The following is an 86,770-nucleotide window of genomic DNA, read 5'->3' as shown; positions in this document are numbered from 1 at the left end:
ATCGAGGTGGCGATAAATGGTGACGACATGTCGGTTCGCTTTCTAGAAGAAAATGAAAGCCGCCTTCGGAGCGCCATAGAAAACATCAAAGACGAAACTATAATTGGGGAGATTCAAGATCACATCAGTGCTACCGATACTGGCGAAGACTAGGGGTTAGCCCAGCATCAACAAAACATCCGCACAATCCTTGGCATTCCAGCCCCCAAACGATCGCCCACCGAACTCAAAAAGGATCAAGATATATCTGACAGTGGTGGGCTAGAATAGAGTTTGAGCAGCCCCAAAAAACAAAAAAGCCCGGCCGCTGGGGCCGGGCTTTGAGCGGGGCGTCGCGGCGCCCGGGTACCGTGCTTAGTAGCGGTAGTGATCCGGCTTGAAGGGGCCGTCCTGGGGGACGCCGATATATTTGGCCTGATCTTCCGTAAGCTGAGTGAGGCGCACGCCGAGTTTGGGCAAGTGAAGCGCGGCCACCTTTTCGTCCAGGTGCTTGGGCAGCACATAGACCTTGTTGTCGTAATTCTTGTGGTTCTGCCAAAGCTCGATCTGCGCCAGCACCTGGTTCGTGAAAGAAGCGCTCATCACGAAGCTGGGGTGGCCCGTCGCGCAGCCGAGGTTAAGCAGGCGCCCTTCGGCGAGCAGGATGATGCGCTTGCCGTCCGGGAACTCGATCTCGTCCACCTGCGGCTTGACGTTGTGCCAGGTGTAGTTCTTCAGCGCGGCGACCTGAATTTCACTGTCGAAATGGCCGATATTGCCGACGATCGCCCGGTCCTTCATCTGGCGCATATGCTCGACCGTGATGATGTCCTTGTTGCCCGTGCAGGTGACGAAGATGTCGCCATGAGGGGCCACTTCATCCATGGTCGCCACTTCATAGCCTTCCATCGCCGCCTGCAGCGCGCAGATCGGGTCGATCTCCGTCACCACCACGCGGGCGCCCTGGCTGCGCATGGATTCGGCCGAGCCCTTGCCCACATCGCCATAGCCGCAGATCACCGCGACCTTGCCCGCGATCATCACGTCGGTGGCGCGCTTGACGCCGTCCACCAGGCTTTCGCGGCAGCCGTAGAGATTGTCGAACTTCGACTTCGTCACGCTGTCATTGACGTTGATGGCGGGCACTTTGAGCGTGCCGGCTTTCGCCATTTCGTAAAGGCGCAGCACGCCCGTCGTGGTTTCCTCGGAAATGCCGACCACGTCGTCCAAAAGCTCAGGGTACTTGTCATGCATGATCTGGGTGAGGTCGCCGCCATCGTCCAGAATGATGTTGGGGCGCCAGCCGTCCGGGCCTTCGATGGTCTGCTCGATGCACCACCAAAACTCTTCTTCCGTCTCGCCCTTCCAGGCGAAGGTGGGGATTTTCACGGCGGCCATGGCGGCGGCGGCGTGGTCCTGGGTGGAGAAGATGTTGCAGGAAGACCAGCGCAGCGTGGCGCCGAGTTCGACCAGCGTTTCCATCAGCACGGCGGTCTGAATGGTCATATGCAGGCAGCCGGCGATGCGCGCGCCTTTCAGCGGCTTTTCCTTGCCGAACTCCCGGCGCAGCGCCATCAGACCCGGCATCTCGGTTTCCGCGATCGCAATTTCCTTGCGGCCCCAGTCTGCAAGCGACATGTCCGCGACCTTGCAATCGGTGAATTCACTCATCCTTGGCTCCTTAGGCTTATTCAGCGGGGCAGGCCCCGGCAGCGCGGAACCGGCAAAGGCCCCGCATTTGAACTGAGAGCGCTTTCATAGCAAGGGCGCGGGGCGGGCGCAAGCAGATATAAAGAAATCTTTATGTCTTTCTACGATTTCCCCTCCAAGCGGCCATCCCTGTGTCGTCCCGCGACTTGATCGCGGGACCCATTGGCTTTCCCAGACATAGGAGAGCCTGCGGTTGCCTGCCGCCGCGCGGCATCTCTCATCTCTGCCTGTTCCGGCCCTATTCCGGACAGACAGGAGAGTGGGCCCCGCGATCAAGTCGCGGGGCGACACCCGAAAGCTAAGAAAAGGAAACGCTCAGTCTTCTTCGCCGAAGCGGCCGGCGACGAGGGTGCTTAAGGCTTCCAGCGCCTCTTCGGCCTGGCGGCCTTCCACCTCGATGGTGATGGTGCAGCCCTTGGCGGCGGCAAGCATCATCAGGCCCATGATGGAGGTGCCGCCCACGGTCTGCCCGTCGCGCGAGACGCGCACCTTGGCGTCGTACCATTCCGCCGTCTGGACGAATTTGGCCGAGGCGCGCGCATGCAGCCCGCGCGTGTTCACGATTTCGACTTCTTTGGAAAGCACGGCCATCACTTCAAGGTCAGGAGGTTTCGCCGGCCAGCACCTTGGAGGCGATGGAGATGTATTTGCGGCCCGATTCCTGCGCCTGATCCACCGCTTCGGCAAGGGAGAGGCTGTCGCGCACGCTGGCGAGCTTGATCAGCATGGGCAGGTTGATGCCCGCGATCACCTCCACATGCGCCTTGTCCATGATGGAAATGGCGAGATTGGAAGGCGTGCCGCCGAACATGTCGGTGAGGAGGATCACCCCGTCGCCGGTATCGGCGGCGGCCACCGCATCCAGAATGTCCTTGCGGCGCTGCTCCATGTCATCGTCCGGGCCGATGCAGATGGCCGTTACATTCTGCTGGGGTCCGACGACATGCTCCGTCGCGGCGACAAACTGGCTGGCCAATTGGCCATGCGTTACAAGAACTAATCCGATCATCTAAGACCTAATATCCGCGCCGCGCATCAAATGCAAAGGCTCCCCCGAAAGTGGCGGCTATCGTGCAACCATTACGGGCCGCATGACAAGGAGAACTCGCGCGCAAAAGACAGAAATCCGTGAGGAGGCTTAACGGGAAAGCCGCGCACCCGGCCCCGGAAAGCCGGAAAGACCGATAGAGGCCAGCGCGAGCGCCACTTTGGCGGGCGCGGAGGCATCGAAGGCGTGAAGGCGCAGCAGCGGTACGGGCACGCTTTCCACTTCGCGAAAGGCAGGAAGGGGCAGGCGCGGCACCTCGGCGCGGGAGACAAGCTCGATGAGAAGGCGCAGCCGTGCTTTCGGCGCATAAGGCAGCGTGAGGATGCCGAGACCGCGGATTTCGATGAGCCCGGCCAGCGTCCCGGGCGCCGAAAGCCAGAGCGCGCCTTCTTTCACCTGCCATTCGAGCCGGTCATCACCCACAAGGCGGGCGGCCGGGTCATTTTCCAGAATGCGCCAGGCAAGATCGGACTTGCCCGCGCCGGGGGGCCCGCTCAAAAGCACCGCCTCACCGTTCCAGGCAATGGCCGTGCCGTGCAATGTCTGATGAGAGGTTTCCGGCATCACTCTTCCGCCGCTGGCAATTCGACGGTGAAGCGCGCGCCCTTCTCTTCCCGGTTCTCCGCCCAGATGCGCCCGTTATGGGCCTCGACGATCTGTTTGGAGATGGAAAGGCCGAGGCCGGAATGGCGGCCGAAAGCGCCGGGGCGGTCGGAATGGAAGCGCTCGAAGATTTTCTCAAGGCTCGATGGCTGGACGCCCGGCCCTTCATCCTCCACCGTCAAGCGCACACGGTCCTCCTCGCGCGAGACGCGCACATGCACCTGCCCGCCTTCCGGCGTGAAGGAGAGCGCGTTGTCGATGAGATTGCGCAGCACCTGGCCGAGCCTGTCGGCAACGCCGGTGACGCTATAGGCGGTGTCGGCGCGCGCGCCCACCGGCTTTTCGAATTGAACCACTTTGGCGCCGCCTGCCCCCGTCTCGTTGAAAAGATCGATCACGGTTTCGGCCAGCACGTCGAGGCGCACATCTTCCAGTTCCTGGCGCGAGAGCTCGGCATCGAGGCGGGAGGCATCGGAAATGTCGGAGATCAGCCGGTCGATGCGGCGGATATCGTGCTGGATAATATCCATCAGCCGGGCGCGCTGCTCCGGCGTCTTGGCGATGTCGAGCGTTTCGATGGCCGAGCGGATGGAGGTGAGCGGGTTTTTCAGCTCATGGGCGACATCGGCGGCAAAACTTTCAATTCCATCGATGCGGTCGTAAAGCGCTTTGGTCATATCGCGCAAGGAACCGGAAAGCTCGCCGATCTCATCGCGCCGCTCGGTGAAATCGGGGATCTCGACGCGGCCCGTCTTGCCCCGGCGCACGCGCTCTGCCGCCTCGGCAAGGCGGCGCACCGGCTCTGCGATCGTGCCCGCGAGCACGACGGAGAGAAGAATGGAAACGGCCAGCGCCACGAGAAAGACCTGGACGATGGCAAGGCGCTCGGCGCGCACGATGGCGTCGATGTCGCCGCCTTCGGTCGAAAGCATCAGCGTGCCGAGCACCGCGCGGAAACGCTGCACGGGCACGGCGACGGAGACGATGAGCTCGCCCCTATCCGAAATCCGCTCCATCGTGGCGGCGGTGCCGGTCAGCGCCAGCGCCACTTCATCGTAGATATAGCCGTTCTGACTGCCCGCCTCGCGGTAGCGCGGCAGGTCGCGGCCCGGCAGCCAGCCGCGCACCGTGTCGAAAATCCGCGTGAAGAGCCCGCGCTCATCGCCTCCGTCGGGCGGCGGCAATTCGAAGAGGATGATTTGGCCCGCATCGGTGAGCTGGCGGGAATCGAGGATCAACCAGCCGTCGCGGTCGTAAAGGCGCGCGCGGGTCTGGGTCGGCAGCACGAGGCGGCGCAGGATGGGCGCGGCTTCCTCGGCGATGATGGCGATGTCGCGCTCTTCGAAATATTCATCCGGGTTCACCCATTTGCCGCGCCGCTCGATCTGTTCCAAAGGATCGACGGTTTCGGCAAGCGGGCTCGCCGTCGCCGTCTCTCCGATGGCGCCCGCGATGATCTGCGCCTGGGTCATCAGCGACTGTTTGCGCGCATCGATGAGGCCCTGGCGGAACTGGTTGAGATAAAGAATGCCCGCGCCCAGAAGGCAAAGCGCAACGAGATTGAAGACGACGATGCGCCTTGTCAGGCTGGCAAAGCGCGATTGCAGAAGAAAGCGGCGGAAGGCGGCGGAGAGCGTGCTCCAAAGGCGGCCTGCCGCGCTCAGCGGGCGGGAGGATGCCTCCTCCGCCGCGTCCTGCCGGCTCTTACCCTGAGGCTCTTCCTCCTGCCGGGCCGCATAGCTCATTCAGGCCTCAGCTTTCCTTGAACTTGTAGCCCACGCCATAAAGCGTTTCGATGGCGTCGAAATCGTCATCGGCTTGCTTGAACTTCTTGCGCAGCCGCTTGATGTGGCTGTCGATGGTGCGGTCATCGACATAGACCTGATCATCATAGGCCGCATCCATGAGCTGGTCGCGGCTTTTCACATAGCCGGGGCGCTGGGCGAGCGCCTGCAGGATCAGAAACTCCGTCACGGTCAGCGTCACGTCCTGGCCGTTCCAGGTGCAGGTATGCCGGTCCGGGTCCATGACGAGCTTGCCGCGTTCCAGCATGCCGCCCGAGGGCTGGGCCTCGCCTTCCGGCCCGCCTTTCACCGCGCCCGAGCGGCGCAGGATCGCCTTCACCCGCTCCACCAGAAGGCGCTGGGAAAAAGGCTTCTTGATGTAATCGTCCGCGCCCATTTTCAGGCCGAACAATTCATCGATCTCGTCATCCTTGGAAGTGAGGAAAATGACCGGCAGTTCGGATTTCTGGCGCAGGCGGCGCAAAAGCTCCAGCCCGTCCATTCGCGGCATCTTGATGTCGAAGACGGCAATATCCGGCGGCGTCGCCTGCAGGCCGGCAAGAGCCGAAGCGCCGTCCGTATAGGTCTGGACGTGGAAGCCCTCCGCCTCGAGCGCGATGCTGACCGAAGCCAGAATGTTGCGGTCGTCATCCACCAGCGCAATCGTCGCCATTCAAATCCCCTTCCCATCCAGCATGGTTCAAGCTGGCCAGACGCCGGTTTGTTTCCCGGCATTTTCAAAGCCTTGCACCGCTTAAGCGGCGTTTTGGCCCAAATTGTGGCATGAGGCGGGGCAGGATCACCGCTTTATCCCCGCCCCGCCGCGCCAGGAGTATAAAGGCTTGGCCGGGCCCGCGCCATGTCTGCCAATGCTTCCCGGCGGCCGGGAGGATTGGAGGGTGGATTGGAGAGCGGGGGGCGGGGACGGCCGCTCGGCCCGGTGGTTTGACTTTGAACCGGGATCGCGCAGACTGCCTCACAAAGCGCCGGGCGAGCCGGTAAACAGGCTGGGAGTTGAAAGAATGAAAAAGATATTGGCAGGGCTGGGCGCCCTGGTGCTGGTGCTTGCCGCCATCGTGCTGGTGCGCACCTTCATGGTGGCGGCGCCGGAAAGCCCTGAGGCGGCCTTGGAAAGCGATATCGCCATTGACGCAGAAGCGGCGGCGCGCCGCCTGGGCGAGGCAATCCAGTTCAAGACCATTTCCCATCAGATCCCCTCGCAGAGCAAGGGGGAAGAATTCGTCAAATTCCGCGACTGGCTTGAGGCGACTTATCCCGCCTTCCATAACGCGGCACAGCGCGAGATCGTCAGCGATTACAGCCTGCTTTTCACCTGGAAGGGGAGCGATGAAAGCCTCGACCCCGTCCTTCTCATGTCGCATATCGACGTGGTGCCGGTGATCCCGGGCTCGGAAGGCTCCTGGGAGCATCCGCCTTTTTCCGGCACCGTCGCGGACGGGTTCATCTGGGGCCGCGGTACGATCGACAATAAAGGCTCGCTCATCGCCATGGTCGAGGCGGCCGAGATGCTGGCCGCGCAAGGGCTGAAACCCAAACGCACGATCATGTTCGCCTTCGGCCATGATGAGGAAGTGGGCGGCCCGCAGGGCAATCAGGTGATCGGCCAGCTCTTGAAAGAGCGCGGCATCCGCCTCCATTTCGTTGCCGATGAAGGCGGCATCGTCGCCGACAATCTGATGCCCGGCATCGAGGGCAAGGTGGCGCTGATCGGGATTGCCGAGAAAGGCTATATCTCGCTGACGCTGACCGCCCATGCGCAAGGCGGGCACTCGTCCATGCCGCCGCGCGAGACGGCGGTGGGCACGCTTGCCAAAGCCATCGACCGTTTGCAGAAAAAACCTTTCGAAGGCGGGATCGAAGGACCGGCGGCGCAGATGATCGACGCGCTTGCCCCCCACGCGCCTTTCCTGCAGCGCATGGTCTTCGCCAATCGCTGGCTTTTCGGGCCGGTGATCGAAAACCTGATGAGCGCCAGCCCCACTTCGGACGCGCAGCTGCGCACCACCATTGCGCCCACCATGCTGCGGGCGGGGCTGAAGGAAAACGTGCTGCCCACCAGTGCGACGGGCATCGTCAATTTCCGCATCCATCCGCGTAATGATTTCGACGATGTGGTGGACCATGTGACCGAGGCGATCGACGATCCGACGGTGACGGTGGAAATTTCCAATCCGGGGCGTCTGCCCTCAACCGTCTCACCGACGGATTCGGAAGGCTACACGCTTCTGGAGCGCCATGTGCTCGGCGCATTCCCGGGGGCCGCCGTCGCGCCCAATCTGGTGGTGGGCGGCACGGATTCGCGCCATTACGGGGAGGTGTCGGACAATATCTACCGCTTCATCCCCATCGTGCTGGGGCCGGGGGATACCGCCCGTTTCCACGGCACGAACGAGCGCATCACCGTGGAGAATATGGAAAAGGCCGTGCGCTTTTATGCCGGCCTGATCGAGGATGCGACATCGGGCGCGCAGTAAAGCCCGCCTCTCCTCAAAGAAAACGCCCGGCCCCTTTAAAAAGGGCCGGGCGCTTGATGAGCACCGGGAAATGGACAAACCGATGCGCAAGCCAGCGGCTTAGAGTTCGCTTGCCGGCTTGTCTTTGATTTCTTTCCAGTACGTGTTCGCCTGGGAAACCTTGCCGGCAACGTCTTCCAGCCACAGATCCTGCACTTTCGTGTTCAGGTTCAGGTAGAGCGTACCGTCAACGACGCGCCACACTTCCGGGTCGCCGTAGAACTTCTTGCCGACCGACACGCCGTAAGCGCAGTAGCCGCCATAAGCGGGCAGATACTTTTCCGGGTTGGCTTTGAACGCTTCGCGGTTGGCGTCGGAAGCGAAGAGGTAGCTCACGCCGTCATGCTCGAGAGCGAAGTCGCCGCTGCCGCGCAGGGGCTTCGTGTTGGTCTGGTAGGAAACGAGGTCATAGCCGCCGGCACCCACAGTCATGTGAGCAACGTCAGCACGGGCAACGCCTGCGGCGCCCATGACGAACATCACGGCGAACAGAGCGCCCATGAAGGATTTCAAAATCTGCATTGCCTTACTCCTTGGCTTGCGTGGTTAGGGCTTGCGAGGCCGGGTCTGCGTGATCGAGGCGGCACGCTGCCTGCAACCCATGGGGAAACAGATCTGTTTCCTTGCTCCAAGAAGTAATGACCGGGGGCCGATTTTCAAAACCACGACTGGCACACGCATTTTCACATGAGCGTGAGGCAAATCCCCTTCCGTTCCACCTTGCATCCGTGTAAAAAGCGGCCAAATATGGAAACAGCTCTGTTTACCCTTTTATCCGCCGCTTGGCGGCCAGTGGCCCGTACCCGATGACCCGTGCTTCCGACCTTCCCGCCGCCTCGCGCCGCGACCACCTCATCCAGACCGCCGGGCGGCTTTTCGCCCGGGACGGCTTTCACGCGACCGGGATCGACAAGATCATTCTGGAAGCCGGGGTTTCGAAGAAGACGCTCTACAGCCATTTCCGCTCCAAGGAAGAACTGATCCTGGCGGTGCTGCGTGTGCATGACAGCGCCTTCCGCAATCATTTCATGCGCAATGTGGAAAAGAACGGGCGCGATGCGCGCAGCCGTCTGACCGGGCTTTTCGATGCGGCGGAGAACTGGTTCGAGGAGCCGGGTTTTTACGGCTGCATCTTCATCAACGCGGTGGGCGAATATGCCCAGGCAAGCCCGCCCATCCGCTCCGCCTGCCAGGATTTCAAAAACATGATGCGGGCCTTCATTCTAAAGCTCTGCCGGGAGGCGGGCGCGGACGAGCCCGAAGCGCTGGCGGACGAGCTGGCGCTGCTCTTCGAAGGGGCGACGGTGACGGCGCAGGTCTCCGGCTCCTCCCATGCCGCGCGCACCGCCAAGCGTGCGGCGCAGGCATTGATCAGCGAGCATTTTTCCCCGGCTTGAAGCGCCTTACACCCGCTTCAGTGGCATATGCGCGACTTTGCGGAAGCGGAAAATAAGCAGCGCAAAGGCGATATAGATAGCCGAGCCAAGGCCCATCAAAAGACCGGGCGCGCCGAAGCCCATTTCAAACGCCATGACATAGCCGGTGGGGACACCCACCAGCCAGAAGGAACCGATGAAACGGATCATGGTGGGCCAGACATCGCCTGCCCCGCGCAAGGCGCCGATGGTGGTCGCCACCGCCCCGTCGACGACGAGCACGATCCCGGCGACGAGGAAGGTCGTGCGGGCGATCTCGATTACCGCAGGGTCCGACGTATAAAGCGCGGCGACGCCGCCCGGCAGAATGAGCGCGAGAAGCGCGAAAGGCAGCACGAAACAGGCCCCGAGCCCGATGCCGACCCAGCCCGCACGGCGCATATTGGGCGCATCGTCCCGGCCGATGGCATTGCCCACCCGCACGGAGGTGGCCGAGGAACAGCCGATCGCCATCATCAGCACAAGGATCATGGCATTGACGACGACATGATAGGCGGCAAGTTCTTTTTCCCCGAGATAGCCCGCCATCAAAATGAGCGTCTGGAAGGCGGCGGCATCGAGCGCCATCATCACCGCCATGCCGGTGCCTTGTGCGCGAAGGCGCCTGCCCGTCGAGGCGCCGAGACGGCGCGCCTCCGCCCACCAGCGCAACAGCTTGACGCGCAGGCCGAACGGATCTTCCCCCTCCCGCCAGACCATGGAGAAGATGTAAGCGAGGATCGCGGCGGCAAAGAACCAGCGCGTTAAGGCCGTGGCGACGGCCGCGCCCACCGCGCCCATCGGCTCGCTCCAACCGGCCAGCCCGTAAATGAAAAAGCCGTTGAGCGCGATATTGAGCAGATTGGCCGCCGCCATGATGTACATGCCGACACGCGGGCGCTGGATCGATTCCAGGAAATAGCTGGAGCAGATGTAAATCAGAAGCCCCGGCATGGAGAGGCCGAAGGCGAGCGAGACCCCGCCGCCGCCCGCCGCAAGCTCTGGGCTCTGGCCGATGGCCAGAAGCAGCGGCTCGCCGAGCGCGCAAATGATGCCAAAAACAATTCCGAGCAGGACAGCGTGATAAAGCCCGGCGCGCCAGGCCGCGCCCGCCGCGCGGAAATCGCTCGCCCCGTAAGCCTGGCTCGCCAGGATCATCGTGCCCTGCAAAAGCCCGATCGACATCAAAAGGAAGACCGACTGAATGGCGATGCCGAGCGCAAGAAAGGCCAGCTCGCCCGCCCCGTAATGGCCGACCATGATCGTGTCGGCGGTGAAAATGCCGACCATGCCCGCGCGCGCCAGCACCACGGGGAAGGCAAGCGTCAGCGTGCGCTTGATGTGAAGGGCGAAGGAATCGAGCGGCCAGACAGACGCAGGCGCTGCGGGCGCGGAAACGGGATCGAGGGGGCGTGCCATCGCCTGGCCTTTCTTCATTCAACAAATATGGGAACGCATGAAGATGCGGCTAGCGCCGAAGCCTGCCTTTAAACTCAAGCGGCAATCTGGTCTGGCACAGCTTTCCAGTATATAAGCAGGCCATGACACTCGCCCAGAAAAAACCCGAAAAATCCGCCCTTGCCGTGACGGCGCGCCAGCTCATCCGTGCCGGGCGCTTCGTGCCGCTGGCGACGCAGGAAGCCAAAAACGGCGCGCCTTTCGTCAGCCTGGCGCAGACCGCCTGCCTGATGGACGCCGCGCCGCTCTTGCTCATCTCGCGCCTTGCCGCCCATACCCGCCATATCGAGGCGAACCCCGAGATCAGCCTTCTCTTCGAGACACCGGGAGCGGAAGGGGCCGAGCGCATGAACCTTGCCCGGGTGAGCGTCCAGGGGCGGGCGGAAAAGCTGGAAGGCGAGGAGGCGGCCCGCGCCAAGGCCCGCTTTACCGCGCTGCATCCGGAAACGCGGGACTATGACACAGCGCTCGATTTTTCCTATTACGCGCTGCGCCCTTCAGGCGGGCGGATCGTGGAAGGTTTCGGGCGGATCGGCAATCTTTCCGCCGCCGATCTTACCTTCCCGCTCGAGGGGGCCGAGGCGCTGGTGGAGGGGGCGGAGGGCATCAGCGCCCATATGAACGAGGACCACGCCGACGCCATCGCCCTTTACGCGGTGAAACTTCTCGGGCGGCAAGAGGGAGCCTGGCGGATGAGCGGCATCGACCCGGAAGGGGCGGATCTCGTGCTCGATACCGAAGTGCCAGGGGACGGCACTCCCACGGGCAAGGGCCGGCATTTCGCAAGGCTCGACTTCCCCGCCCCGGTCTTCACGCCCACCGAAGCCCGCCAGATGCTGGTGGCGCTGGTCAAGGAAGCCCGCGCCAAGGCTTAACGGGCCGCCGAAGGGGCTTGGAGGCCTTTTCCGGTTCCTCTTTTGTGCTCTTTTTACCCGGCTTCTTTCCGGCCGGCACGCCCCGTTTACCAAGGCGGCAAAAGGGCTGGAAAGGTGCGGCAATTTCACCCCTTCCCCCGTCCGAATCCAGTTGCGCAGCGGGGGGCGCGACACTATGGTGACGCGCACTTGGCGGGAGATGCCGGGCGAGGCAGCCTGGCACCATATAGCCAAAGTTGGAGCAGGGGTTCGGAGCCGCGTCGGCCGCACGGCCCCTTCTTTGCTGGGAACATGTTTTGAGTTGAACGGGCGGGGTCTCCCGCCTCTTTAGATTATTGGTACGTCACGTCTTGGCGATTGGCGGTTTCAACCCCTCCCGAAGACTGGGTGTCGGCTCCGGTTCATCCCTCACCCATACGTGACAGATTGGCGAGACACGAGGAGAGTGGGCGTGAAACAGACTGGGCTGTACATCAGCAAAAACGGTGTGGACAAACAGGGCTTCACCAATCTTGAAGCGGTGCATTGGAATTACCGGCCCGCCAAGCTTTACGAAGAAGCCATCCGGCGCGAGGAAGCCGAACTGTCCGCGCAAGGCGCGATGGTGGTCCGCACCGGCGAGCACACCGGCCGCTCCGCCCAGGACAAATTCATCGTCCGCGACGAGAAGACCGAAAACACCGTCTGGTGGGACAATTCCAAATCGATCACGCCCGAGCAGTTCGACACGCTCCACCAGGACATGCTGAAACATGCCGAGGGCAAAGAACTTTTCGTTCAGGACCTTTTCGGCGGCGCCGACCCCACTCACCGCCTGCCGACCCGCGTCTTCACCGAACTTGCCTGGCATTCGCTCTTCATTCAGAACCTGCTTATCGAACCCAAGCCGGAAGAGCTTCCCGAATTCGATCCGAAATTCACGATCATCAACCTGCCCAGCTTCCGCGCCGACAAGGCCCGCCATGGCTGCCGCACCGAAACCGTGATCGCCTGCAACTTCACCAAGCGCATCGTGCTGATCGGCGGCACCTCCTATGCCGGTGAAACGAAGAAATCCGTCTTCTCCATGCTCAATTACGAGCTGCCCGAAAAGCGCGTCATGCCGATGCACTGCTCGATCAATGTGGGTGAGAAAGACGACTCGGCCATCTTCTTCGGCCTGTCGGGCACCGGCAAGACCACGCTCTCGGCCGACCCCAAGCGCACGCTGGTGGGCGACGACGAGCATGGCTGGTCGGAAAACGGCGTCTTCAACTTCGAAGGCGGCTGCTATGCCAAGATGATCAACCTGTCGGCGGAAGCGGAGCCGGAAATCTACGCGACGACGCAGCGCTTCGGCACCGTGCTTGAAAACGTCGTGATGGACCCGCAGACCCGCGAACTCGACTTCAACGACAATTCGCTGACTGAGAACACCCGCGGCGCCTATCCGCTGTCCTTCATTCCGAATGCCAGCGAAACGGGCCGCGCCGGGCACCCGAAAAACATCATCATGCTGACGGCGGATGCCTTCGGTGTGCTGCCGCCCATCGCCAAGATGACGCCGTCCCAGGCCATGTATCACTTCCTCTCCGGTTACACGGCGAAAGTGGCCGGCACGGAAAAAGGCGTGACGGAGCCGGAAGCCACGTTCTCGACCTGCTTCGGCGCGCCTTTCATGGCCCGCCATCCTTCCGAATACGGCAACCTGCTGCGCGATCTCATCGCCGAGCACAATGTGGACTGCTGGCTGGTAAACACCGGCTGGACGGGCGGCGCATACGGCACGGGCCAGCGCATGCCGATCCGCGAAACCCGCGCGCTGCTTTCCGCAGCTCTCGACGGCTCGCTCGCCAATGTCGACTTCCGCTTCGATCCGTTCTTCGGTTTCCAGGTGCCGACCTCCGTGCCGGGCGTCGACATGACGATCCTGAACCCGCGCGAAACCTGGGCCGACAAAGCCGCTTACGACACGCAGGCCGCCAAGCTCGTCTCGATGTTCATCGAGAACTTCCGCAAGTTCGAATCCTATGTCGACCCGGAAGTGCGCGACGCAGCGCCGGCCCCTGCACGGGCCGCGCAGTAACACCTTCGCCCTTCAGGGCCGCGAGAACAAAGCCGCGCTTTTAAAAGAGCGCGGCTTTTCTTTTGGGCAGCCGCCTCCCCGTCCGTCTCGCTTGCCGGGAGCAGGAGTGTTAGGCTTTTGAAAAAGGGAGGACGCCATGAGCGACAATAAAAGCCAGAACGCGCAAACCGTGCTGAACTTCATCAATGCCTGGACGCGGCTCGATGCCGAAGAGATCGCCGCGTTTTTCACCGAGGACGGCACCTATCACAATATGCCGATCGACCCGGTGAGCGGACGGGAGACGGTGAAAGCCTTCGTTGCAGGCTTCATCAACGATTGGAAGGCGACGAACTGGGACGTGCTCTCGCTCGTTGCCGAAGGTGAGACGGTGATTGCCGAGCGCGTCGATCATATTCACCTGAAAAGCGGCAAGAGCATCGATTTTCCCTGTCTGGGCATTTTCGAAATGAAAGGCGGCAAGATCAAAGTCTGGCGCGATTATTTCGACATGAACACCTATGTGCAGGGCGCGTCCTGATCACTCCAGCCGGTCCTGCGGGGAAATACCCTGCTCCAAAAGATAGGCGTCGAGATCGCGGCCCGGCACTTTGGGATAGCGCACGCCGGGCAGCACGAGATCGCGCATCCGGTCGGCCCTGAAAACGCGGAAGGCCTCGCGCTTTTCGCACCAGGCCGGCACGATCCAGACATGGCCGTAAAAGGCAAGCGAGAGCGGCCAGACGGTGCGCTCGCTCTGCTCGCCTTTGGCGTTCACATAGCCGAAACGGATCTTGGCGCGCCGGCGCACCGCCTTGCGGATCGCGGCAAGGTCCACGACGATTTCAGCGCGGTAATGATCGGGCGGTGCCATGACGCCGAACGCGTCCATCTGCTTTTGCAAAGGCGGCGGCAGGACGGCGCGCAATTTGGCAAGCACCGCGCGGGCGCTTTCTGCAAGCTCCTCATCCGCCCAGCTTGCAACGATGCGCGCGCCGAGCGCCAGCGCTTCGGCTTCGTCCTCGGTGAACATGAGCGGCGGCAGGTCGTAGCCCGGGCGCAGGAGATAGCCGATCCCCGCCTCCCCTTCGATGGGCACGCGGCTTGCCTGCAGATCGGCAATGTCGCGGTAAATCGTGCGCACCGAGACTTCCATCTTGCCGGCAAGCTCATCCGCCGTCACCACCCGGCGGTGGCGGCGCATATATTCCACAATGTCGAACAACCGGTCGGCGCGTCTCATGAAAAGATCCTGCCACAGGGCTCCTGACAGCAGGGTGTCAGGAGGCGCGGGCTAAAGCTAGTCCATTCCGCCAGCACGGCAGATGCGCGAAATGGAGAGACGCAATGAGCAACATTATCAAGACGCCAAGCACGGGTAACAAAGCCCCGAAAATCGAGCTTTACGGCTTTTCCAGCAAGGTGCCGGGCGTGCCCGACCCCAGCGCCTTTGTCGTCAAGCTGGAAACGGCTTTGCGCCTTGCCGGTATCGGCTATGAGCGGCGCGACATGCCGAACCCCGCCAAGGCGCCGAAAGGCAAGCTGCCCTTCATCGTGGCGGACGGGGAGAAGGTGGGCGATTCCACCTTGATCATGAAATGGCTGAAGGCGCGGCGGGGCGTCGATCTCGACTGGCACTTAACGCCGCTGGAGCGGGCCCGCTCCCACGCCTTGCAGCGCATGCTCGAAGAGCGGCTTTACTGGGCGATCGTTTATACGCGCTGGTGCGAGAAGGAAAACGAGTGGCTGGAAAAGGAGATTTTCTTCGGCGATGTGCCCGCCCCGATCCGCTTTTTCGTTTACCGCGCGGTGCTGAAACAGATGAAGACGGCGCTCCACCATCACGGGCTCGGCCGGCATACGCGGGAGGAAATCTATGCCTTCGGCGCAGAGGATCTTGCCGCGCTCGCCGCCGAGCTCGGCGATAAGCCTTATCTTTTCGGCGAGCGCCCCTCCCTTGCCGATGCGAGTGCCTTTGGCATTCTCGTCAATATTATAGGCATTCCGCAGATCAAAAGCCCGCTCATCGATGCGATGCGGACCCATGACAATCTCATCGCCTATACGGACCGGATGCTGGAGCTTTTCACGATCCAAGCGCCTGCATTGCAAAAGGCAGCTTAAGTCTCGCCGCTGCGCCGGGGCTGAGCCCCCTCCGGCGCGGCGGCTCATCTATTTTTCCGGCGCTAATCTTTCTTCTTCGCCTCGCGCTGGGCTTTTTCTTCTTTCTTTTTCTCGATCTTTTTTTCTTCCGAGACTTTTTCGAGATAGACGATGCGCCAGTCCGCCCCGGCGCGCAGGCGCGTTTCCTCGGAGAAGGGTTTGACGAGCCCGTCCTTGTCGATGGCAAGAAGCATATTATCGGTGCCGCCGATCTGTTCCGAAAGCGCCTCGAAACCGAATTCTTCCGTCAGGCGGGTGAGGCGCACCTTATAGCCCGCGCGCAGCAATTCTTGCGCCCGCTCCAGCGTCAGTTCCGGCTTGAAAAGGAGATGGCCGCGCAGTTCCAGCGGCAGCGGATCGGCGCCCTTCTCGAAAGTTGCCGGGTCATGGCGCACGGAAAAAACATTGGCCGAGCCGAATTCATGGCGATAGCGCATGCAGGCAAGCGCATTGAGCGCGGGCTGGCGGGAGAGCGCGAGAAGCGAGCCCACGCCCACCAGATCAAGTTCGCGGTCGGCATATTCGGAGACCGGATTACCGAAGAAAGTGGAAAGGCCCTTCATGCGCGCAGCTCGCGTCTGGCTCCAGGACGTGTCGGCGACAAGCACGCGCACGCCCCGCTCATGCAGGACTTCGGCCAGCGCCAGGGCAAAGGGATTAGCGCCGACGATCAGAACACCGCGCGCGGCGGGCTCGGCGACTTTCAGCAATTCGGCAACGGGACGCGCCGTCAGGCTTTGCAGAATGACGGTAACCATGATCATGACGAGCGTGAGCGGCACGAGGAGCTCAGCCCCTTCCACCCCTGCTTCCTGCAATCGCACGGCGAAGATCGCGGAAATCGCGGCAGCGACAATGCCGCGCGGCGCGATCCAGGATAAAAGCGCCCGCTCGCGCCAGCTCGTCTCCGTGCCGATGGTGGAGACAAGCACATTGAGCGGGCGGGCGATGAACAGAATGATCGCCATGAGAAGGGCAAGGCCGCCCGCGATTTCCATCATGCCGCCGAAATCCACCCGCGCGGCAAGCACGATGAAAAGCGCGGAGATGAGAAGGACCGAAAGACTTTCTTTAAAGTCGATCAGCTCACCCGTACGCAGGCCCGGCAGATTGCCGAGCACGATGCCCATGACCGTGACGGCGACAAGCCCGCCTTCATGACCGAGTGTATTGGCAAGCGTGAAGGCAAGCAGCACAAGGCCGAGCGTGGAAACATTGATCAGATAGTCAGGAATGGCATGACGGCGCAGCGCCCAGCCGAAGGCAAAGCCGAAGACGGCGCCCACCGTCCCGCCAATGGCAAAAACTTCGAGGAAGGCGAGGACGGCGCTTCCCTCCGTCATGGCGCCGGCGGCAACGATCGCCTCGAAAAGCACAACGGCAAGCACGGCGCCGACGGGATCGATCAGGATCGCTTCCCAGCGCAGCACCTGCGCCACCTTATCGTTCGGCCTAATGGTGCGCAAAAGCGGCATGACGACGGTGGGGCCCGAAACCGCACCGATCGCCCCGAAGAGCAGCGCGAGGGGCCAGGGAAAGGCAAAAATTTCATGCACCGCCCAGCCCAGAATGAGCACGGTGACAAGAACGCCCACCGTAACGAGGCGGATGACCGGCGTTGCCGCCCCGCGCAAATCCGCAAAGCGCAAGGTGAGCGCGCCTTCAAAGAGAATGACGGCGACGGCCATGGAAATCGTCGGAAAGAGAAGATCGCCGAAAACCGCATCGGGATTTAAAAGCCCGAGCCCCGGGCCAAGCAGGAAGCCCATGAAGAGAAGCGGCATGATGGCCGGGGTGCGCAGGCGCGCGCCCAGCCATTGCGCAAAAACGCCGCCCGCAACGATCAGCGTGATGGCAAGAGTGGGATCGGTGATGGGCGCCATAAAGGGCCTTTTCTCTTGTTAGACATTCCCCGGAAAAGGAGCGATATCAGTGGGCCTCGTCCCAATTATCCGCCGCATTCGCTTCCACATCCAGCGGCACCGAGAGGGCGATAGCAGGCTCGGCTGCTTTCGACATGACATCGCAGACAAGCTTGCAGGTCTTTTCGGTTTCTTTTTCCGGCGCCTCGAAAATCAATTCGTCATGCACCTGCAAGAGCATGCGCGCTTTCAAATCCACCCGTGAGAGCGCGCCGGCCATATGGATCATGGCGCGGCGGATGATATCGGCAGCGGAACCTTGAATGGGGGCGTTGATTGCCGCGCGTTCCATGAAGGAACGGCGGGCGCCGTTTTTGGAATTGATTTCGGGCAGATGAATTTTGCGCCCGAAAATCGTTTCCACGAAACCGTTCTTATGCGCGCTTTCCTTGGTGCTTTCCATGTAATCGCGGATGCCGGGGAACCGCTTGAAATAAAGATCGATATAATCACCCGCCTCGCTGCGCGAAATGCCGAGCTGATTGGCAAGACCGAAGGCGGAGATGCCGTAGATGATACCGAAATTAATAGCCTTGGCCCTTCGGCGCACGGAGGGCTCCATGCCTTTGATCGGCACATTGAAAATCTCGCTCGCCGTCATGGCATGAATGTCGAGCCCGTCCGCAAACGCGTCTTTCAGCTCCTTGACGCCGGCAATATGCGCGACAAGGCGCAGTTCGATTTGGCTATAATCCGCGCTGATGAGCTTCATGCCCTTTTCGGCGATGAAGGCGGTGCGGATGCGCCTCCCGTCCTCGGTGCGCACGGGAATGTTCTGCAGATTGGGCTCGCTCGAGGCAAGCCGCCCCGTGGTGGTGGAGGCCATGGAATAAGAGGTGTGAACGCGGCCCGTCTCCTTGTTGATATATTCGGGCAAGGCGTCGGTATACGTGCTTTTCAGCTTGGAAAGACCGCGCCAGTCGAGAATACGCTGCGGCAGTTCATGGCCTTGCGCGGCCAATTCTTCCAGCGCCGCGGCATCCGTGCTCCAGGCGCCGGTCTTCGTCTTGCGCCCGCCGGACAGGCCCTTCTTGTCATAAAGAATTTCACCGAGCTGCTTGGGCGAGCCGATATTGAATTCCTCGCCCGCCAGCTCGTAAATCTCTTCTTCATAAGCGCCCATTTTCTGGGAGAACTCACCCGACAGGCGCGAGAGCACCTGCCTGTCGATCTTCACCCCCTCATGCTCCATATCCACGAGGACGGGGACGAGCGGGCGCTCCAGCGTTTCATAGACGGTGATTTTCTTTTCCGCGACGAGACGCGGTTTCAGAATCATGTAAAGGCGCAGCGTCACATCCGCATCTTCGGCAGCATAGCGCGTCGCCTTCGGGATCGGCACTTGATCGAAGGTAATCTGGGATTTGCCGCTGCCCGCGATCTCTTTAAAAGGAATGGGCTCATGGCCGAGATGGAGCTTGGAAAGCTCGTCCATGCCATGGCCGTGGAGCCCGGCATCCAGCGCATAGGACATGAGCATCGTATCGTCGATGGGCGCGACATCGATGCCATGGCGTTTCAGAACCTGGAGATCATATTTCAGGTTCTGCCCGATTTTCAAAACCGCCGGGTCTTCCAGAACGGGTTTGAGGAGGCCGAGCGCCTCATCGAGACTTATTTGCTCGGGCGTGCCATTGCCATCGAAATCGAGCCCTTCGCCCGAACCATGCTGCAAGGGAATGTAACAGGCCTTGCCGGGGCGCGTTGCAATGGAGACACCGACAAGGCGCGCGGCCATGGCATCGAGCGAATCCGTTTCGGTGTCGAGCGCCATGAAGCCCTGATCTTTGGCTTCCTTGAGCCAGGCTTTCAGTGCGCCCGGCTCCGTCACCGTTTCATAAGCATCAGGATCAATGGGCGCCTCGACGCTGGGCGAGACTGCGCCCGGCGCACCGCCGCGCTCGGTGGGTCCTTTCGCCTCGACAATGACGGGGGCGTCCGCCGGATGCTCGCCTGCGGCAGGCACCTCATCCGCTTCCACGCCAAGCTCGGAGGCGACACGCTTTGTCAGCGTGGTGAATTCCATATCTTTCAAGAAGCCGATGAGTTTCACCGGATCGGGTGTCTTGATGTCCATCTCTTCAAGACCCACCGTCACCGGCACGTCCTGCTTGAGGCGTACGAGATCGCGGCTGATGCGCGCCTGGTCGGCAAACTCGATCAGGTTCTCCCGGCGCTTCTTCTGTTTGATTTCCCCGGCCCGCTCCAGAAGCGTGTCGAGATCGCCATATTCATTGATAAGGAGCGCCGCCGTCTTGATGCCGATACCGGGCACGCCCGGCACATTATCGACCGAATCGCCGGCCAGCGCCTGCACATCGACGACCTTATCCGGCCCGACGCCGAATTTTTCCTCGACCTCCGCCGGACCGATGGCTTTCAGCTTCATCGTATCGAGCATGTCGATATTGCCGTTGACGAGCTGCATCAGGTCTTTGTCGGACGAGACAATGGTGACGCGCGCGCCGTTTGCCGCCGCCTGGCAGGCATAAGTCGCAATAAGATCGTCCGCCTCGAAGCCTTCCATCTCGATGCTGGGCACATCGAAAGCGCGCACGGCATCGCGGATAAGGGCGAATTGCGGGACGAGATCCTCGGGCGCGGGCGGGCGGTGCGCTTTATAATCGGCATAAAGCTCGTTGCGGAAGCTCTTGCCGGAATGATCGAAAATCACCGCAAGATGCGTGGGCTCGAACTCGTCTTTCGTGTCCTGCAAGAGTTTGTAAAGCATGTTGCAGAAACCGCTGACGGCGCCCACCGGCAGCCCGTCGGATTTACGCGTCAAAGGTGGCAGCGCGTGGTAGGCGCGGAAAATATAGCCCGACCCGTCCACCAGAAAAATGTGATCGCCTTTACCGGGCAATTTTCCATCCGGCTTTTTTACTTCAGGCGATTTCGTTTTTGCCGTGTTCGATTCTTTTTTGGATGACATGAGTGCCGGTTTTTCCCTGCCTGCGCGCTGACGTTCCGCCGATAGGCGCGCATAATGGCACCTTCCGCAGGGCTTGGGAAAGACTGCAGTTCCTTTTTTGCCCGGCAGTTGTCAGGCGGTGCAATTGACCCCATATGGGGCCGGTGATAGAGAGCCATGTAAGATCCTGCCTCTCAAGACCATTCACCGCCGCCGGGAGGGACTGCATGGCTTCGCATGTTGCGCATGATGCCGAAATTGAAACGCCGGTGCCCGCAGAGCCGGGCGCGAGCGCTGCTCAATTCAATGCCATTGAAGCCAGGGGCCTGAGAAAGGTCTACCGCGCCTCGGGCGGGCAGCCCGCCAAGGAAGCGCTGAAAGGCATCGATCTTGCCATTCCCCGCGGCTCGATTTTCGGCCTTTTGGGGCCGAACGGGGCCGGCAAATCCACCTTCATCAATATTTTGGCCGGGCTGGTGATGAAAACCTCCGGCAATGTCTCGCTTTGGGGCTTCGATATCGACGTCAATCCGCGCCAGGCGCGCGCCGCCATTGGCGTCGTGCCGCAGGAGCTGCATATCGACCCGTTCTTTACGCCCGCCGAGGCGCTGGAGCTGCAGGCCGGGCTTTACGGCGTGCCCCGCCCGGAGCGGCGGACCATGGAAATTCTGGGCGCCATGGGCCTTGCCGACAAGGCGGATGCTTATGCGCGCACACTTTCAGGGGGCATGCGCCGCCGCCTCCTCGTTGCCAAGGCCATGGTGCACAACCCGCCCATTCTGGTGCTGGACGAGCCGACGGCAGGCGTCGATATCGAGCTGCGCAAACAGCTTTGGGATTATGTGCTGGAGCTGCACGCGAAAGGCACGACCATCGTGCTCACCACACATTATCTTGAAGAGGCCCAGTCGCTTTGCGACGAGATCGCCATCATCAATCACGGTGAAGTGGTGGCCTGCGAGCCGACGGGGCAATTGCTTTCGCGGATCGAGGAAAAACGGCTGATCATCGTGCCCGACACGCCCTTGAGCGCGCTGCCGCCGCAGCTTGCAGCCCTCAAAGCGGAACTGCGCGAGGATGGGCGCCTTGCGGTGCGTTACAATCCGGCGGAGATGAAGGCTGGCGACATTTTGGCCCAAATCGGCAATGCAGGCGTGCGCGTCGCCGATGTTTCGACGGAAGAAGCCGATCTTGAAGACGTCTTCCTGCAGCTCACCTCGTCGCGCAGGTAAATCTATTTTCTGAAAAAACCGCGCCGCCGGAAAAAGAGATAGGCCCCGCTGCCCATCAGAACGATGGGCACGAGCCCTGTCGCCAGCACGATGGCAGCCCCTGCCGGTCCCCAGAAATCACCGATATGGATGGGGTATTTCAGGTCCGAAAGCCACATACCCGTGCCCTTGCCTTCCCAGGCATAGGAGGAGACGAGCTTGCCGGTTTGCGGGTGAAAAGCGCCGTAAGTCGTGCCATTGGGATGGGGGTCTTCTTCATGGCGGTAGCGCACCACGACGGGCGATTTTTCATCCGCGGGCAGCCTGATCCAGGTAGGCACGGCCTCGGGCATTTCACGCGCGGCGATGTCTTTTATCTCTTCCAGGCTGAGAGAAGGCGCGCCTTCCACCCGCTCGATGGCAGGCGGCTGGGAGGGCGGCGTACCGCCCAGCGTCAAAAGCAGCGCGTAAGCGGTGACTCGGTAAAAGACCAGCATCACACCCGTCAGGGCACTGATGAATAAAAGTGCCCAGCCCACCGTGCCGGTAAACCGGTGAAGATCGAAAGCGGAAGCGGCAAGCGGCACGCCGCGCAGGCGCGGCTTGAAGAGGCGGGCAAAACGCCCCTTGCGCCAGGCCAGCACGGCGCCGCTGATGAGCAGGAAAAGCACGAGGATGCCGACAATGCCGTTCGCCGTATGTCCACTCTCGCCCATCAGGAGATGGATATGGAGGTCTTTGAGAAAACCGACGAGCCCGTCTTTCTCCCCGCGCATCCCGAGCAGTTTGCCGGCGCCCGCATCGACATAGGCAATAAGGTGCGGCTCATCGGAAGACCAGAACTCGACCGGATGTTCAGGCGTTCTCGGCAACCGGATAAAGGCGAGCTGGAAATCCGGCAGGCTTTCCCTCAGCACCGCAAGGCCTGCATCGAGATCGCTTGGCGCGCCTTCTTCCACCGCGAAAAGATGCGGATTGAGCGCGCCGTCTATCTCATCGTCGAAAACCAGAATGCTGCCGCTCAGCGCCAGCACGAAAAGAACGAGACCCGCCGTGATGCCGGTCCAATGATGCAGTTTTGCCAGAAACGCGCGCACGGCTATTCTCCGAAAGACAGAAGGGAGCCGGCACTTCTTTGAAAGAAGGCCGGCTCCCGGTCAGGCCTGTTCCTGCGAGGAACTTACCATTCGATCGAGTAGGTCAGGCTCGCCATGCGCCCAGGACCTTTATTGTAGGCATAAGCGACATTGAAGGCCGCATTGACCACGGGGAAATAATCCTCATTGAAGAGATTATCCACGCCAAGCTCGAGGCGGCCGGGGCCGACATCGAAAGAGCTGTAGAGATCGACCAGCGTGTAGACATCGCTGTCGCCCCGATAGGCGCCTGTGGTGAAGGGCTCGCGGTGTCCTGAATGCAGGGCCTGAAGGCGGGCGTTCCACCACTCGGTTACCTCGTAATCCACATAGGCCGTCAATTTCAGCGGCGGAATGCGGGTATTGTCGAGATCTTCTTCGTAAGAGCCGTTGCTGTCGAGATCGACATGACCGTCCATCCAGGTGGCGGTGCCGCCGAGCTTCCAGCGCGGGGCGGGCGTCACATTGAGCGCGGCCTCGATGCCCCAGATTTCCTCAGGCGCTTTGACGAGGTTCAAATTGGTCGTGGAATAGGTCGTACCTTTTTCCGATTCGGAGAAGAAGACGGCGACCGACCCGTCCGCCCAGTCATTGGCGGTGCGCAGGCCAAGCTCGTAATTGTCGACAAGCTGAGCTTCGGAGGCAACCTCGCTGGCATTGTTGATGGTCGTGCTGTCGCGAATGACGCGGCCGAGATCGGCAACGGAGAAGCCCTGCGAGAAGCCGCCATAAAGTTCCGAGCGCTCGGAGAGATAGACGACACCATTGAGATTGAAGAGCGCTTCCTGCAGCGAGATTTCCCCGCCCTGCACGAAACGGCCCGGCCGGTTCGTCACGCTGTCGATATCGACGGTGATGTCTTCATAACGCACACCGCCGCGCACAAGGCCCCACTCGCCCACCGGAATTTCAAGCTCGGCGAAACCGGCAATGGCGTTCTGCTCCATGACGGGCACGATGGTCGGCCCGTCGATGCCCGCCTGCACGGTTTCATCGCGCAGATAGTCGGCGCCCCACAGCAGCTTCATATCGGTGCCGGCAACTTCGAACGGCGTTTGCATGGTTAGCCGCCCGCCCCATTTTTCCGACTGGACTTCGGTTTGCGCAAAGCCGGGGAACTTGCCGAAGCGGGAGGTGATGTCACCGTAATAGACCTGCGCGGCAAGCTCGGAGCCGAGCACGGCACTATGGGTATATTCGCCGTTGATCATCAGGTTTTCGGTGCCCGGCTCTTCCACATTCGGGCTGCCCTTGACGGCGGGCGTCTTGATGCCGGCAGCCGGGTTGCCGAGGCCGAACGTATATTCGGTGTCCTGCAGGAACTCGAAATAGTTCGCCGAAAGCTCGAAGCGCTGATTGGCGTCGGGCTCGAAGTCGAGCTTACCGAGAAAGTTCCATTCGTCGGTATCGGCAAAGCCGCCTTGTACACCGAGCGAATCCGGGGGAATGCGGTCGCCGTCCCCATCGAAGATGCTGTTGCGGCTGACGAAAGTGCCTGCGGCCAGGAAGTCGATCTCGCCTTCGCGGCCCGAGAGCGAATGCGTCGTCTGATATTGCATGGAATCGCTCGGATGGTCGGTCGAAAAGCGGATGCCGACTTCCGACTTGGCTTTCAGCGCGCCGTCTTCGGGCCGCTTCGTGATGATATTCACAAGACCGCCCGTCGCGCCGAAACCGTAAGCGGCGGTGCCGCCGCGCACGATTTCAATGCGCTCGATGGCATCCGGGTCGATCGTGTTGAGGTCCCGGCTGGCGCCGCGCAGCGGCGTCGATTGCGGCACCCCGTCGATCAGCGTCAGGAAATCGCGCCCGCGCAGGGTCTGGCCGAAATTGGACAGCGCCTCCGAAGAGGTCGCAAAACCGGGCGTCGTATTGGAGAGAATATCGCCGAGATTGCGGTTGATCTTGGCTTCCCGCTCGACCGTTTCCTCATCCACCACCGTGACGGAGCGGGTGAGCTCGGAAACCGGCGTTGCCGCGCGGGTGGCGGTGACGACGATCTCGCCCGCATTTTCTTGCTCCGCAAATGCCGGCAGCGCGGCGAGCGTCAAAGCGAGCGCGGCGGGCGCCGCCCAAAGGCCGGCGCGGGTGGCGACGAGAGCCGCCTTGGACTTGTTCATGTGCTTGACCATTTGCATCCCCTCAAATTGGCCCGTTAAAGTTGCCGGACCTTATTGAAAATGAGAATGCCTATCAATATGAATCTGGAGAAAATTTTCGGGGCGGAAAAGACGCAGCGGTGCAGGGAACTTAAGCCAGGCTTACATGCGGGCGAGCGCGCAAATCGCCCCGGCCAGCGCCTTGGCATTGAGCCCGCCGCCTTCAGCCAGGGGATGGCGCAAATGGAGGGCGCCTTCGATCAGCGAGACGACGAGGGCGGCCCGCTCCGCGCGTTTTTTCGGCGGCAGATCGGCGTTGAGCCGGGCGAGCAGGTCCGCCGCCCCTTTGCGGTACTCGGCGTAATATCGCTCCAGCGAGCGGGCGATGCGCGCATCCTCGCGGGCCAGGGCCGCCATTTCCGACATGAAGAGATCGCAGCTATCAAGATAAGCCTCATCTTCCAGAAGCCGGGCGAGCGCCTTTTGCAGTTTCTGCTCCGGCGGGCCGGAGGCTTCCTCGAAATGCTGCAGAAAGACGCCGGAATCATGCTCGATAAAACGCTCGAAAAGCCGCGCCAGAAGGTCCGAGGCATGAGGAAAATAGTGCTGCAAATGACTGAGGCGCATGTCGAGGCGGGCAGCAAGCCCGCGCAATGAGAACGCCGCCAGCCGGTCTTCCTTCAATAGAAGATGCGCGGCATCGAGAATGCGCGCTTCGGTTTCCGCCCGCTTTTGCTGGCGCGTGGCCCCTTGCTTCGCGCGCAAAGCGGGGCTTTCCCGGTCCTTTTCGGCAAGCGCCGCGCCACTTTTGGCTGCGCTTTTTCGTTCCGCCATCTCTGCCTCGTTCGCCCCGCGCGCGGCCTTGCGGGCGCACGCACGGGCTGCACTTGTAATTTATTGGTCAATGACCAATATTATGCCAAGACTGGTCACTGACCACCTTACAGCATTTTTTCCGAGGGAGGAGCCTCATGCCGGAAAATCTTTCACCATCTGTCCTGATTGCCGGCGGCTACGGCGTGGTGGGCAGCGACATCGCGCGGCTGATCCGCGCCTATCACCCGGGCATCCGCATCCTGCTCGGCGGGCGGCATCCTGAAAAAGGCCGTGCCCTCGCCGAAGAGCTTGGCAATGCGGCACCCGTGGCGCTCGATCTTTCGGGCAAGCAGCCGCTTCTTGCGGGGCAGGAGGTGCCCAGCGCCGTCATCGCCGCCGTTCACGACAGCTCCAACCGGCTGCTCGATTATGCGATTTCAAATGGCGCGGGCCTTATCGAAATCGCAAGGGCGGGGGACGAGCTCATACGGGCCATGATCTTCACCGCGCAGCGCGCGCCCAAAAAACCCGTGCTCTTTTCCAGCAACTGGATGGCGGGCATTCCGGCCATGCTGGCGCGGGAGACGGCGGCGGATATGAGCGCGGTTACCCGCCTCGACATGTCGATCCTCTTTTACGGCAAGGACCGGGGCGGGCCGGATTCGGCCACCGCCGTTGATGGCATCGACGCGCCCTTCATTCAGCGTCTCGGGAATGCCTGGCAGGAAGTGCTGCCCATGACCGATCCTTACAAGCTGCGCTTTCCAAGCGGCAAGAAAGCCAAGGCCTACCGGGTCAACATGCCCGATGTACTGACGCTGCCGCTGGCAAGCGGGGCGGCCTCCGCCACCGTGCGCCTTGCCGTCGACAGCCCGGTCAACAATTTCCTGTCGATGTTTTTGCTGCGCTCGCGCATCTGGAAGCTGATCCCGCGCGAAACGCGGCGCAGCCTCGTGCACAATCCCGGCCCCGGCGCGCGCCATGAAGTGGTGATCGAGGCGGAAGGGAGCGGCAAGGACGGTAAGCCCGTCAAACGGCGCCTCGGCCTGCTCGACCCGCAAGGCCAGGTGCATCTGACCGCGCTCGGGGTTTTGCTGCAGCTTGAACGGGTGCTCGGCCTTGGCGGCAAAGAAGCGCTGCCGGCGGGCATCTGCTTTCCCGAGACCGCGCCCGATTTCGAGCGGCTGCATGAAATGCTCGCCAAGGAGGGCGTCGAGATCAAACGGGAAGGATTTTAAGCGGCCTCAGTCGGCAATTTAGTCGGCGGCGGGGCGGCAAAGCTCGGGGAAAGAGGAAATAGCGGCGGCGCGCAATTGCACGATCTCACCGAGGATCATATGCACTTGCCCGTCCGGCCGGCTGAGCGGCAGGGCAAGCGCTTCGATCATGATCTTGTTGCCGGGCTCGGAGGGAAATTCCAGCCGCCCGAAAAAGCGCATGGGGCGGCGGTGCTCCACGACAAGGCCGAGCGCGGCGCGGGCGAGCCAGGCGCGTTTGGGCGGCAGAATCTCTTCAAGCTTGCGGCCCATATAATTGCCGCCGAAGAGATCATCGAGCGCAGTGCCGGAAAGGCGCACGGCAAAGTCCGGCGTCTTTTCCGTCGTCTCTTCCACATCGAGCATGATCAGCGAGGGCAGATGGGAAATGAGCTCGCCCGGGCGGATGTCGCCTCTTGTGGGCAGGGCCGCGGTGCCCTGGCGCTTGGCGCGCCAATAGGACATGAGCGCGCCAAGGCGCGTATCGACCGGCTTGGCTACCGGATCGACATACAATTCGAGCGGTTTGAGCTGCAACGCCTGAACCATCAGAACTCCCTCGGGAGATAGGTATAACGCCCCAGCGCCCTCCCGTTAATCCCCCTTGGCAAGGAATTGATCGAAGGGCTCTTTTCTGCGGGTTTTAAGGGGGGTCCGGAACCTGGCGGGCGGGAGGTGATTCGCCCCGAAACCGCACCCCGCCGGCAAATCATCGCCGATTGCCAGCCCCGCGCCCTTCGGTTATGGTGCGCCGCGTCCACAAGGTGCCCTGCGCCTGCCGGACCCCTTCCCGCCCTGGCGGGACGCGGCACCCGTAGCTCAGCTGGATAGAGCGCTGCCCTCCGAAGGCAGAGGTCATAGGTTCGAATCCTATCGGGTGCGCCATTTCCCAAATAGCCATCGACCACAGCCGCAATAAGCGCCCGCGTCAGACCGCCCGCATGACCGCGAGGCGGGTGCCGGCGATATGGCCGATAGGATGGGTTGCGGCAAGCTCTCCCAGATATTTCCAGACGCCGGGACAGGCGGGCGAGAAATCGTGCCAGACGATGACGCCGCCCGGCCGGATCATGCGCAGCGCTTTTTCCGTATCGCTTTTCACATAGCTATAGGCATGGGCGCCGTCGACGAAGATGAGATCGCACTGACCAAGCCACGGCGTTTCGTCGAAGGCTTTGCTGTCGCCGAAAATCTGCGTGACCTTCGCGGCGACGGGCGTGCCGGTATAAAGAAAGTCGGTATATTGGGATTCCGCGATGGCTTCCTTCGTCCAGCCTTCCGGGTCCTCGGCGCCTGCCTTGTAGGTTTCCACATCATCGGGGCCGAGCGTGATCGTGCCGATGCGCGCGTCTTCCGGCGCGTTGCGCGCGAAAATGTAAGTGGTGCGCCCGGTGCAAGTGCCGAATTCGAAAATGCAGGAAGCTTTCTTGGCAAGCGCGCCCAGTATCCACGCCTCTGTGGTTGACGTGGAGGCATAAGAGCCGACATCGCCGACCAGCAGCACTTCCGATTCCAGCGAAGGGCCGTGCCCGGTGACGGTGAAAATAGGATCGAGCTTTTCCAGCGCGAGGGGTTTGACGGGATGGCTGTCGAAAAAGGGCCGGCCCTTGCGCCGCCGCCGCTCCCGCAGCCCATAACGCAGCGCGAACATAGCGGCTGCGGCCAGCGCCAGAGACATTGCGCCCAGAAAATAGACCATTCATCCCCCTCATACCGGCCTTAAAGGCCAGGGGAAGTATAGCAAGGCGGCAAAGCGCGCCGCCAGAAAGATTCCACGGGAAGAGCAGAAAGAGGCGCACCGGGCCTCATCCGACGCGGTTGATCGAACCGCCCTTTGCCTCTTTCCCGCCCGCGCCCGGCGCCAGGACGCGGGAGGCGGGGAAGGCAAGGGTCACGCAGGTGCCGCTGCCTGGAATGCTGTCGATACGCACCTGCCCGCCATGCAGCTCCATGAAGGAGCGCACGAGCGTCAGCCCGAGCCCCGTTCCTTCATGGGTGCGGGCAAGCGTGGCATTGGCCTGAAAAAACGGCTCGCAAAGACGCCCGACAATTTCGGGCGGCACGCCCATGCCATTATCGGCAACCGACACGTCCAGCCCGCCATCCGGGGCCGGGGCCGTGCGCAGCAAAACCCGCCCTGCTTCTCCTTTTTTCCCGCCGAATTTGACGGCATTGGAAAGAAGGTTGTTCAGCATTTGCTTGACGAGGCGGGCATCGGCATAAAGACAGGCAGGGCCTGCTTGTTCGATCTCGATGGAGACGCCTTGCGCCTGCGGCCAGGAGCGGGCGATGCGCACGCACGCATCGATGGCGCCCGGCAGATCCATTTCATCTTCACAAAGGCTCACATTGCCCGAATCGATGCGGGAAATATCGAGAATATCGTTCACCACCGCCAGAAGGTGCCCGCCGCTCGCGGCCACATCGAGCGCATATTGCTTGTAGCGCTCATCGCCGAGCGCGCCGAAGGTTTCACGGGCGATGAGTTCGGAAAAACCGATAATGGCGTTCAGCGGCGTTCTGAGCTCATGGCTCATATTGGCAATGAACTCGCTCTTGGCGCGGCTCGCCTCGCGTTCCTGGCGGTGCGCCGTTTCGATCGCCTGGGCGGCGCGGTGCCGCGCAGTCACATCATGGAACGTATAAGTCGCAATTTTGCGGTTAAGGATATGCCGGTCGCGCGGGTCGCCCGGCACGAAGGAATGGGTGATCGAATATTCAAGGCAGATCGGATCACCTTCCTGGCCGCCGCGCTGTTCGGGATGCTCCAGCACGAATTCGCGCGGAAAGGCCCCGGAATGATCCATCGAAGCCATCAGGCAGGGCGGCAGAAGATCGCCAAGACGGGCGCCCGCCGCTTCGTGCCGGTTGAAGCCGAAGATACGCGCAGCAAGCGGGTTGGCTTCTTCCACCACCCCGTCCGCGCCCGCAATGATGATGGCGTCCGAACTGTCCTCGACCACGCTGGTCATGAGCAGACGGCGGTATTCGTTTTCCTGTTTCTGGCGCTGAATAAGCCGGCGCTGCTTGCGCAGCTCCGACAGAACGGCATTACCTGCCAGAAACACCACCGCAAAAGACCAGGCGATGCTATCCAGACCGACGGCCGCATTCTTAAAGAGCACAAAGGCACCAGCCTGTAGTCCGATGATCAACACCAACCCGCCGCCCAGCACGACGGCCCAGCCTGCCCGTTTCGTAAGGAAACAGCCGAGCAGGCAGATCAGCGCCAGACCAGCTAATGTGACGGCCGTGCCCGTGCGCCGGATGACGAGATCCTGGGCAATCGTTTCATAGGCCATGGCCTGAATGACCGGGCCCGGCATGACGCCGTAATTGGGAACGGTGAGCTGATCACCGAGCTCGATGGCGGTTGCCCCGACAATGACTTTCTTACCGGACAGTGCGGCAGAATCGAATGCCCCCTCCAACACGTCTATGTAAGAAAGGCGCGGAATGTCTCCGGCGCGAATGCTGTAATTGACGTAGAAGAAGAGATCCTTGCGGTTGGCCTGTCCGGCCAGGAGCGCGGGCAAGGACATGTAGAATTTCTCATCCAGCCAGACACCGTAAGACGCGCGGCGGATGCGCCCATCGACCTCCGGCTTCACATTGACATTGGCAAGCCAGGCATGTTCGGCAAACATCGGCAAAGGGCGCGTGACGACGATCTCGCTCGCCGCATCGCCCGCGCTTTCTTTCTGGAAGAAAAGCGGCAGCACGATCGCGCCCGGCGCGCGGGCGAAGGCCTCGGCCAGAATCCGGTTTTCCGGCGCCGCGCGCATCCCGCTCAAATCGATATCGAAGGCGATCTGGTCTGCCCCTGCGCCGCGCAGGTTTTCGACAAGCCGGGCATGAAGATCGCGCGGGAGCGGCCACTTCTCGATCGCCTTGAGCGTTTTTGCATCGATCTGCACGACGGCGATCCCGCCGCTTGCCGGATGCTCGACCTTGCTCATCCTCTGATCGAGCAACCACAGCTCGAATTCTTCCCAGCCGCCGCCAAAATCAATAGCGGCAACAAGCAGAAAAATGCAGACGGATATTAGCGCTTGCCTCACATCATTCCCCAAAAACACGCCGGGCCATTCTTACCGCAGAGGCGCTCGGTAAGAATGGCCCAACAGGCGTTAATTTTTGCTGTCGGCTCAGCTATTTCCCCGGCCGTTACCATTGCCATTTCCCTGGCCATTGCCGTTACCGCCGCCATTGCCGGGGTTGGGGCCGCCGAGGCCCGGAGGCAAATTCCCGCCGAGGCCGGGGGGCAACGGATTGCCGACACCCGAAACCGCTCCGGCTACGGAGGAAGCAGCACCCGCCGCGCCATTGGCAGCGCCTGCGGCCGCATTGGCAAGGCCTGGAGCAGCACCCGACAAACCGGGCGCGGAACCGGAGAGTCCAGGAGCGGAGCCCGAAAGGCCGGGGACTGCACCTGAAAGACCAGGGGCGGACCCCGAGAGACCCGGAGCGGAGCCGGAAAGACCGGGAGCGGCGTCCGAAAGCCCGGCAACGGCGAGGCCTGGCGCATTGCCGGAAGCGCCGAGCGCAAGACCGGTGCCGGAAGAGGCATCCTCATCGAGCCCTTGCGCACCAGATTGACGCGCCGCAGCGGCCACGCTCTGGCCGATGCCGCGCGCAAGACCGTTCGTTGCCTTGCCGATATCGAGAGCGGCGCTCATGCTGCTTTCGATACGCACGGGGGCAGCAGCCGATTTCGGCGTTTCAGTGGCCGGAACCGGCTTCACATTCGTGCCTTTTTCAACGCGCGATTTATCCGCGCCGCGCTCAACCGGCGCCGCGCCCGGACCCGACACGGCAAGGCCGCCAGCCGCGCCCGCGAAAGACTGCGCCGTCTGGCCGGGGCGGATCAGCCCCACATCGCCGGTGCCCAGATCGATCACCTCGACTGCGCCTTCAACGACATGCACCGCCGAGCCCTTGCCGTCCACGGTCACGGTGAATTTCGTGCCCTTCACGACAGCGGCAAGGTAAGGCGTTTCCACCTCGAAATGCTGGCGGTCTTTTTTTTCGACGCTCAGGAGGATCGTCCCCATGCGCTGAAGAATGGTCGTCATCATGCCGCGATTGCTCTCAGGCGCGAGCGAGAGAGACGTATTCGGCGAAACGACGATCGACTCGTCCCCGCGCGAAAGAATGAGACGGCCATCGGCTCCCGTCTCGATGACGGACCCCTCAGACAAAGCGCGCCCGGCACCAAGAGAGACCGGCTGCGCGTCTTCGGAAAGCACGCGCACATCGCCGCTCATTTTTTCGATCTGCCAGCTGGTTCCTTCCGCAGATGCGGAAAGCGGCAACAGCGCGGCGAAAAGAGCAAGGGCAAGAAAACGTCCGAGAGAATACAGGCGGGTCATGGTGAACCTCTTCCATAAGTTGCAGCGCAAGCTTAGGAAAAATTCACAAAAATTTGCGGCTTTTCGCGCCTGCTGGTTAAGGCTTCGTTAACACGTCAACTCCGTTGCATTTTAATCATCGCGGTTCGGGTTTTCTTTACCTCATTCAGGCAGCCTGTCCCTCTGTTTACGGAGCAAACGAACGATGTATCTGCGCGCCTGCGATGGTAAAGAAAGTGTAAAGCGGCTGGGACTCGCCTTCGGTCTTGCGTTTGCGTCCGGTTGTTTTTTGCACCATGGCGCGCTGGCCGCCGAGGCGGACCCGAGCCAGATCGAGCAAAATCTCGAACAGCGCAAGGAGCTGCGCAGCCCGGCGGCGCGCAGCGAAGACCTGCCCGTTTTGAGCACGCCGGGCGGCGGCGCCGCGAGCCAGATCGAGCCTTTTCTTCTGACCGGCATCCGGCTCACGGGAGCGCAGCTCATCGCCGCAGAAGACTTCATCGCCTCTTATGAAGAGTTCATGGCGCGCGAGGTGACCGGCGCCGATCTCATGACAATCACGCAGCGCCTGACGGACAAGCTGAAAGCGGCGGGATATTCCCTCTCCTATGCCTATGTGCCGGCCCAGGACGTGAGCGCGGGTGTCCTCACCATCGATATCGTTGCCGGGCGTATCGGCGAGGTGGTGCTGAACGGCGTGGAGAACGATGCGCGCCTGCAACCCTATTTCAGCGCGCTTCTTTCCGCGCGCGCGGTAACGCAAGCAGAACTCGAACGCGCCATTTTGCTGGTGCATGATCTTTCCGGACTCGAAGTGGGTGACATTGCCGTCGAAGAAAGCGGCGAGCGCGGGGTCTATAGGCTGGCGCTGCAGCTTTCCGGACGCAGCATCGACGCCTCCTTTTATGCGGACAGCCGGGGCACCCGCGCTGTCGGCCCCATTCAGGCGGGCATCAGTGCCGCCTATAACGGGCTGCTGGGCTTTGGCGACCGGCTGTCCGTGACCTATTTCACCACGCCGGAAACACCGCAAGAGCTGCAATATGTGCAAGGCGGCTATGACCTGCCGCTCGGGCATTCCGGCCTCCTGCTCTCCGGCACGCTCTCCTATAGCGATGTCGATGCGGGCGACCGGCTGTCCCTTGTCAATACACGCAGCGGCTCGACAAGCGGCGATATCGCCCTGCGCTATCCCCTGATCCGCACACGCAGCACATCGCTCTGGATCGGCGGGAAACTGAGCGCGCGCGAGGCGCATGAGAAAAACGAATTCGGCACCGTTTTCGAAGACAGTTTGCGCGTGCTGCGCGGCAGCGTCGATTACACGCTGTCGGATGAGTTTGGCGGGCAGAACTATGTCACGCTTGAAGTCTCCCAGGGCTTGACCCTTGCCGGCGGGTCGCGGCGCGGCGACAGCGCCCTTTCAAGGCCGGATGCGGGCGGCGCCTTCACCAAGGCAAAGCTGGAAGCCTACCGGCATCAGGACCTTTTCGGCACGGGGTTCGCGCTCGTGCTGCAAGCCTCTGCGCAAAAATCGGCGGACCCGCTTTTGTCGGCGGAAGAATTCAGCTTGGGCGGCGCCCGTTTCGGGCGGGCCTATCAATATGGCGAGCTGACGGGCGATGACGGGCTAGCCGGGTCCGTGGAGCTGGGATATACGCCGCAGCTGGATCTCGGTTATCTCACCTCCAGCACGCTTTACGGATTTTACGATGCAGGCGCGGTATGGAACCGCAACACTTTCGGGGATGGGCGGGAGTCGCTTGCCTCGGCCGGCGGCGGCGTTCGTATCGGGATCGATGGCGGGATCGATATCGGCCTTGAAGCGGCAAAACCGCTTACCCGCGCCACCGCCTATGATGGAGATAACAGCATGCGCTATTTCTTCACACTGTCCGTGTCCTTCTAAAAACCGCCTGCTAAACCGTCTTAACCCCGCCGGATGCCAATTGTCTCAAGGCGCGGGCATCGCGAATGGCGAGCGTGTCCTTATAGTTCTCAATGATATTTTTCTGCTTCAGCGTGTTGAGAATCCTGCTGACATGCACTTGCGTCAGTCCGAGCGCATCGGCCAAGCTCGAAAAGGCGCCGTTCCATATGCTCCTTTTCCTCCAAACAGATATCGATCACCCGCCTGAAGAAAGGTTCGTCATTGCGGCAAAGCTCACGCATCACAGCCACATCGAAAACGCAGACATGCATCGCAGTGAGCGATTGGACGGAGAATTGGTGTTTCTTTGCGAAGACCGACGAAGGTGAAATGATGTCGCCGGGCATGAGGAAAGAAAGTATCTGCCGACGCCCGTCTTGCGAAAGCATGTAGCGGAAGGCCCATCCTTCCCGGATGACATAAATGTTTTTGATCGGTTCCCCTTCCCGGTAAATCGTGCGGCGGCGGGGAAACTGTTCGCGCCCGCGGAAAAAAGGCGCAGGCGCATCCGGCATGACCGATTGGAAAAGCCGGCAAAATCCCAGCCCTTTTAAATGACATGTGCCGCAGGATACGCGCCCTGCAGTTGCCCCTTGCTGTGGGCCGCAGCCCCCCGATTCTTCCACGCTAACCCCCGATACGCGGTTACTGATCGATATGTCGCCCGACCCAACAAAAACCTACTTGCAAAAACGGCAACAACAAACACTCAAAGCGTTTTATACATAAGTTATAAAAGCAGATATTATTTCTATGTTTCACAATACTTTGTCGTTCCGAGTTTTCTTTACGACTTTATTTAAATTCACCCGATTAGATGGGCAGGCAGAGATATAGAGGAAATCCTCTAGACCTCAAGGCGGACAATGATGCCGTCTCATTTATCGCGGGGGATGAGCTATGACAGCTACAGTTGAACATGCGTTCCAACAAAACGAACGTCTCAGTTTCATGCAAATCGACGAAAAGATGTGTGCGCGCCTTGAAGACCTATGGCCGCACATCGAAAAGGAATTGCCGGAAATTCTCGACGGCTTCTATGCCCATCTGATGCGGCAGGAAGAGTTGAAAAATTTGATCGGCGCCCAAGCCGAGCGGCTCAAAAGCGCGCAAGGGACACATTGGGAGCGGCTTTTCACCGGACGTTTCACCTCGGATTATATGGACAGTGTGCGGACAATCGGCCTCACCCATAACCGGATCGGCCTGGAACCGCGCTGGTATATCGGCGGCTACCGCTACATCCTGTCTCGCCTGATCGGCAAGCTTGCAGCGCGGCGATGGTATTCTCCTTCCGGCACGGCCGATGACATCAGTGCCGTTATGACCGCCGTCATGCTGGATATGGAACTGGCGATCTCGACCTATCAGGACGCCATGGTCCATGACCGCATGGAGCGCCAGCATGCGCTGGAAAAAGCCATTTCCGATTTCCAAACCGATATCGGCGCGGCGCTTGAGCAAATGCATGCCAGCACGCAGGAAATGACTGAGCAAAGCACCGCGCTTACCAATCAAGCGCATGTAACGCGTGATGCGGCGGCAACCGTTGCCAGCGCCGCCGAACAATCCTCGATGAACGTGCAGGCCATTGCTGCCGCCAGCGAGGAAGCCCATGAAAGCATTGCCGAAGTGGGCCGCCAGGCCGCCCTTGCCAAGGAAGTGTCCGGCCAGGCGGCGCGCGAAATCTCTCAGACCGATGCGGATATTCAGGCCCTTTCGGCAGCGGCCAACCGGATCGATGAGGTGGTCGCGATGATCAACGACATTGCCGAGCAGACCAACCTTCTCGCGCTCAATGCGACGATCGAGGCGGCCCGCGCCGGAGATGCAGGCAAAGGCTTTGCCGTGGTTGCCAGCGAAGTGAAAAAGCTTGCCGGACAAACGGCCCGTGCCACCCAGGAAATCGAAGCGCAGGTCGGCGGCATTCAAGGGGCGATGACGAGTTCGATCGCCTCCATCGCGCAGATCCGCGAGACGATCATGCGTGTCGATGAAGTGGCCAGCGAAATCGACAAAGCCGTGCATGAGCAAAACCAGGCCTCGAACGAGATTGCCTCGAACGTGCAGCAGACCGCCAGCGGTTCGCAGAACGTTTCGGAGAATATCGGCAAGGTGGCGAGCGCTGCCGGAGAGACCCAGGCAACCGCCAGCGCCATCGACAAAATGTCCGCGCGCCTTTCCGCATGCGGGGGAGATTTGCAAACACATATTCAAACTTTTCTCTCCAAAGTACGCAGCGACGCGGCCTGAGCCGCGCCCAGTTGACGGACACCGGCAGGGCTGTTCATGGCACAAGTTCCCATCCTTCCCCGGCTTACCCAGCGGTTGACGGCGGGCATTTTGGCAGCGCCGTCGAGCGGCGCGGCGCTGGCGCTATGCTTGCGGTCGCTCGTCCTGCTAAGCGGCGCGCAGCATGCCGAAGGCCGGCTCGAGCGGGCGGGAGAAAAGAGCCTTCATGCCGCCTACCGGGCCAAGCGGAGCGCACAGACAAAGTGCCGGGGGCAGAGCAACGAGACGCGGATTGTTTTGCAGCAGCCGGGCAGCAGCCTTCATCTTACGCTGTCCGGCAGCGGGCATCCGGCCTTGGCAGCGACAGCAAAAACACTGCTCTCCCCGCTCCTGCCCGTCCTTCTATGCCGGGCAAAGGCGGATGGCGCGGAAACCGCCGGCCGGCTTTTTTCCGATATCGTGCAGGCGGCGGGCGATGCGATCTTATGCGTGGATGAAGCCGGTCACATTGTGCTCTTCAACGCGCAGGCCGAGCGGATATTCGGCTATGCGGCGGCGGATATTTTAGGCAAACCGCTCGAATTGTTGCTGCCGCAGCAAATGCGCGGCGCGCACCGCCAGCGTGTCGTGGCATTTTCCCGCGGCGCGGCTCAGGCCAAACCGATGGGCCGGCGGCCGGAGGTTTTCGGTCAGCGGCGGGACGGCACGCTCTTTCCCGCCGATATTTCCATCGCCAAGACTGAGAGCGAAACCGGCCTTCTCATGACCGCGATCGTGCGCGATCTTTCTCGCCTGCGGCAGACCGAACTCGCCTTGCTCGCCCGAGAACGGGAGCTTGAAGAGATTATCGACCGTATGCCCTTCGGCATCGTTATCGCGGAAGAAGCGACGGGGCGCATATTGCTTGCCAATGGCGCCTTCGAAGAGATAACGGGCGAAGCGATGGAGGCCATCAAAGGCGCGCAGGCCTCGGCGTTCTTTACCGGCCTTGCGCCGCACTCCCTTGCCGTCGAGCCGCTTTGGAGCCAATCGGCCTTTCAGGGTATAGAAGTGGAGGTGCGGCGGCGAAGCGGAGCCCCCGCCAAATCGCTCGTCTCGACCGTGCGGCTCACCTATCAAGGCAAGAAAGCCGTTCTCTTCGGCTGCAACGATCTGACCGCGCAGCTCGAAACACTGGCCAAGCTGCGGCAAAGCCAGGCGAAGCTGAAACGGGCACAGTTCATCGCCCGGATCGGCGATTGGGAATGGGCCCTTGGCAGCGGGCAAGTGACCTGGTCGGAGGAAGCCTACCGGATACTGAACCGGCAGCAGGCAAAGCAGACATTGCAGCCAAACGATTTTCTGGAATGCGTGCATCCGGCCGACCGCCCGCTTGTGCAAAGCGCCTTTACCGAGGCCCGGCTTCATCTTGCGCCCTTGTCCGTTCAGTGCCGTTTGGCGCCGGGCGATGAGGAAAGTTCGCCGGAAAGCATCCGTTATATCCGCCTTGAGGGACGGCTTGAAAACGATGCGCGCGGCCTGCCTGTAAAATGGGTGGGCACCGTGCAGGATATTACCGAGGAAGCTCAAATAAATCAGGAACTGGTGGAGGCCCGCAACAAGGCGCTGGCGGCCAGCCGCACGAAGACACGCTTCCTCGCCAATATGAGCCATGAACTTAGAACGCCGCTCAATGCGATTATCGGATTCTCGGAAATTATCGCCCATGACATTTTTCATGGGGACATGAACAAGTACCGGGAATATGCCGGGGACATTCTGCGCAGCGGCCACCATCTTCTCGAACTGGTCAACGACGTGCTCGATTCCAGCCGTGTAGAAGCGGGGCAGATCAAACTCAAAGAAGAGCTCATCGATGTGCGCAGCATGGCAGAAGATTCCATTCGCATGGTGCGCGAGCGCGCCGATCAAAAGGAACTGAAGATTACGCTGCAGGCGGAGGGCACATTGCCTGCCCTTTATGCCGACCACCGGCTCTGTAAACAAATTCTGCTCAACCTGCTGACGAACGCGATCAAATTCACCCCGGAGGGCCGCCGGATCGGCCTCGACATCGAGCCACTTACCTGCGGCCGGCTTTGCCTTGCCGTATGGGATCAAGGGATCGGGATCGGCGCGAAGGATATGAAACGTATCCTCCAGCCTTTCGAACAAGCGGAAACGTCCTTATGCCGGCAGAACGAAGGCGTCGGGCTTGGGCTTTCGCTCTGCAAAAGTTTTGCAGAGCTGCATGGCGCTGCCTTCCGCATCGAAAGCACGCCGCAGAAAGGGACACGCGCCTATGTCACTTTCCCCCCCGAACGGACCGCCGCGCCGGGTGCGCCACTGATGGATAACACCAGCCTGCTGGCCATTTGAAACGCCTTTATTTTCTTGCGTTAAGATCGCCGCCAAGGACTCCAGCTGAAACACGCCCGCCACCTCCTGGTGCCGCACAGCATTCATGGCTAACCCGCTTTAACCTTACTTTTCATTAGCGATGAAGAACGGTCATTTCCGCCGGTTTTCGGGAAAATCCGCCCACGTCACAAAATCTTGAATTAAATTTTCGGTTGACGCAGAGGACCGTTACGAGTCTTTAATCCGTGCACCGCACAATTCGGCTTTTCAGGCGGCCGTGCCCGCCGAACCCATGAGAAACCCCGTGACCTCTCGTTTCAGCTACAGATCGCCCGCCGTCAAAGCGCTGCTTGATTATTGGGCCAGCCTGCCGCGCCGTGGATATGCGCCGCTGAAACGCGACTTCAATCCCATGGCGCTGCGCGGTTCGCTGTCACATGCTCTCCTGCTCGATATTGGCGAGCCGGACGACATTCTTTTGCGCGTTGTCGGCACCGCGCATGTAAACCGGCTGGGAAAGGAAGTGACGGGCCAGAACATGCTTCTCGGCTTTGAGGAAAGGCTGCGCCCTTCCGTCGGCCTGACGCATTGGCTGGCAAGCCGCCATCCGTTCGGCACCTTTGCAGAAGTGGAAGAAACCTCTTCGGTAGGCAGCAAAGTTTCCCTGGAAGTGATTACCCTGCCGCTGCTGGGGGACACGGATGAGCGCTCTTTCCTGATTTCCGTAGGCTACGCACTCAATGACAGAGCGACGGGGCACAAAACAGAAGCGCGGCACAAGCGCCTCAGCTCCTGGCACCGGCCCGTCGTGATCGATCTGGGAAATGGTATTCCGGACGACCTGCCCGCGCCCAACCCCGAGCTCGGTCAATCCGAACCGATAACGATCAGCCTTGAAGACGCCTTGGCCGGGTTCGTCAGCGAAGGCTGCCCCAACTGATCTTTATTCCGCCGCATCGAGCCGGCTGATCACTTTCTTCTTGCCCCAATGGCCGCCCACATTGCTTTTGAAATGCGGCGGGCGGCTTTCAAGCGCCCTCGTTTCCAGCCAAAGCCGCTTCAAATGCCGCACCTGACCGCTTTCCCGGTCGTCCCGGTAGGCGGTGCGCGCATGAAGGACGTGATAATTGTTCACGAATTGCATGTCCCCCGGCTCGAAATCCATGAAGACGGCAAAGCGCGGGTCTTGTGTCATGTCATCGAGCAATTGCATCGCTTCTTCGGCAAGCGGGGTGATGCGCGGCGCGCTTTCATGGCGCTGGGAGGCAAGAATATAGGGTCGGATGTAACGGGCAAAGAGCCGCTCCTCCCAGCGGGTGAAAACCGGCACCTCGTACCAGGGTTTGCCGCCTGCCGCTTCCTCGCCGCGGTAATCGTATGGCTGAGGCTTATAAAGCTCGGCCAGAAGACCGGGCCGGGTTTCAGCGAGTTCGTTATGGATCGCCAGAATGTTGCAGACCGCCGAAAGCCCGCCTTCGGCCGGGCGCTGCAAACACATGAGCCCCACCAGGTCCGAACCGTCGGAATGATAAGGCAGCGCGATACCGCCCAGCTCATTGCCGCGCGCGGTATTGTCATCCAGCGCTTTGCCCTGATCCGTCACGTCCCCCAGCATATGGCCGTGTTTGTTTTGCGGCCAGGGATTGCCGAGGTGAAGGCCGATACCCCAATAGGCAAGGCACATATCGTCATTCGAATAATCAAGACGCGGCAACCCGCGGAGCAGCACGAAGCCGCGCCCGTCGATCAGTTCTTTTTCGATGCGCGCCAGGCGGGTGGAAAGATGAGGAAGCGGAAAATCCTCCCGCCCGATCTCCAGCATGTTGGAAGAAACGCTTTTGGCATGGGTAAGCGCCGCATCGATCTCATCGAGCTCCGCCGGGCTCAGCACTTCCGTCCAACGGGATGTGTCGGCCACATCGCCGCTTTGCCAGCCTGCATGGGTTTCAAGCGGGCGCACATCCTCTGCGCTCATGACCGGTTCTTCCATCCCGTCTCCTCCTCTTTTTCCCCTCGCCCTTTTCAGGCCGGGGCAGGCTGCGCGCCGCGCAGCAATTTACCCGGCACCGCGCCCGTCCCTTCATCGTCGCGCGCGATGATTTCGCCCGAGACGATCGTCGCCTTATAGCCCTTGGCGCGCTGCACGAGGCGGCGCCCGCCTGCCGGCAGATCGAACCCCACTTCCGGGCGGAACAGGGAAAGGCCCTGATAATCGATCACATTCAGATCGGCTTTATAACCCGGCTTCAAAATCCCCCGGTCGAGCAGGCCGACGGCCCGCGCCGTGTCCTGAGTATGGGCTTTGACCACGAAAGAGAGCGGCAGGCGCTCGCCTCTTTTCCGGTCGCGCGTCCAATGGGTGAGCATATGGGTGGAGAAACTGCCATCGCAGATCATGCCCACATGCGCGCCGCCATCGCCCAGCCCCAGCACCGTGTCCTTGTGCAGCATCATCTGATATGAGGGCTCGAGCGAGTTCTGCGCGTAATTGAGAAACGGGAAATAGAGCATCGCCCTGCCGTCATCTTCGAGCAGGAGATCATAAGCCAGCGCCAGCGGCTCGACCCCGCGCGCTTTTGCCCGCGCGCCGATGCTGGTTTCAGGATCCGGTTCATAATCGGGCACGTGGTCGAGCGCATACATTTTATGAAGATGGGCGAGCACCGAGCGCATGAAAGGGTTGTCGGTCGCAGGCTCTTCTTTCAGCAGCTTTTCCTTGAAGGCCGGATCGCGCATCTTTTCGACTTTTGCAGCGAGCGGCAACGAGGCGATTTCCTTGAAACCCGGATGCGCGGAGAAGGGATTGAGCGTCAACTCCAGCCCCAAAAGCACCCCGACGGGCCGCCCGCAGACTTGCGCTTTCATCGGCAAGCCGTCATTCGCCGCCGCCTCGATCTGCGAGAGAAGAAAGCGCCAGCCTTCCGGCGCCTTTTCGTTCTGCGCGAGGGAGAGCGACAAAGGCCGGCCCGATCGTTCGACCATCCGGCGCAACATGGAAAACTCGCGCGCCGGGTCGGCAAAGTCCGAGACGACCTGCAGGACGCCGCGCCCTGCCGCCTTCAGCCCCATGGCAATGCCCACAAGCTCGTCTTCTTCGGCGGTGAGCGTCGGCGTGGGCGAGCCGTCCGAGGTGCGGTGATTGAGCGTGCGGGAGGTGGAAAAGCCGATCGCCCCGGCGCTGACCGCGTCTTTTGCGATGGCGGCCATGGCGGCAATATCATCGGGGGTCGCCGGCTCCCGGTTCGCGCCGCGCTCGCCCATCACATAAACCCGCAAAGCGCCATGGGGCAGCTGCGCGGCAAAGTCGATATTATGGGGCAGCGCTTCCAGCGCATCCAAATAATCGGGAAAGCTTTCCCAGTTCCATTTTAGCCCTTCGGCAAGAACAGGCGCAGGAATATCCTCCACCCCTTCCATCAGGCGGATGAGCCGGTCATGGTCCTCGCGCCGGCAGGGTGCAAAACCGACGCCGCAATTGCCCATTACCGCGGTCGTCACCCCATGATTGGAAGAGGGCGAAAGATCCGCGCTCCAGGTCGCCTGGCCGTCATAATGGGTGTGAATGTCGACAAAGCCCGGCGTAACCAGCAGCCCACTGGCGTCGATCTCCTCGGCGCCCTTGCCCGCGACTTTGCCGATTTCGGCGATTTTGCCGCCCGACACCGCAATATCGGCCTCGAAAAGATCGCCGCCCGTGCCGTCCGCCACGGTGCCGCCGCGTATCACCAGATCGTAGGTGCCCATAAACTCTCCTCCCCGTTTCTTTTTTAAAAATCCTACGCTTCCCCCGCCGCGCCAGCAAGCATAGACGCCGGAAGGCGATTTCCCCTGCGTTTCCGGCTTATTCGTCTTGCACCCACCCGTTCAGTTTCTAAACTTGGGGCCAAGGGGGAAGCTGATGGATAGTCTCGCATTTACGGTCGCCAGCGCTTTTGGCGCGCTCGAGCTCGATCTTGCCTGGGCAGCGGATTGGCGCGTGCCGGCCTTGATCGGCCTCGGCTTTGCCTTTGCCTCGGCGATGATCGTTGCGCTTCATCAATTCCGCTTCTTTTCCCAGATGCGCAATCCGGAAAACTTCGTCAATCAGGAATTGAAACGCGCGCGTCTCCATCTCGGCGCACCGCCCAAAAAAGACAGCACCATCGCCAAGCGCAAAAGGAAAATCCGCCGCGTAAAGCAAGCAGCCTGGCGCGCGCTCTGGGCGCGGTTCTGGCTGCTGTTCACCGCAGGCCATCTCATTCCCTCCGCCCTGCTCTTCATCGTGGTGCTGAATTACAGCGCCTTCCGTCCCGGCAGTTTTCCTTTCGAGGAAATTACGAGCGGCCTTGCCCTTGCAAAAGCGGACCCTACAAGCAGCGGCGTCTTCGTGCTCGGACAATTTTTCCGGGGCGCTTTTCTCGATGTGGCCGAAATCTTCCGCATGGAAACAGGGCCCATCACGAACAACACGTCCGACTGGCTCTTTTCCAGCATTCTGGTTTTCTTCCGCGCGCTGACGGGTCTTTATACCGGCGCGCTCTTGCTCTTCCTTGCCCAGTCGCTTCTCGTACGCCTGCGCGTCGCCCGTCTGCTACGCCTTAAAAGCGATGAGGAACTGGGCGTTTAACCCAGTTCCCCGTCTCTGCTTTCCCGTTTCCAGCCAAACCAGGCTCAGGTTTTGGCGCGGGCGAGATCTTCTTCCAGCGTCTTCGCCGCCAAATAAAAGTGCAGCGCCCCCCAAAGGCCGAGCGGCGTGATCGCCAGCAGCGCATAGCGCACGGATTCCTCCCCCGCCGAGGCGGTGAAGGCATCGGAGAGCATGCCCACCACCTGCGGGCCCGCGCCGAGCCCGATCAGATTGAGGATGAAAAACAGGATGGCCGAGGCCGTGGCCCGCATCCGCAGCTTCGCAAGGCCCTGCGTCATGGCGATGGCAGGCCCGGTGAAAATCGCGCCCGCCGCCGCCGGGGCGATGAAAAGCAGGATCGCCGCCGTCTTGCTGTCGGTGAGATAAAGCGCAACGCCGAAAGGAAAGGCGGCGACCCCGGCAAGCGCCACGAGCCACATGTTCCAGCGCACATCCTTATGGCCGAGCTTGTCCGCAAAAAAGCCCGCGCCGAACGTGCCCGCGCCGCCCGCAAAGCCGATGACAAGGCCGAGCATCATGCCGATCTCCCCCAGGCTCATGCCGAAAGAGCGGGCAAGAAAAGTCGGCACCCAGGCCACCCCCGCATAGCCGACAAAGGCGATCAGCGCCGAGCCGAGCGCAATATGCCGGAAGGCCTTTTGCGACCACAAGAAGCGCACCACTTCACCGATGGCAGGTGTCTCTTCCGTGCCAGGCGCCACCCCATCCGAGGCGCCGCGCTCCGGCTCCTTGACGGTGAAAAGAACGACAAGCGCCATCAAAATACCCGGCAGACCGACAATGATGAACGTCATGCGCCAGCCGTAATTCTCCGCCAGCCAGCCGCCTGCGAAAAGGCCGATCAGCAAGCCGATATTCACCCCGAGCGAGAAGAAGGCAAGCGCCGTCGCGCGCGCTTTGGGAGGAAACATATCCGCGATCATGGAATGGGAGGGCGGGCTGGAGCCCGCTTCCCCAACCCCCACCAGCACGCGCAAGATGACGAGCTGAATGTAGTTCGCAACGAAGGCGCAAGCTGCCGTCATCAGCGAGAAGATCGTCAGCGCGGCGGTGACGACATTGCGCCGGTTCGTCCGGTCGGCCAGCATCGCAATCGGAATGCCGAGCGTGGCGTAGAAAATCCCGAAGGTCATGAACAAAAAGCCGAGCTGGGTATCGCTCAAGTCCAGTTCGGCTTTGATGCCCGGCAGCAGAATGGCGAGAATCTGCCGGTCCACATAATTGAGTACATACACGATTGTCAGAATGACCAGCGCGTAGATCCGGTAGCCCTTGCCCAGATGCGCAATATTGGCGGCAACGCCCGGCGGCGTGTCGGCCCGTTCACTCATTCATTCCTCCCCGAATGCCAGTGATTATTTTGGATGCGTATTTCCAGTGCGCTCACGCTAGCAGCGCGGCCGCGCCCGTGAAAGGCGAAACGTCCTGGCGGGCGCAAAAGCGGTCCCGTATTCGTGACCGGAAACGGAGGGGACAGGCCGGCGATTGGCTGTAAACTCCGGCCATGTCCACCCTTGCCTTAAAAGACAGTTTCGCATTGCCCGTGCCGCCGCTTTTTTCCTGGCGCGACATGCTGAGTTATTTTTTCTTCCGCCTCATTCCCGGCGTTGAGGTGATCGAGGGGCAAGCGCTGCGCCAGGCCGTGCGCCTTCCCCGCTCCTCTGCCATGATCGAGGTGAAACCCGTACCGGCGAAAAAAGCGCTCGGCGTGCGCGTCTTTTCCGCCAGGGAAGTGGAGAGAGATGTCATCGCCGCGCGCCTGAGGCGCCAATTCGATCTCGATGCGCCGATGCGCAAGGTCAACGAGAGATTGAAGCAGCACAGTGCCCTCGGCCTCCTCGTCAAGGCGCGGCCGGGCCTGCGTGTGCCCGGCGCGTTCGATCCTTATCTTCTGGCGATGCGCGCCATTCTCGGCCAGCAAGTCTCGGTCAAAGGCGCAACGACACTGACGGCGCGGCTGGTGGAGCGGTACGGCGAACGCGCAGCGCCCCCCAATGAAGATGGGCTCTGGCCGCACACGCTTTTCCCTGCGCCCGAACGCCTCGCCGGCGAGACGATCGAAGGGCTCGGCATGCCGGGTAAACGGGCGGCGACGCTCGCCCGCCTTGCCGGTTTTGCCGCAGATGGCGGCTTCAGTGCGCTTGAAAGCGACCCCGCACCGCTCAAAACATTGGAGGCGCTGCCCGGCATCGGTCCCTGGACGGCGCATTATGTGGGACTGCGGGCCTTGCATCTGCGCGATGCGTTTCCTTCGTCCGATCTTGGCCTTCGCTATGCGGCGGGCGATTTTTCCGGCGCGGTGCCGAGCGCCAAGGAACTTGAAGAGATGTCCCGGGCCTGGTCTCCTTACCGCGGCCATGCCGCCATTCATCTCTGGGCCAGCCTGCACACTGAGACACAAGGAGCCAAAGGCGGATGAGAAAGAACAAGACCCTGCAAACCAGCGCCACGTCCTCGCTTGAAACGCCGATCGGTATTCTGCGCCTTCTTGCCGAAGAAGACGGGCTCACCCATGTCTTCTTTCCCAATGAAGACACGGTCAAAGTGGAAGCGGCAGACCCGGCCTCGCCCGCCGCGCTCAAGGCGCGCGCCCATATCGAGGCGGCGGAGAAAGCCTTACAGGAATTTTTCGCGGGCACGCGCAAAGAGTTTTCCGGCCTCACGCTTGCCCCGCGCGGCACGCCTTTTCAGCAATCGGTCTGGCGGGCGCTCCTGACCATTCCTTACGGCGTCACCTGGAGCTATAAGGACATTGCCGAGAAGATCGGTAATCCCAAAGCGGTGCGCGCCGTTGGTCTTGCCAATGGGCAGAACCCCATTCCCGTCATCATTCCCTGCCACCGCGTCATCGGCTCGAACGGCGCGCTGACCGGCTTTGGCGGCGGGCTGCCAACCAAGGAATGGCTGCTCATCCATGAAGGCGCGCTCACCTCGTCCCTGCTCTAGGCGCGCGCCTTTACGCGAAACAAATTCTATCCTTTGTCGTTGGTTTGAGAACCGGCGCCGCCTATGCTGGCAGCCAAGCCTTAGCATCACGGGAGAATGCGATGATGGAAGTCAGCGGCCTTTTCGGGCTTTTACTGTTGATCGCGGATGTTTATGCGATCGTGAAAACCGTCCAAAGCGGCGCCGATACGGGCGCGAAAGTGCTCTGGATCGTCGCCATCATCATCTTCCCGGTGATCGGTGTGCTCGCTTGGTTCCTGTTCGGCCCGAAAGGCTGAAGCCGGGCCGGGGAAACCGGCGCTCAATGCCAGAAAAGAAGATCGGGCGCCTCTTCGCCGCGGGCAAGACGGGGTAGCGGCACGATAGGCACGCCCCCGGCAAAGCGGCCGATCACCGCGCAGGTTTCTTCCAAAGGCACCGGCGCTTCTTCCGATTGGCTGACAATGATGGCGCCGGGCGCAAGGCCCTCTTCCTTCATCACTTTCAGTGCCGTGAGCGTATGGCTCACCGTTCCAAGATAAGAACCCACGACGAGAATGGGCGTCAGCGCCGTCTCGCGCGTCAGTGCTTTCATCCAGTCGAGCACCAAGTGAGTTTCATCGAGCGGCACCATGAGCCCGCCCACCCCTTCGATGAGAAGATGATCGTGGTTGGCCCGCGCCGCTTCCCCGCAAAAAGAAACGAGCGAGCGGAAAGGCACGGAGCGCCCCTCGCGCGCCGCCGCCATATCGGGCGACATGGCTTCCTTGAAATGCCAGGGCGTGATCGCCTCGAAATTTTCGTCCGTCACCTCGCGCCCCATCGCCTCGAGCAGCAAGGCCGTATCGCTGCCTGCAACCGTCTCCGGCGTAATGCCGCTGAGAACGGGCTTCAATGCCAGCACCTTGTCGCCGCGCGCTTTGAGCTGGCGCACGATGTGAGAGGAAACGAAGGTCTTGCCGATTTCCGTTCCCGAGGAGGTGACGAAAAACACACTCATTCTGCTGCCCTATCGATGAGGATCTTGTCGCGGATAATGGCGGTGAGCCGCTCGATGTCTTTATCTTCATGCTCGGCGGTGAAAGTAAAGCGCAGCCGCGCCGTTCCCTCCGGCACGGTGGGCGGGCGGATGGCGGTGACGAGAAAGCCTTCTTCTTCCAGAAGCGCGGAAGCGGCGAGCGTTTTATCCGGATCGCCCATCAGGATCGGCACGATGGGGCTTTCCGCTTCCGGCAGATTGAGCGCGCGGGTAAAGGCTTTGGCTTTTTTCACGGGCAGCGCGGCGAACGCCGGATCGGCCTCGATCAGATCGAGCGCGGCAATGGAGGCGGCAACGGAAGCAGGCGGCAGGCCCGTCGAATAAATCAGCGTGCGGGCGCGGGTGCGGATGAAATCCACCACCGGCTGACTGGCGCACAGATACCCGCCGTAAGAGCCGATGGCTTTGGAAAGCGTGCCCATTTGCAGCGGCACATCGGCTTTTCTGCCGCCGATGAAGCTCGAGCCCTTGCCGCCCGCTAGCACGCCGATGCCATGGGCATCATCGCTCATCAGCCAGGCATCATGGGCACGTGCCAGCTCCCCCATTTCTTCGACGGGCGCCAAATCCCCGTCCATGGAAAACACCCCGTCGGTCAGGATCAGGCAATGGCGGTGCTTTGCCCGTTCTTCTTCCAGCAGGGTTTTCAAATGGTCCAGATCATTGTGCCGGAAGATGCGCGTTTCGGCGCCGGAAAGCTTCGTGCCGGAAAGCAGGCAGGCATGGGAAAGCTCGTCCGCCAGAACAAGATCGCCCTCGCGCGCCAAAGCCGGCACGATACCGAGATTGGCCAGATACCCCGAGCCGAAAATCACGCAGTCATCTGTCTCTTTCAGCCGGGCGAGACGTTTTTCGAGCGTGCGGAAAAGCGGATGATTGCCGGTGACGAGCCGGGAGGCCCCCGAGCCTGCCCCATAGCGCTCCAGCGCCGCGCGGGCCGCTTCCTTCACTTCCTTACGGTGCGAGAGATTGAGATAGTCGTTGCAGCAAAAGGAGATGAGCTCGCGCCCGGCGCGGCGCGCCAGAGCCGGGCCATAACGGTCCGTCTCGATCAGGCGGCGGCGCAGGCTGCGCGCTTCCAGATCCTCAAGTTTCCCTTGCGCAAAGCGGTCGAGGGAACGGGACGTCGCCGGGGAAGCCATCTCATTCTCCCATTTTTCCTGGGGACATTCGCTCCGGTGCCCCTGAAACACAGGCGTGAGCCAGGGCCGGGCCGGATGCGGGAAACTGGGCCGGGCGGGGGGCCGGTGTCAATCGCAAAGCGCGGGCCCAAGGACTTGAAACCTGACCGAGTGCCTTGCTATTGGCCCGGCCATAATCCCTTGATCCGCCTTGCATTCCCCGGCAAGCCGCCTATGCTCGGCCCCGTAATTCAGCCCGCCAAGCGGCCGCCGGACAAGAAGTCAAAAAAGGCCGCGATCTTGAGGGAGTCCGCTCATGACCATGACCATGCCCGCTCACAAAGAGCCATCCGCCCAGCCCGCAAACGATCTTGCCGGGAAAACGGCAGAGGCTGATGACGGTCTGCGTCATGACTGGACGCGCGAGGAGGTCGAAGCGCTGCTCGCCCTGCCCTTCAACGATCTGATTTTCCAGGCGCAGACCGTGCACCGCAAATGGTTCGACCCGAACGAAGTGCAAAAGAGCACGCTGCTTTCCATCAAGACGGGCGGCTGCCCGGAAGATTGCGGCTACTGCAACCAGAGCGCCAAGTTCGACACGGGGCTGAGCGCTTCGAAACTCATGGAAGTGCAAAAAGTGCTGGAAGGCGCGCGCCGCGCCAAGGAAGCGGGCGCCTCGCGCTATTGCATGGGCGCTGCCTGGCGCAACCCGAAAGACCGCGACATGGAAGCCATCGTCGCCATGATCAAGGGCGTGCGCGAAATGGGCATGGAAACCTGCATGACACTCGGCATGCTCTCGCCAGAACAGACGATCCGTCTGAAGGAAGCCGGGCTCGATTATTACAACCACAATATCGACACGTCCGAAGAGTATTATAAAGAGATCGTCACGACACGGACCTATCAGGACCGTCTCGACACCATTCAACGCGTGCAGGAAGCGGGTATGAATGTGTGCTCCGGCGGCATTCTGGGCATGGGCGAAAGCCAGTCCGATCACGCCGGTATGCTGCAAACGCTTGCCAACCTGACACCGCATCCCCAAAGCGTGCCGATCAACATGCTGATGCAGGTAAAAGGCACGCCGCTCGGCGAGAGCAAACAGATCGATCCCATCGATTTCGTGCGCACCATTGCCGCTGCCCGCATCATGATGCCGAAATCCGTCGTGCGCCTTTCCGCGGGCCGTGAAAACATGTCCGAGGAAACCCAGGCGCTTTGCTTCCTTGCCGGGGCGAACTCGATCTTCATCGGCGAGCAGCTTTTGACGACGAAGAACCCGGCAAAGGAAAAAGACGATGCGATGTTCGAGAAGCTGGGCCTGAAGCCCATGCCCGCCCATCGCTGCCCCTCCGAAGTCTAAGCGGGCTCATGACTGCGCGTATACCGCCTCTCAATCCGCTTTTCCCGTCCCCTCCTGATTGGCTTTTGGAAGGGGCGGCGCATCTCTGGCTGCCTTATAGCCAGATGCAGACGACGCCGATGACGCTGCCGGCGGTCAAAACCGAAGGCGTGCGCATCACGCTGGCCGACGGGCGCGAGCTTATCGACGGCATTTCCTCCTGGTGGACGGCGGCGCATGGCTATAACCATCCGCGCATCCGCGAGGCGGTCTCCCGACAGCTCGATGCCATGCCGCATATCATGCTGGGCGGCTTTGCCCATGAACCGGCCATGCGTCTCGCCAAACGCCTGGCGGATGTCACACCGGGCGATCTCGCGCATACGTTCTTCTCCGAATCCGGCTCCGTCTCCGTCGAAATCGCCATGAAGATGGCCGTGCAGTATTGGCTCAATCAGGGCAAGCACGGCAAAACCCGCTTCATCAGTTTCCGCGGCGGCTATCACGGCGACACGATCGGCACCATGTCGGTCTGCGATCCGGAAGAAGGCATGCACACGCTTTTCAAAGGCGCGATCCCGCAGCAATTGCTGGCCGACCTGCCGGCCGATAGGGAAAAGGAAGCCGCGCTCGAGGCCTTCATTGCCGAACACGCACATGAAACGGCGGCGATCGTCACCGAGCCCTTGGTGCAGGGCGCGGGCGGCATGGTGTTTCACGAGCCTGCCGTCCTTGCCAAGCTGCGCGCGCTTTGCGATGCCCATGACATTCTTCTTATCGTCGATGAAATTTTCACCGGCTTCGGGCGCACGGGCACGCTTTTCGCCTGCGAGCAGGCCGGCATCGTGCCCGACATCATGACACTCTCCAAAGCGCTGACGGGCGGCACGCTCGCCCTTGCCTCCACCACGGCGCGCAAGCATGTTTTCGAGGCGTTTTTAGGGGAGGACCCCGACAAGGCGCTGATGCACGGGCCGACATATACGGGCAATCCGCTTGCCTGCGCCGCCGCCCTCGCCTCGCTCGAGCTTTTCGAGGAAGAGCCGCGCCTTGAGCAGGCCCGCGCCATCGCCGCCCAGATGGAAGAAGAGCTTGCCCCGGCGCGGGAGATTTCCCGCGTGAGGGACGTGCGCGTCCTGGGCGCCCTCGGCGTCATCGAAGTCGATAAGCTCGACGATGTGAACTGGTTCAAACAGCGTTTCGTGGAAGAGGGTGTCTGGATCCGTCCCTTCCGCAACATCATCTACATCACCCCGCCGCTCGTCACCGGCAAGGAAGACCTCTCCCGGCTGACGGGCGCGATGCTCAAAGTGACGCGCGAATGGGCAACACGCTGACAAAGTCAGCAGTTTTTACGCCTAGATACAAAGATAGTGGTGCTGCCGAAACACGGTATCTCGCGTGATCACGAAAATGGTTAGCTAGATGTTGTGAAGGGTCTGGCCAAAAGTTAATCTGACCGCGGCTGGTGATTCGCCGCCTTTCTCAGCTCATTGAAGCTTGAGCGCAAAACGGTGGGGGCGTTTTGCAGACCGGCGCTTTGGGGCTAATCAGAGATCTCCCCCTATCGATGCAAGGATATGGCGTCATGCATGTGATCGCGTTCGCGTCCCAGAAGGGCGGCTCGGGCAAGACAACACTTGCCGGGCATGTGGCGGTCGAAGCGCAGCGGCAGGGTCTCGGCCCCGTTGCGTTGATGGATACCGACCCTCAGGGCTCTCTTTCTCAATGGTGGAACGTGCGTCAGGCCGAAGAGCCGTTTTTCGCGCGGGCAAGCGAGGCGGGTCTGGAAGCGGACCTTGCCCGGCTGAAAGAAGGCGGCGTGAAGCTCGTCGTCATCGACACGCCCCCCGCCATCACCTCCACCATTCAGCATGTGATTTCCCTTTCCGACCTCGTGGTCATTCCCACCCGCCCGAGCCCGCACGATCTGCGCGCCGCCGGGGCAACGGTGCAGCTCTGCGAGAAATTGTCGAAGCCGCTCGCCTTCGTGCTCAACGGCGCCTCGCCGCGCGCCCGCATCACCACGGAAGCGGCCATCGCCCTTTCCCATCATGGCGCGGTTGCGCCTTCCGTCGTGCATCAGCGCGTCGATTTTGCCTCCAGCATGATCGACGGACGTACGGTGATGGAACTCTCGGAAAAGTCGAAATCGACGGGCGAGATTGGTGAACTCCTGCACTTCCTTGAAAAACGGCTGCGCGGTGATACAAGTTCTCCTTTATTGGAGAATCAGTCGCTTAGGGGGGCGGCCTAATGACGAAAAAGCCTGCGTCGCTGACGAGTGAACTCCTGGCCAAAAAGGGGGAGGCGCTGCCCTCCTCCATCGATCCGCAGGCCAGAGCCAGTTCACCGGAAGAATTGAGCGGCGCAGGAGCGGGGGAAGAGCCCGCTCACGCTTCCCCCTCCTCCGTCCTTTTGGCGGAAGGCGGCAAGGAGGCCCCCGTGCGCCCCGAGCCGGATGTCGTGATGGAACCGGATGACGAGCCAGCCAAACGCGAAGTGACCCGCCGTTTCATCTTCGGCGCGCTGGTCGCGGGCGCCGTGCTGGTCATTGCCGGGATCGCCATGTCGCTTTTCGCCAACCGCGAGAGCCTTGCACCTTCCGGCGGCGAAACCACCGCTGAAACCGCAGCCCCCGAAAGCGGCGCGGAAGAAGCCGCCACCGCAGAAGAGCCCGGCGAGACAAGCGGCCAGCTCGTCATGGATGAAGGCCGCGGCACCGCCCCTGTCGAGGAAGAAACGGGCGCGGCGGCAGAAACAGCCGGGAGCGCGGAGCCTGCTGGCGACCTTGCCGGCGAACCGGCTCCGGTCGAAATCACCCCGATCACGCCCGAAGCGTTGGATCTCGCCGAACAGGGGCCGGAACTGCCCAGCGCGCCGGAAGAACCGGCTGCCGAGGCCGAAACAGCGCCCGCACCTGAAACCGCCACGGCTGAAGAAGCGGCTCCGGCTGCCCCTGACAGCAAGATCGCGCAGTCCGGCCAATATCTGATCCAGCTTCTCTCAGTCAAAGACGAGGCGGGCGCCCGCGGTGCCTGGGCAAAACTGCAGGGCAAATATCCTGAGCTGCTGGGCGGCGAGACGCTGAACCTGCAGCAGGTCGATCTTGGCGAGCGGGGCATCTATTACCGCGTGCGCACCGGCGCTTTTGACAGCAAAGCCGGGGCAAATGCCCTTTGCGGCAAGCTGAAAGCCGCCGGGCAGGACTGTATCGTGCGCCGCCAGCCTTAAGGCCCGCGCATCACGCAGCCACGACCTGGACCATGAAAAGGGCGCTCTCCGGCGCCCTTTTTCTTTTGCCGCGCTTCGGCTAGGGTCCGCGCCAACAGATATTGACCTTCAAAGACAGGATAGACGACATGGTGCAAGCGGTGATCTGGGATTTCGGCGGCGTTCTGACCTCCAGCCCCTTCGAGGCTTTCAACCGTTTCGAGGCGGAGCTCGGGCTTGAAAAAGATTTTATCCGCCGGATCAATGCGACCGATCCCGACACCAATGCCTGGGCGCTCTTCGAGCGCAGCGAAATTTCCCTCGACGAGTTCGACGAAAAATTCGCCGCCGAAGCCAAACGGCTCGGTGCGGATATTCGCGGCCGCCAGATCATCGAGCTGCTTGCCGGCGACATTCGCCCGGAAATGGTCGAAGCGCTCAAACGCTGCAAAGCGAAATTCAAAGTCGGCTGCATCACCAACAATGTTTCCGCCGGAGAAGGCGCCGGCATGGCCCGCTCGGCGGACAAGGCCGCTGCCGTTCAGGAAGTCATGGAGCTTTTCGATCATGTCATCGAAAGCTCGAAAATCGGCATCCGCAAGCCCGATCCGCGCATCTATGAAATGGCCTGTTCGGAGCTTGGCGTCGCCCCGGCCGATGCGGTCTATCTCGACGATCTCGGCATCAACCTCAAACCGGCCAAGGCGCTCGGCATGCGCACGATCAAGGTGCTGAATGCCGCCCAGGCGCTGGAAGAGCTGGAGACTGCCGTCGGGTTCCCGCTGCGCTAAGGCCCACCTTAGCGTGCAGGCGGGTGCGCGAGGTTTTGCATTTTCGAAACCTCTCCACTCCTCCGTGAACAAACAATAATGTCAGCCGTTTTCCTTATGCATCGAGGAGTATGTGTGAGGGAGATGACATGCCGCACCTCAGTCCATGGAGGCGGGCCCCGCAGCGCGCCGTCTTGACCGTCTCGGCAATCGCGCTCTGCGTATTGCCGGTCCAGAACCTGCAAGCAGGCGGTCCGTTCTCAGAAACTCAATTCACGCCCGATTGGCGCATTGCCGCGCCCTTCAGCATCGAAAGAGACAGCGCCGGAGAAGAACCGGAAGACGCCGCAGGGCAGCAACGCGCAGAAGCCGCACCAAGCACGGGAGCAGCCGGTTCAGCAGGCGCCAGCGCCGGCGGCATCGGCGCGGGCACGGTCGCGGCCATTGCCGGCGGGGTTGCCGTTGTCGGCGGCGCCGTGGCGCTCGGCGCGAGCGGGGGAGGAGGCGGCGATGATGGCGGCGGGGGCGGCAGCTCCGTCGGCAGCTCTGTCGTCACCGACCCGGCGACACCGGCCGCCGTCAACGCTTTCCGCACCTCCGAATATCTCGCCCATGGCGGCTATGACCGGGTCAATCTCGCCCATGCTTATGCGCGGGGGTACACAGGTGCGGGCCACACCATCGCCATTCTCGACGATGGCTATCAGCTGAACCATCCTGAATTTTCCGGGAAAATTCTGGTTCAGTTCAATGCGGCAGGCAATCCCCTGCCCGGCGCCATGCCCATCGAGACCCACGGCACCCACGTGACCGGCATCGCCGCAGCACGGAAAGACAATGTCGGCATGCACGGGGCGGCGTTCGACGCGAACCTTGCGCTTTATCAGTTCGGCACGCTCGATCAATCCGCCGCGCAGTTCACCCGCGCCGGTATTCTGGGCGCCACGGTCATCAGCAATAGCTGGGGCTATAATGCGCGCATCTCCGATGTGCAGGCGGAAATCGCAGGCGGCAAAAGCACGGCCAGCGCGCTTGCCAGCGTTGTCGGCGGCACGGCCTCGGACTGGCAGAACTTTTTGAACGCCATGGACGGCGCGCAGGATGCCGGAAGCGTCATCGTCTTTGCCGCTTCCAACAACCCCGCCCTTGGCGGCATCGATGTCTCCTCGGGCATGCCGCTTGTCGATAACCGTCTGATGGGCCAATGGCTGGCGGTGACGAATGTAAACAGCAGCGATCAGGTCGTGAGCGTCGGCTGCGGGCAGGCCCAGGCGTTTTGTCTGGCCGCGCCCGGCACGAATATCTATTCCACCGTGCCCACCAGCACCTATGGCAATCTTTCCGGCACCTCCATGGCGACCCCGCTTGTCAGCGGCGCCGTCGTTTTGGTGGTGGAGGGGCTCGGCCTTTCCCCGGAAGAAGCGGTGAACCGCCTTCTCACCACGGCTGACAGATCCTTTGCCGGCTATAGCGCCAATGCGCATGGCCAAGGCATTCTCGATCTCGATGCGGCGACAAGCCCCATTGGGCGCGTCCAGGTACTTGCCAGCGGCAATGTGCATGATGGCGGCACAGGCCCCGGCATCATGCAGACAGTGCTCAGTGCCTCGCGCGCCTTCGGCGATGCTTTTACAAAGGCGCTGGACGGGCTGCGGATCGCCGCTTTCGATGAGGGCGGGGCTGCCTTTCTTTATAATCTGGGTGACAGGGTCGCCGTTCAAGAACCCGTCACCACCGCGCTCGACACACTGCAATCGCTCGGCACACGAACGGACCTCACAAAAACGGCACTGCCGGGCGGCGGCGGCGTTTCCATCGCCGTGCGGGACGCCGATCTCGATTTCCGCTCAACGCAGCTCGGCACGGGCGTTGAAATCGATGCCGCGTTTCTCGACACCCCGCTCTGGGGCGGCACTTTGAGCGCCGGGTTTCATCAAAGCAGCGGCGAGTTTCTGAACCGGCTCGCGCCTGAAGCCGCGCAAACGGCCTTTGCCTATAGACCTGAAATGTTCTCGGTGCCTTATGCGGGCTTTGCCGAGGACGGTTATTCGGCGGGTCTTGAAATGCCGCTCGGGGACAAAGCCAGCATCGGCGTTCTGTCCTTCGAAGGAGAAGGCAATGAGGACCGGGCCTTTGACGGGTTCGGCGCCCTCACCACGCTTTCCTTGCGCCCCACCGATAGGATTGCCATCGGGATCGATGGCGGGGCGATGAGCGAGGACGGAACGGTGCTTGGCACCGATGCGCGCGGCGGACTTGGTCTTGGTGAAGACTCCCGCACCGCCTTTGCCGGCATCCGCGCGGAGGCCGGGATCGACGAGCATTGGACCCTCCTCGGCAGCTACCATCATGGCTGGACGGTCGTCGGCGGCTCCGCCTCCGCCATCGTCACCTCGGTGGGAAACGTCAAGACACAGCAAATGTCGGGCGGGCTCATTGGCGAGCATCTCTTTTCAAAAGACGATGCGCTCGGCCTTGCGGTCTCGCAGCCGCTGCGTATCACAGGCGGGCAGACATCGCTCAATCTTCCCGTCTGGCGGGATTGGAACGGCGATATTCTGACCCGCCATCAGGACGTCTCGCTGCGCCCCTCCGGCCAAGAAACCCGCTATGAGGTAACCTACGGGTTCGATATCGACCCGAGCACCCGCCTGACCGGGCTTACGTTCCACCGGAGCGACGCCGATCACATCGCCGGGCGCCAGGAAACGGCGGCGGTCCTGCGCCTGCAGCACCGGTTCTAGCAAAGAAAAGCCCGTGACCCAGGGAGCTGGAGGGTCACGGGCTTCAAGAGGCGCCTTATGGCTTGGAACCGGCGCCTGCTCTTTGATCACTCAAAGCTATTCGGCGGCGTCTGCAACCGAGAGGCCGAGGCGGCTTGCGACACCTTCCCCGTAAGCCTTGTCGGCCTTCAGGAAATGGCCGATCTGGCGGCGCTGAATGTCTTCCGGCACGCCGTTCATGGCGCCGGCAATGGCATCGAGGAGATGCGTCTTCTGCACCTCGTTCATCAGACGGAAAAGATCGCCCGCCTGGCGGTAATCGTCATTGCCTTCGCGGTGATCGTAATGATCCGCGTCGCCGGAAATTTTTAGCGGCGGCTCTTTGAAGCGCGCGCCGTCCACCGGCCCACCGAAACTGTTGGGCTCATAGACGGGCGCCGCGCCGCCATTGCCGTCCACCCGCATCGCCCCGTCGCGCTGATAGGAATGCACCGGACAGCGCGGCTTGTTGGCCGGGATCTGCGTATAGTTCACGCCGAGCCGGTAGCGGTGCGCATCCTGATAGGCAAAGAGACGCGACTGCAGCATCTTGTCCGGCGAGAAGCCGATACCGGGCACCGTGTTATTGGGCTCGAAAGCGGCCTGCTCGATATCGGCGAAATAGTTTTCCGGATTGCGGTTGAGCTCCATGATGCCGACTTCGATGAGCGGATAATCACCATGCGGCCAGACCTTGGTGAGATCGAAGGGATTGTACCAGGTCTTTTCCGCATCGGCCTCGGGCATGATCTGCACCATCAGCCGCCATTTGGGGTAATTGCCCTCTTCGATCGAGGTGAAGAGATCGCGCTGATGGCTCTCCCGGTCCTCGCCGATGAGCTTTGCCACTTCATCGCCGCTATTGGTCTCGATGCCTTGCATGGTCTTGAAGTGGAATTTCACCCAAAAGCGTTCGTTCTCTTCATTGATGAAGGAATAGGTGTGGCTGCCATAGCCGTTCATATGGCGCAGCGTTTTCGGCTGGCCGCGCTCGGAAAAGAGGATCGTCACCTGATGCAGGCTTTCGGGCGAATGAGACCAGAAATCCCACTGCATTGTGCCGGAGCGCAAATGGCTTTTCGGGTCGCGTTTTTGCGAATGAATGAAGTCGGGGAATTTCAAGGGATCGCGGATGAAGAAGACCGGCGTGTTGTTGCCGACCAGATCCCAGTTGCCTTCCTCGGTATAGAATTTAAGCGCGAAGCCGCGCACGTCGCGTTCGGCATCCGCCGCGCCCGCTTCTCCGGCCACGGTGGAAAAGCGCGCCAGCATTTCCGTCTTCTTGCCCACATCGCCGAAAATTTTCGCCTTCGTGTATTTGGAAATGTCGTTCGTCACCGTGAAGGTGCCGAAGGCGCCCGAACCTTTGGCATGGACCACGCGCTCGGGGATCCGCTCGCGGTTGAAATGGGCGAGCTTTTCGATGAGATGCACGTCCTGCATTAAAAGCGGGCCGCGCGGACCAGCCGTCATGGAGTTTTGATTATCGGCGACCGGCGCGCCGCCGGCGGTCGTCAAACGCGGTGTGTCGGACATGGCTCATTCCCCTTGGAATTCTGTTTAGAACAATTCCAATGTAAGGAGTGAGCGCCCATCCGTCAAGCTATATTATAATAATTCTAAAAAACAAAAGGAGAGGCAGTGCCTCTCCTTCTTGCGTCCAAACCGGCGGATTTTCACCGGCCCTGCGGGCAACGGCCGCTCAAGCCGCCTCTTCAGCCGCTTTGCGGGCGGTTTCGCAATCTTCCTTGCTCAAGCCCAATTGCTTGGAGACATGATTGACGAGATAGCTCTCGAACTTATGCAGACCGCCATCGGCATAGGCCACTTGCCAGAGCGCTTTCAGAAGGTCCTTCTTTTCTTCCTCGGAGAAAGACCGCTTTACCGTTTCGACAAAGACCCAGGGGTCGTAATTGCGCCGCTCGGCCTGCTCGGCCACCGCCACAAGCTCGGTCGCATCTTCCGGCGACAGGCTGAAGCGCTCTTTCACCACGCGGATGATCGCCGCGCGCTCGGCGGCATCGAAGCTTTTGTCGAGCCGGGCCGCCTCGACCATCAAGGCCGCCGCCGCCAGCTCGCGCCGCGTTGCCGCGCTTTCCAATTGCGGGGCAGGCGCTGCCGGTCCCCGGGCAATAAAATTCAAGATACGGTCCAACATATGCGTTCCTCCTTTTGCGGGGCCCTTGCCGCACCGCCCAGCCGGCAGCGCTGTTTGTGCTGACCTGTGCTGTGCTGGCCGCGTTCTCGTCCCGGCCCGGAAATGATAACGCCGCCGAAGGCAAATGTCCCTCGGCGGCGTCATCTCAGCATTTGTTTTGATCCGGATCAAACACCCGGTCCGTTTCCCGCTTAGTGGGCGAGCGCGCCCGACGGCGCTTTCACCGGCTTCTTGCGCGGGAAGATCATGTCCAGGATCACCGCGATGGAGGGCAGTGTCGTGATCGCCATGATCATGTTGGTCATGAACATGAAGGTCAGCAGCAGACCCATATCCGCCTGGAATTTCAGCGGCGAGAAGGTCCAGGTCGACACACCGATCGCCATGGTGATGGCGGTGAAGACCACGGCCATGCCGGTTTCATGCAGCGTCTGCTTGTAGGCATCCGTCACATTGAACCCTTCGGCCAGGTGGAACTGCACGCGGTTGTAGATATAGAACGCGTAGTCCACGCCGAGGCCGACCGCCAGCACGATCACCGGCAGCGTCGCCACCGTCAGACCGATCTGCAGGATCTCCATGAACCAGTAGCCGAAGAACGTGGCGAAGGTCAGCGGCACCGTACAGGCCACCGTCGCGCGCCAGTCGCGGTAGGTCAGGATTACCAGCGCCACGATCGCCACATAGACCCAGAGGATCATCGGAAGCTCGGCTTCCTCGATGGCATCGTTCACCGCCGCCTGCACGCCCATGTTACCGGAGGCCAGACGGATGGTGACGCCTTCAAGCGGGTTTTCGGCGCGGTATTGCTCCACTGCCTCGACCGCCGTTTCGATGGTCGTCGCTTTCGAGTCTTCCAGGAAGATCAGCTGCGAGAGCACCGAGCAGTCCTGGTTGAGAAGACCCGTGGAGGGCGGCACGGGGCCCACGGCCTGCACCAGCGCGAACTGGTTGCGCGGCAGCGCCCGCCATTTCAGGTTGCCCTCGTTCCAGCCCGAGGAGGAGTTCTTGGCCGCGTAAGGCAGCGAAAGCACCAGCGACACGCCGTCCACGTTCTGCATGTGCCAGGAGAAGCGGTTCAAATATTCCATGTAAGGATATTTGATACAGGCCTCCGACGGCGTTTCCACAACCACGGTGAGGAGGTTGAGGCCAAGCGCGAACTTGCCGGCAATGACGTTGGAATCGACGTTATAGCGCGCATCGTCCTTCAGTTCCGGCGAGCCGGGGTGCAGCGCGCCCACATGCCGGTTCTGGCTTTCGATCACCGCCACCACGAAGAGCGTAACGGAGATGAGGAACGTCACCACCGCCGTTTTCGGGTTCGCGATATTGCCCAGCACGTTCATGATTTTCATGCGGAACTCGCGGGCACGGGCCACACGGTCGGCAAAGCCTTCATCGAAGGTGAAGTAGCTTGCCAGAATGGGCAGCATGAGAAGGTTCGTGATGATCTTCAGCGCCACACCGATCGAGGCGGTGATGGCCAGTTCCTGGATCATCTGGATTTCGATCATGTAGAGCGTGCCGAAACCCACAAGGTCCGTGACCAGCGCCATGGTGCCGGGGATCAGGAGACCGGAGAAGCTGGAACGGGCCGCTTCTTCGGCATTCGCCCCGCGGCTGATTTCAGCCGTGATCAGGTTGATCTGCTGCACCCCGTGGCTCACCCCGATGGCAAAGACGAGGAAGGGCACGAGAATGGCCAGCGGGTCGAGCCCGTAGCCGAGGAAGTGCAGAATGCCGAACTGCCAGACCAGCGAGGTCAGCGAGCAGAAGAGCGGCAGGAAGGTCAGGATCGCAGAGCGCGAATAGAGGTAAACCGACAGCACCGTCAAAATGAAGGCGGCAATGAAGAAGATCACCACAGTCTGCGCCCCGTCGGCAATGTCGCCGATCAGTTTCGCAAAGCCGATGATGCGGACATTGTAGTCCCCGCCTTCGACTTCGTACTTGGAGCGGATTTCCTTCTCCAGCTTCGCGGCCAGATCGAAATAGTCGAGTTTCTTCTGGGTCTGCGGGTTATATTCCAGAAGCTCGGCGGTGATCATCGCCGCCGTGAAATCCTCCGCCACAAGACGCCCGACAAAGCCGCCGCGAATGACGTTGTTCTCGATGTTGCCAAGGTCGTCCTCGGTCATCGTCTCGGCGGTCACATTGCCGCCGATCACGTCATCGGCCCGGATCCCCTCTTCGGTAATTTCAAGGTAACGGGTGTTCGGGGTCCAAAGGCTCGTCACGGTGTGACGGGCGACGCCGGGCAGGAAGAAAATATCGTCCGTGAGATTTTTATATGTCTGGAAGAATTCCTTGTTCCAGACCGTGCCTTCCTTGGCTTCCAGAACCACGATGATGCGGTTCGAGCCGAAAAGCTTCTCACGATATTCCTGGAACGTTTGAATGTACTCGTGCCCGTTGGGCAACTGCTTGTCGAAGCCTGCATCCAAACTCAGCTGCACGGCTGAGTAGCCGCAAATCACCGTGAATACGGCAAGACACGCGAGAATAAGCGCGCGCGTCTTGAAGACTAAGGCTTCCAATAACTTGACCATGGACCTATCCCGTTTCCTAAGCCGCGCACTTGTGCGGCCCCCTTATTTACTTATCAACGCTCCCGCGACCCGCAGCTTCATGCAAGGAGGGATCATCCGTCCACGCATCAAGCACGGGGTTGGTCATCAAACTTTGGGGGGTATGACCGGGTCAGATTGTCCTGATAGACAGGCCTCTTTCCTGATCCAATTAGGTGCTACGCCAGTCGCATACGCAACAGTCGGACCCCCTCCCATGTTTGTTCCCGCTTGCCGGTTCTCCGGTTCTTCTTTTTACGTCCCCGGCTGGGCAGACTAACATTATGGCGCCTGAATTGGCTTGCAGTTTTCGCCCAACCTGACGCTCGATAGCACAGTTTTTTGGGAAATGTAACGCCGCGCACACAAAAAGGGACGCTGCGCCGCAGGCCGTTTACCGTCCCTTTCGCCGCCGCCGCCGCCCGGGCCATCTCCCCCGCCCTCCGATTGCTTCAATTTTAACCAATTTGCCCCGTGAAAGCCGCCGGCGGCACCTTCTGCCTCTTCACCCAGCTTTGATAAGCTTACGATAACTATGCTTAATAGAAAAATGACACAACCGTCATTTTTAGCTTGAAAGCGCCCCTCCCGCCCCCTATCTTGACAATCTGGTAGGGAACGACGGCGTAGCCTTTGAAGGCCTGATCAAGGGCCGGGCGCGCTTTTGCGTTCAATCGGGCAAAGACGCCGGGACAACCGGACGCTCTGCCATTGTGCCGCTTCTGGAGGACTAAATGACCGACATTCGTCAGATCACCAAAGACGAAGCTTATGATGCCGTCGCGCCGGATGATTTTCCGGCCATGATGGATGTCGAGCGCTACGGTGCGCGTTCGACGGCGTTCGACAAGATCATTTCCGCGACCCATGACCATTTCTGGGATCCGCTGGACGAGAAATATATCGACTTCTCCGAGTCCTTCGACATGGAGAACGAGATGATCATGCCGGAAGAGTTCATCGTCGAGCTCCGCCTGCCCTGTTTCCAGAAGCTCTCCGAAAAAGAGAAAATCCGCTTCGCCAACGAAAGCGCCCGCTGGATGCTTTCCGCCATTCTGCATGGCGAGCAAGGCGCGCTGAACCTTTCCGCGAGCCTCTGCCACATTCTGCGCGATCCGGGCGCACAGGAATATGCCGCCAACCAGACGCGCGAAGAAGCCCGTCACGTCACGGCATTCTCCCGCTACGTGCAGGCCCGCTGGGGCAAGCCGCTGCCCGTCGGCCAGACGCTGGGCGATCTGCTGACGGATATCGTCAACGCGCCGGAAGTCTATAAAAAGATCGTCGGCATGCAGATGCTGGTCGAAGGCCTTGCCATGGGCGCCTTCGCCTCGCTCTACACCCGCTCCAACGACCCGCTGCTCGTCAAGCTGACGCAGCTCGTCATGACGGACGAAGCCTTCCACCACAAATTCGGCAAGATCTGGGCCGACCGCACGATCCCGAAACTTTCCAAGGAAGAACAGGAGATCATCGAGGATTGGGCAGCCCATTGCTTCCAGACGCTGCTCTTCAACCTCGTGAACCCCGAGCAGAAGAAAGTGCTTTATCCGCAGTTCGGCCTCGACTGGGAAACCGTGCAGGCGGAAATGATCGAAGCGGTGACGGACGACGACCGCCGCGAGCAGATGAAGGAAGGCACGAATATCTTCCGCGTACTGATCAAGACGCTGCTGAAGGCCGGCATCATCACCGACCGCACGAAAGCCTTCTATGCCACCTATGTGGATATGGACGAGCTGCGCAATGAAGGCGACCGGATGGTCGGCGACGACATCGCCGAAGAAGGTATCAAGTACCTGAAGACGATCAACTTCAGCACGAACACCGATGCGCTCTCGAACGTATCCGCTGCCGAGTAAGCAGCACCTCTTACCTCCCTCGATGCGAAAGAGCGGCCCCCGGGCCGCTCTTTTTTTGCCCGCTTGCTCCTGAACCCGCCCGCTCCTTAAGATGCACCATGATCCTCAGCCCCGACCAAGCCGATGCGCTCAGCCGCCTCCTTTACGAAAGACTGGCGGAAGACGGCCATAAGCTCCCCGCCCCGCCCTGGCCGGTGATCGGCGCGGGCCTGCGCGGGCCGGTTTTCGATCTTGGCGATGGCAGCGTACTGAAAACCGTCGGCCAGGGCCGGGCGCTCGGCGCGGCGGAAGGGGTATACCGGCGCGAGGTGCTGGCGCTTAGCCATCTGCAAGATGCCGCGCTGCCCAATGCGTTCCGCGCGCCCCGCCTGCACGCCCATGGGGGTCTGAGCGGGATCAACGGCCCGCATGGCCCGCTGGGCCACTGGCTGCGCATGGACCGCCTTTCCGGCCTGCCGCTTTCCCACCCGCAGGCCCTTGCCCGGCGCAGCGCCGATGAAATGGGCGAGGAACTGGGCGCCGCCCTTGCCTGCCTTCACGCGCTGCCTGCGCCCGAGCCTGCGCCCGGCGATCCCTTGCAGCGGTTCTTGCAGCTTGCCCGCGCGCGCCTTTCCGCGCCCGAGCTTCTGGCCATGGCGGATCTGATCGGTAAGGGCCTTGAAGAAGAAACCGCCGCGCCGGTTTTTCTCCACGGCGATCTGCATCTTGAAAACGTCTTCTACGACCCTGAAGCCGGTTTCGGTCTTCTCGACTGGGCCGAATGCGGGCTTGGCTGGGGCGAGGCGGAATGGCGGCATTTCGAAATCCGGCCCGACTGGCGCGATGCGATTTTCCGCGGCTATAAGGCAGGCGGCGGCGCGCTCGACCGGCGGCGCTATTATCTTAGCGCAGCGGTCGATGCGCTCACCTCCTATGCCATCGAAGCCTCCACCCATATCCGCACCGCTCAGCGCCTGCGCGGGCTTTTGGAACATTGCCTTCATCAAGCCGGGATCGAGACGGCATGAGCGGCAAGATCACACAGGAAGATCTCGACTTCGCCATTGTCGACGGGCGCCAATCCCCCACCGCCGCTGCCGTGCAGCGCGGGGTTTGCCGTCTTCTCATTCATATGGGTTTTGCCCCGCTGACCGAATTTTCGCTGAAGACCGGGCGGCGGATCGATGTGGCGGGCATCAACGCCAAAGGCGAGATCATCGCCGTTGAAATCAAATCGAGCCTTACCGATTTCCGGGCCGATCAGAAATGGGAAGATTATCTCGATTTCTGCGACCGTTTCTTTTTCGCCGTGCCGATGGAATTTCCCCGCGACGTGCTGCCGGAAGAAACGGGCCTCATCGTCGCCGATCAATTCGGCGCGGAGATTTTACGCGACAGCCCGGAAGACCGGTTGCCCGCCGCACGGCGCAAAGCCGTCACCCTGCTCTTCGCCCGCGTCGCCGCCCGCCGCGCTCATCTCGCCATCGACAGCGGCGTTTGACTTCACCCTCGCCCCGCACTCTCCCTGTCACCCCGGCCCCCGTGCCGGGGTCCACACGAAGCCCGCAGCACTGTATAGCCCCTCGGATTAGACCCGAGTGGAGACGAGCAACAAACCTAAAGAGAAAGCCGCTTACTTCGGCGCGCGTTTCGCCAGAATGCGCTGCAAGGTCCGCCGGTGCATGTTGAGACGGCGCGCGGTCTCCGACACATTACGGTTGCACTGCTCATAGACGCGCTGGATGTGTTCCCAGCGCACCCGGTCCGCCGACATCGGGTTTTCCGGTGGCGGGGCGATGCCGTCGCCTTTGGCGAGTAATGCCGCTTCCACCTGATCGGCATCGGCAGGCTTGGCAAGATAATCCACCGCGCCGAGCTTCACCGCTGCCACCGCCGTTGCGATATTGCCGTAGCCGGTCAGCACCACGGCGCGCGCATCAGGCCGGGCTTCATGCAGCGCCATGACCACGTCGAGCCCGTTACCGTCTTCAAGGCGCAGGTCCACCACCGCATAGGCCGGCTTGCCGGCGCGCGCCAGCGCCTTGCCGTCGGCCACGGTTTCGGCGATCGTCACCTCGAAGCCGCGCCCTTCCATCGCGCGGCTCAGCCTCGTGAGAAACGGCTTGTCATCGTCAACGAGCAACAGCGTGCGCTCTTCGCCCGCGCCCGCCTCGCCCTGTCCTGCCGTTTCCGTTCCGCTCACAGCGCTCTCCTTACGTTCTGCTCGACATTCTGATCTGGTCTGCAGGGCCTTCACCCGAAGAAAGCCCATGCTCACAATTTAGGCTTTCTTTCCGCCCGCGCCAACTTTTGTGCGGCCGGCCAGAGACTTAATCGGGACCCTTTGGACCGGCACCCGATTAATCGCCGCGGTTTCCTGCTTCGATCAGGGCGCGCGGCCATTCCACCGTCACAATCGCGCCCGGCACCCCGTCGCCGCGATTTGCGATGCTGACATCGGCGCCCGAGCGCTCCAGAAAGGTCTTGGCGATGAAAAAGCCGAGCCCCATGCCCTCATGTTCCTCCCGTTCATCGGCAAGGCCGCTGCGCGGGCGCGTGGTGATGTAAGGCTCGCCCAGCTTTTCCAGAATGTCGGCGGGGAAACCCGGCCCGTCATCGATCAGGCGGATATGCATGCGCTCGTTGGAAAAGACCGCTTTGACGATAACTTTATCCTCGGCAAAGTCGCTGGCGTTTTCCACCAGATTGCCGAGCCCGTACATGATTTCCGGATCGCGCGGCACGATGGGCTCGGTCGTCTCGCCTTCCGCTTCAAGCTCGATTTGAATGGAAACATCGGAGCCGCGGTAGGGATCGACGATTTCATTCAGAAGCAGCGAGACGGGCTGGCGGGCAAGCAGCGCGTCGCGCTCATCGGGCTGGCGCGTCAGGCGGGAGAGAATATCGCGGCAGCGTTCCGCCTGGCTGTGGAGAAGTGCAAGGTCCTCGCGCAGTTGTTCTTCATCCGGCAGGCCGCGCTGCAATTCCTTCGTCACAAGCGAGATCGTGCCGAGCGGCGTGCCAAGCTCATGGGCTGCGGCCGCGGCAAGCCCGTCAATGGCCGACAGACGCTGCTCGCGGGCCAGCACCAATTGCGTGGCGGTCAGCGCGTCGGACATGCGTTTGGATTCCTGTGCGATCCGCCAGGCATAAACCGCCATAAAGCCGAGCCCGAGTTCGAGCGCCACCCAGATCCCGAGAATATAAAGAAAATCGAGGACCAGCGGTTCACCTTCCTGCCAGGGCAATGGCCGATGGAAGAAGGCGAGGAAACTGACCAGCGCCGCCGCCAGAAACCAGAGCGAGACGGTGGAGCGCAAGGAAAGCGTCGTTGCCGAGATCGTCACCGGCACGAGAAAGAGCAGCGCGAAGGGATTGGCAAGCCCGCCCGTCAAATAGAGAAGCACCGCGAGCTGCAAAACGTCATAGCCGAAATAAAGCGCGGCCTGCCCATCCGGCAAACGCCGTGTGGTGGGATAGCGCACGGCGAGAAAGACATTGAGCCAGGCAGAGGCGGCAATCGCCCCGAGGCACATGCCGAGCGGCAGATCGAAGCCGAGCGCGAAATCCACCATAAGCACGGCGGCAAGCTGGCCGGCCACCGCCAGCCAGCGCAAGAGCACCTGGGTTTGCAGGCGCACGCCGCTTTCCGTGCCCAGCCGCCGCATCCGGTCTTTACCGAAACGGCGCGGCTCCTTGAAATCGCTGGTGATGGTGTGATCGCTCATCGCTGGCCTTTCTTCCTTCCACGCGCTTGCCCGCATTGAGGCACGAGCATACACGCCTGCCCGCGCGTGCGGGATAAATCACCGCAAAGGCCCGGATCAAGCCATTCAGATCAAGCCGGAGGAGTTTAGGTATTGGCGGGCCAAGGATCGGAGAGATCGCGCGTCTCGCCGATCGCCATGATCCAAAGATCGTGATTGGTATAGCCGCGCTCGCGCCCGGCTTTCATAAACCGCTCCGGCGGCTCGAAGGGCGGCTCGGCTGTGAGCACCACCGTGCCCCAATGCATGCCGACGAGGCGCTTGGCGCCGATATCCCGCCCGATCGCCACCGCCTCTTCCGGATTGGCATGGGAGGCGGCCATCATGACGCGCGGCTCATAAGCGCCGATGCCGATCAGCGCCGTATCGAAGGGCCCATAGGCCTTGCCGATTTCCTCGAAGACCGGGCCATAGGCGCTATCGCCGCCGAAGAACACATGATGGCGCTCGGCCTTGAAAGAAAAGCCTGCCCAGAGCGTGCGGTTCGTGTCGAAGCCGGAGCGGCGCGACCAATGCACGACGGGCAGCGCCGTGATAGTCAGCCCGTCGGCGTCATAGGCATCGTGCCAGTCGAGCTCGACGACGTTCTTGAACCCGCGCGCGGTGAAAAATTCCCCGAGCCGCAGCGGCACGATAACGGTCATGCGCTCCTTGCCGGGCAGGCGGGCAAGCGCGCGCTCGTCGAGATGGTCATAGTGATTGTGGCTGACGACGAGATAATCGACAGGCGGCAGATCGCCGATCGCGATGCCGCTTTTCACATAGCGTTTCGGCCCGAGGCCGGCCGGGCCCGCATAGCGTGTCAGATAGGGATCGGTGAGAATGACCTTGCCATTGAGGCGCAGGAGAAACGAGGCATGGCCGAGCCAGGTCAGAAAATCGCCTTGCTTGACCATATGGTCCGACAGCGCGCGGTGCGCGAGCGGGCGGGGAATGACATGCCCCTCCGGCACCTCCACCTTATCGAAGCTTTGGCGGACCATGCGCGCGAAAAACGGCAGCGTGCATTTGACCGGCGCCTGGCTGCGCACGGGACTGCCGGCGGGATTGCGGAACTGGCCGCCCGGCAAATGGTGCCAGGGCCGGTGCGTGGCCCGTTCCTCTTCCGGTTTTTGCGCAGCGCCGCGCCTGGTACCTGCAGAAAAGGGGCGGGCGGAGGGTTTGTTCTGTTTCATGAATTAGACAGATAGGCAGCCGGAGAGGCCCTGTCCAGAGGGTCTTTCGCCGCTATGGATCCTCAATAGGAAGCCCCTGCCATTTCCAGGGCTTTGACGATGCCGGCATGGCGCCTGTCTCTTGCAAGCGACAGGGCCGTGCGTCCGGTCAGATCGGAAGCCTCCAGATCCGCTTTGTATTCGATGAGAAGATCGACGAGGGCCTCATGACCGGCGCGGGCGGCGATAATGATCGGCGTTTCGCGCTCCGCGCAGGTGCGGTCCGGGTCCGCGCCCGCTTTCAAGAGCGCCTCGCCCAGCACCGCATTGCCGCTCTGGGCGATATAGCAGAGCGCGCTGTTGCCCGTCTTGTCTTTCAAATCGGGCCGGGCGCCTTGTTCGAGAAGATAATGAGCAACATCCCGTTCGCCGAAAAGAATGGCGACGACGAGAGCCGGGCGGCCGAGCTTGTCGCGCGTATCGATGCGCGTGCCGCGCGTCAGCTCCGCCTTGATCGTGTCGAGATCGCCCTTGCGCACCGCCTCGATGTAAGGGGTATCGGGGGTGACGACGGAGGGGCGCTGAATGGCCTCTGCCGGCCCGCTCGCCGCAAAGATGAAGGCGGCAAGGGTCAGCGCCGCGAAAAACACCTGCCTCACGCCCCCGTGCTGTCTCATGCTTGCCTGGCTCCTGCTGCTTTTTCCGTTCACCATCACAAATCCTTGTAGCCGCGCCTTTTCGCTCGAGCGGCGGCTATACTGCATTCAAGGCGGCAGAATAGCAAAAATCTCCGCCCCGCGCCCAGATGACGCGGCCCTTTCAGCCCCGCCCGCTCTGGCCAAACCCGCCCGCCCCGGTTTATCTATAAGCCGAAAGCGTTCAAGAGAGCGCCCAAGAGCAAAGGAACAGAGCATGTCCGGCAGCCAGAAGACCCTTCTTATCGTTCTTGCGGTTGTCGCTGCCGTGCTGGTGGGTCTTTCCTTGAGCACGCTTCTTCCTTCCGCCGAAAATGGCGTGAGTACGCAGGCGCAGAACCGCGCGCTGATCGGCGGCCCCTTCGAGCTCACCGACCATCAAGGCAACCGCGTCACCGAGAAGGATTATGCGGGCCAGTACAAGCTCATCTATTTCGGCTTTACCTATTGCCCGGATGTCTGCCCCACCGAATTGCAGACCATGTCCGCAGCCCTCGAGGAAATGGGGGAGAATGCCGAGAAGGTGCAGCCGCTCCTCATCACCATCGACCCGGAGCGCGACACGCCGGAGGCGCTTGCCCAATATGTCGGCCATTTCCACTCCCGCCTTGTGGGGCTCACCGGTACGCCGGAAGAGATCGCCGCCGCGGCCAAGGCCTACCGGGTCTATTATGCCAAAGTGGAAGATGAAAACTCCTCCGCCGAGTATACGATGGACCATTCCTCGGTAATCTATTTCATGGGGCCGGATGGCGGCTTCCTCACCCATTTCGGCCCCGGCACCGCGCCCTCCGCCATGGCCCAGCGGATGAACAAACTCATCGAGGAAGAGGACGGCGAGGCAAGTTAAGGCTCTCAAGAAAGCCGCTAAGTCCTTCTTTTTCCTCAGCTTTTATGCCTGTCATTACCGCGTTCTGCATTGTGCAGCGCAAAAAATCTTGTCCAAACGTCATAAATCGGTAGAATTCGCGCTGCATTGCACAAATTTTGGGCGCTTTCGCCGCCCCCGCAATGCCGGCAATTGAGCCCCGCAGAAACCGGATATGGCGTGAACCGTTTGCTCTATCAGATGTTCGAACTCAACCATGCCGCCGTCGCGCCCCTGCGGGCCGCGGCGCAGTGGAGCGCGGCAGCGCTGGGGCATGAGAGCCATCCGCTTTACGGCACCGAGCTCGGGCGCACGCTCGCCGCGTCCTGCGAGTTTTTCGAAACCACCACCCGCCGCTACGCCAAGCCGGAATTCGGGCTCGCGGAAACCGAAATCGGCGGCAAGCCGGTGCCGGTGCGCGAGGAAGTGGTCTGGCAAAAACCCTTCGGGCGGCTGTTGCATTTCAAACGCGACGAGGCACTCGTGCCCGCCGAGGCCAAGAGCCGCCTCCTGATCGTCGCCCCGCTTTCCGGCCATTACGCCACCTTGCTGCGCGGCACGGTCGAAGCGCTGCTCCCCCGCCACGATGTTTACATCACCGACTGGGCCGATGCGCGCATGGTGCCGATGAGCGAGGGCACGTTCGATCTTGAAGACTATGTCGATTACCTGCGCGAGATGTGCGCGGTTCTCGGTCCGGACCTCCACATGCTCGCCGTCTGCCAGCCCTCCGTCCCGGCGCTTGTCGCCACGGCGCTGATGAACGAAGACGGCGACAAGGCCGCCCCGCGCTCGCTGACCATGATGGGCGGGCCCATCGATACCCGCATCAACCCGACCGAGGTGAACCGCTTCGCCACGACCCAGGGCTATGACTGGTTCCCGGCCAATGTGATCATGAATGTGCCCTGGCCGCATCCCGGTCACGGCCGGCCCGTCTATCCGGGCTTCCTGCAGCTTTCAGGTTTCATGGCGATGAATCTCGACCGCCATGTCAGCGCCCATTGGGACTATTTCAGCCACCTTGTGGAAGGGGACGGTTCTTCGGCGGCCAAGCACCGCGCCTTTTACGATGAATATCTCGCGGTGATGGACCTGCCCGCCGATTATTATCTGCAGACCATCAAGCGCGTTTTCGTCGAGCATCATTTGCCCCGCGGGCTCTTCACGCATAGAGGCCGCAAGGTCGATCTCGGCGCGATTACGAAGACCGCGCTCATGACCGTGGAAGGCGAGAAGGACGACATTTCAGGTGTCGGCCAGACCTTCGCTGCCCATGTCATGTGCAAGAATATTCCGGATGAAAACCGCGCCCATTATGAGCAAAAAGGCGTCGGTCATTACGGCGTCTTCAACGGCACGCGCTGGGAAGAAGACATTGCCCCGCGTGTCAGCGCCTTCATCCGCAAGCATGATGGCATCCGCAAGCATGACGGCGCCGCTTAAGCCCTCACTTCTTTTCTTCAATCCACCGCGAAAATCTGACGTTCATCGCGAAACGCTTTGAACTCCAGCGCATTGCCGCTCGGATCGCGAAAGAACATCGTTGCCTGCTCGCCCGCTTTGCCTTTGAAGCGGATTTGCGGCTCGATGACGAAAGCGATCCCTGCTGCTTTTGCTTTTTCCGCCAGCGCCGTCCAATCGTCCCATTTCAGGATCAGCCCGAAATGCGGCACCGGTACATCTTCGCCGTCCACATGATTGGCGCCTGCATCTTCGTGTTTCCCTCGCGCCGCGCTTGCAGAAGAAGGCGAAACGAGATGCGCCACGATCTGGTGACCGTAAAAATCGAAATCCACCCAAGCGCTGTCCGAGCGCCCTTCGCGGCAGCCCAAAAGCGTCCGGTAAAAATGCCGCGCCGCCTCCAGATCATGAACCGGGAACGCGAGATGAAAACGGGGTATACTTGACATGAGACGAGCTTAGACGCTTTTTGAGCTGAAACAATGTTGAGTGTGATTCGTCTGCATGTCCAAGCCCCCACGATCCAGCGCGCTGTTGACCAATGTCATTGAAGTCGATGGCCGCCGCCTGCCCGTTACCGTTCGTCACAATCCGCGCGCGCGCCGTTTCGTGCTGCGCGTCGATCTGACGGCGGGCCGTATCTGCGTTACCTCTCCCTCGCGCCGCAGCATGCCCGCCGCGCTGTCCTTCGCCCGTGAGCATAAAGACTGGATTGCCGAGCAATTGCAGATCGTGCCCGATGCAGTGCCCTTTGCGCCGGGCGCGCTTATTCCCTTTCGCGGTGTCCTGCATGAAATCGTCCATGAAGCGGGCGCGCGCGGCACGGTGCGCGTTGAAGAGGCAAGCGAGACGGCACTACCAAAACTTATCGTGCGCGGCGATGAAAAATTTCTCGCCCGCCGCCTTACCGATTGGCTGAAAGCGCAAGCCCGCGCCGCGCTGAATGAGCGCGTGCTCGCCCATTCCGCGCAAGTCGGTGTGCGCCCGAAGCGCATCACCTTGCGCGATCAGACAAGCCGCTGGGGCTCCTGCTCCTCAAGCCGGGCGCTTTCCTTTTCCTGGCGGCTGATTTTTACCCCACCCCATGTGCTCGATTATGTGGCCGCGCATGAAGCTGCTCATCTCGTGCATATGAATCACGGCTTCCGCTTTTGGCGGCTCGTTGCCGAGCTTATGCCGGACTATCGCGCCGCCATGAAATGGCTGGAAAACGAAGGACCGGGCCTGCATCGCTACGGATCGGAAACGGGATTTTTCGAAAGCGCCGATCTGGCGGAGGCTTAAAGCCTAGCGCCATTTGCGCCCGGGCCTGAGGTCCGGCGCCGTTTCTTCTTCCTGGGCCACCGCGCCGAAAATCCGGTCGAGGAAAGAGCGCGCTTCATCGGGCTGCTCGTCGCGCCCAACGGAGAAAGGCCAGTTCTCATCATTGCCGCTTGCAATGGAGGCGGTGCCCACGTCCGAGCCGTCGAAGGAGCCGGGCAAGGCGGAGACGGGCACCTTCTGCTGCGTGCGCACCATGAAGTCGTGCCACATGACGGCGGGCAGCGTGCCGCCGGTCACACGGTTCATGGGCGTTGAATCGTCATTGCCCACCCAGATGCCGACCACGATGTCGGCGGTATAGCCGATGAACCAGGCATCGCGGCTGTCCTGGCTCGTGCCGGTCTTACCGCCGGCGGGGCGCCCATCGAGGGCGGCTTTGCGGCCCGTGCCGCTTTCCATCACTTCCTTCAGCATGAAATTCATGGCGCCGAGGGCACGGGGGGAGATCACCCGGCCCGGCCCGTCGCCGCGGCGCTCGTAAAGCAGGACGCCCGTGCCCGTTTCCACCCGCTCGATGCCATGCGGAATGACGCCGTAGCCGCCATTGGCAAAAGACGCATAGGCAGCAGTCAGCTCCAAAAGGGTCGTCTCGAACGTGCCGAGCGCCAGCGATGGATGCGGCTGCATGGACGATGAAAGGCCGAGACGGCGCGCCGTGCGGATCACCTGATCCCGGCCCACTTCTTCTGAAATCTGCACCGCGACCGTGTTCACCGAGCGGGCGAGCGCGCGGTGCACCGGCATCATGCCTTCGAATTTGCGCCCGTAATTTTCCGGCGACCAGCCATCGACGCTGATCGGCGCATCGACGCGCACGCTTTGCGGGGAAAGCCCGCCTTCGATGGCGGCAAGATAGACGATGGGTTTGAAAGCGGAACCCGGCTGGCGCTTGGCCTGCACGGCCCTGTTGAACTGACTTTCCCGGTAGGAGCGTCCGCCCACCATGGCTTTCACCGCCCCGTCCGGCGTCATGGCGACGAGAGCGGCCTGGCGCGCGCCGAGTTTTTCCCCGTCCCGCGCCAGCGCTTCTTCCACCACAGCTTCCGCCTTGCGCTGCAAATAAGGATCGATGGTGGTGACGACGCGGGTGTCGGAGGTGGGACGGCCGGCGAAACTCGGCAGCACACCCAAGACCCAGTCCACCGCGTAATTGACCGAGCCTGAGCCCTTATACCCATTCAGCGTTGCCGGATGATCGAAGGCATATTGGCCTTCTTCCTGGCTGATGAAGCCTTCACGCACCATATTGGCAAGCACCGTCGCCGCGCGCTCCTGCGCAAGCTCAAGATCGCGCGTCGGGGCATAGCGCGAGGGCGCTTTCAAAAGCCCGGCCAGCATCGCCCCTTCGGCAAGGGTCACCTCGCGGGCGGATTTGTTGAAATAGCGCCGCGCCGCCGCTTCCACACCATAAGCGCCGCCGCCGAAATAAACCCGGTTGAGATAGAGCGTGAGAATTTCATCCTTGGTGAAGCGCGCCTCGAGCCAGAGGGCGAGCAGCACTTCCTGCACTTTGCGCCCAAGCGTGCGGTCGGGTTCGAGAAAAACGTTCTTGGCAAGCTGCTGGGTGATGGTGGAGCCGCCTTGCGTGAAGGAGCCGGTTTTGAAATTTACCCAGGCCGCGCGCAAAATGCCGCGCGGATCAATACCGAAATGCGAATAGAAGCGCTCATCCTCAATGGCGAGCACGGCATGAACGAGATGCGGGGGCAAATCGGCAAGCGGCACCGCCGCGCCGGCAAAGCCGCCCCGGTTCGCAAGCACGGCGCCGTCTTCGAAAACCAGCGTGACGCCGGGACTGTTATCGACATCCCAAAGCTCGTCCGTGCCCGGCAGCGTGACAGCATAATAAAAAATGATCATGCCGAGGAAGATGCCGCCCCAAGCCGCGCAGACCGCCGTCCAATAACCAAGCTTGCCCGCTTTCACCGGCATAGGTTTACGGGAAGAACGCCGGGCGCTGCCGCTCCGGCCACCGCCCCCGCCATTCCCATTGCCGCCCGAGCCGCCTCCGCCCGAAGAGCGTCTTTTGCGGCGCGGCGGCGCGAATATGCCCGCCACCGATTTCAGCGCGCTTAATGATGATCGCGGGCCGCGAATGGCCCAATCGAAATAGCTCATGGAGGGCTGCGCATCGGCCGTGCGGGATTTTTCGCGGACGGTTTTCTTGGCGGCCGGTTTTTTCGCTGCCGGTTTTCTGGCGGGCGTTTTCTTTGCGGCGCGCTTTGCGGGTTTGGATTTTGCCGTCACGTCGTCATCCGTGGTTGCGCGTTTTTTCTTCGCAGCTTTTTTTGCAGGAGGCACCTGCCCTGCGAAGGGAGGCACGGGATAAACATCGCGCAGGTCGAAAGTCGATTTCGGCCCGTGCTCCGGTCCATCCTCTTTCCGCCCGCTTTCCGGTTCGCTGCCTGGCGCCTCTCTTTTCAGGCGTGTCTTGCCCTCGCCTTCAGGCCCAAGGCGCACTGTGCCGAGCCCCTGCACCCGGCGCTCGCGCCAGGTTTCCTGCGCGCTTTCCCGGCTGCCGGATGCATCGGCGCGGGAGGGTTTTTTATCCCGTTCCCCGCGCCTGTTTCCCCCGGAGCTCATATTGTCGGAATCCATCATCGAGAGCTGTTTCAGTGACGCTAGAAAGAGAGGGTTAACGAGTCCTAAACGAGAACCGCATTCTTCCCCAAAAGCTGGGCAGAACTTAGGCAAATCCTCGCCAGGCGGTGTCCCGCTGCGGGAAGGGGCGCAATCGAGCGCTCCCCCTCCTGACGGGAACGTGAAAAATCGTGCGAAAGACCCTGAAATTAAGGCCGTATTAGAGGGTTGCATGGAGTTATTGGCTCAACAGGAAGGTGCGCGCGGCAGCGCGATACCGGACAATTGAGAACAATGGGGCTCCATATGAAATCAATCTCTATGCGGTTGATCCTTGTGATGATCGCGATCGCCACGGGCGCAGTTCTGGCGACCGGCGCGACGCTGACCTATATCGCCTCGGGCATGACGCGCGAAGCGGCGATGACCGAAATCCGCGAAGAGGCGGAAAAAGAAGCTGCCCGCATCGCCGATCTGATCAACCAGCAAGGCGTTATCGGCCGCGTCATCGCTTCTGCCGGCGCGAATGCGGTTGCAACGGGCGATACGGACCGTACCGCCTTTGAATCCATGCTGATACGCTTCCTTGCCGACAACCCGCAATTGCTCGGCACCTGGATCGGTTTCGATCTGAATGCCTTTGACGGCATGGATGGCGGCTATGCGAACACACTCGGCCATGACGCGACAGGCCGCTTCGTGCCTTACGTTGCTTTTGGCGCAGGCGGCAAAATCGTCGTCGACCCGCTGATCGATTACGACACGCCGGGCGCGGGCGACTATTATCTTTTGGCTCACGACAGCGGCAAACCCCAGGCGCTCGAGCCTTATCCTTATGAAGTCGACGGCAAGACCCAGCTCATCACCACACTCGCCTTCCCGGTGAAGGTGAACGATGAAGTGATCGGGGTGGGCGGCGTCGACATTCTGCTTAAAGACGTGGCCGATCTCATCCGCGAGACACGTCCGCTGGGCGAGGGTTATATCTCTGTTCTCTCCAATGGTGGTCTTTATGTCGCCGAACGCAACGAAGAACGCGCCGGCAAGCCCGCCGTGGAATTCGGCATGTCGCCGGAGGTCATGGAAAGCGTGGCGCGCCAGGAGAATGCCGTCTTCACCGATCTTCAGAATTCCGCCGGTGACAATGTCGTGCGCGCGGTTGCAACCATCGACCTTTACGGCATCGACAAAGACTGGGCCGTGGTCGTTACCGTGCCCGAAGCGCGCGTCTTTGCCGCGACCAACCGCCTGCTCGTGACAAGCGCCATCGTTGCGGTTCTGGTTATCGCGCTGGCAGGGGCGGTGGCGTGGTATCTTGCCCGCACGATCTCCAATCCGATCCTGGGCATGACCGGCGCCATGAAGGAACTTGCCGAAGGCCATCACGGCATCGAGGTGCCGGCCCGTGACTGCCAGGACGAGCTTGGCGCCATGGCGGCTGCCGTGCAGGTCTTCAAGGAAAACGCGATCGAGATGGAACGCGTGAAGAAAGAACAGGAAGAAGCCGAGGCCCGCGCCGCCGAAGACAAGCGCCGCGCTATGGCCGAACTTGCCCAATCTTTCGAGGAAAGTGTGGGCAAGATCCTGCAAACCGTCGTCTCCGGCTCGACACAGCTGCGCGGCGTGGCCGACGATCTTTCGCGCACCGCCGAAGAGACCGGCCAGGAATGCGCCGCCGTTGCGTCGGCCTCCGAGGAAGCCAATGCCAATGTGCAGACCGTGGCCTCGGCGACCGAGGAAATGTCCGCTTCCATCAGCGAGATCGCGCAGCAAATGTCGCAGTCGAGCGCCATCGCCGCCGATGCGGTGAACAAGGCAGAAGCCAACCACCAAGTGATGGCGAGCCTTTCCGATGCCGCCCAGCGGGTGGGCGATGTGGTCAAACTCATCAACGACATTGCCAGCCAGACGAACCTTCTCGCCCTCAATGCCACGATCGAGGCGGCGCGCGCGGGCGAGGCAGGCAAAGGCTTTGCCGTGGTGGCGACGGAAGTCAAAGAACTCGCCGATCAGACCGCAAAAGCCACGGAGGAAATCTCCGGCCAGATCGCCGATATGCAGGGCGTGACGGCAAGCGCGGTGGAAGCCATCGAGGATATCCGCAACACGATTGCGAAGATCCGCGAGGCCATGACCTCGGTTTCCTCGGCTGTCGAAGAACAATCGGCGGCGACGCAGGAAATCTCCCGCAATACGGCCCAGGCCGCGCAGGGTACTAACGAAGTGTCTCACTCCATTTCCAATGTGCAGAACGGCGCGTCCAAGACGAGCCAGGCCGTGCGGGAAATGGCCAATGCGACGAACTCGCTCGACAGCCAGTCGAAAACGCTGGAAGAGGAAGTGCACCGTTTCCTCAAACAGATCCGCGCCGCTTAAACGCTGCGCACCGAACAAGCAAAAGGCCGGTCCTCTGGGACCGGCCTTTTCTTTTGCTCCTTTGCCGCTAAAGCCCCGCCGCAACATCCTCGCCAAGGCGCGCTAAAATCGCCGCGCCCATATCTGCATGGCGCGGATTATCGGTGAGGCCGGTTTCCAGCAACATGGTGCCGAAACTGACCGCCCAGCCCTTGGCACGGGCAAGGCGCGCGGCGGAGGGCTCGTACACTTCCAGCGCCTCGGCGCGGGCTTTTTCCTGCGGCAGCAACATCCAGATTGCGGCCAAGTCCGTCGCCGCATCGCCGGCGGTGATGTCCCCCCAATCGATGATGGCAGCAAAACACCCCCCATCGGTCAGCACATTGCCGGCGTGAAGATCGCCGTGCAGCCAGAGCTTTTCTTCTGAAGGCGGGGCAGCGAGCGCGGCGCGCCAGGCTTCTTCCACCGCCCCGGTAATCGCCTCCGTACTTTCCTTCAGCCGTGCAAGACGCGCCTCGACAATGGCGCGTCGCTCGGCCAGCGGTATGCCGCGAAATTCATTGGGCGGGGCGTCGGCGGGCGCCGGCCGGTGCAGCGCGAGAAGGAATTCGCCGAGCACAGGACCTTCATCCGGCCCCGGCGGTGCCCGGTCGGCGGGCCGGCCGGGCAGAAACGGCAGAACGCTCCAGCGCCAGGGATAACCCGCACCGGGAAGTCCGATGCGCAAAGGGGCGGGAACGGGGAGCGGCAAGCTTGGCGCGAGCTGCGGCAGCCAGTCTTGTTCATGGCCGACAAGCGGGGCGGCAAGCGCGCGGCGGGGCAGGCGCAGCAGCAATTTGCGCCCCAGCCGGTACATGACATTGTCCCAGCCGTTTTCAAAAAGGATGAGCGGCAATTCTGCAAGGTCCGGATGCTGCGCCTCTAGGAGCGCGCGAACCAGCTCTTCGCTCGCGTCAATTTCGGCAGGCGGCGTGCCCTGATGTTCCGCCATGATGACCTCCCAGGAAAGAGGAACAATTATACCCAATTCGGAAACAGTCTGGCGCATTATCCGCCATAGTGTTTCTCGGCGCGCTGCTTATCTCAATACACAACGCCACACGAGATCAGGAGGCAGCGATGAAAAAACTTCTCGCGATCCACAGCGCCCCGCCACCCCATTGGGTGGGAGACGGGTTCCCGGTGCGCTCGCTCTTTTCCTATCAGCATGAAAGAGCGGCTGATTTCAGCCCGTTTCTGCTTTTCGATTATGCAGGACCTGCCACATTCGAACCTGCCGCGCGCCCCCGCGGGGTCGGCACCCATCCCCACCGGGGATTTGAGACGGTGACGCTCGTCTATCAGGGCGAGGTGAGCCACAGGGATTCCACCGGCAAAGGCGGGACCATCGGCCCCGGCGATGTGCAATGGATGACGGCAGGCGGCGGCATTCTGCATGAGGAGTTTCACTCCGAGGCCTTCACCGCCTCGGGCGGCACGTTTCAGGTCGTCCAGCTTTGGGTGAACCTGCCTGCAGAGCACAAGATGACCGCGCCCGGCTATCAGGCGATCGCCAAGGCGGATATTCCCGAGGTTGCCTTGGCCGATAGCGCCGGATCGGTGCGCGTCATTGCGGGCGAATATGCAGGCGCGAAAGGCCCGGCGAAAAGCTTCACGCCCATGCATGTCTGGGATCTGCGCCTTGGCGCAGGCGGCAAGACGGCGCTCGATCTTCCCGAGGGATGGACGGCGCTCCTTGCGGTACTCGAAGGCAAGGTGGACGTGAACGGCGCTCCGGCCGGACCTGCCGAAATCGCCGAGCTTGCCCGCGCGGGGCGCGAGGTGGAAATCACCGCGCGCGAAGATGCCAAGCTGCTGCTTTTGAGCGGCGCGCCCATCGACGAGCCCATCGCCGCTTACGGGCCCTTCGTCATGAACGACAAGGCGGAAATCCGGCAAGCCATTGCCGATTTCAACGAAGGCCGGTTCGGGCGGATGCCCGCGTGAAACGCGTAAGCGGCATGGACCCCGATACGGAGGCCGGGGTGACGGTGGAGTTTGAGGCAAGGCACTGCTTTGCAACGAACTCAGGCTGTCACCCCGGGCTTGTCCCGGGGTCCACAAGCCTGCCGGCCGGCAGTGAGCTGACTACCTGATCAAACGTCCAGGTTCGCCACGGCCAATGCGTTTTCGCGGATGAAATCGCGGCGCGGCTCCACCACATCGCCCATCAGCTTGACGAAGAGATCGTCCGCCTCGTCGAGCTGGCGCACTTTCACTTGCAGGAGCGAACGGGCTTCCTTGTCGAGCGTCGTTTCCCAAAGCTGATTGGGGTTCATTTCCCCAAGACCCTTGTAACGCTGGAAGGAAAGGCCTTTGGAGCCTGCCTTGAAGATCGCATCGAGCAGCTGGGAAGGCGAGCGGATGATGTGCTCGTCGTCTTTCCGGCGCAGCTTGCCCGCTTTCACATAAACTTCCTGCAAGTGCCCCGCCATGCGGTTAAGGGCACGGGCATCGGCGCTGGCAATGAGCGGCCCGTCGATGGTCAGCTCTTCCTTCACGCCGCGCACTTCCCGCTCGAAGCGCAGGCCCCCATCCTGTGTGGGGCGGCCCGTCCAGCCGCGTTCGGTTTCTTCGGAAAGCAGATCGAGGCGGCGGGCGATATAATCTGCCGCATTGCGCGCGCGCTCTTCATCGGCCAGCACGTCCGGGTCGAGCGCGCCGGCAATCGCCGCCTGCTCGACCGCGAAATGCGGATATTTCGTCGGCAGCTGCTGCAGGATCGAGCGCACCTGGCGGGCCTTATCGACGACAGCGCGCAAGTCCGCCCCGGCCAATTGCACCTCGTCATGCTGGGTGAAGACCATTTCTTCCAGGCCTGTCTCGATCAGATAATCTTCCAGCGCCTTTTCGTTTTTCAGATAGGTCTCCGAATTGCCCCGCCGCACCTTATAAAGCGGCGGCTGGGCGATATAGAGATGGCCGTTCTCGATGATCTGCGGCATCTGGCGGTAGAAGAAGGTGAGAAGCAGCGTGCGGATATGGGCGCCGTCGACATCGGCGTCCGTCATGATGATGATCTTGTGATAGCGCAGCTTCTCGATATTGAAATCCTCGCGCCCGATGCCCGTGCCGAGCGCGGTGATCAGCGTGCCGATTTCATTCGAAGAGAGCATCTTGTCGAAACGCGCGCGCTCGACATTGAGGATTTTACCGCGCAGCGGCAGCACCGCCTGCGTCGCCCTGTCGCGGCCCTGTTTGGCCGAACCGCCGGCGGAATCACCCTCGACGAGGAAAAGCTCGGATTTTGCCGGATCGCGCTCCTGACAATCGGCCAGCTTGCCGGGCAGGCTGGCCACATCGAGCGCGCCTTTGCGCCGGGTCAGTTCGCGCGCCTTGCGGGCCGCCTCACGGGCGGCTGCCGCTTCCACCACCTTGGCGACAATGGTGCGCGCTTCTGCCGGGTGCTCCTCGAACCAGGTGGAGAGCGCCTCGTTCACCGCGCTTTCCACAATGGGGCGCACTTCGGAGGACACGAGCTTGTCTTTCGTCTGGCTCGAAAATTTCGGGTCCGGCACTTTCACCGAAAGAACGCAGGTCAGTCCCTCGCGCGCATCATCGCCGGTCAGCGAGACTTTTTCTTTTTTCGCGATCCCGGATTCTTGCGCATAGGAATTCACCACACGGGTCAGCGCACCGCGGAAGCCGGCCAAATGCGTGCCGCCATCGCGCTGGGGAATGTTGTTGGTAAAGCAGAGGACATTTTCATGGTAGCTGTCGTTCCACCACATCGAGGCTTCCACGGTGATACCGTCCCTCTCCGTCATCAGCTTGATCGGATCGGGGATAAGCGGCGATTTGGTGCGGTCGAGAAAACGCACGAAGGCCTCAAGCCCGCCATCATAATGAAGATCGACGCGTTTTTCCTCGGCATGGCGCGCATCGATCAGCGCGATACGCACACCGGAATTGAGGAAGGCCAATTCGCGCAGCCGGTGCTCGAGCGTGGCGAAGTTGAACTCGGTAATGGCGAAAATATCCGCGGAGGGATGGAACGTCACTTCCGTACCGGTCAGCTTCTTGCCGTTTTCCTCGCCCGCCTCGCCGATCACTTCGAGCGATTTGACGGCGGCGCCGTGTTCGAAGCGCATGGCATGCAGCTTACCGCCGCGCCGGATGCGCAGCTCCAGCCAATCGGACAGCGCGTTCACCACCGACACACCCACCCCGTGCAGGCCGCCCGAGACCTTGTAGGAGTTTTGGTCGAACTTCCCGCCCGCATGAAGCTGGGTCATGATGACCTCGGCGGCCGACACACCTTCTTCCTTGTGGATTTCCGTAGGAATGCCGCGGCCATTATCGGCAACGGTGACCGAGCCATCCGGGTTGAGGCGCACCATGGCCGTGTCGCAATAACCGGCCAGTGCCTCGTCGATGGCATTGTCCACCACCTCATAGACCATGTGGTGAAGGCCCGAGCCATCGTCCGTGTCGCCGATATACATGCCCGGGCGCTTGCGCACCGCATCCAGCCCTTTGAGGACCTTGATGGAGCCGGCGCCATATTCCTCTTCGCTCCCTTGCGGGCCGCTTTCCGGCAGATCCGACATGTCTTTCTCCTTGCAATAAGGCGCCCATCGAAAGAACGGGCCGCCTTTCCTTAAAGCGCGCTTTCCTCAAGCGCGCCTTCGGAAACTGTGAAACTTTGCGCGCGGGGGCCGAAGCTTTCAAAAAGGCTCCGGTCCGTCCCCGTCATAAAAGCCTGTGTGCCGAGCGCGGCGATCTCATCGAACAGCGCCGCGCGGCGGTCCTTGTCCAAATGCGCCGCCACTTCATCGAGCAGCAAAATGGGCGCGGCCCCCGTCTGGCGGGCAAGAAGGCGCGCATTGGCCAGCACAAGACCGATCAAGAGCGCCTTTTGCTCGCCCGTCGAGCAGGCGCCGGCCTCCATGTCTTTAGGGCTGTGACGCACCAGAAGATCGGTGCGGTGCGGCCCCTCCAGCGTGCGCCCCGCGCCCTGATCGCGCAGGCGGCCCTCTTTCAAAAGCCGGATCAGCGCGTCCTCGGCATCCACCGCTGCGCCACTTGCCACTTTCAGTTCCATCATCCCGTCCAGCGCCAGTCCGGCTTTCGGGAACGCCCCTTCGGCGGTCACCGCGATGGCGCCTTTCAGCCGCGCCACGGTTTCCACCCGCGCGGCGGCAATGGCAACGCCGTGGCTTGCCATTTGTTCTTCAAGGCCGGTCAGCCAAGCATTGTCCATGCGCCCGTCGGCCAAGAGCCGGTTGCGCTCGCGCATCGCCCGTTCATAGGCATTGACCCGCGTGCCGTGGGAAGGATCGAACCCCATCACCAGCCGGTCGAGGAAACGGCGGCGCCCGCCCGCGCTTTCCACGAAAAGCCGGTCCATGGCCGGGGTCAGCCAGACCTGACGCATGTAATGGGCGAGCGGCCCGGAGCTTGGCTGCGTTTCCCCGTCGATGCGCACAGTGCGGGTGCGTGTTTCGCCGCCAAGCGCTGCCGCTTCGATGCCGGTGCCAAGACGGCTTTCGCCCATCGGCCCGTCGAGCACCGCAGAAACCGCCCAGCCGCCTGCGCCCGTCTTGCGCGCCAGCTCGTTATAGGCCGCCCCGCGCAGGCCTCTTCCAGGGGTGAGCAGCGAGACCGCTTCCAAAAGATTGGTCTTGCCCGCGCCGTTCGGCCCCGCCAGCACCACGGGCCGTCCATCGAGCGCGAGGTCCGCGCGCGCATAGGAGCGGAAATCCGTGACAAGCAACCGGCGCAAGCGCAAGGCGGGTTTCACCGCCTCTTGCGCAGCGGCTTTCTCCTGCAACGGATCACAGGCTATGTCCGGCCGCGCTGACGCTTCCAACAGCACCTCTCTTAAACGCGCATCGGCATCAGCACATAGATGGCCGATGCATCTTCGCTATCGCGGATCAAAGTGGGCGAGCCGGAATCGGCCATGGCGAACAAGGCCCGCTCGCCATCGAGCTGGCTGGCAATGTCCAGAAGATAGCGCGCGTTAAAGCCGATCTCGATCGGGTCGGCGCTGTAATCCACCGCCAGTTCTTCCACCGCGCTGCCCGAATCCGGGTTGTTGACGCTCAAGGTCAGCTTGCCGTCTTCCAGGTGAATTTTCACCGCGCGGGATTTTTCCGTCGAAATGGTCGAGACGCGGTCCACCGCCTGGGCAAAGCGCTTGCCTTCCACCTCGAGCATCTTGTCGTTGTCCTTGGGAATGACGCGCTCGTAATCGGGGAAGGTGCCGTCGATCAATTTCGAGGTCAGCACCACGCCGGCGAATTCGAAACGGATCTTCGTATCGGAAACGGAAACATGAATGAGCCCGTCCTGCCCTTCGGCAAGCTTTTGCAGCTCCTGCACGGTCTTGCGCGGCACAATGATGCCGGGCATGCCGGCCGCCCCGTCGGGCAGCGGATAATCGGCCTGGGCAAGACGGTGCCCGTCCGTCGCCACGGCGCGCAGCATCGGCTCATCGCCCTCCACCGTGTGCAGGTAAATGCCGTTCAGATAGTAGCGGGTCTCTTCCGTCGAAATCGCAAAGCGCGTCTTGTCCATCAGCCGGGCAAGGGCGGCGGCGGGCAGATCGAAGCGGTGCGGCAGCTCACCCGCCGACATGGCCGGGAAATCTTCCTGCGGCAAACATTGCAGCGCAAAGCGCGAATGACCGGCCTGCAGCGTCAGCCGTCCGTCATCGGCGCCATAAACCAGCTCGACCTGGGCGCCGTCGGGCAGTTTGCGCACGATATCGTAAAGCGTATGGGCGCTGGCCGTGGTGCCGCCGGCTTGCGCGACATCGGCATCGATGGACTCGACCACCTCGATGTCCAAATCCGTCGCCGTCAGGCTGAGCTGGCCCTGATCGGCGCGGATCAAAACATTGGAGAGAATGGGAATGGTGTTACGGCGTTCCACAACACTTTGAACGTGGTTGAGCGACTTCAGCAAGGCACCGCGCTCGATCGTTATCTTCATGGCTTCCCCACACTCTCCATCGTTACCCCACAGGGCCTCATTTCATCCATTCCAGGCGCCTTTAAGGCGGGCCTGCCGCAGCGCGGCGCGGTTCCGCGCACGCTCTCACGCACAGACAGCCAAGAAAGGAAGGGTCGCCCTGATGCGCCTGCTATTGCCAAGCCATCCACGCCGCCGACCCGCGAGGCTGGACACCGGCCTCACACCGGGCCCGAAGTATAGCAAAAGCCCTGTCCAATGCACGTCTTTCGCGCAAGGGAGAAGCCGATAATGGCGCTTTTTTCAAGGTGTTAGAGCGCTTTGCCGCCCCGAGCGGAAGAGGGGGACCGGCCCCTGCCGGAAGCTGGCCGGAAAGGTCCCGCGAATCACCCTGGCAAGGCGCCGCCGGGACCTCTCAAGAAGGCCCGGAGGCCCCTCAAAGTTCGGGCGGGCCGCCTTCGAGCATGCGGCGCAGAAGGTCCACATCCTCCTCCAGGCCCGCATCTTCCTTGCACAGGGAATCGACCTTGCGCACCGCATGAATGACGGTGGTGTGATCGCGCCCGCCGAATTTGCGCCCGATCTCAGGCAGCGAGCGGGTGGTGAGCTGTTTGGACAGATACATGGCGATCTGGCGCGGGCGGGCGATGGCGCGGGCCCGGCGGGCCGAGAGCATATCGGCAAGGCGCACATTGTAGTATTCCGCTACCCGGCGCTGAATCTCTTCGATCGTCACCTTGCGCTCGTTGGAGCGCAAAAGATCGCGCAGCACGTCCTGCGCCATTTCCAGCGAAATGGGCCGGCCGACCAGCGAGGCGTAAGCCACGACCCTTTTCAGCCCGCCTTCCAGCTCACGCACATTCGAAACGATGCGGTGCGCCAGGAACTCCAGGACCGCCGGGGGAATGTCGATATTGCCGCCCGAGCTCATGATCTCATCGGCCTTGGCCTGCAAAATGCCGAGACGCAGCTCATAATCGGTCGGGTGAATGTCGGCGACGAGCCCCCAGCCGAGGCGCGAGCGGATGCGCTCCTCGATGCCTTCCAGATCGGAAGGCGAGCGGTCGGCGGAGATGATCACCTGGCGGTTATGGTCGATCAGCGCATTGAACGTGTGGAAGAATTCTTCCTGTGTCGATTCCTTGCCGGAGATGAACTGCACATCGTCCACCATCAGCACGTCCACGGTGCGGAACTGCTGCTTGAAGGCCATCGTGTCCTTGAAGCGCAGGGCGCGGATGAACTGGTACATGAATTTTTCGGCGGACAGATAAAGCACCTTGCGCTCGGGATGCTTGCGCCGGATTTCCCAGGCAATGGCATGCATCAAATGGGTCTTGCCGAGCCCCACCCCGCCATAAAGGAAGAGCGGGTTGAAGGAGACATCGCGCGTTTCGGCAACGCGGCGGGCGGCGGCATGGGCAAGCTCGTTCGACTTGCCGACGACGAAATTGTCGAAGGTGAAACGCGGATCGAGCGGCGCGCCAAGATCCTCGCCGCCATCGCCGAGCGGGCCCGACGCATAGCCGCTATAGACCGTTTGCTGGACGGCGGCCTGACCTTGGCCTGCGCGCGCGGCCGCGGCAGCCGCGCGCATGGCGGGTGAAGGCTGAACGGCGGCTTGCGCTGCCGCCTGCGCGGAGGAAGCCGGGGAGGCAGGCGCCGGCGCGTCACCGCGCATCGGATCGCGCACCAGGATTTCGATCTTTTGCACAGTGGGATCTTCGTCCTGCCAGAGGCCGACCAGCCGGTCCATCTGATGCGCCAAAAGCCAGGAACGGATGAAGCGGGTCGGCACGGAGAGCACGATCTTGCCGTCGCCCACCCCGATCATGTCGGCATATTGGAACCAGCTGATATAGGTCGCCTCGCCCAGTTCCGCTTTCAGCCGCGCCTTGACCCGGTCCCATTGGGACTTGAGATCGTGACGATCCGCCGATCCCCCGGACACTGCTACCTGCTCGCCCCTTTCCAACATGGTACCGCCGCTAACCCCTGTTGCGCGGACCAAAGCTTGCAAGCGCCAACGCGCCCGGCCCGATCCGCAATTCCGTTTCCCCTTGGCAGCTTTCTGCCTTCGGGCCTCTCCCCCGCCGGATGAAGGGCCGCCGCAATCAAGGCCCTTTTCCGCTTATCCGGTCTGCCCCCGCAAAACCGGCCGCACTTGTTCCGCCTAGCTCTGCCGCCAGGGCAGACCCGCCGCCTTCCAGCCGTTTTTCCGGCCCCGGTGGCGCTCCTCATCGAGATCGCCTTCAAACCCGCCGGCCACATTGTGGCAAGCCGTAAAACCCGCTTTCGTCATAGCCTCAGCCGCGGCGCGCGAGCGCGCGCCCGAGCGGCAGAGGAAAAACAGGTTCACGTCGTTACCCGCCTCCTTCAGCGCGCCGGACAGGGCCTCGGTAAAATCCGGATTGACCTG

At 61.6% G+C, this 86,770-nt stretch carries 70 protein-coding genes and 1 tRNA gene (1 of these 71 cut by a window edge); 31 read left to right on the top strand and 40 right to left on the bottom strand.

The features are described 5' to 3' along the window. Window positions 1-354 precede the first annotated feature (354 nt). From ahcY to M2A_RS02065, 6 genes are all read right to left on the bottom strand, one after another. A complete protein-coding gene (gene ahcY, locus M2A_RS02090) occupies window positions 355-1,650 on the bottom strand; it encodes an adenosylhomocysteinase (RefSeq protein WP_045442179.1) in 1,296 nt (431 codons plus the stop codon). A 354-nt stretch (window positions 1,651-2,004) separates the two neighbouring features. Further along, window positions 2,005-2,280, bottom strand: a complete 276-nt coding sequence (locus tag M2A_RS02085; protein WP_045442177.1) for an HPr family phosphocarrier protein — start codon at window positions 2,278-2,280, stop codon at window positions 2,005-2,007. 10 nt (window positions 2,281-2,290) lie between these two features. After that, complete coding sequence (locus M2A_RS02080; RefSeq protein WP_045442174.1) at window positions 2,291-2,698, bottom strand: PTS sugar transporter subunit IIA; 408 nt, start codon at window positions 2,696-2,698, stop codon at window positions 2,291-2,293. Between the two features lie 129 nt (window positions 2,699-2,827). Beyond that, window positions 2,828-3,301: an HPr kinase/phosphorylase gene (locus M2A_RS02075; RefSeq protein ID WP_045442172.1), complete on the bottom strand. Its 474-nt coding sequence runs from the start codon at window positions 3,299-3,301 to the stop codon at window positions 2,828-2,830. After that, window positions 3,301-5,085 (bottom strand): sensor histidine kinase, encoded by a 1,785-nt coding sequence (locus M2A_RS02070; protein ID WP_045442168.1) that lies wholly within the window; start codon window positions 5,083-5,085, stop codon window positions 3,301-3,303. Before M2A_RS02070 ends, M2A_RS02075 begins: the two co-directional genes overlap by 1 nt. A 7-nt stretch (window positions 5,086-5,092) precedes the next feature. Beyond that, the gene (locus tag M2A_RS02065) at window positions 5,093-5,797 is read right to left on the bottom strand and encodes a response regulator transcription factor (RefSeq protein ID WP_045442165.1); all 705 of its coding nucleotides are present in this window, start codon (window positions 5,795-5,797) and stop codon (window positions 5,093-5,095) included. A gap of 349 nt (window positions 5,798-6,146) precedes the next feature. On the opposite strand from M2A_RS02065, the gene M2A_RS02060 reads away from it, so the two are divergent. After that, window positions 6,147-7,619 (top strand): M20 family peptidase, encoded by a 1,473-nt coding sequence (locus M2A_RS02060; RefSeq protein WP_045442163.1) that lies wholly within the window; start codon window positions 6,147-6,149, stop codon window positions 7,617-7,619. Window positions 7,620-7,718: 99 nt separating this feature from the next. Here the strand turns inward: M2A_RS02060 and M2A_RS02055 are convergent, their stop codons facing one another. Continuing rightward, window positions 7,719-8,180, bottom strand: coding sequence for a YHS domain-containing (seleno)protein (locus tag M2A_RS02055; protein WP_045442161.1), 462 nt, complete (start codon window positions 8,178-8,180; stop codon window positions 7,719-7,721). Window positions 8,181-8,464: 284 nt separating this feature from the next. Here M2A_RS02055 and M2A_RS02050 point away from each other — a divergent pair, with 284 nt between their 5' ends. Further along, window positions 8,465-9,055, top strand: a complete 591-nt coding sequence (locus M2A_RS02050; protein WP_045442160.1) for a TetR/AcrR family transcriptional regulator — start codon at window positions 8,465-8,467, stop codon at window positions 9,053-9,055. Between the two features lie 6 nt (window positions 9,056-9,061). Here M2A_RS02050 and M2A_RS02045 read toward each other — a convergent pair whose 3' ends face one another. Continuing rightward, window positions 9,062-10,492, bottom strand: coding sequence for an MATE family efflux transporter (locus tag M2A_RS02045; protein WP_045442158.1), 1,431 nt, complete (start codon window positions 10,490-10,492; stop codon window positions 9,062-9,064). A 122-nt stretch (window positions 10,493-10,614) separates the two neighbouring features. On the opposite strand from M2A_RS02045, the gene M2A_RS02040 reads away from it, so the two are divergent. The 3 genes from M2A_RS02040 (at window position 10,615) to M2A_RS02030 (ending at window position 13,991) form a co-directional block, all read left to right on the top strand. Then, window positions 10,615-11,406, top strand: a complete 792-nt coding sequence (locus tag M2A_RS02040) for a HugZ family pyridoxamine 5'-phosphate oxidase (RefSeq protein WP_045442156.1) — start codon at window positions 10,615-10,617, stop codon at window positions 11,404-11,406. A gap of 487 nt (window positions 11,407-11,893) precedes the next feature. Further along, window positions 11,894-13,471, top strand: coding sequence for a phosphoenolpyruvate carboxykinase (locus M2A_RS02035; RefSeq protein ID WP_439645639.1), 1,578 nt, complete (start codon window positions 11,894-11,896; stop codon window positions 13,469-13,471). Between the two features lie 136 nt (window positions 13,472-13,607). Continuing rightward, the gene (locus M2A_RS02030) at window positions 13,608-13,991 is read left to right on the top strand and encodes a nuclear transport factor 2 family protein (protein WP_052379130.1); all 384 of its coding nucleotides are present in this window, start codon (window positions 13,608-13,610) and stop codon (window positions 13,989-13,991) included. On the opposite strand, the gene M2A_RS02025 is transcribed toward M2A_RS02030, so the two are convergent. Beyond that, window positions 13,992-14,693, bottom strand: a complete 702-nt coding sequence (locus tag M2A_RS02025; protein ID WP_045442152.1) for a helix-turn-helix transcriptional regulator — start codon at window positions 14,691-14,693, stop codon at window positions 13,992-13,994. Window positions 14,694-14,797: 104 nt separating this feature from the next. Between M2A_RS02025 and M2A_RS02020 the strand changes: the two genes are divergently transcribed. After that, entirely contained in the window at window positions 14,798-15,574 is a 777-nt protein-coding gene (locus M2A_RS02020) for a glutathione S-transferase family protein (RefSeq protein WP_045442150.1), read from the top strand. Window positions 15,575-15,636: 62 nt separating this feature from the next. On the opposite strand, the gene M2A_RS02015 is transcribed toward M2A_RS02020, so the two are convergent. Both M2A_RS02015 and polA read right to left on the bottom strand, forming a co-directional pair. Next, complete coding sequence (locus tag M2A_RS02015) at window positions 15,637-17,496, bottom strand: cation:proton antiporter (protein ID WP_045442148.1); 1,860 nt, start codon at window positions 17,494-17,496, stop codon at window positions 15,637-15,639. Window positions 17,497-17,542: 46 nt separating this feature from the next. Beyond that, window positions 17,543-20,467 carry a DNA polymerase I gene (gene polA, locus M2A_RS02010; protein WP_081875311.1) on the bottom strand — a complete coding sequence of 975 codons (2,925 nt, stop codon included), beginning with the start codon at window positions 20,465-20,467 and terminating at the stop codon, window positions 17,543-17,545. 206 nt (window positions 20,468-20,673) lie between these two features. Here polA and M2A_RS02005 point away from each other — a divergent pair, with 206 nt between their 5' ends. Continuing rightward, complete coding sequence (locus M2A_RS02005; RefSeq protein WP_081875310.1) at window positions 20,674-21,678, top strand: ABC transporter ATP-binding protein; 1,005 nt, start codon at window positions 20,674-20,676, stop codon at window positions 21,676-21,678. A gap of 2 nt (window positions 21,679-21,680) precedes the next feature. Here the strand turns inward: M2A_RS02005 and M2A_RS02000 are convergent, their stop codons facing one another. From M2A_RS02000 to M2A_RS01990, 3 genes are all read right to left on the bottom strand, one after another. Next, on the bottom strand, window positions 21,681-22,754 hold the full coding sequence (locus M2A_RS02000) for a PepSY-associated TM helix domain-containing protein (RefSeq protein ID WP_045442145.1): 1,074 nt from the start codon (window positions 22,752-22,754) through the stop codon (window positions 21,681-21,683). Window positions 22,755-22,837: 83 nt separating this feature from the next. Next, window positions 22,838-24,925 (bottom strand): TonB-dependent receptor, encoded by a 2,088-nt coding sequence (locus M2A_RS01995; protein ID WP_052379129.1) that lies wholly within the window; start codon window positions 24,923-24,925, stop codon window positions 22,838-22,840. Between the two features lie 129 nt (window positions 24,926-25,054). After that, window positions 25,055-25,726 carry a TetR/AcrR family transcriptional regulator gene (locus tag M2A_RS01990; RefSeq protein WP_045442142.1) on the bottom strand — a complete coding sequence of 224 codons (672 nt, stop codon included), beginning with the start codon at window positions 25,724-25,726 and terminating at the stop codon, window positions 25,055-25,057. Window positions 25,727-25,863: 137 nt separating this feature from the next. Here M2A_RS01990 and M2A_RS01985 point away from each other — a divergent pair, with 137 nt between their 5' ends. Further along, on the top strand, window positions 25,864-26,946 hold the full coding sequence (locus tag M2A_RS01985; protein ID WP_045442139.1) for a saccharopine dehydrogenase family protein: 1,083 nt from the start codon (window positions 25,864-25,866) through the stop codon (window positions 26,944-26,946). 18 nt (window positions 26,947-26,964) lie between these two features. Here the strand turns inward: M2A_RS01985 and M2A_RS01980 are convergent, their stop codons facing one another. Then, on the bottom strand, window positions 26,965-27,513 hold the full coding sequence (locus tag M2A_RS01980) for a PAS domain-containing protein (protein WP_045442136.1): 549 nt from the start codon (window positions 27,511-27,513) through the stop codon (window positions 26,965-26,967). A 259-nt stretch (window positions 27,514-27,772) separates the two neighbouring features. Here M2A_RS01980 and M2A_RS01975 point away from each other — a divergent pair. Beyond that, a tRNA-Arg gene (locus M2A_RS01975) sits at window positions 27,773-27,849 on the top strand. Window positions 27,850-27,892: 43 nt separating this feature from the next. Here M2A_RS01975 and M2A_RS01970 read toward each other — a convergent pair. The 3 genes from M2A_RS01970 to M2A_RS17065 form a co-directional block, all read right to left on the bottom strand. Beyond that, window positions 27,893-28,663, bottom strand: a complete 771-nt coding sequence (locus tag M2A_RS01970; RefSeq protein WP_052379128.1) for an O-methyltransferase — start codon at window positions 28,661-28,663, stop codon at window positions 27,893-27,895. 106 nt (window positions 28,664-28,769) lie between these two features. Next, a complete protein-coding gene (locus M2A_RS17070; protein ID WP_197052810.1) occupies window positions 28,770-31,025 on the bottom strand; it encodes a CHASE2 domain-containing protein in 2,256 nt (751 codons plus the stop codon). An 87-nt stretch (window positions 31,026-31,112) separates the two neighbouring features. Continuing rightward, on the bottom strand, window positions 31,113-32,336 hold the full coding sequence (locus M2A_RS17065) for a FecR domain-containing protein (RefSeq protein WP_052379126.1): 1,224 nt from the start codon (window positions 32,334-32,336) through the stop codon (window positions 31,113-31,115). Window positions 32,337-32,520: 184 nt separating this feature from the next. On the opposite strand from M2A_RS17065, the gene M2A_RS01950 reads away from it, so the two are divergent. After that, the gene (locus M2A_RS01950) at window positions 32,521-34,224 is read left to right on the top strand and encodes a ShlB/FhaC/HecB family hemolysin secretion/activation protein (protein ID WP_045442134.1); all 1,704 of its coding nucleotides are present in this window, start codon (window positions 32,521-32,523) and stop codon (window positions 34,222-34,224) included. A gap of 10 nt (window positions 34,225-34,234) precedes the next feature. Here the strand turns inward: M2A_RS01950 and M2A_RS18500 are convergent, their stop codons facing one another. Then, window positions 34,235-34,363, bottom strand: coding sequence for a winged helix-turn-helix domain-containing protein (locus M2A_RS18500; RefSeq protein ID WP_197052809.1), 129 nt, complete (start codon window positions 34,361-34,363; stop codon window positions 34,235-34,237). Beyond that, window positions 34,314-34,871 carry a Crp/Fnr family transcriptional regulator gene (locus M2A_RS17060; protein ID WP_156101653.1) on the bottom strand — a complete coding sequence of 186 codons (558 nt, stop codon included), beginning with the start codon at window positions 34,869-34,871 and terminating at the stop codon, window positions 34,314-34,316. The genes M2A_RS18500 and M2A_RS17060 overlap by 50 nt, the downstream gene beginning before the upstream one ends. 274 nt (window positions 34,872-35,145) lie before the next feature. On the opposite strand from M2A_RS17060, the gene M2A_RS01940 reads away from it, so the two are divergent. The 3 genes from M2A_RS01940 to M2A_RS01930 all read left to right on the top strand — a co-directional run bounded on the left by M2A_RS01940 (window position 35,146) and on the right by M2A_RS01930 (window position 39,757). Continuing rightward, window positions 35,146-36,498, top strand: a complete 1,353-nt coding sequence (locus tag M2A_RS01940) for a globin-coupled sensor protein (RefSeq protein WP_045442131.1) — start codon at window positions 35,146-35,148, stop codon at window positions 36,496-36,498. Window positions 36,499-36,534: 36 nt separating this feature from the next. Further along, the gene (locus M2A_RS17055; protein ID WP_052379123.1) at window positions 36,535-38,835 is read left to right on the top strand and encodes a PAS domain S-box protein; all 2,301 of its coding nucleotides are present in this window, start codon (window positions 36,535-36,537) and stop codon (window positions 38,833-38,835) included. Between the two features lie 286 nt (window positions 38,836-39,121). Then, window positions 39,122-39,757, top strand: a complete 636-nt coding sequence (locus M2A_RS01930; RefSeq protein ID WP_045442128.1) for a PAS domain-containing protein — start codon at window positions 39,122-39,124, stop codon at window positions 39,755-39,757. A 3-nt stretch (window positions 39,758-39,760) separates the two neighbouring features. On the opposite strand, the gene M2A_RS01925 is transcribed toward M2A_RS01930, so the two are convergent. Both M2A_RS01925 and M2A_RS01920 read right to left on the bottom strand, forming a co-directional pair. Continuing rightward, complete coding sequence (locus M2A_RS01925) at window positions 39,761-40,807, bottom strand: TauD/TfdA family dioxygenase (RefSeq protein WP_244444358.1); 1,047 nt, start codon at window positions 40,805-40,807, stop codon at window positions 39,761-39,763. 32 nt (window positions 40,808-40,839) lie between these two features. Further along, window positions 40,840-42,561, bottom strand: a complete 1,722-nt coding sequence (locus tag M2A_RS01920; RefSeq protein ID WP_045442125.1) for an N-acyl-D-amino-acid deacylase family protein — start codon at window positions 42,559-42,561, stop codon at window positions 40,840-40,842. 154 nt (window positions 42,562-42,715) lie between these two features. On the opposite strand from M2A_RS01920, the gene M2A_RS01915 reads away from it, so the two are divergent. Further along, entirely contained in the window at window positions 42,716-43,423 is a 708-nt protein-coding gene (locus M2A_RS01915) for a hypothetical protein (RefSeq protein ID WP_045442122.1), read from the top strand. Between the two features lie 44 nt (window positions 43,424-43,467). Here M2A_RS01915 and M2A_RS01910 read toward each other — a convergent pair whose 3' ends face one another. Next, entirely contained in the window at window positions 43,468-44,775 is a 1,308-nt protein-coding gene (locus M2A_RS01910) for a spinster family MFS transporter (RefSeq protein ID WP_045442119.1), read from the bottom strand. A 173-nt stretch (window positions 44,776-44,948) separates the two neighbouring features. Here M2A_RS01910 and M2A_RS01905 point away from each other — a divergent pair, with 173 nt between their 5' ends. From M2A_RS01905 to M2A_RS17695, 3 genes are all read left to right on the top strand, one after another. Next, complete coding sequence (locus M2A_RS01905) at window positions 44,949-45,863, top strand: DNA-3-methyladenine glycosylase family protein (protein WP_045442117.1); 915 nt, start codon at window positions 44,949-44,951, stop codon at window positions 45,861-45,863. Next, window positions 45,860-46,390 (top strand): methylated-DNA--[protein]-cysteine S-methyltransferase, encoded by a 531-nt coding sequence (locus tag M2A_RS18445; RefSeq protein ID WP_045442115.1) that lies wholly within the window; start codon window positions 45,860-45,862, stop codon window positions 46,388-46,390. Before M2A_RS01905 ends, M2A_RS18445 begins: the two co-directional genes overlap by 4 nt. 101 nt (window positions 46,391-46,491) lie before the next feature. Then, the gene (locus tag M2A_RS17695; RefSeq protein ID WP_197052808.1) at window positions 46,492-46,668 is read left to right on the top strand and encodes a PLDc N-terminal domain-containing protein; all 177 of its coding nucleotides are present in this window, start codon (window positions 46,492-46,494) and stop codon (window positions 46,666-46,668) included. A gap of 23 nt (window positions 46,669-46,691) precedes the next feature. Here M2A_RS17695 and bioD read toward each other — a convergent pair whose 3' ends face one another. Both bioD and bioF read right to left on the bottom strand, forming a co-directional pair. Beyond that, window positions 46,692-47,369 (bottom strand): dethiobiotin synthase, encoded by a 678-nt coding sequence (gene bioD, locus M2A_RS01895; protein WP_045442113.1) that lies wholly within the window; start codon window positions 47,367-47,369, stop codon window positions 46,692-46,694. After that, window positions 47,366-48,550, bottom strand: a complete 1,185-nt coding sequence (gene bioF / locus M2A_RS01890; RefSeq protein ID WP_045442111.1) for an 8-amino-7-oxononanoate synthase — start codon at window positions 48,548-48,550, stop codon at window positions 47,366-47,368. Before bioF ends, bioD begins: the two co-directional genes overlap by 4 nt. A gap of 301 nt (window positions 48,551-48,851) precedes the next feature. Here bioF and bioB point away from each other — a divergent pair, with 301 nt between their 5' ends. The 6 genes from bioB to M2A_RS01860 all read left to right on the top strand — a co-directional run bounded on the left by bioB (window position 48,852) and on the right by M2A_RS01860 (window position 56,601). After that, window positions 48,852-49,895, top strand: coding sequence for a biotin synthase BioB (gene bioB / locus M2A_RS01885; RefSeq protein WP_045442395.1), 1,044 nt, complete (start codon window positions 48,852-48,854; stop codon window positions 49,893-49,895). 8 nt (window positions 49,896-49,903) lie between these two features. Then, window positions 49,904-51,211, top strand: a complete 1,308-nt coding sequence (locus tag M2A_RS01880) for an adenosylmethionine--8-amino-7-oxononanoate transaminase (RefSeq protein ID WP_045442109.1) — start codon at window positions 49,904-49,906, stop codon at window positions 51,209-51,211. Between the two features lie 251 nt (window positions 51,212-51,462). Then, complete coding sequence (locus M2A_RS01875; protein WP_045442393.1) at window positions 51,463-52,131, top strand: AAA family ATPase; 669 nt, start codon at window positions 51,463-51,465, stop codon at window positions 52,129-52,131. Further along, a complete protein-coding gene (locus M2A_RS01870; protein WP_045442106.1) occupies window positions 52,131-53,108 on the top strand; it encodes an SPOR domain-containing protein in 978 nt (325 codons plus the stop codon). The genes M2A_RS01875 and M2A_RS01870 overlap by 1 nt, the downstream gene beginning before the upstream one ends. Before the next feature lie 128 nt (window positions 53,109-53,236). Further along, window positions 53,237-53,878 carry an HAD-IA family hydrolase gene (locus M2A_RS01865; RefSeq protein ID WP_045442104.1) on the top strand — a complete coding sequence of 214 codons (642 nt, stop codon included), beginning with the start codon at window positions 53,237-53,239 and terminating at the stop codon, window positions 53,876-53,878. Between the two features lie 128 nt (window positions 53,879-54,006). Then, window positions 54,007-56,601, top strand: a complete 2,595-nt coding sequence (locus M2A_RS01860) for a S8 family peptidase (protein WP_147446337.1) — start codon at window positions 54,007-54,009, stop codon at window positions 56,599-56,601. Window positions 56,602-56,697: 96 nt separating this feature from the next. Here the strand turns inward: M2A_RS01860 and M2A_RS01855 are convergent, their stop codons facing one another. From M2A_RS01855 to M2A_RS01845, 3 genes are all read right to left on the bottom strand, one after another. Continuing rightward, window positions 56,698-58,155 (bottom strand): catalase, encoded by a 1,458-nt coding sequence (locus M2A_RS01855; protein WP_045442100.1) that lies wholly within the window; start codon window positions 58,153-58,155, stop codon window positions 56,698-56,700. A 166-nt stretch (window positions 58,156-58,321) separates the two neighbouring features. Continuing rightward, the gene (locus tag M2A_RS01850; RefSeq protein ID WP_045442097.1) at window positions 58,322-58,777 is read right to left on the bottom strand and encodes a tellurite resistance TerB family protein; all 456 of its coding nucleotides are present in this window, start codon (window positions 58,775-58,777) and stop codon (window positions 58,322-58,324) included. 191 nt (window positions 58,778-58,968) lie between these two features. After that, window positions 58,969-61,329, bottom strand: coding sequence for an efflux RND transporter permease subunit (locus tag M2A_RS01845; RefSeq protein WP_045442096.1), 2,361 nt, complete (start codon window positions 61,327-61,329; stop codon window positions 58,969-58,971). Window positions 61,330-62,081: 752 nt separating this feature from the next. On the opposite strand from M2A_RS01845, the gene M2A_RS01840 reads away from it, so the two are divergent. The 3 genes from M2A_RS01840 to M2A_RS01830 all read left to right on the top strand — a co-directional run bounded on the left by M2A_RS01840 (window position 62,082) and on the right by M2A_RS01830 (window position 64,689). Then, window positions 62,082-63,209 carry a long-chain fatty aldehyde decarbonylase gene (locus tag M2A_RS01840; protein ID WP_045442094.1) on the top strand — a complete coding sequence of 376 codons (1,128 nt, stop codon included), beginning with the start codon at window positions 62,082-62,084 and terminating at the stop codon, window positions 63,207-63,209. 98 nt (window positions 63,210-63,307) lie between these two features. Next, the gene (locus M2A_RS17050) at window positions 63,308-64,216 is read left to right on the top strand and encodes a phosphotransferase family protein (RefSeq protein WP_052379121.1); all 909 of its coding nucleotides are present in this window, start codon (window positions 63,308-63,310) and stop codon (window positions 64,214-64,216) included. Continuing rightward, window positions 64,213-64,689, top strand: a complete 477-nt coding sequence (locus M2A_RS01830; RefSeq protein ID WP_045442092.1) for an MmcB family DNA repair protein — start codon at window positions 64,213-64,215, stop codon at window positions 64,687-64,689. The genes M2A_RS17050 and M2A_RS01830 overlap by 4 nt, the downstream gene beginning before the upstream one ends. A gap of 132 nt (window positions 64,690-64,821) precedes the next feature. Here the strand turns inward: M2A_RS01830 and M2A_RS01825 are convergent, their stop codons facing one another. The 4 genes from M2A_RS01825 to M2A_RS01810 form a co-directional block, all read right to left on the bottom strand. Next, a complete protein-coding gene (locus M2A_RS01825) occupies window positions 64,822-65,391 on the bottom strand; it encodes an ActR/PrrA/RegA family redox response regulator transcription factor (protein ID WP_045442090.1) in 570 nt (189 codons plus the stop codon). Between the two features lie 157 nt (window positions 65,392-65,548). Continuing rightward, window positions 65,549-66,916 carry an ActS/PrrB/RegB family redox-sensitive histidine kinase gene (locus M2A_RS01820; protein ID WP_244444357.1) on the bottom strand — a complete coding sequence of 456 codons (1,368 nt, stop codon included), beginning with the start codon at window positions 66,914-66,916 and terminating at the stop codon, window positions 65,549-65,551. A gap of 125 nt (window positions 66,917-67,041) precedes the next feature. Further along, window positions 67,042-68,130: an MBL fold metallo-hydrolase gene (locus tag M2A_RS01815; RefSeq protein WP_052379120.1), complete on the bottom strand. Its 1,089-nt coding sequence runs from the start codon at window positions 68,128-68,130 to the stop codon at window positions 67,042-67,044. Between the two features lie 62 nt (window positions 68,131-68,192). Then, the gene (locus M2A_RS01810) at window positions 68,193-68,786 is read right to left on the bottom strand and encodes an ankyrin repeat domain-containing protein (protein WP_197052807.1); all 594 of its coding nucleotides are present in this window, start codon (window positions 68,784-68,786) and stop codon (window positions 68,193-68,195) included. 235 nt (window positions 68,787-69,021) lie between these two features. On the opposite strand from M2A_RS01810, the gene M2A_RS01805 reads away from it, so the two are divergent. Beyond that, the gene (locus M2A_RS01805) at window positions 69,022-69,654 is read left to right on the top strand and encodes an SCO family protein (RefSeq protein ID WP_045442087.1); all 633 of its coding nucleotides are present in this window, start codon (window positions 69,022-69,024) and stop codon (window positions 69,652-69,654) included. A 207-nt stretch (window positions 69,655-69,861) separates the two neighbouring features. Beyond that, on the top strand, window positions 69,862-71,118 hold the full coding sequence (locus M2A_RS01800) for a polyhydroxyalkanoate depolymerase (protein WP_045442381.1): 1,257 nt from the start codon (window positions 69,862-69,864) through the stop codon (window positions 71,116-71,118). Window positions 71,119-71,135: 17 nt separating this feature from the next. Here the strand turns inward: M2A_RS01800 and M2A_RS01795 are convergent, their stop codons facing one another. Then, entirely contained in the window at window positions 71,136-71,585 is a 450-nt protein-coding gene (locus M2A_RS01795; protein ID WP_045442086.1) for a VOC family protein, read from the bottom strand. A 55-nt stretch (window positions 71,586-71,640) separates the two neighbouring features. Here M2A_RS01795 and M2A_RS01790 point away from each other — a divergent pair, with 55 nt between their 5' ends. Next, window positions 71,641-72,420 (top strand): M48 family metallopeptidase, encoded by a 780-nt coding sequence (locus M2A_RS01790; protein ID WP_081875301.1) that lies wholly within the window; start codon window positions 71,641-71,643, stop codon window positions 72,418-72,420. Window positions 72,421-72,423: 3 nt separating this feature from the next. Here M2A_RS01790 and M2A_RS01785 read toward each other — a convergent pair whose 3' ends face one another. Then, a complete protein-coding gene (locus M2A_RS01785) occupies window positions 72,424-75,060 on the bottom strand; it encodes a transglycosylase domain-containing protein (protein ID WP_052379118.1) in 2,637 nt (878 codons plus the stop codon). Between the two features lie 300 nt (window positions 75,061-75,360). On the opposite strand from M2A_RS01785, the gene M2A_RS01780 reads away from it, so the two are divergent. After that, window positions 75,361-77,415 (top strand): methyl-accepting chemotaxis protein, encoded by a 2,055-nt coding sequence (locus M2A_RS01780; RefSeq protein ID WP_052379117.1) that lies wholly within the window; start codon window positions 75,361-75,363, stop codon window positions 77,413-77,415. Window positions 77,416-77,482: 67 nt separating this feature from the next. Here the strand turns inward: M2A_RS01780 and M2A_RS01775 are convergent, their stop codons facing one another. Further along, the gene (locus M2A_RS01775) at window positions 77,483-78,385 is read right to left on the bottom strand and encodes a phosphotransferase (RefSeq protein ID WP_045442375.1); all 903 of its coding nucleotides are present in this window, start codon (window positions 78,383-78,385) and stop codon (window positions 77,483-77,485) included. Between the two features lie 128 nt (window positions 78,386-78,513). Here M2A_RS01775 and M2A_RS01770 point away from each other — a divergent pair, with 128 nt between their 5' ends. Next, window positions 78,514-79,380 carry a pirin family protein gene (locus M2A_RS01770; protein WP_045442083.1) on the top strand — a complete coding sequence of 289 codons (867 nt, stop codon included), beginning with the start codon at window positions 78,514-78,516 and terminating at the stop codon, window positions 79,378-79,380. A gap of 149 nt (window positions 79,381-79,529) precedes the next feature. Here M2A_RS01770 and gyrB read toward each other — a convergent pair whose 3' ends face one another. From gyrB to M2A_RS01745, 5 genes are all read right to left on the bottom strand, one after another. Then, on the bottom strand, window positions 79,530-81,983 hold the full coding sequence (gene gyrB, locus M2A_RS01765; protein WP_045442081.1) for a DNA topoisomerase (ATP-hydrolyzing) subunit B: 2,454 nt from the start codon (window positions 81,981-81,983) through the stop codon (window positions 79,530-79,532). Between the two features lie 50 nt (window positions 81,984-82,033). After that, window positions 82,034-83,176: a DNA replication/repair protein RecF gene (gene recF, locus M2A_RS01760; RefSeq protein ID WP_045442373.1), complete on the bottom strand. Its 1,143-nt coding sequence runs from the start codon at window positions 83,174-83,176 to the stop codon at window positions 82,034-82,036. 80 nt (window positions 83,177-83,256) lie between these two features. After that, the gene (dnaN, locus tag M2A_RS01755) at window positions 83,257-84,372 is read right to left on the bottom strand and encodes a DNA polymerase III subunit beta (RefSeq protein ID WP_045442079.1); all 1,116 of its coding nucleotides are present in this window, start codon (window positions 84,370-84,372) and stop codon (window positions 83,257-83,259) included. A gap of 415 nt (window positions 84,373-84,787) precedes the next feature. Continuing rightward, window positions 84,788-86,329, bottom strand: a complete 1,542-nt coding sequence (dnaA, locus tag M2A_RS01750) for a chromosomal replication initiator protein DnaA (protein WP_081875300.1) — start codon at window positions 86,327-86,329, stop codon at window positions 84,788-84,790. Between the two features lie 195 nt (window positions 86,330-86,524). After that, window positions 86,525-86,770 carry the 3' portion of a rhodanese-like domain-containing protein gene (locus M2A_RS01745; protein ID WP_045442076.1) on the bottom strand. Its footprint extends 216 nt past the window's final position, so 246 of the gene's 462 nt are visible here — the last part of the coding sequence; its start codon lies off the right edge, out of view; it ends in the stop codon at window positions 86,525-86,527.

The sequence above is a fragment of the Tepidicaulis marinus genome (genome assembly GCF_000739695.1).
GTDB lineage: Bacteria > Pseudomonadota > Alphaproteobacteria > Parvibaculales > Parvibaculaceae > Tepidicaulis > Tepidicaulis marinus.
Note: the sequence above shows the minus strand (reverse complement) of the source record. Positions and strands in the feature narration are given on the sequence as shown.

Excerpts from the sequence above, each read along its gene's own strand:
- ahcY (WP_045442179.1), bottom strand. The coding sequence starts at position 1,650 with ATGAGTGAATTCACCGATTGCAAGGTCGCGGACATGTCGCTTGCAGAC.
- M2A_RS02085 (WP_045442177.1), bottom strand. The coding sequence starts at position 2,280 with ATGGCCGTGCTTTCCAAAGAAGTCGAAATCGTGAACACGCGCGGGCTG.
- M2A_RS02080 (WP_045442174.1), bottom strand. The coding sequence starts at position 2,698 with ATGATCGGATTAGTTCTTGTAACGCATGGCCAATTGGCCAGCCAGTTT.
- M2A_RS02075 (WP_045442172.1), bottom strand. The coding sequence starts at position 3,301 with ATGCCGGAAACCTCTCATCAGACATTGCACGGCACGGCCATTGCCTGG.
- M2A_RS02070 (WP_045442168.1), bottom strand. The coding sequence starts at position 5,085 with ATGAGCTATGCGGCCCGGCAGGAGGAAGAGCCTCAGGGTAAGAGCCGG.
- M2A_RS02065 (WP_045442165.1), bottom strand. The coding sequence starts at position 5,797 with ATGGCGACGATTGCGCTGGTGGATGACGACCGCAACATTCTGGCTTCG.
- M2A_RS02060 (WP_045442163.1), top strand. The coding sequence starts at position 6,147 with ATGAAAAAGATATTGGCAGGGCTGGGCGCCCTGGTGCTGGTGCTTGCC.
- M2A_RS02055 (WP_045442161.1), bottom strand. The coding sequence starts at position 8,180 with ATGCAGATTTTGAAATCCTTCATGGGCGCTCTGTTCGCCGTGATGTTC.
- M2A_RS02050 (WP_045442160.1), top strand. The coding sequence starts at position 8,465 with ATGACCCGTGCTTCCGACCTTCCCGCCGCCTCGCGCCGCGACCACCTC.
- M2A_RS02045 (WP_045442158.1), bottom strand. The coding sequence starts at position 10,492 with ATGGCACGCCCCCTCGATCCCGTTTCCGCGCCCGCAGCGCCTGCGTCT.
- M2A_RS02040 (WP_045442156.1), top strand. The coding sequence starts at position 10,615 with ATGACACTCGCCCAGAAAAAACCCGAAAAATCCGCCCTTGCCGTGACG.
- M2A_RS02030 (WP_052379130.1), top strand. The coding sequence starts at position 13,608 with ATGAGCGACAATAAAAGCCAGAACGCGCAAACCGTGCTGAACTTCATC.
- M2A_RS02025 (WP_045442152.1), bottom strand. The coding sequence starts at position 14,693 with ATGAGACGCGCCGACCGGTTGTTCGACATTGTGGAATATATGCGCCGC.
- M2A_RS02020 (WP_045442150.1), top strand. The coding sequence starts at position 14,798 with ATGAGCAACATTATCAAGACGCCAAGCACGGGTAACAAAGCCCCGAAA.
- M2A_RS02015 (WP_045442148.1), bottom strand. The coding sequence starts at position 17,496 with ATGGCGCCCATCACCGATCCCACTCTTGCCATCACGCTGATCGTTGCG.
- polA (WP_081875311.1), bottom strand. The coding sequence starts at position 20,467 with ATGTCATCCAAAAAAGAATCGAACACGGCAAAAACGAAATCGCCTGAA.
- M2A_RS02005 (WP_081875310.1), top strand. The coding sequence starts at position 20,674 with ATGGCTTCGCATGTTGCGCATGATGCCGAAATTGAAACGCCGGTGCCC.
- M2A_RS01995 (WP_052379129.1), bottom strand. The coding sequence starts at position 24,925 with ATGGTCAAGCACATGAACAAGTCCAAGGCGGCTCTCGTCGCCACCCGC.
- M2A_RS01990 (WP_045442142.1), bottom strand. The coding sequence starts at position 25,726 with ATGGCGGAACGAAAAAGCGCAGCCAAAAGTGGCGCGGCGCTTGCCGAA.
- M2A_RS01985 (WP_045442139.1), top strand. The coding sequence starts at position 25,864 with ATGCCGGAAAATCTTTCACCATCTGTCCTGATTGCCGGCGGCTACGGC.
- M2A_RS01980 (WP_045442136.1), bottom strand. The coding sequence starts at position 27,513 with ATGGTTCAGGCGTTGCAGCTCAAACCGCTCGAATTGTATGTCGATCCG.
- M2A_RS01970 (WP_052379128.1), bottom strand. The coding sequence starts at position 28,663 with ATGGTCTATTTTCTGGGCGCAATGTCTCTGGCGCTGGCCGCAGCCGCT.
- M2A_RS17065 (WP_052379126.1), bottom strand. The coding sequence starts at position 32,336 with ATGACCCGCCTGTATTCTCTCGGACGTTTTCTTGCCCTTGCTCTTTTC.
- M2A_RS01950 (WP_045442134.1), top strand. The coding sequence starts at position 32,521 with ATGTATCTGCGCGCCTGCGATGGTAAAGAAAGTGTAAAGCGGCTGGGA.
- M2A_RS01940 (WP_045442131.1), top strand. The coding sequence starts at position 35,146 with ATGACAGCTACAGTTGAACATGCGTTCCAACAAAACGAACGTCTCAGT.
- M2A_RS17055 (WP_052379123.1), top strand. The coding sequence starts at position 36,535 with ATGGCACAAGTTCCCATCCTTCCCCGGCTTACCCAGCGGTTGACGGCG.
- M2A_RS01925 (WP_244444358.1), bottom strand. The coding sequence starts at position 40,807 with ATGGAAGAACCGGTCATGAGCGCAGAGGATGTGCGCCCGCTTGAAACC.
- M2A_RS01920 (WP_045442125.1), bottom strand. The coding sequence starts at position 42,561 with ATGGGCACCTACGATCTGGTGATACGCGGCGGCACCGTGGCGGACGGC.
- M2A_RS01915 (WP_045442122.1), top strand. The coding sequence starts at position 42,716 with ATGGATAGTCTCGCATTTACGGTCGCCAGCGCTTTTGGCGCGCTCGAG.
- M2A_RS01910 (WP_045442119.1), bottom strand. The coding sequence starts at position 44,775 with ATGAGTGAACGGGCCGACACGCCGCCGGGCGTTGCCGCCAATATTGCG.
- M2A_RS01905 (WP_045442117.1), top strand. The coding sequence starts at position 44,949 with ATGTCCACCCTTGCCTTAAAAGACAGTTTCGCATTGCCCGTGCCGCCG.
- M2A_RS18445 (WP_045442115.1), top strand. The coding sequence starts at position 45,860 with ATGAGAAAGAACAAGACCCTGCAAACCAGCGCCACGTCCTCGCTTGAA.
- M2A_RS17695 (WP_197052808.1), top strand. The coding sequence starts at position 46,492 with ATGATGGAAGTCAGCGGCCTTTTCGGGCTTTTACTGTTGATCGCGGAT.
- bioD (WP_045442113.1), bottom strand. The coding sequence starts at position 47,369 with ATGAGTGTGTTTTTCGTCACCTCCTCGGGAACGGAAATCGGCAAGACC.
- bioF (WP_045442111.1), bottom strand. The coding sequence starts at position 48,550 with ATGGCTTCCCCGGCGACGTCCCGTTCCCTCGACCGCTTTGCGCAAGGG.
- bioB (WP_045442395.1), top strand. The coding sequence starts at position 48,852 with ATGACCATGCCCGCTCACAAAGAGCCATCCGCCCAGCCCGCAAACGAT.
- M2A_RS01880 (WP_045442109.1), top strand. The coding sequence starts at position 49,904 with ATGACTGCGCGTATACCGCCTCTCAATCCGCTTTTCCCGTCCCCTCCT.
- M2A_RS01875 (WP_045442393.1), top strand. The coding sequence starts at position 51,463 with ATGCATGTGATCGCGTTCGCGTCCCAGAAGGGCGGCTCGGGCAAGACA.
- M2A_RS01870 (WP_045442106.1), top strand. The coding sequence starts at position 52,131 with ATGACGAAAAAGCCTGCGTCGCTGACGAGTGAACTCCTGGCCAAAAAG.
- M2A_RS01865 (WP_045442104.1), top strand. The coding sequence starts at position 53,237 with ATGGTGCAAGCGGTGATCTGGGATTTCGGCGGCGTTCTGACCTCCAGC.
- M2A_RS01860 (WP_147446337.1), top strand. The coding sequence starts at position 54,007 with ATGCCGCACCTCAGTCCATGGAGGCGGGCCCCGCAGCGCGCCGTCTTG.
- M2A_RS01855 (WP_045442100.1), bottom strand. The coding sequence starts at position 58,155 with ATGTCCGACACACCGCGTTTGACGACCGCCGGCGGCGCGCCGGTCGCC.
- M2A_RS01850 (WP_045442097.1), bottom strand. The coding sequence starts at position 58,777 with ATGTTGGACCGTATCTTGAATTTTATTGCCCGGGGACCGGCAGCGCCT.
- M2A_RS01845 (WP_045442096.1), bottom strand. The coding sequence starts at position 61,329 with ATGGTCAAGTTATTGGAAGCCTTAGTCTTCAAGACGCGCGCGCTTATT.
- M2A_RS01840 (WP_045442094.1), top strand. The coding sequence starts at position 62,082 with ATGACCGACATTCGTCAGATCACCAAAGACGAAGCTTATGATGCCGTC.
- M2A_RS17050 (WP_052379121.1), top strand. The coding sequence starts at position 63,308 with ATGATCCTCAGCCCCGACCAAGCCGATGCGCTCAGCCGCCTCCTTTAC.
- M2A_RS01830 (WP_045442092.1), top strand. The coding sequence starts at position 64,213 with ATGAGCGGCAAGATCACACAGGAAGATCTCGACTTCGCCATTGTCGAC.
- M2A_RS01820 (WP_244444357.1), bottom strand. The coding sequence starts at position 66,916 with ATGAGCGATCACACCATCACCAGCGATTTCAAGGAGCCGCGCCGTTTC.
- M2A_RS01815 (WP_052379120.1), bottom strand. The coding sequence starts at position 68,130 with ATGAAACAGAACAAACCCTCCGCCCGCCCCTTTTCTGCAGGTACCAGG.
- M2A_RS01810 (WP_197052807.1), bottom strand. The coding sequence starts at position 68,786 with ATGAGACAGCACGGGGGCGTGAGGCAGGTGTTTTTCGCGGCGCTGACC.
- M2A_RS01805 (WP_045442087.1), top strand. The coding sequence starts at position 69,022 with ATGTCCGGCAGCCAGAAGACCCTTCTTATCGTTCTTGCGGTTGTCGCT.
- M2A_RS01795 (WP_045442086.1), bottom strand. The coding sequence starts at position 71,585 with ATGTCAAGTATACCCCGTTTTCATCTCGCGTTCCCGGTTCATGATCTG.
- M2A_RS01790 (WP_081875301.1), top strand. The coding sequence starts at position 71,641 with ATGTCCAAGCCCCCACGATCCAGCGCGCTGTTGACCAATGTCATTGAA.
- M2A_RS01785 (WP_052379118.1), bottom strand. The coding sequence starts at position 75,060 with ATGATGGATTCCGACAATATGAGCTCCGGGGGAAACAGGCGCGGGGAA.
- M2A_RS01780 (WP_052379117.1), top strand. The coding sequence starts at position 75,361 with ATGCGGTTGATCCTTGTGATGATCGCGATCGCCACGGGCGCAGTTCTG.
- M2A_RS01775 (WP_045442375.1), bottom strand. The coding sequence starts at position 78,385 with ATGGCGGAACATCAGGGCACGCCGCCTGCCGAAATTGACGCGAGCGAA.
- M2A_RS01770 (WP_045442083.1), top strand. The coding sequence starts at position 78,514 with ATGAAAAAACTTCTCGCGATCCACAGCGCCCCGCCACCCCATTGGGTG.
- gyrB (WP_045442081.1), bottom strand. The coding sequence starts at position 81,983 with ATGTCGGATCTGCCGGAAAGCGGCCCGCAAGGGAGCGAAGAGGAATAT.
- dnaN (WP_045442079.1), bottom strand. The coding sequence starts at position 84,372 with ATGAAGATAACGATCGAGCGCGGTGCCTTGCTGAAGTCGCTCAACCAC.
- dnaA (WP_081875300.1), bottom strand. The coding sequence starts at position 86,329 with ATGTTGGAAAGGGGCGAGCAGGTAGCAGTGTCCGGGGGATCGGCGGAT.